The organism is Pseudomonas quasicaspiana (assembly GCF_021147825.1).
GTDB classification, from domain to species: Bacteria; Pseudomonadota; Gammaproteobacteria; order Pseudomonadales; family Pseudomonadaceae; genus Aquipseudomonas; species Aquipseudomonas quasicaspiana.
Genome location: NZ_JAGTPI010000017.1, coordinates 1 through 98,860, shown reverse-complemented (window position 1 = coordinate 98,860; position 98,860 = coordinate 1). Strand labels below are relative to the sequence as shown.

Genomic DNA, 98,860 nt, shown 5'->3' with positions numbered 1-98,860 from the left:
CGATAAGGTCAACTCGGTCTCAAGCACCGTGTTGACCTTATCGCGGGCAAGCCCTGCTCCCACAAGGGTCCGCTTCAGCAGGTAAATCGCTATCAGTCTTCCAGCAGTTCTTCAGCCTGACCCAGGATGTTTTCCAGGGTGAAGCCGAACTCTTCGAACAGGGCTGGCGCAGGAGCCGACTCGCCGAAGGTGGTCATGCCGATGACGCGACCTTCAAGGCCGACGTACTTGTACCAGAAGTCCGCATGAGCAGCTTCGATGGCGATACGAGCGCTGACTTGCAGTGGCAGAACCGCTTGCTTGTAGCCCGGATCCTGAGCATCGAAGACGCTGGTGCATGGCATGGAAACCACACGCACGTTGCGACCCTGAGCGCTGAGTTTGTCGAATGCCTGAACGGCCAGACCCACTTCCGAACCGGTAGCGATCAGAATCAGTTCTGGTTCGCCAACGCAGTCACGCAGCACGTAACCACCACGAGCGATGTCCGCCAGTTGGGCTTCGTCGCGAGCCTGGTGAGCCAGGTTCTGACGGGAGAAGATCAACGCCGACGGGCCGTCGTTGCGCTCGATGGAGTACTTCCAGGCCACTGCCGATTCCACAGCATCCGCAGGACGCCAGGTGTCCAGATTCGGCGTAGTGCGCAGGCTGGTCAGTTGCTCGATCGGCTGGTGCGTCGGGCCGTCTTCGCCCAGACCGATGGAGTCGTGGGTGAACACATACAGCACGCGCTTTTTCATCAGCGAGGACATGCGCACCGCATTACGGGCGTATTCCATGAAGATCAGGAAGGTCGCGCCGTAAGGCACGAAGCCGCCGTGCAGGGCGATGCCGTTCATCATTGCGCCCATGCCGAACTCGCGCACGCCGTAATGCAGGTAGTTGCCGTTGGCGTCTTCTCCGGTGATGCTCTTGCAGCCTTTCCAGATGGTCAGGTTGGAACCGGCCAGGTCAGCCGAACCGCCGAGGAACTCAGGCAGCAACGGACCGAAAGCGCTCAGTGCATTCTGGCTGGCCTTGCGGCTGGCGATGGTTTCGCCCTTGGCGTTGACTTCGGCGACGTAGGCAGCGGATTTTTCAGCAAAGTCAGCTGGCAGCTCGCCGCTCATGCGACGGATCAGCTCGTTGGCCAGCTCAGGGAATTCGGCGGAGTAGGCAGCGAAACGCTGATCCCAGTCGGCTTCGGTCGCCAGGCCTTTCTCTTTGCAGCTCCACTCGGCGTAGATGTCAGCCGGAATGTCGAATGGACCGTGAGTCCATTTCAGGGCAGCACGGGTCAAGGCGATTTCTTCAGCACCCAGCGGAGCGCCGTGGGACTCTTCCTTGCCTTGCTTGTTCGGCGAACCGAAACCAATCGTGGTCTTGCAGCAGATCAGCGTCGGCTTGTCGCTTTTACGAGCGGTGTCGATGGCAATCTTGATTTCTTCGGCATCGTGGCCATCAACATTGCGGATGACCAGCCAGCCGTAGGACTCGAAGCGCTTCGGCGTGTCATCGGTGAACCAGCCTTCAACTTCGCCATCGATGGAGATGCCGTTGTCGTCGTAGAAAGCGATCAGTTTGTTCAGACCCAACGTGCCGGCCAGCGAGCCGACTTCGTGGGAGATGCCTTCCATCATGCAGCCATCACCCATGAACACGTAGGTGTGGTGGTCAACGATGTTGTGGCCTGGACGGTTGAACTGGGCCGCCAGCGTTTTCTCTGCAACCGCGAAACCCACGGCGTTGGCGAAACCTTGACCCAGTGGGCCGGTGGTGGTCTCTACGCCCGGGGTGTAACCGAATTCCGGGTGACCCGGCGTGCGGCTGTGCAGCTGGCGAAAATTTTTCAGGTCTTCGATGGACAGGTCATAACCGGTCAGGTGCAACAACGAGTAAACCAGCATCGAACCATGACCGTTGGACAGGATGAAACGGTCACGGTCGGCGAAAGCCGGGTTGCTCGGGTTGTGCTTCAGATAGTCGCGCCAAAGTACTTCGGCGATATCCGCCATACCCATAGGGGCACCGGGATGGCCGCTGTTGGCTTTTTGCACGGCATCCATGCTGAGTGCACGAATGGCATTGGCACGCTCACGACGGCTGGGCATCGCTGATCTCCTGAGAACTGGAAAGAATGGATCTGAAAAAGGCGAGCATTTTCCCTCAGGCACTGCCTGGGAGCAATGAAAGATAGCGGCTTGTGGTTGTTTTTCCTGCCCGCGCTTCGTTATTTGTTCATCCACGATGCACTCCCGCCCCGGAACAACGGCCCAGGCAGCCCTGAACTGGCCGCCCATCAACCAATATCAAAACTTTTTGATATTGCCCTTGCGACATACCCGGTCGCTAACTAGACTGCCAGCCCTATGAACCTGCGCGTACCTGCAATTCGCCACGACGACAGCGACGACCTTTCTGCCTTGTGCAAGGCCGGCGGCGACCCGCTGCGATTGAATGTATTGCGCGCATTGGCCAACGACTCGTTCGGCGTGCTGGAACTGGCGCAGATATTTGCCATTGGTCAGTCCGGCATGAGCCACCATCTCAAGGTGCTGGCCCAGGCGGATCTGGTTGCAACGCGACGCGAAGGCAATGCCATTTTCTACCGACGCGCCCTGCCCCATACCGGACAACCGGGTGGCAGATTGCATGCAGCCATACTGGATGAAGTCGACATGCTGGCTCTGCCCGGCGATGTGCAGTCGCGTATCGGCCTGGTGCATCGTCAACGGGCCAACGCCAGTCAGGATTTCTTCGCCCGTACGGCGGAAAAGTTTCGCGCCCAGCAAGACTTGATCGCCGGGCTTGCCCAGTATCGGGAAAGCCTGCTGTCGTTGCTGGACAAGCTGAACTTCGGGCCACAAGCGACGGCTCTGGAAGTCGGGCCGGGAGATGGCGGGTTTCTGCCAGACCTGGCACGGCGCTTTCGGCACGTGACGGCGCTGGACAACAGCCCGGCGATGCTGGAAATAGCCCGTCAGCTTTGCGCTGCACAGGCATTGGCTAATGTAGAACTGAAACTCGCCGATGTACTGAATGCCGTGGATGTCAGCGCCGATTGCGTGGTGCTTAACATGGTACTGCACCATTTCGCTGCACCGGCAGATGCACTCAAACAACTGGCAACTCTGTTGCAACCGGGCGGTAGCCTGTTAGTGACAGACTTGTGTAGCCACGATCAGAGCTGGGCCAAGGAGGCCTGTGGCGATCTCTGGTTAGGGTTTGAACAGGAAGATCTGGCCCGTTGGGCCATCGCTGCGGGGCTAGTTCCCGGGGAAAGCCTCTATGTAGGCTTACGTAATGGTTTCCAGATTCAGGTCCGCCATTTTCAGCGACCGGCTGGCAACACTCACCATCGGTAAAATTCAGGAAACCCGTAGAGATGAGCGAATACTCCCTTTTCACCTCCGAGTCCGTGTCCGAAGGGCACCCAGACAAAATCGCCGACCAGATTTCCGATGCGGTTCTGGATGCAATCATTGCTCAGGACAAACACGCTCGCGTAGCCGTTGAAACCCTGGTCAAGACCGGTGTTGCCATCGTCGCTGGCGAAGTGACTACCAGCGCCTGGGTTGACCTCGAGCAGATCGTTCGTGATGTGATCAGCGACATCGGCTACACCAGCTCCGACGTCGGTTTCGACGGTGCTACCTGCGGCGTGATGAACATCATCGGCAAGCAGTCCCCTGACATCAACCAGGGTGTTGACCGTGCCAAGCCTGAAGATCAGGGCGCTGGCGACCAGGGCCTGATGTTCGGCTACGCCAGCAACGAAACTGCTGAACTGATGCCTGCGCCAATCGCGTTCTCGCACCAGTTGGTGAAGCGTCAGGCTGAAGCCCGTAAATCCGGCCTGCTGCCTTGGCTGCGCCCGGATGCCAAGTCGCAAGTGACTTGCAGCTATGAGAACGGCAAAGTCGTCGGCATCGACGCCGTCGTTCTGTCGACCCAGCACAACCCTGAAGTTTCCTACAACGATCTGCGCGAAGGCGTGATGGAATTGATCGTCAAGCACGTGCTGCCAGCTGAGCTGCTGCACAAGGACACCCAGTTCCACATCAACCCGACTGGCCAGTTCATCATCGGCGGCCCGGTAGGTGACTGTGGTCTGACCGGTCGCAAGATCATCGTCGACAGCTACGGCGGCATGGCCCGTCACGGCGGTGGCGCGTTCTCCGGCAAGGATCCATCCAAGGTTGACCGTTCGGCTGCTTACGCTGGCCGTTATGTTGCCAAGAACATCGTTGCCGCTGGCCTGGCCGAGCGCTGCGAGATTCAGGTTTCCTACGCTATCGGCGTCGCACAACCGACTTCGATCTCGTTGAACACCTTCGGCACCGGCAAGATCAGCGATGACAAGATCATCAAACTGGTCCGCGACATCTTCGACCTGCGCCCATACGCGATCACCACCATGCTCGACCTGCTGCACCCGATGTATCAGGAAACCGCAGCCTACGGCCACTTCGGTCGCACGCCGCAAACCAAGACCGTTGGTAACGATACGTTCACCACGTTCACTTGGGAAAAAACCGACCGTGCCGACGCCCTGCGCGCCGCTGCCGGTCTGTAATACGCTTTAAGTTTCAGGCGTAACAAAAAGCTCCTGGCGACCGAGGTCGTCAGGGGCTTTTTGGTTTTAGCCAGTTAAATCCGGGACCTGTAGGAGCTGCCGAAGGCTGCGATGGCAGTGTGTCAGAAGAATACATTCGCAGCCTTCGGCAGCTCCTACAGGAAATTCCATTTCAGTTTCTAAGCCCTTCTGGCCACCAACAACACCGAAGCCGCACTGGCCAGCAAACCCGCACACACACGATTGAACAATCGCTTGCCACTGGGCCGCGCAAACAGTCGGCGGGCGTGAAGGCCCATCCAGGCATAGATCGCAATCGCGAGGCATTCCAGCACCAGAAACAAAACGCCGAGTACCGCGAACTGCTCCGTCACGGACCCAGCCTGATCTACGAACTGCGGCAGGAAAGCGGTAAACAACAGAATCGCCTTCGGATTACCGATAGCCACCAGAAACTCCTGTCGCGCCAGACTGAACAGGCCCTTGCCCGAACCGATCACTCCGCCCTCTTCCTCAGGGCTCGCCCGCCACAACTGCACTGCCAGATAAAACAGGTACGCCGCACCGATGATCTTGATCGCATGGAACAACCACTCCGACGTGTGCAGCACCGCAGTCAGCCCCACCGCCGCCAGCGCAATCATGATGGCGAAGGCCAGCAAACGCCCCAGCCCGCCAATACAGGCCCGGACAAAGCCATAACGAGTCGCGTTACTGATCGAAAGCAGGTTGTTGGGGCCGGGCGCCATGTTCAGCGCAAAACAGGCCGGCACGAAAACCGCCAGAGTCGAGATATCCATGAATCACCATCAGCACGTGGATAAGAGAATCGTAATAGTGCAGGCAGCCTTTCACTCTTCAAAGACACAGTCGCGAATCAAAAAAACCGCATCTGTACTGGCTGAATGATTCAGTAATCAGCGCAACCAGACATGTCATCCAGCGCTGGCTAGCCTCACCTGCACCTCTTCAAGCAAGGATGCTTCGATGCGCATATTGACCGCAATCACCCTCATGCTCGCCAGCCTTACGGCCCATGCCAGCTCATGCCCCGACTGGACGCCCGCCAAAGCCCGACACTCAATCACCACCCTGCAAACACAAATTGCCGCCTGGGATGACAGCTATCACCGCCAAGGCATTTCGCTGATTGCCGATGAAATTTATGACCAATCCCGCCAGCGGCTAGAATTCTGGCGATCATGTTTTGCCAAGCCAACAAGCGAAGCCGACAACCCGCTGAAAACTGCCAAAGGGACGGTTTCTCATCCTGTTCCGCACACGGGCGTCAACAAGCTCAGCGATGAAGCCGCAGTGCGCGACTGGCTCAAGGGTCGCACTGACCTGTGGATTCAACCCAAGATTGATGGGGTGGCGGTCACCCTGATCTATGAGCGCGGCGAACTGGTTCAAGCGATCAGTCGCGGCGACGGCGTTGCGGGGCAGGACTGGACCGGACACGCGCAACACATCGCAGCCATTCCTGCGCACCTGCCCTGGCAGGAAACCCTGGTGCTGCAAGGTGAGTTGTATCTGCGCCTGGAAAATCATGTGCAAGCCCAGGCCGGAAGTGTGAACGCGCGCAGCAAAGTTGCCGGGATGCTGGCTCGTAACGAACTACGCACCGAAGAGGCTGACCTGATCGGCTTGTTCGTGTGGGACTGGCCTGCGGGGCCGACCTCCATGACCGAACGCATGACTGGCTTGAACGCGCTGGGTTTCGGCGACAGCGCTCAATACAGCCAGCCGCTGGAAAGCTTTGCTCAGGCGCACCACTGGCGCGAGCACTGGTATCGCAACCCGCTGCCGTTTGCCACTGATGGCGTCATCATCCGTCAGGGCGAGCGTCCACCGGTACAGCGCTGGCAAGCCAAGGCACCCTATTGGATCGCGGCCTGGAAATACCCGTTTGCTCAAGCGCTGGCGGAAGTGCGCAAGGTCAACTTCAACATCGGCCGTAGTGGCAAGATAACTCCGGTGCTGGAGTTGGAGCCTGTGCGCCTGGATGACCGGCAGATCAGCCGCATCAGCGTGGGTTCGCTGCAACGCTGGCAGGCACTGGATATAAGACCCGGCGATCAAGTGGCAGTGAGTCTGGCAGGCCTGACAATTCCGCGACTGGACAGCGTCGTTTCACGCAGTGTCGAGCGCAGCGATTTGCAGATCCCCGAGGCCAAAGACTTTCACGCCCTCAGTTGCTGGCAACCCGGCCCAGGCTGTGAAAGCCAGTTTCGCGCAAGGCTTGCCTGGCTCAGCGGCAAGAAAGGTCTGGCGCTGACCGGAGTCGGTCCCGGTACCTGGGACAACCTGATCAGCGCCGGGAAAATCAACGGTTTGCTCGACTGGCTAACCCTTGAAAAAGAACAGCTTGCTAACATTTCCGGGCTCGGTGAGCGCAGCAGCGCTAAACTGCTCGACAGTTTGCAGGAGGCTCGCACCAGGCCGTTTGCTTTGTGGCTAAAGGCTATCGGCCTGCCGCCTACGGGGAATGCTCATCTGGGCGAGCAGTGGAGTGAGCTGGAGAAGCGCACGGCGCAGCAATGGCAAATGGAACCGGGCATAGGGTCGGGTCGTGCCAGTCAGTTGGTCGCCTTCTTCCAGCATCCACAGGTTCAAGCCTTGAGTGAGCAATTACGAGCTCAGGGTATTTCAGGTTTTTAAAGTGCCGGGCGTTCAATCATCAAGCCCGGACGTTATGGTTTTCAAAAGGAGTTCATATGAAGGTTTTTTCACCACTGGTTCTGCTGACCTGCTGCAGCCTGCTCGCCACCCCGCTTCTGGCGGCTGAAGCAGCACCGGAAGCCAGCGGATGTGTGGTCAAAAGTCAGGAAATCAGCAAAAAGATCGAAGAAGCAAAGACCGAGGGCGACAAGCCTCAGCAAGCCGGTCTGGAAAAAGCCCTGAGCGAAAACAACGCGAACTGCACCGAAGCTTCGCTGCTCAAGGAACACGAACAGAAGGTGCTGGACGCCAAGCGCGAAGTCAAAAAGCGCGAGTCTGACCTGAGCAAAGCCATGAGCAAGGGCGACCCGGACAAAATCAACAAGCGCAAAGACAAACTGGCCGAGTCCCGCAAGGAACTGCAAGAGGCCCAGACAGAACTGGAAGACCTTCAGCCGCAGGATTGAATCCAGTACTGCGCAATACTTTGAACTCAAATGTATTCCCTGTAGGAGCGCACGAGCAGCGCGAGGCCGCGATAGCGTTCTGTCAGACACACCGCTATCGCGGCCTCGCGCTGCTCCTGCGCTCCTACAGACCCTGCGGCTGCATCAATTTCAATGATCACGAAACTCTTTATGACACGCCTCACACACCGCCTGGACCTTGTTCATGGCCGGTGTCAGGGTGCTGGATTTGAAAGGGCGTTCTTCACTCGCAACGACCAACTCAGCAGTCGCTGACTCCAGCGAACGCGCCAGCTCCTGAAAACGCGCCTGCTTTTGCCAAACGGCGTCCGTGGCGCTGGTGTGATCGGTCTCTTTGACTTGCGGGAAATGTTTCCACGGCTGGTGAGACAGGCTGTCGAGCTTGATCGCGCCTTCGCTGAAGCGCTGACCATCGAACGCCACCCGCCCCCGCAACATGCCACTCATATCTTCGCTGGTCTTGAGCATGTCCTTGAAGATTGCCTTGCGCTGGGCCAACGGCGAGCTCGGGTCTACACCTCCACACGCGCTCAAGGTCAGGCAGGCGAGCAGCACAGCACACAATCTTTTCAACGTTGTATCCAGCAGGTCCGTAGATGCGGCAGCCAGTATCCTCGGCCGCCCTTTAAAGACCAAGCGCTGGATTGCCGCAGTCAGGCAGGCAGCGGCGTTGCTGAAGCGATGAACAAACCGATGATCAGGCCAATGCCTACCAACCACGCGATCGAGCGCAGTGCAGCCCAGTCAGCCAGGTAGAAAATGATGTAGAGCAGTCGACTGGTGATGAACAACACAGCAACCACGTCGATTGTCACCAACTGCGCATTACCCGCAATGTGGGCGATGATCACTGCGGCGGCAAAGCCCGGCAGGATCTCGAAGCTGTTGAGCTGCGCCGCATTGGCACGCGCAGGCAAACCTTCGAGATTATTCAGGAAATTACGTGGGTTGTGGTTGTGCTTGCCATTGAACTTGCCACTGGAAAACTTGGCGATGCCTGCACAAACGATCGGCAGAATAATCGCGACCAATACGCACCAGAATGCAACCGTCATAGCAGAATCCTTATAGTTTGATTTTCATAACCAGCATGCCGAGCAGAACCAGTCCACATGCTAAGAGGCGGGGCCGGCCAAAAGGTTCTTTCAGATAGCGCATACCAAACAGCACTACCAGAATCACGCTGACCTCGCGCAAGGCTGCAGCTTCCGCCACCGAGCCCAACTGCATCGCCCACAACACCAGAGCGTAGCTAAGCAAGACACACAGGCCAACGCTTAAACCCAGTCGCCATTGCTCACGCCAGAACAGGCTGAACGGTGCACGCTTATAGGTGATTGCCAGCAACGGAAAAGGCCAGGCACTGATCAGCGTCAGCCAGACCAGATAATCCAGCGGATGCACGCCCATTTGCAGGGCCTGGCCGTCGATCCAGGTGTAGCAACCGATGCACACCCCGATCAACGCCACCACCGGCAGCAGCGACCAGGGCAGTCGATCACCACCACCGCCCTGCCAGAGAAGGCAGATCATGCCGCAAGGGATCAGCAGAATGCCAAGAATTTGCTGGGTGCTCAGTTCTTCTCCGACAAATATCAAGGTGAGGGCCAGCACCACCAACGGCGACAGCCCCCGCATCAGCGGATAGACCAGCCCGAGGTCGCCGACTCTGTAGGCTTGAATCAGCAAATAACGGTACAGCAACTCGAACAACGCCGAGGCGATCATCCAAGGCCAGATGGCAGCAGGCGGCGGCTCAACGAACGCTACCGCCAGCACCGCAAACAGCAACGCCACGAAATCCATACTGGCGATAACCAACAAACGCTCACCGCTGAATTTGATCAGGGTATTCCACGTCGCGTGCAGTATCGCCGCGATCAACACCAAAGCCGTAGCCAGCAAAACGCTCTCCCTGTTTCAGGACTCGTAAATGGCAGGTCTCCGGACACCACGATATTTCATGGTGAACATTTAGCCCATGTGGGAGCGAATTCATTCGCGAAGAGGCCAGAACATTCGACATATCCCTATTGATTGAACTGCCGCCTTCCCGAATAAATTCGGTCCCACAGTTCGCGTGAACCTCAAGCTGGCGTAAATTCGCTCCCACAATAAAGCAGCATTCAGCCCGGTAAATCGCGAATTACACTCAAAGGCACTGTCCTGTCACACCTTGTCCAACCTTCGCCAATGAGAATCCTTACGATTAACGTTTAACCACGCATCGTAAGGAAGTTCCATGCATTCTGTTTTTCGTTTGCGACCCACTGTCGCCATGACGAAGCTCGCGTTGGCGTGCCTCATCGCCCAAAGCGCCTGCGTTCAGGCTCAAGAAAACACCGCCGCCCCGGCGATCACTCTGGAAGATGTGACCGTTACCGCTGCCGGTTATGAGCAGAGCGTAGAGGATGCACCTGCTTCCGTGACAATCATTACCGGCGATGAACTGCGCAAGCGTTCGTTTCGCGATCTGACGGACGCCCTGCGCGACGTTGAAGGTGTGACCGTCAATGGTGGCGCCAACGAAACCGACATCTCGATTCGCGGCATGCCGGCTGATTACACCTTGATTCTGGTCGATGGCAAACGCCAGAGCGCTCGTGAATCCAGGGTCAACGGCAACTCGGGCTACGAACAGAGCTTCATCCCGCCCGCCGAAGCCATCGAGCGGATCGAAGTGGTGCGCGGCCCGATGTCCTCCCTGTATGGCTCGGATGCCATCGGCGGCGTTATCAACGTCATTACCCGCAAAGTCTCAACCGAATGGGGTGGCTCGGTCACTTACGACTATTCGGCACGCCAGCACAGCGATCAGGGCAATGCACGACAAACCCAGTTCTACCTCAATGGTCCGCTGATTCAGGACACCTTGGGGCTGCAAGTCTGGGGTCGCTATCTGGACCGTCAGGCTGACGATGACGTGGAGGAAACCAATGGTTTCAGCAAAGCCGACCATAAGGACCTGACCGCACGCCTGGCTTTCACCCCCACCATCGACCACGACATCCTGCTGGAAGCCGGTGCCACCCGCCTCAAAAACGGCGACGGCGTGAGTCCTAACTGGGCAACTCGCGAGCAGGAAAACAACCGTGATCACTGGTCGATCTCTCACCAGGGGCGTTGGGATTGGGCCACGTCGGACGTTTCGTTCGCCCAGGAAGAATCCAGCCGTAAAGGCGTAGCCAGCGCAACACAGCGCGACGTCCTGGGTCGCAAGCCTACTGTGAAGAACTCGGTGTTTGACGCCAAGCTGGTGATCCCGACCGAACACAACATCACCACCACCGGCCTGCAATGGAACGAAACCACGGTCACTGACTGGAACCAGGGTTTGGGCGACCGTGTGAACTACGAGTACTCCGTGGTGCAGAAAGCACTGTTCGCCGAAAACGAATGGACGATGACCGACACTTTCGCGTTGACCACCGGCCTGCGTATGGACCATCACGAACAATACGGCGTGCATTTCAGCCCGCGTGTTTATGGCGTGTGGCATGCAACCGACGACTGGACCATCAAAGGCGGCGTAGCTCGCGGCTTCAAGGCTCCGGAATTGCGTGCAGTAATCGAGGACTACGCCGTCCTGCGCCGCAACACGTTCGCGATGCTCGGTAACCCGGACCTCAAGCCTGAGACGAGCACCAACTACGAGCTGTCGGCACTATGGTCCAACCGCAATAACCTGTCGGCTGGCGCAACGGTGTTCTACAACGACTTCAAGGACAAGTTGTCCACGGTGACCACCGATCAGTTCTTCGGTCCGTACATCATCATGGAACGGGTCAACGTCGACAAAGCTGTGATTCAGGGAGCGGAGCTGAACGGACGCTGGGACATCACGTCTGCGCTGGCACTGAAAGCCAACTACACCTACACCGACTCGGAGCAAAAATCCGGTGCCAACGCAGGCGCACCGCTGGCATTGACGCCTAAGCACAAAGCCAACGTACGCACTGACTGGACGCTGTCCGACAAGACACAGCTCTGGGCAGCGGTGAATTACTACGGTGAAGAATACGGCAACACCATCACCGCTGAATCCTCACCGGGATACACCACGGCAGACTTCGGCGGCTCGTATGAGCTGACCAAAAACGTCTCGTTCAACGCCGCTTTGTACAACCTGACCGATAAGCGCCTGGATGACGAAACCTACGGCACCGTGAACTACGGCCGCACGCTTTGGGCGTCAACGACAGTGCGGTTTTAAGGCCGCACTCACTGTGGATGGAAATATATTCCCCTGTGGGAGTCGCCCCGGTGTCCCTGACACCACGCTGTCGCGCAGCAAACACGGACCCTGTAGGAGTGAGCTTGCTCGCGATTCGGCCTGTCAGTCGATGAATATATTGCCTGTACTGGAGCTATCGCGAGCAAGCACCGCTCCCACAGATCCCTATTTCAAGTGGAGAACATTTCTCTAAACCGTCGCAGCAGGCAATCGCACTACCGCGCACAACCCGGCAGGTGGGCGGTTTTCCAATACCAGTTCCCCGCCATGTGCCTGAATACAGGCCCGAGCGATGGCCAACCCCAGGCCTAGCCCGCCGCCCTGACTGATACCCGCCCCGCCGCGGCCTAATTGCACGAACGGCTCGAACACCTGCGTCAGCCACCCCGGTTCAATCCCCGGTCCGTGATCGAGAATCTCCAGACGGATCATCCCAACTCCCTCACGACTCACGCTGATCTGCGCATCACCGGCATGGCACAACGCGTTATCAATAAGGTTGGTTAACGCCCGTTTCAGCGCCAGAGGTCGGCAGCGGCAACTGATCTGCTCGCTACCCTGCCACGTCACCGGCTGTTCCATCGTCCGATAACGTCGTGCCAGATCATCAAGCATCTCGTTCAGCGATACCGTCACCGTCGCTTCCTGAACCGCATCGCCACGCACGAAATCCAGCGTCTCGCGCACCATGGCCCGCAGTTCATCGAGGCTTTCCAGCATGTCATCGCGTAACGGACCGTCTTCGATCAATTCAACTTGCAAACGCAGTTCAGTGATCGGTGTGTTCAGGTCATGGCTCACGGCTGCCAACATTCGGGTTCGACCTTCCACATGGCGGGCAATGCGCTCCTGCATCACGTTGAACGCAGTGGTCAGATCCCGAGCTTCCTGTGGGCCAGACAGCGGCAGCGGCGCAATCCATTCGCCTCGGCTGACTCGCTCGGTCGCCTCGGCCAACGTCTTGACCGGCTGTACGATCCGGCGCATGAAGAAAATCACAATCAGCAGGACCGGGATGGTAGTCACCGGCAAGGTGTAGGCGAGCAACCGGCTCCACTCATAGGCCCCCGCCGGATGCTGCAAAGAATTGAGCGTCTGCCCATCGGGTAAAACGATGCTGGTGCGTAAACGCAGCGGAGCCCAACCTGCCCGGAAAAACACCGCTTCCCGAGCCGGGCCACCGGTGACTCGTTCGAGCTGGATATTCACCGCCATGTCCGGCGTCAGTTCCAGACGTGAGCGCAGCTCCTGCGCCAGACGCCGCTCTTCTTTATGCATATCAAAAGGGCTGACTTCGGGCTCTTGGGCGATCCAGAAGCGAGCATCTTGCGTTTCCATGGTCGCCAACACCCGGGACGCATCAGCCGCCGACAGCTCATGGGCGACGTGGTACGCCGTGGTCAATCGCTCAAGAGTGAGGGTGCGTGACAGCGGGTGAATCAGCGCGCCCGTACGTTGTAAAAACAACATGGCAATGCCATTGGATGCCAACAGCGCCAGCAACAGCAGCAGACCTAATTGATGGGTCATACGTCTGGGCCAACAACGGCTTAGCCACTTCACTGTTGTTGCACGCGGACATCCGCCACCAACACGTAACCGCCGCCCCAGACGGTACGCAGCAATTGCGGTTGTAATGGATCGTCCACCAGCTTGCGACGCAAACGACTGATTTGTCGGTCGATGGCGCGATCATAAACATCACTGCCGGGGCGCGCCGTCAGATCCAGCAGACGCTGGCGATCGAGCGTCTGATTGGGATGCTTCAGGAATACAGTCAGCAGTCTGCTTTCGGCAGTGCTGAGCTGGACCTGGCTGCCGTCAGCCCGCAGCAGTTGTTCAGTGGACGTGGTGAAACTCAGACCGGCGAATTCATAACGCTGTGTGGATGAGGCACTCAATGCCTGATCAACGCTTACTGGCGTACCGCGCCGACGCAAAACGCTGTTGATTCGCGCAACCAGCTCACGCGGTTCGAAGGGTTTGGTCACGTAATCGTCCGCGCCCAGGTCCAGCCCTTTCACCCGATCAGCCGAGGCGTCGCGAGCGGTCAGCAAAATAACCGGAATGTTGGCCCGGCGATGCAACATCCCGCACAGCTCAAAGCCGTCGCCATCCGGCAGCATCACGTCCAGCACCACCACATCAAAAGATTGCTGCTTGAGCAACTGCCACATCCCGGCCGCATCTTCAGCAGTGCGCACGTCAAACGCATGGCGACGCAGATACACCGCCAGTGGATCGCGGATTTTGCGGTGGTCGTCGACCACTAGGATGCGTGGTGGGTTCAGGGCTGGATCTAGCATCAATGAAGCTCGGCTCTCGACAGACTGCGATGGTGACTCGTGGGAGCGAATTTATTCGCGAAGACGGCGTGACAGGCGATGAGATGTATCGAATGTACGGTCCATTTCGCGAATGAATTCGCTCCCACAGGAGAAACTCACCGCCTCATCACATTTGCGGATGATTCCCATTAACGAGCCGCGATCATAGCCGATGCGCCACTGTCCGGCACTCATTTGCAACGCTATCGGCCTGCTGTGGTCAATGCCTCTCCCCATGGATATGGAAAAATATGTGTCCGCACACGCCAGCGGCCCATCAAACCCCTGCCCGCTTCAAGTCCAAATCACCTCTGGGCACGCTTTGAATCGCAATAACAGGAAGACCGATGCTTGAACTCGTTGCTGCTTTTATCTGCCTCACCTCGCTGCTCACGTATGTGAACTTTCGTTTCATCGGCCTGCCGCCCACCATCGGCGTCATGGTCACTGCGCTGATGTTTTCGCTGATCCTGCAAGGCCTGAGTTTCATCGGCTTTCCCGGTCTCGAAGAGCGCGTCCAACAGTTGATCGGTCAGATCGATTTCGGCGATTTGCTGATGAACTGGATGCTGTCGTTCCTGCTGTTTGCGGGCGCATTGCACGTCAACCTCTCCGACCTGAAAAGTTACCGCTGGCCCATCGGCTTGCTGGCAACCTTCGGTGTGTTGATTGCCACCACCGTGATCGGCACCCTGGCCTACTGGATCTTTGGCTGGTTCGGCTGGCACGTCAGTTTCCTGTACTGCCTGCTGTTCGGCGCACTGATCTCCCCGACCGACCCCATTGCGGTGCTCGGCGTGTTGCGGACCGCCAATGCGTCCAAGCCGTTGAAAACCACGATTGTCGGCGAGTCGCTGTTCAATGACGGCACGGCGGTTGTGGTGTTCACCGTGTTGCTGGGTATTGCGCAACTGGGTGAAACCCCCAGCGTCGGCGAAACCGCCATGCTGTTCGTCCACGAGGCTATCGGTGGCGTGCTGTTCGGCGGGCTGATCGGCTACGCCGTGTACCTGATGATCAAGAGCATCGAGCAGTATCAGATTGAAGTGATGCTGACGTTGGCACTGGTGATTGGCGGTTCGGCCATGGCCTCCGAGCTGCACGTATCAGGCCCGATTGCGATGGTTGTCGCGGGTCTGATCATCGGCAACCTTGGCCGTAATCTGGCGATGAACGACATGACTCGTCGCTACATGGACGGTTTCTGGGAATTGCTCGATGACATGCTCAACGCCCTGCTCTTCGCCCTGATCGGCATGGAGCTTCTGCTGTTGCCATTCTCCTGGTCGCACATGCTGGCAGCAGGCTTGCTGGCGGTGGCAATTCTGCTGTCGCGCTTTGTGACCGTGGCACCGGCCATTCTGCTACTGCGCCACTGGCGAACCGTACCCAAAGGCACGATCCGCATCCTGACATGGGGTGGTTTGCGGGGTGGTGTTTCCGTGGCATTGGCGCTGGCCTTGCCACTGGGGCCGGAGCGCGACTTGCTGCTGAGCATCACTTACATCGTGGTGCTGTCGTCGATCCTGTTGCAGGGGTTGAGCATTGGCAAGCTGGTCAAAGCGGTTACTCGTGGTGAAACACAGCCGCCACAAGAGCAAAACGAAGGGCACTAAGCCGCCAGCGCATGACCACTCGGCTCCCGCTGAGTGGTCATGCAGCTTGAGAAACGCGACGTCAGGAAAACGTGCGCTTGGGGGCGGTCCTGGCGTGAGTGCAGTAAAGCGTAAGCCCGGTAAACGCCAGGCCACCCGCCAGATTGCCGAGCACCGTCGGGATTTCATTCCAGACCAGGTAGTCCATGACCGAGAATCCGCCGCCCATGATCATGGCCGATGGGAACAGAAACATGTTCACCACCGAATGTTCAAAGCCCATGAAAAAGAACAACATGATTGGCATCCACATAGCGATTACTTTGCCGCTCACTGACGTGGAAATCATGGCACCTACCACGCCCATCGAAACCATCCAGTTGCAAAGCACTCCACGCAGAAAGATCGTCACCCAGCCCGCTGTGCCGTACTCGGCATAACCGAGCGTGCGGGACTCGCCAATGCTGGCGATTTTGTGACCAACAGCGCCAGGATCTGCATTGAACCCGTAGGTAAAGACGAAAGCCATGATGAACGCAACGGTCAGCGCGCCTGCGAAGTTACCAGCAAACACCAGACCCCAGTTGCGCAAAATACCGTTGATGTTGACCCCCGGACGCTTGTCGAGCAGTGCCAGCGGCGTAAGCACGAACACACCGGTGAGCAAGTCGAAGCCCATCAGATAGAGCATCGAGAACCCGACGGGAAAGAGCACCGCGCCCAGCAATGGCGAGCCGGTCTGTACCGCGATCGTCACCGCGAATACGGCCGCCAATGCCAGTATTGCGCCCGCCATAAACGCGCGGATCAGCGTGTCACGCGTTGCCATGTGAACCTTGGATTCACCGGCATCGATCATCTTTGTGACGAATTCGGAGGGGAGCAAATAAGACATTGGCGCTTTCCTTTTTGCGTACTTCGCAGTCCGCGTGGGATCAGTGGAGGTTGTCGCCGTTACCAGGCACGGTAAGGCAGGAATTTTCCGTTGAGGGTCACACGCACCCGATCACCTTTGGGGTCTTCGACTTTGTCGACATGCATTGAAAAGTCGATGGCAGACATGATCCCGTCGCCGAACTTCTCTTGAATCACGTCCTTGAGGGTGTCGCCATAAACGCCAACGATTTCATACAACCGATAGATCATGGGATCTTGCGGGATGGTCTGATCCCAGGTTTTCTTAGGGAATACCGTAAGTGCGCTGGCCACTTCCTCATCCACACCCAACACTTCGCAAATGCGTGCGGCGACATCCGGCGTAGCGCTGTTCATGCCATAGCACGCAGACGCCACCCATACCGAACCTTTGCCAACCGCCTCTCCCAGTTCATCCCAGCTCATGCCTTTGCGAGCTTTGGCGGCCATCAGCAGGTGGTGCATCTCTGTTTTATTCATCGCTCTGCTTCCTCTGAAGATTTTGATCCGACGTGCCACGCGCGCCGTGATTGAAGAGACAAGAGCGAAATCCATGCCACTCGCAGAAATTTACCTATCCATATGAAAAATATAGAAATTTCAAAAATTTGCGCTCAATTCAGTTTCGCGAAATATCGTAAATCGCGATTTTTAGTGAAAATTTTTACGATATCTCGTACTTAGTAGCCACGCAGATCCGCTGATACGTGCTCGACGAGGGCAACGAAATGCCGCAGAACTTTGCAGACGAGGCGTTCGAACACTCACCTCACCCCATGCTGATCATTGATCCGCCAGCGGACCGGCTGATCCAGGCAAATCGAGCCGCGCTGACGTTGCTGGGATGCGCTGAAAGTGATCTTGGCGATATTCGCTTCAGTCACTTTCTGGGGGATGGATTACCGCAGTGGGTCACCTTTACCGACGAGACGCTGACCCAAGGCTCGGCATGGTCGGACGACCTCAGCCTGCTGAATATCTCGCGAAGTCAGCATGCAGTGGAGGTCAGCTCCAGCGTATTGCCCGATGGCAGGCGCATCCTGCTGTTGCTTCAGGCACGCGATATTCTGGAAAAGCGCCGCAATCGCTCTGAAGCCCGCCGCCAGCATCGACTTGGGCACGTTGGCTGGGAGCGGATTTCTCAGGTTTTCGAGCGCATTGAACGCCAGAACAGGTTGATTCTGGGCGCTGTCGGCGAGGGGATTTATGGCCTAGACACCAAAGGCGAGACAACCTTTATGAACCCGGCCGCCGAGCGCATTCTTGGCTGGAATTCCAGTGACATGATTGGTCGTGACGCGCATCAGCTGTTCCATCACACCCATGGCGACGGCAGCCGCTATCCCGTTCAGCAATGCCCTATTCATGCCTCGTTCAGTGACGGCCATGTCCATCACGTCGATAACGAAGTGTTCTGGCACAAGAACGGCGAAGCCATTGCCGTCGAATACACCAGCACGCCGATTTTCGAGATGGGAAGACTGGTGGGCGCTGTAGTCCTGTTTCGTGATATTCGAGAGCGTCAGCAGGCAGAGCGAAGATTGCTTGAGGCGCTCAACGAGGTGGAACAACTCAAACAGCGTCTGGAGCTTGAAAACCAATACCTTCAGGAAGAGATAAAAGCCGAGCGTAATCATCACAATATCGTCGGCGAAAGCCCTGTCGTTTTGCACCTGATACGCCAGTTGGAGCTGGTCGCCCCTACTGACGCCAACGTGCTGATCAGCGGTGAATCAGGTACCGGTAAAGAGCTCATCGCACGCGCCATTCACGCCAGCAGCCTGCGCAGCGATCGCCCGCTGATCAGGGTGAATTGCGCGGCGATTCCACGCGACCTGTTTGAAAGCGAGTTTTTTGGCCATGTAAAAGGGGCGTTCACTGGAGCGGTCAGTCATCGCATCGGACGCTTTGAACTCGCCGACGGCGGCACACTGTTTCTCGATGAAGTCGGGGAAATTCCGCTGGAGCTACAGAGCAAACTCTTGCGGGTTTTGCAGGAACAGCAATTCGAGCGCGTGGGCGACAACGTGACTCGCGTGGTGAACGTGCGGGTTATTGCAGCGACCAATCGTGATCTGCACGAAATGGTCAAAGTGGGCGCTTTCCGGGAAGACCTGTACTTTCGCTTGAACGTGTTTCCGATCAGGTCGGTGCCGCTGCGCGAGCGTGTGGCGGATATCCCTTTGCTCGCCAGCCACTTCCTGCACAGGGCACGCCAGTCGTTCAACAAGCCGGGGGTAAGACTGCCCATTGCACAGTTGCAGGTACTGAAGCGTTATTCGTGGCCCGGAAATATCAGGGAGCTGGAGAACGTGATTGAGCGCCAGATGATCGTCAGCCAGGACGGCGTTTTACGCTTCGACGACTTGCTTCCCCAAACGCCCATACCCGTGAACACCGATCCATCCGATGCGGTTGAACCGTTGCGCGATGAGTACCTGCAACTGCAACTCAAGGCCAACGTCATCGCGATGCTCAAACGCACGGCAGGCAAGGTGTCGGGAGAAGGCGGCGCGGCGCAATTACTGGGAGTTAAACCTTCCACCCTCGCCTCGCGTTTGCACAAGTGGGGTATCGACCCCAGGGCCTATAAAAAACGCCTGTAAGGCGGGTCAAGCCTGCGGATAGAGCATCGATTGACCAGAGCCAGTCTCGAGCAAAAGTGCAGCCTGTAGCGCTTACCTGCTGTCATGCGTGACTCGATTGGCTAAGATGCCACGACCGCCAGCCCGTGCTGGCGGTTTCACCGAGGCTCAGGAGCACGCATGTCCAGCAAAGAGGAGATCGCCGTCGTTGGCGGCACACCGATGATTCCCGATCAGCGTCGGGAGTTGATGCTGCGTCAGTTGCGCAAACATCAGGTGCTCAGCGTGCACCAACTGGTGGAAATGTTCGATTGCTCGCACATGACCATCCGCCGCGATATCGCCCTTCTGGAACAGGAAGGCCGCGCCTATTCGGTCACCGGGGGCGTACGTATCGCCAGCCAGTTGCACAGCGAACCCAGCCATCAATCCAAAGCCGTGGTCGAGTTGCCGCAGAAGCAGGGCATGGCCCGACTGGCTGCCGGTTTGCTGCACGACGACATGACGATTTACCTGGATGCCGGCACCAGCACCCTGGAAATTGTCCCGCACATTGCGGCGCTATCAGGCATGACCGTGGTCACCAATGACTTCGGGATCGTCAACGCCCTGGCCGATGCCACGCATGTGGATGTGATCCACACGGGCGGTTTGCTTGATCATCCCAACCGTTCGTGTGTCGGCGGTCTCGCTGCCGCGACCTTGCGCCAGCTGGCGACTGACATCGCTTTCATGTCCACCAGTTCCTGGGATTTGCAGCGCGGCACGACAACGCCTTCGGCGCTGAAGGTCGAGGTCAAGCAAGCCGCCATGCAGTCGGCATCGCAAACCGTGCTGGTGGCGACCAGCTCGAAGTACGGCACTTTTGGCATGTACAAGATCGCAGCGCTGGAACAGTTCGACATCATCATCAGTGATGCAGCCTTGGCTGAAGCGGCGGCTGACGGCATTCGCAAGCATCGAGTCGAATTGCTCTTGGCGCCAGCGGCCGGACAGCGCTGAATCATGGGTATCCGCTCATTACTGGTCGCCCTGGCCTTGCTGAGTGGAAGCGCCCACGCATCGATGCGCTGCAACAGCGCCCTGATCGATGAAGGCGACCTGGCTGTGGAGGTGCTGCGCAAATGCGGCCCGCCTGCCGAGCGCCAGATCACCCCGCCTGCACTGGCCGCCAATGGCCAGCTGATACACGGCGCCGTCACAGTCGAAACCTGGGTCTACGGGCCAGAGAACGGCATGTATCGCAACCTGCGGTTCATTGATGGCCGGCTCGTTCAGATTAAAAGCAGCAAGTAATTCCCCCATCCCCCTGATCTGCGGTGATTCACATTCCTGTGGGAGCGACCGGGGTGGCGCTACACCTTGCTCGCGATAAGGGCGATGCGATCTAAAGTGAACCGCGTCCAGCCTTATCGCGAGCAAGCTCGGCTCCCACAGGGATTCAACACAGACACCAATGTGAATCCATGTGAACAAGAAATAATACTTCACATTAATTGCTCACTGATTCACTATCGGATTCACAGATCAGAACAATTCGACCGATTGCTGGCAGTGACGAGCATCGGCAACCATCCGAGGAAAACAGCATGACTAACAAGAACGTCGGCGTTATTGGCTTGGGTGCGATGGGTTTGGGCATTGCCCGCTCGTTGCTGCGCAGTGGTTTCAATGTGCATGCGTGTGATGTCCGCAGCGCCGTGACCGAGCAGTTCGCCACCGAAGGCGGCGTTGCCTGTGCCTCCCCTGCCGCCATGGCAGCCACGTGTGATGTGATCATCACCGTCGTAGTCAACGCTGAGCAGACCGAAACCGTATTGTTTGGTGAGAACGGCGCCATCGCAGCACTGCGCCCTGGCAGCCTGGTCATCGGTTGCGCCACCGTCGCGCCGACCTTCGCAGTCGAGCTCGGCCAACGTCTGGTCGACAAAGGCCTGCTGTACCTTGATGCGCCGATCTCTGGCGGCGCAGCTAAAGCAGCTGCCGGTCAGATGACCATGATGACCTCCGGCCCGGCTGAATCCTACGCCAAGGCTCAAGCGATTCTCGACGGCATGGCAGGCAAGGTTTATCGCCTTGGCGACGTTCACGGCCTTGGCTCGAAAGTCAAAATCATCAACCAGTTACTGGCCGGTGTTCACATCGCCGCCAGTGCCGAAGCCATGGCGCTGGGGCTGCGTGAAGGCGTCGACGCCGACGCACTTTACGAAGTGATCACGAACAGTGCCGGTAACTCGTGGATGTTCGAGAACCGCGTGCCGCACATCCTCAAGGCGGATTACACGCCGTTGTCGGCTGTGGATATCTTCGTCAAGGATCTGGGCCTGGTACTGGATACCGCTCGCACCAGCAAATTCCCGCTGCCGCTGTCGGCCACTGCACACCAGATGTTCATGCAGGCTTCCAGCGCCGGTTACGGTCGTGAAGATGACTCCGCCGTGATCAAGATTTTCCCGGGCATCGAATTGCCGAAAGCCAAGCCAGAACAAGCTTAAGGGGCAACCGATGAGTAATTCTCCTGTGCGCCCGTTGCTGGGCTGCATCGCCGACGATTTCACCGGCGCCACTGACCTGGCCAACATGCTGGTGCGCGGCGGCATGCGTACCGTGCAAAGCATCGGTATTCCGACCGCTGAAATGGCGGCCGATCTGGACGCTGACGCCATCGTCATTGCCTTGAAATCCCGCACCACGCCTGCCGCCGAAGCCGTCGAGGAATCCCTCGCTGCGCTGGAATGGCTGCGCGAGCGTGGCTGCGAGCAGATATTCTTCAAGTACTGCTCGACGTTCGACTCCACGGCTGCGGGCAACATCGGCCAGGTCAGCGAAGCGTTGCTGAAAAAGCTCGGCGGCGACTTCACCCTGGCGTGCCCGGCGTTCCCGGAAAACGGCCGCACGATCTTCCGTGGCCACTTGTTCGTTCAGGACCAGTTGCTCAGCGAATCCGGCATGCAGCATCACCCGCTGACGCCGATGACCGACGCCAATCTGGTACGTGTGCTGCAATCGCAAACCCAACAGAAAGTCGGCCTGCTGCGCTACGACAGCATCGCCAAAGGCGTTGAAGGCGTGCGCAGCAAGATTGCCGAGTTGCGCGCCGACGGTGTGAGCATGGCGATTGCCGATGCGCTGTCCGATGCCGATCTTTATACCTTGGGCGAAGCCTGCGTCGACCTGCCCTTGCTCACTGGCGGTTCGGGTCTGGCCCTGGGCTTGCCGGGCAACTTCCGCAAGGCTGGCAAATTGCGCGACATCGACGCCGCCAGACTGGAGCCGGTTGAGGGGGGTGAAGTGGTGCTGGCAGGTAGCGCGTCGGTCGCCACCAATGGTCAGGTCGCGGCCTGGCTTGAAGTCAATCGCCCTGCCCTGCGTATCAACCCATTGGAACTGGCCGCTGGCCGTCCGGTGGTTGAACAGGCGCTGGAGTTCGCTCGCAAAGCCGGTGAAACGGTATTGATCTACGCCACCAGTTCGCCAAACGAAGTCAAAGCCGTTCAGCAACAACTGGGCGTTGAACGTGCTGGTGCGCTGGTTGAGGACGCCCTGGGACAGATCGCCAAAGGCCTGCTGCATGCAGGCGTGCGCCGCTTCGTCGTGGCGGGCGGTGAAACTTCGGGCGCTGTAGTTCAGGCATTGGGTGTGCAACTGCTCAAAATCGGCGCGCAGATTGATCCGGGTGTTCCGGCAACTGTCAGCAGCGGCAACCAGCCGCTGGCCCTGGCGTTGAAATCCGGAAACTTCGGTGGCCGCGACTTCTTCAGCAAGGCCCTCAAGCAGTTGGCGGGGGAATCTGTATGAGTGCGGAAAACCAACGTACGGAGAACACGCTTCGCGAAGAAATCTGCGACATCGGCAGACTGTTGTATGGCCGTGGCTACACCGTCGGCAGCGCCGGAAACATCAGCGCGCGGCTCGATGACGGCTGGCTGATTACGCCAACTGACGCGTGCCTGGGTCGCCTTGATCCGACCGAAATCGCCAAGGTCAATCTGGCCGGTGAATGGGTGTCGGGCAGCAAACCTTCGAAGACCCTCGCGCTGCATCGCGAGGTCTACGACCGCAATCCGGGTGTGGGCGGCGTGGTGCATACCCACTCCACGCATCTGGTTGCGTTGACCCTGGCGGGCGTCTGGCAGGAGGACAATATCCTGCCGCCACTGACGCCTTATCAGGTGATGAAAGTCGGGCAGATTCCGCTCATTGGTTATGAGCGTCCCGGCTCGCCGAAAGTCGCCCAGCGCGTCGCACAACTGGCCAACAGTGTGCGCGGCGTGATGCTCGAACGGCTCGGACCGGTTATCTGGGAAAGCTCGGTTGCCAAGGCCGCCTACGCCCTCGAAGAACTGGAAGAGACCGCTCGACTCTGGTTGATGAGCAACCCGAAACCCGCGCCACTCGACCCGGCTGCTCTGGAAGAGTTGCGTGAGGTTTTTGGGGCCAAGTGGTAGTTCAAGGCATTTGATTGAGGGCCGTTCACCGGCCCCCGACAAGACCCGGCCCAGCCGGAAAACAATAACAATGGGACTTTAAAGTATGACGCCACTAATGCTGATGTTGATCGCTGGCGCGGGCATCGCGCTGCTGCTGTTCCTGGTCCTCAAGTACAAATTCCAGCCGTTCGTGGCGTTGATGCTGGTGAGCATCATTGTTGCGCTGGTCGCAGGTGTGAAGCCGGCTGATCTGGTTGCCACCATCGAAGGCGGCATGGGCAAAACCCTCGGTCACATTGCGATCATCATTGCCTTGGGCGCGATGATCGGACGCATCATCGAGCTGTCCGGTGGTGCCGAGGCATTGGCAAAAACCCTGATCAAACGCTTCGGCAACCGGCGTACTCCGCTGGCGCTGACCGTTGCCGGTTTCATCGTCGGTATTCCGGTGTTCTTCGAGGTTGGCGTGATCATCCTCATGCCGCTGGCCTACGGCGTCGCCCGTGCGGCACGTAAACCACTGCTGCTGTTCGCCTTGCCGATGTGTGCGGCATTGCTGGCAGTGCATGCCTTCCTGCCGCCGCATCCGGGCGCTGTGGCCGCTGCCGGTCAGTTGGGTGCCGACCTGGGTCGCGTACTGATGTTTGGTATTCCGATGGTTGCGGTCCTGAGCCTGGTCGGTTACTTCATCGCGGGTCGCATGACACGCAAGTTCTACCCGATGACCGACGATATCCGTGCCGAAGTCTACGGCCCGCATATGACCAACGCCGACCTGCAAGCCTGGCATAACGGCGACTACTCCAACACCAGCAGCGAAGCGACGCACTCGAACAAGCCGGGTCTAGAAGAAAGCGCCAGCAGTCTTGCCGCATCGCTGCCGCCTGCTCCGGCGCCTGGTTTCGGTTTGATCATCGGCCTGATCCTGCTGCCGATCGTATTGATTCTGCTGGGCACACTGGCTACCACCATGTTGCCTGTCGATTCGACGCTGCGCAGTGTTCTGACTGTGCTGGGCGCGCCGCTGGTTGCTTTGCTGATCGACACGCTGCTGTGTGCATGGTTGCTGGGTACTCGCCGTGGCTGGAGTCGCACTCAGGTGTCTGATGTGATCGGCTCGGCACTGCCGGGCGTGGCCATGGTGATCCTGATCGCCGGTGCAGGTGGCGTGTTCGGTAAAGTGCTGGTTGATACCGGTATCGGCGCTGTCGTCTCCGAAGCACTGCGCACTACCGGGCTGCCGGTTCTGGCGCTGGGCTTCCTGCTGACCCTGCTGCTGCGTGCCGTACAAGGTTCTACCACCGTTGCACTCGTGACCACTGCCGGTATTCTCAGCCCGCTGATCGCAACCCTGAACCTGACACCAAACCACCTGGCACTGCTGTGTCTGGCCATGGGCGGTGGCGGTCTGGCAATGTCGCACATCAACGATGCCGGTTACTGGATGTTCACCAAACTGGCTGGCCTTAATGTCGCCGACGGCCTGCGTACCTGGACCGTGCTGGTTACTATCCTTGGCACCCTGGGCTTCCTCGCGACCCTGGTGATCTGGCCATTCGTCTGATCCAACAAGACTGGAGTTAACATGCCTCGTTTCGCTGCCAACCTCAGCATGCTCTACCCGCAACATGATTTTCTCGAGCGCTTCAGCGCAGCGGCCGCCGATGGTTTCGGCGCCGTCGAGTATCTGTTTCCGTATGACTACAGCACTCAGGAGCTCAAGCAGCGCCTGAGTGACAACGGACTGGTGCAAGCGCTGTTCAATGCACCGCCGGGTGACTGGGCAGCAGGCGAACGAGGCATTGCTTCGTTGCCAGGTCGTGAAGAAGAGTTTCGTACCGGCATCGCCCGCGCGCTGGAATACGCAAACGTGCTGGGCAACGACCGGATTCACGTGATGGCGGGTTTGTTGCCCGGTGAAGAGCTTCGTGCACGCCATCAGGCGGTGTATCTGGAAAACCTCGCCTACGCCGCTGCACAAGCCGCCAAGGCAGGCATCACGGTGCTGATCGAGCCGATCAATACCCGTGACATGCCGGGGTTCTTCCTGAATCGTCAGGATCAGGCGCAAGCCATCTGTAAAGAAGTGGGCGCTGCCAACCTCAAGGTGCAGTTCGACTTCTATCATTGCCAGATCGTCGAAGGCGATGTGATCTCAAAACTGCGTCGCGATTTCGCTGGCGTTGGCCATATCCAGATCGCCGGTGTGCCGGATCGACACGAGCCGAATCTGGGCGAGTTGAACTACAACTGGCTGTTCGAAGAAATCGATCGCCTGGGTTACACCGGCTGGATTGGCTGCGAATATCGCCCCAAAGGCGACACCAGCACCGGTCTGCAATGGTTGCGCGATTGGCAGAGCCTCAAGCGCTGAGTACAGTCGGCCCTGGCAACAGCTTCACCTCATAAAAACAAAAAGAGGAACTGAACATGCGAGGATTCAAAGGTGGCCTGTGCGCTGCGCTGCTGATCGTGGCGCAGACGGGAATGGCCTTCGCGGCGAGTGTTCCAGCCGCAGTGGAGGCGGTATGGACAGCCCCCAGCTTCACTTTCCATACCGGCGAAAAACTGGATAACCTGCGGATGAGTTACATCACCGTCGGCGATCCGAAGAACCCGGCGATACTCTATCTGCACGGCACCAATCGTCCGGCCAGTGACATGCTGGGCAAGGAATTCGGGGGTGAGCTGTTTGGTCCGGGGCAGCCTCTGGACGCCAGCAAGTATTACATCATTGCCCCCGATGGCATCGGCGTCGGCAAGTCGAGCAAACCATCTGACGGTTTGCGCATGAAGTTTCCCGCCTACAACTACGACGACATGGTCGAGGCGCAGTATCGCCTGCTGACCGAAGGCATGGGCATCAAGCATTTACGGCTGGTCATGGGCAACTCCATGGGCGGCATGCAGACCTGGATGTGGGGCCAGAAATGGCCGGACATGATGGATGCGCTGGTACCGATGGCTTCGCAACCTACTGCGATGTCGGCGCGCAACTGGATCATGCGGCGCATGTTGATCGAGTCCATCAAGCAGGACCCGGCCTGGAACGAAGGCAACTACACCAGCCCGCCGCCTTCGTTGCGCCTGGCCAACGTGATGTTTGGCTTCGGTACCAGCGGTGGCACCCTTGCTTATCAGGCCCTGGCGCCAACGCGAGCTCAGGCAGACAAACTGGTTGATGAAAAGCTTGCAGCGCCGTTGCCGGGGGATGCCAACGATTTCATTTATCAATGGCAGTCCTCGGCGGACTACGATGTGGCACCGCATCTTTCGGCGATCAAGGCACCGGTGCTGGCAATCAACAGTGCCGACGACGAGCGTAATCCACCTGAGACCGGGACTATGCAGAAATCACTCGCTCAGTTGAAAAACGCGCGTCTGGTGTTGATCCCTGCCAGCGCAGAAACCCGCGGGCACGGCACGACCAACATGGCTCGCTTTTATGCTGAACCGCTGAGTGAGTTCATGAAGGCAACGGCGCGGCCTTGATGGTATTGAGATCTATCTTTCAGCGGGAGACTCGATGTTTGCCTGCGAGCTGATAGACGACGCAAAACCCTGTGGGAGCGGTGCTTGCCCGCGATAGGGACACCGCGATCTTAAGTGAACCGCGTCCAGCCTTATCGCGGGCAAGCACCGCTCCCACAGGAGACCGCATTTCCAGACAAGACCGGCCGCTTCGGTTTATTCGTCGATCGACTCTTCCTTGAACTGATCTTTCACATAGGTGATTTCGGTTTTGCCGTGCGGCGCTGGCAGGCCATCTTCGCCGAGGTTGACGAACACCATCTTCTCAACCGTCAGGATGCTCTTGCGGGTGATCTTGTTGCGGACCTGACAGGTCAGGGTGATCGAAGTGCGGCCAAATTCGGTGGCGGTGATACCCAACTCGATGATGTCGCCCTGACGCGAAGCGCTGACAAAGTTGATCTCTGAAATGTACTTGGTCACCACGCGCTGGTTGCCCAGTTGCACGATGGCGTAGATCGCTGCTTCCTCATCGATCCAGCGCAACAGGCTGCCACCGAACAGGGTGCCGTTGGGGTTGAGGTCTTCAGGTTTAACCCACTTGCGAGTGTGGAAGTTCATGTCTGCTCCTGATCGTCTGCGGATTGATGCCGGTCATCATGGCAGACACAGCTGATATCAGCACAGTCATCGCCCTCTATTGAATTGATAAGGCTACGCTGGATTGAGCACGTTACAGCCGTACCCTCCGTCCGCTTTACTGCACTTTTTCAATCATCAGATTGAAGTTAGCCGAGCATCCGCCGATAGAAAACATTGGGAAGATGAGTCAGCTTGGCTATAATCCCCACCGTTTCAAAACGGTCATCTTCACTTGATACCGTTCCCGCCACCTGTCCGAGGGGCGCTGCAGCAGGTTTTCCTGTCAGGCTCGGATGGGGCGTTGTTTGACCGGGTTGTCCCTGTCGAACCTTAAACGCACAACGGCGCCCATTCGCACACTACGAATGGAGACTCTCTAATGAGTGCAGTACTTACGCCCGCAGATTTTTCCGACTACAAAGTAGCCGACATGTCCCTGGCTGCCTGGGGCCGTCGCGAAACCATCATCGCTGAATCCGAAATGCCTGCACTGATGGGCCTGCGCCGCAAATACTCCGGCGAGCAACCGCTCAAGGGCGCGAAGATTCTCGGCTGCATACACATGACCATTCAGACTGCCGTACTGATCGAAACCCTGGTTGCCCTGGGTGCCGAAGTTCGCTGGTCGTCCTGCAACATTTTCTCCACTCAAGACCAGGCCGCTGCTGCCATTGCTGCTGCCGGTATCCCTGTTTTCGCCTGGAAAGGCGAGACTGAAGAAGAATACGAGTGGTGCCTTGAGCAAACCATCCTGAAAGATGGCGCGCCTTGGGATGCCAACATGATCCTCGACGACGGCGGCGACCTGACCGAGCTGCTGCACAAGAAATATCCGGCCATCCTGGACCGCGTTCACGGCGTGACCGAAGAAACCACCACTGGCGTTCACCGCCTGCTGGACATGCTGGCCAAAGGCGAGCTGAAAATCCCGGCCATCAACGTTAACGACTCGGTGACCAAGAGCAAGAACGACAACAAATACGGCTGCCGTCACAGCCTGAACGACGCTATCAAGCGTGGTACTGACCACCTGCTGTCGGGCAAGCAAGCGCTGGTTATCGGTTATGGCGACGTGGGCAAGGGCTCGGCTCAATCCCTGCGTCAGGAAGGCATGATCGTTAAAGTCACCGAAGTCGACCCGATCTGCGCCATGCAAGCCTGCATGGACGGTTTCGAGCTGGTTTCGCCGTTCATCGACGGTGAAAACGACGGCACCGAAGCAAGCATCGACAAAGCACTGCTGGGCAAGATCGACCTGATCGTGACCACCACTGGTAACGTCAATGTCTGCGACTCGAACATGCTCAAAGCGCTGAAAAAACGCGCTGTGGTCTGCAACATCGGTCACTTCGACAACGAAATCGACACCGCTTTCATGCGCAAGAACTGGGCATGGGAAGAAGTGAAGCCACAGGTACACAAGATCCACCGTACCGGCCCTGGCGCATTCGATGCCCAGAACGACGACTACCTGATCCTGCTGGCCGAAGGCCGTCTGGTTAACCTGGGTAACGCCACTGGTCACCCAAGCCGCATCATGGACGGTTCGTTCGCCAACCAGGTTCTGGCGCAGATCTTCCTGTTCGGTCAGAAGTACGCCGATCTGTCCCCGGCTCAAAAAGCCGAGCGTCTGACCGTTGAAGTACTGCCGAAGAAACTCGACGAAGAAGTGGCCCTGGAAATGGTTCGCGGCTTCGGCGGCGTTGTGACCAAACTGACCAAAACCCAGGCCGACTACATCGGCGTGACCGTTGATGGTCCGTTCAAGCCGCACGCGTATCGCTACTAAGCAGCGGTAAGCTTCAAGCTTCAAGCGGCAAGTAAAAGCGTTTCATTTACTTGTGGCTTGGGCTTGGCGCTTGTTTCTTTATCGTTTTTACGCAGCCGTGAGCTGCAAGCTTTGGTGACAAGATTGGGCGCATTGCCCTCTTGCAGCTTTTAGCTTGCAGCTTGTAGCTGGAGGTTCCCTCCACCATGTCCCAAGACCGCAGCTTCAGCTTCGAATTCTTCCCGACGAAGACCGAGGCTGGCCATGAAAAGCTTCTGAACGTTGCTCGTCAGATAGCCAGTTACAACCCCGCTTTTTTCTCCTGCACTTATGGTGCCGGTGGATCCACGCGCGACGGTACGATCAACACCGTCATGCAGCTGCAAAACGAAGTAAAAGTACCGTCCGCACCGCATCTGTCCTGCGTTGGCGACAGCAAGGATGACCTGCGCGTTCTGCTGAACCAATATAAGGAAGCCGGTATCAAGCGCATCGTTGCACTGCGCGGCGACCTGCCCTCGGGTATGGGCATGTCCAGCGGTGAACTGCGCTACGCCAGCGACCTGGTTTCGTTCATTCGTGAAGAAACCGGCAGCCATTTCCACATCGAAGTAGCGGCTTATCCTGAGATGCACCCTCAGGCGCGCAATTTTGATGACGACGTGAAGAACTTCGTGCACAAGGCCCAGGCCGGTGCCGACAGCGCAATTACCCAGTATTTCTTCAACGCCGACAGCTACTTCCACTTCCTGGAACGCGTGCAGAAGAAAGGCGTTACCCTGCCAATCGTGCCGGGCATCATGCCGATCACCAACTACAGCAAGCTCGCGCGCTTCTCCGATGCCTGCGGTGCGGAAATCCCGCGCTGGATCCGCAAGCAGCTGGAAGCCTACGGCGACGACGTGCAAAGCATCCAGGCGTTTGGCGAACAAGTCATCACCGAGATGTGCGAACGCCTGCTGCAAGGTGGCGCGCCAGGGCTTCACTTCTATACCCTGAACCAGGCTGAACCGAGCCTGGCGGTCTGGAACAACCTGAAGTTGCCGCGTTAAGCGGAGGTTGCGTGGCTGGCAGGTTTCGCGCATTGTGACCTGCCAGCGCTTCCAGACAACTGCCGCATTCACCGGTATAGACACCGTTGAGCAGCAGGAAAGCAGCGCTTGGCGTTTGCTCTGTTATACTCCGGCCTTCCCGCCAGGCTTACGCCCGGATGCTCGGTCTTGTTTCAGGCTCCTCGATCACGCCAATAGCGCATCTTCTTTTATTGCGCAGCGTCACGAGATGCACTGAAGGCCCAGCAGGACCGGACGGGACTGCGTTCTCCAAAGCTTGAACGAAAACACCGAGCCGCGATCACTCTGTTCACCGAACAGCATGGTCGACGCTCAGGCAGTTTCGACGAAGCCTGAACGCCATTCGCGCCAGGCAAGACTTCCCTTTGAGCATAAGCTCTAACTAAAACAGGATTACTCATGTCCTTTGCTTCCCTCGGTCTCTCCGAGGCTCTAGTTCGCGCCATCGAGGCAGCGGGCTATACCCAGCCTACTCCGGTGCAACAGCGGGCCATTCCCGCCGTGTTGCAAGGTCGCGACCTGATGGTTGCCGCCCAGACAGGTACTGGTAAAACCGGTGGTTTCGCCCTTCCGATCCTGGAACGGTTGTTTCCCAACGGTCATCCGGACAAATCTCAACGTCACGGCCCGCGCCAACCCCGCGTACTGGTCCTGACCCCGACTCGCGAACTCGCCGCCCAGGTGCATGACAGCTTCAAGCTGTACGCCCGCGATCTGAAGTTCGTCAGCGCCTGCATCTTCGGTGGCGTCGGCATGAACCCACAGGTTCAAGCCATGGCCCGTGGCGTAGACGTGCTGGTGGCCTGCCCTGGCCGTCTGCTCGATCTGGCCGGTCAAGGCAGTGTCGACCTGTCCCACGTTGAAATCCTCGTGCTCGATGAAGCCGACCGGATGCTCGACATGGGCTTCGTACACGACGTGAAGAAAGTGCTCGCACGTCTGCCCGCCAAGCGTCAGAACCTGCTGTTCTCAGCGACGTTCTCCAACGACATCACAGCGTTGGCAGGCAAGCTGTTGCACAACCCGGAGCGCATCGAAGTCACGCCGCCGAACACCACGGTCGAGCGTATCGAGCAACGCGTGTTCCGCCTACCCGCCAACCACAAGCGTTCGCTGCTGGCGCACCTGATCACTCAGGGTGCCTGGGAGCAAGTGCTGGTCTTCACTCGCACCAAACACGGCGCAAACCGTCTGGCCGAGTACCTGGACAAACACGGTCTTACCGCTGTGGCGATCCACGGTAACAAGAGCCAGAACGCTCGCACCAAAGCGCTGGCCGATTTCAAGGCCGGTGAAGTACGCATCATGGTTGCGACTGACATCGCCGCTCGCGGCCTGGATATCGACCAGTTGCCGCACGTGGTCAACTTCGAACTGCCGAACGTAGACGAAGACTATGTTCACCGCATCGGTCGTACAGGCCGTGCAGGCCGTAACGGCGAAGCGATTTCGCTGGTTGCTCCGGACGAAGAAAAGCTGCTCAAAAGCATCGAGCGCATGACCAAGCAGAAGATTGCCGATGGCGATCTGATGGGCTTCGACATGTCCGCAGTAGAAGCCGAGAAGCCTGAAGTTCGCGAGCGTCCGGACGTGCGTAACCCACGCAATCCGCGCGGCCCTCGTGGCGATGGTCCGAACGGCGGTGGCGGTGGTCGCAAAGACAAAGGCAAAGATAAGGGCAAGGAAAAACCGGCAGCCGCTGCTGGTGAACGTCCGGCCCGCAAGCCGCGTGAACAACAGAAGCCTCGCGGTGAAGGTGCTCCGGCTCGCGAACAGCGTGCGTCAAATCCTCGCGCAGCTGCACCGCGCCCGGCTGCAGATCGCGCCCCGGACGAGTTTCTGGATGACGAAGTGGATAACTTCGGCAACCGCGCTGATTACGTCAGTCCGTATAAGGACAAGAACCAGAGCCGCGGTCGTCGTCCTGGCGCTCCGGCAGCCAGCACGGGTACCGGCGCTGCTCCAGCCGCTCGCGCCCCGCGCCCAAGTGGTCCGCGCAGTAGTGGCGGTGGTGCATCCACCGGTACGCCACCAGCCAAGCGCAACGGCCCTCGTAACGGTGCTCCACGCGATGGTCAGGCTCGCCGTGACGAGAACCCGCGCAACCGCCGTCCGGCACGCGATGACTCGGCCCGTCAGGAACCGGCAGTTCGCGGTCCTCGCGACAGCCAGAGCCAGCCGCAACCGAAGATCATGCACAAAGAGTCGAAAAGCGACCGGTTCCCGTCCGCTGAACAACTCGATCAGTTGCCAACCCGCCCACGCGGTGAAAAACCAGCCCTGCTGACCCGCAACCGCGAAGGTTAAGCAAGGCCGGAACAAAAAACGCCCCGACTGGTTCGGGGCGTTTTTGTGTGTGAAACCCTGTTGAAGCCGATCCTTGTGGGAGCGAATTCATTGGCGAAGAGGCCAGTACATCCAATGCATATTCGTCGTTTGAGACGCCGCCTTCGCGAATGAATTCGCTCCCACAGTCAATCGTTGTATTTCAGACAAAAAAACGCCGACCCTGAGGTCGGCGTTTTTGATCAACCGGAAAGCTTACTTGGCTTGAACGCCTTCGAAGCTGATTTCCAGGTCCAGAGTTTGCGAGGTAGGACCTGGGCCTTTGATGCCGAAGTCATTCAGGTTAAGCGTCGAAGTACCGTTGAAACCGGCACGGTAGCCGCCCCATGGATCCTTGCCTTCGCCGTTGAAAGTCGCCTTGATCACGATCGGCTTGGTCACGCCGTGCAGGGTCAGGTCGCCAGTCACGTCAGCAGTTTTTGCGCCGGTAGACTTGACCGCGGTAGAGACGAACTTGGCTTCAGGAAACTTGGCAACGTCCAGGAAGTCCTTGCTGCTGATGTGCTTGTCGCGCTCAGCGTGGTTGGTGAACAGGCTGGCGGTTTTCAGCTCAACGTCGATTTTGCTGGCTTCAGGCTTGGCAGCGTCAAAACTGAACTTGCCGCTCCAGTCCTTGAACGTACCGTGGATGAAGCTGTAGCCCAGGTGGCTGATCTTGAAGTCAACGAAAGCGTGCTGGCCTTCTTTGTCGATCACGTAATCAGCGGCCATCGCCTGACCGGCAGACAACAGTGCAGTACCAAGAGCCAGTGCGGCGAGAGTCTTCTTCAACATGCTTTTATTCCCGTTTTGGTTGAACAATTAAGCGCGACCCAGCATACGCTTGAGGGTCACATCGCGATCAATGAAGTGGTGTTTCAGTGCAGCGAGACCATGCAGCCCTGCGAAGACCACCAGTACCCAAGCCAGGTACAAGTGAATCCAGCCAGCGGTTTCGGCCTGATCAGGCAAACCGCTGAACAGCGCAGGTATTTCAAACAGGCCAAATACCGGGATCCCCACGCCGTCGGCGGTGGAAATGAGGTAACCGGCGAACATCACAGCAAACAGACCGACATAAAGAAACATATGCCCAACGTGCGCGCCGATTCGCGTCCACTTGCCATAGCTGGCGAGAGACGGCGGCGGCGGGCTGAGCAGGCGCCAGACAATGCGGAACAACATAAAGGCGAATAACGTGATGCCAATGCTTTTGTGCAGATCGGGCCCGGCCTTACGCCACGTGTCGTAATAATCCAGACCTACCATCCACAGCCCTAGCGCGAACAAACCAAACACTGCAACAGCAACGCCCCAGTGCAGCACCATGCTGACCAGACCGTAGCGAGAGGATGAGTTGCGTAACTGCATTGCCATTACCCTGTAGGAGTTGATGCCAGACTAGCTTTTTATCTATCGAATGAAAGCGCAAAATTTCGCTTTGAAGTATCGAATAATACGATTGTTACGTTTTTCATCAGCTCCATCGCCGCGTCCGCATTCAATGCTGACTGTCATTGATAGACGAAAAAGCGATAACCCGCGTATTACTCAAGCCCAGCATCGCGAGAATTGCTTCGTAACAAAACCTTGCCATGACCATCGGCCTTTCAACTGCGATGAGCGGCACTTCGCCCTAAATCCTCGGCCGATGCACTACCTGCTTGACCTCCCGTCAAAGAAGGCTAAAAACCCTCAAAAGGTCAAATTAATGACTAAAACCATGTTCATTAAAATGACACCACCCAATGAATTCGCAATGAGTGACGTTATTCCGACAGATGGAAGCATTAGGCCATTGTTACCGACCTGAATAAGCCTCAGCATCTCCCACAGGCCTACAAGGGATGAGCCTGTGCCTCTCTTGCACCAAGCCCAAATCAATCACTGCAACCCGTCTTCAGACAGTAACGAGTACCGGAGCAGGACTTTTAGATCGCATCGATCAATGGAGCAACACCGCGATGATGACTGTTTATTTTGTCGTTATGACAATGTGCAGTGGTATGGAAGGCTGTGTGGAGGAGCGAAAGGCAGGAGACGCCTACGCATCCCGGGAAGAATGCATGACCAAGGTGAGTGCTATCACGCGACGTAAAGGCGTGAAGTACAAGTGCAGAAGCGAGCCGCAGTGGGTTCTCAAAGAAGATCGGCGTGTTGAAGGCGCCAAGAGCTTCGCGACGACGGGCGCAAAATAAGCGGTTTCCAGATTTTTGTAGGCATTGCCTCCTCCCGCCAACACCGACCCGTAGGAGCGCTTGCCGCGATCGCGTGAGCACAGGCGATATATTCATCGACTGAAAACCCAATCGCGGGCAAGCGCGCTCCTACAGGTATCCGTTTTCTGCAAGACAGTGCAAAGTCAGGGAGAAGGGGCATTTCTTTCAGAAGTTGAGTTTGCCGGTAACAAACCTAAAAATAGCAAAACGAAAAAGGGCGCGATCTCAAGATCGCGCCCTTTTTTGTTTACTACTTCAGTCCGATCAGTTTTTAGCCTCAGCAGCAGCTTTGGCCTTCGCCTTGGCAGCAGCTGCTTTCTTGTCAGCTTCAATCTGAGCCGGGGTTTTGGCAGGAGCTTTTTTCGCAGGCTCCTTGGTCTGAGTTTTCTTGGCAGGCTCAGCCTTTTTCACCGGTGCCTTTTTAGCGGATTCTACCTTGGCAGGCTCAGCTTTGACCGGAGCAACGACAGGCGCAACCACCGGAGCTACAGCCTCAGGAGCGGGAGCAGGTGCTGGCTCAGGAGCTTTCTCGACGGGCTTGGCGACAGGCTCTTCAGCACAGCCGAACCAGCACGAGAAGAAGCCACCTTTCTCTTTAGCTTTGGCCGCATCAGCCGCTTTGGCTGGCTCAGGCTTTTTGGCTTCAGCCTTGTCAGACGAACCGCCAAACATATTACTGAAGAAACCACCTTCGTCCTTCTTCACTGCAGGTGCTGGCGCAGGGACGATTTTCACAGGTTCAAACGACTTGCCAGCGGCCAGATCCTGGACCTGACTGGCGGCACGCTGGCCTGTGCGCAACGCGCCTTCAACCGTGCCAGGGTACAACGTATCAGTGTGCTCACCGGCAAAGGCTACGCGCTGAATCGGCTTTTCCCACACACGCCAGAACTTGCTGATCTGCCCCGGTCCGAATGCCAGATAGGAACCACCAGTGGACGGGTCGACGCTGTAACGACGGATCTCGTAGCCGGTGTAAGCGCCGCGAGCCTGTGGGTAGAACGTGTGCAGGCGAATCAGTACCTGATCTACCAATTGCTTGTCGCCAAAGGCCTGCATGATCCGCGCGTTATCGCCGGACAGGTTGATCACCACATTGGCGCCGCCCTTGGTTGCTGGCTCGATCCACAGCATGCCCAGACCGGTGTTGCTGAAGATCTCGCCAGACATGCGAGCCTTGCTTTCCCACACAGGCGTCTTGAACTTGAGCATGATCTGGTCGCGCCAACCGTAGTTGGTGCTCTTGATCGCCGCCATGTGCTGGGCATCCAGCGCAGGCGTCATCTGAATCTTGCTCAATGCGCGAAGCGGCACGGCCAGCACCACATAATCAGCACTGTAACCGACTGCGCCCGCCTTGACCGTTACGCCGTCCTTATCCTGAACGATGGCGGAAACCGGTGAGTTGGTCTTGATGGTTTTGATTTGCTTGGCGAACGCTTCAGCCAGTACCGCGCTGCCACCTGGCAGACGCGCTGCACGGCGATCACGGTCGTCAACGTTGCGATAAACCCGGGATTGCTGTGCGAAATACAGCAGCGACAAGCGCGACGGCTCGTCATAGCGGGTACGAATTTCCTGATTGATCAACTGGCGAGCGGTGGCTGGCAGGGTCAGACGATCCAGCCAGTTCGCCACGTTGATCTGATCCAGTGCAAACAGCGTGCTGTTGGCCGCCGGGTTTTCCGGGTTGTCGATGGAGCGCGCCAGATTGTCCAGGGTTTCCTCGTAGCGCTTGATCGCATCGGCGGTCGCCGGTTGCTTGAGCGCCAGATCGGCCTTGCTGAAATAAACGCCATCAATCAGGTAGCCCGGCGTGCGGACAAACTCTGGCGCAGGCACCGTGGCCAGCTTGAAGCGCTCCAGATACTGGTTCAACGCAGGCTGAGCCTTGGTATTGCCAATCCATTCGCTAGTAGCCAGACCGGAGCGGCCGCCCAGCGCTGGTTTGGCTTCCAGCAGCGTGACCTGCCAGCCTTTGGCTTGCAACTCGTATGCGGCTGTCAGGCCTGCAAGCCCGCCGCCAACCACGATCGCAGTCTTTTGTTTTTCATTAGCGAGCGCCGAAACGCTGACCAGCCCAACTAAAACGAGCGCACAGGCGCGCAGCCAACCAGAAAGCATTCAGCAGACTCCGAAAAAAGCAGGGGAGGTTTCGGTAAATGACGCTCGATACGTCACAGAGGCGCGAAGGATACGCCAGCCGCAGCAGGGCTACCAGTGATGTCCATCGGGCGCCTGTCAAACATAAAAAAACTATCTGAATGAATGGTTTTTTCTGTAGGAGCGCGCTTGCCCGCGATGGCGACAGTTCAGGCAATACGTTTTTTGCTGACACACCGCATCGCGGGCAAGCGCGCTCCTACGGGATCTGTGTTTTCTGCACGAAAGCGTTCGCATCCAAAACCAATTGGCACTAAAGGTTGTCCCGTAGCCGGGCATTGCATAGGCTTGCGCGATTGCTCGTCCTCGCACCATGCGAGTCGCTATCCGGAGAAAACCAATGGGCCTGAATGATCAGTGGATGCAGCGCGACCTCAAGGTTTTGTGGCACCCCTGCACCCAGATGAAAGACCACGAAAGCCTGCCGCTGATTCCGATCAAGCGTGGTGAGGGTGTGTGGCTGGAGGACTTCGAAGGCAAACGCTATCTGGACGCCGTCAGTTCCTGGTGGGTCAATGTGTTTGGCCACGCCAACCCGCGAATCAATCAACGCATCAAGGATCAGGTCGACCAACTGGAACATGTGATCCTTGCCGGTTTCAGCCACCAGCCGGTGATTGAACTGTCCGAGCGGCTGGTCAAACTGACGCCTGATGGTCTGACCCGCTGCTTCTATGCCGACAACGGTTCGTCCTGCATCGAAGTCGCGCTGAAAATGAGCTTTCACTATTGGCTCAACCGCGGCCAGCCGGACAAGAAGCGCTTTGTCACCCTCACCAATAGCTACCACGGCGAAACCATGGCCGCGATGTCGGTTGGCGACGTGCCGTTGTTTACCGAAACCTATAAAGCGCTGCTGATGGACACCATCAAGGTGCCAAGCCCGGATTGCTACCACCGCCCCGAAGGCATGAGTTGGGAAGAACACTCGCGCAATATGTTCGCTGCAATGGAACATGCCCTGGCCGAAAACCACGACACGGTGGCCGCCGTCATCGTAGAGCCATTGATTCAGGGCGCGGGCGGTATGCGCATGTATCACCCGGTGTACCTCAAGCTGCTGCGTGAGGCCTGTGACCGCTACGGCGTGCATTTGATCCACGACGAGATTGCCGTAGGTTTCGGCCGCACCGGAACCATGTTTGCCTGCGAGCAAGCCGGTATTCGCCCGGACTTCCTGTGTCTGTCCAAGGCGCTCACCGGCGGATATCTGCCACTGGCGGCCGTGCTGACAACCGACGACGTGTACGACGCGTTTTACGACGACTACCCGACGCTTCGCGCCTTTCTGCATTCGCACAGCTACACCGGCAACCCGTTGGCGTGTGCAGCGGCATTGGCGACACTGGATATTTTCGAGCAAGACAACGTCATCGAAAATAACAAAGCCCTGGCCCAGCGTATGGCCACCGCCACCGCGCATCTGGTGGATCATCCGCATGTGGCTGAAGTGCGTCAGACCGGCATGGCGCTGGCCATCGAGATGGTTCAGGACAAAGCCACCAAAACAGCCTACCCGTGGCAGGAACGCCGTGGACTGCAGGTGTTCCAGCATGCACTGGAGCGCGGCGCGCTATTGCGTCCGCTGGGCAGCGTGGTTTACTTCCTGCCACCGTATGTGATCACGCCCGAGCAGATCGACTTCCTCGCCGAAGTCGCAACTGAAGGCATCGACATCGCGACGCGTAAAAGCATCAGCGTTGCCGTTAGAGAGAATTTCCACCCGGATTTTCGTGATCCGGGCTAAAACCCAATCAATGATTTGAAACGCGTTCCCCCTGTGGGAGCGAGGCTTGCCCGCGATAAGGCTGCACGCGGTTCACTTTAGATCGCATTTAGCCTTATCGCGGGCAAGCCTCGCTCCCACAAAGGGTCTGCGATTTACCAAAATTTCAGAGACCCACCATGAGACTGTCCCGCTTCTTCATCGACGCCACCCTGAGCCTCGGTGAACACGAACTGCCTGAAGCCCAGGCGCATTACATCGGCCGCGTGCTGCGGATGGCCGAAGGCGATGCACTGCAAGTGTTTGATGGCTCAGGCCAGGAGTTTCGCGGCACCTTGCTGGAAGTCGGCAAGAAGCGCGTGCGCGTCAAGCTCGACGAAACCTTCCCCGGGCAAACCGAATCGCCGTTGCGTATCCACCTTGGCCAGGGTTTGTCCCGTGGCGAGCGCATGGACTGGGCGATTCAGAAAGCAACCGAACTGGGCGTTACAGAGATCACCCCGATTGTCAGCGAGCGCTGTGAAGTGCGCCTCAAGGACGAACGCGCCGAGAAGCGTCAGGCTCATTGGCAGCAAATCGCGATCAGCGCCTGCGAGCAATGTGGTCGCTCGGTGGTGCCGGTGATTCACCCGCCTATGCCTTTGGCTGAATGGCTCAAGCGCAGCGATGCCGAACTCAAGCTGGTGCTGCATCCGGTTGCAGAGCCGCTGACCAGCCACAGCAAACCCACCACCCTTGCTTTCCTGATCGGCCCTGAAGGCGGTTTGAACGACGCCGAAGTCGACCAGGCTCAGGACGCTGGCTTCCACGCCGCCCGCCTCGGCCCTCGCGTGCTGCGCACCGAAACCGCACCTGTTGTTGCTCTGAGCGTGGCGCAGCAGTTGTGGGGGGATTTTTAATCTCATCGCGCCGCAATACTGGACCTGTAGGAGCGCGCTTGCCCGCGATGATGCCGGCACATCCAACGTTGATGGTGCCTGACACAAAGCCATCGCGGGCAAGCGCGCTCCTACAAGCTCCTCGCTACAGGTAAGGCAACTCAGTCTTTCTGCGTCGGGCCTTGGCCGGTTCCGGCCTTGCGCAGGGCAAGAACTGTCCGCGTCCCTTCTCGCCCAGCGCTGTGCCATCCCACACCACTTCGCCCCGTGAAAGGGTCAACGCAGGCCAGGCCGTCAAGCGCATACCCGCGTATGGCGTGTAATCCACGCGATGGTGCAAGCGGTCGTTGTGCAACTCGAAATCCAGCCCTTCGTCCCAGATCACCAGATCCGCATCGGCGCCAATCGCGATACTGCCTTTGCGCGGATACAAGCCATAAAGCCGTGCGGCATTGGTCGAAGTCAGCGCGACAAATTCCTGCGCAGTAATGCGCCCGGTGCAGGCGCCTTCCGACCAGAGCAACGCCATGCGCGTTTCAATGCCGGGGATGCCGTTGGCCACTTCCGAAAAGGGCGCATGTTCGCCATGAGCGCGTTTACCGTCCGGACCTTCGTAACGAAACGGCGCGTGGTCCGAGGAGAACACCTCAAACGAGCCATTTTGCAGGCCGTCCCAGATGACCTGCTGGTTCGCAGCGTCTCTCGGTGGCGGGCTGCAAATGCATTTGGCGCCCTCAAAACTGTCATCGCAGCCCAGCGAGTCGGCGGTCAGAAACAGGTATTGCGGACAGGTTTCGCCATACACCTTCAAGCCGTGGTCCTGCGCCCAGCGAATCTGCTCGATGGCTTCGCGCCCCGATACATGCACGATCAGGATGGGCACATCCACCAGTTCAGCCAGCGCGATGGCGCGATGAGTCGCTTCGCGCTCTACCAACATGGGACGCGACGTTGCGTGATAGCGCGGAGCGCTTAATCCCGCCGCCAATAGGCGCTCGGTCAGCCAGGCAATACAGTCACTGTTTTCAGCGTGCAGCATGACCACCGCACCTTGTGCTCGTGCGACAGACAACGTCTCCAGGATCTGCCGGTCGTCCAGTTTCAGCGCGTCGTAGGTCATGTAGATCTTGAACGAGGTGTAACCCTCGGCGATCAGTTCAGGCAGCTCGCGACTCAACACGTCTTCTGTAGGATCTGTCACGATCAAGTGGAAAGCGTAATCGATCAACGCCTTGCCATCCGCTCGCTGGTGATAATCATCGACAGCGGCACGCAGACTTTGCCCTTTCTGCTGACAGGCGAACGGGATCACCGTCGTCGTGCCGCCGCAGGCTGCGGAGCGGGTCCCGCTTTCGAAATCGTCCGCCATCACCGAACCGTCGCCGGTGGGCTGATCCAGATGCACATGACTGTCGATGCCGCCGGGCGTCACCGAGCGACCGGCTGCATCGATTTCACGAGTAGCGCCTTCCAGCCCCAGACCCAGCGCGACGATCAGCCCGTCGCGAACGCCAATATCACTGACAAAACTGTCCGCCGCCGTGATGACTTTGGCGTTGCGAATGACTAAATCAAAAGCCTGCATGGCGCGGTGCTCCTCAAAGTGGGTTTAGCCGCGGCTCATCCAGGCTTTGGCAATCTGCTCGCGGGTCGCGAACCAGACGCCTTCGTGGCCCTGGGCATATTCGATGAAACGCTTTATCGCCCGCACGCGTCCCGGACGACCAACCATGCGCGGGTGCAAGCCCACCGACATCATGCGCAAGCCATCAGCAGACTCTTCATAGAGCACCTCAAAGCTTTCCTTCATGTATTCGAAAAAGTCCGACGCCTGAGACAGGCCGGGCGAGTTCCAGTAACGGAAGTCATTCACGTCGCTGGTGTACGGCACCACCAGATGCTGTTTGCCTTCAACGTCGACGTAGTACGGCACGTCGTCGTTATAGGCGTCGGAGTCGTACAGAAAACCACCCTCTTCGGCCACCAGACGCCGGGTCCGCACGCTTGCGCCGTAGCGGCAATACCAGCCGACCGGGCGCTTGCCGCAGGTGCGTTCGAATGATTCCACGGCGAGACGAATGTGCTCTCGCTCCTCCTCTTCGGTCAGGCGGAAAACCTCTTCCCATCGATAGCCGTGACTGCAGACTTCATGACCCAGCGCAACGGCCGCCTTGGCGACGTCCGGGTTCTGCTCAAACGCTACCGCGCAGGCGTGGAAGGTCGATGGCACACCGGCTTTTTCGAGGATCTCCAGAATCCGCCAGATACCCACCCGCGAGCCGTATTCATACATCGACTCCATCGCCAGATTGCGCACGCCATCAGGGAATTGATAGCTGCCCCATTCGGTCATGCTTTCCTGATCGGGATCGCCCATTGCCAGCGAACGCTCGGAGCCTTCCTCATAATTGATGACCAGACTGATTGCCAACCGCGCACCATTAGGCCAGGTGCCTTGAGGACGGTTTTGGCCATAGCCGACCAGATCGCGAAGGGGTGTAGCCATAAGAGCAATCTCCTGCACAGGCGCAGATGGTTGGGTTCAAGCAGACCGCCAAAACTCGGCTCAGCAGTCGATGTTTTTCAAAGCATCATGATCAGGGCCGCTCAGCGACTGACCGTCGCGAAACGCCAGACCCATCGCCAGGGTCTGGGCCACGCAGAACGCCGCCGTGAGTGAGCGAAAGCCCAGTAATTCCGCATCGTTGACTTCAATGATGACCGCCGCGTGCTGGCCGATCGGGCTGAGCAGGCTGTCGGTAATCGCCACAATAGGTGTGCCTGCTGCAACCGCCTGCTGGCAGGCTTCGATGGTTTCCGTTGCATAAGGCGGGAAGCTCACGGCGACCAGAATGTCATCGCTGTGCAGCGCGCCCACTTGCTCGCGCAATGAACCGCCAAGGCCACTGATGTGCACGGCACGACGGCCGACGCGACTCAGCGCATAGCTCAGGTAACTGGCCATCGGGAATGATCGACGCATGCCCACCACGAACGTGGTGCGCGCCCGTTGCAAAAGAGTGATTGCCTGTTCCAGCGCTTCGACCTGCTGCCCCTCGGCCAGATGCTCCAGAGACACGATGTTAGCCCGGCTGAACGCGGTCAGAATGGCGCCGACATCGGTCGGGTCTTCCAGTAGTTCTTCACCCTGATAGTGACGAATGCGCTCACTGAAGCTCGACGAACCCGCCTGCTGCAACGGTGCCTTGAACAATCGCTGCAAGTCGCTGAAGCCGTTGAACCCCAGCGCCTTGGCCAGCCGAATAAAAGCCGATGAAGCAATACCGGAGCGCTCCGCCAGCGCAGCCACCGTGTTGAGCGCCACGTCATGGGGATGCTCGGTGAGGTAGCACGCCGCATCTCGCATACGCGCGGTCAAACGATCCTGCTGCTCGACGATAGCCGCACGTAACTCGGCAAGGGTTTGAGGCACTGCTGACATGAAAGGTCGCTCGTAAAAATCAGGATGGACGCAGGTCGTTGATCGCCTCGGCCAGATGCCGGACCAGACGCTGCATTTCGTCGACCGTGTTGTAGTGCGCAATCGAGACACGTACCACACCGCCGAACCGGGCCAGGCCCAACTGTTCGATCAAGTGTCGCGCGTAGAAGTCACCGAAGCGAATCCCGATCCTGTGTTCGTCAATGCGCCGCACGATGGCTTCCGATTCCACACCCTCCACCACGAAACTGATGGTCGGCACCCGATCGCCAGAGGTGACACGCGACTTGCCGATAATGCGAACACCCTCGGTTTCGCGCAGAAATGACAACAGGGTTTCGGCGAGCAAATCTTCCTGCACTTCGAACGCATCAAACGCTGCCTGCATGATCTGGCGCGGGCTGCCGCTGGCCCCCAGGCGCTGGCCTATATCCAGCAGGTATTCGTTGATGCCCATGCAGCCGTAAGACAACTCGTAGTTGAGGTTGCCCGGTTGCAGCTTGTAAGGGATCACGTCCTGACCAATGAAAAAGTGATTGAGGCTCGGCAGCTCCAGCAGCGCCTCACGATGCCCCCAAAGAACCGCGAAGTGCGGGCCGAACACCTTGTAGAAACTGAACACGTAATAATCGGCACCGCTGGCCTGCACATCTACCAGACGATGGGGCGCATAAGCCACGGCATCGACGCACAGCTTGCCGCCCACGGCGTGCACACGACGGGCGACTTCGGCCACCGGGTTGACGCTGCCCAGAATGTTCGACGCATGGGTCATGGCCACATAGCGGGTACGCGAGCCAAGCAGTGCATCCAGATCGTCGAGCTCCAGTTCCAGAGTTTGCGGATCGACTGACCACACTCGCAGCGTCGCGCCACGCTCCTCGCACAACCGCTGCCACGGGCCGATATTGGCTTCGTGATCGCTGTGGGTGACGATGATTTCATCGCCGCTGTTGATCGAAGGCGCAACAGCGCGGCAGAGGATTTGCAGCAGGTGCGTGGTCGAGCCGCCCATCACGCATTCTTCGGCGTGATACGCGTTGATCAGTTGCGCCACGGACTCCCGGGCTTGCAGCACCAGCGCACCGGCTGAAGCCGATCCGTTGTAGGACGCGCCCAATTGCACGCTGTTGTGAATCAGGTAGTCGCGGACCCGGTCAGCCACGCGCCCGAGCACCGCCGAACCACCGGCGTTGTCCAGATAGGCAAAACCGTCAGCCAGCATGGGGAACTGGCGGCGAACATAATCGATATCGAGGGCGTTCAATTGGGCAGTCTCCAAAAGGAATCAGTGGTGCAGGATGGCCTGCAAAAAGGCCTGTGTTCGCGGTTCCTGAGGCGCCGTGAAAAAGGCTTCGGGCTTGTTCTGTTCGATGATCCGGCCGCTTTCCATAAAGATCACCCGGTCGGCGACTTTACGGGCGAAGCCCATCTCATGGGTGACCACGACCATGGTCACGCCTGAGCGCGCCAGGTTCTGCATGACGTCGAGCACCTCACCCACCATCTCCGGGTCCAGCGCAGAAGTCGGCTCGTCGAACAGAATCACCCGTGGCTCCATGGCCATGGTTCTGGCAATAGCGACGCGTTGTTGCTGACCACCGGAAAGCTGGCCGGGGTATTTGTCGGCGTGTGCGCTCATGCCGACTTTTTCCAGCAATACCCGCGCTCGATCCTGCGCATCACGGCGCGATAAACCACGCACCCGCACCGGAGCCAGCGCCACATTGGCCAGCACCGTCATGTGCGGATACAGATTGAAATTCTGAAAGACCATGCCGACTTCACAGCGAATACCTGCCAGTTTAGGTCCGGTTTCGACCCGTTGATCTGCTACCCGGATCTCGCCTTCCTGGTACTCCTCCAGCAGATTGATGCAGCGAATCAGCGTGGATTTTCCTGAGCCTGACGGCCCGAGGATCACCACCACTTCGCCCTGCTCGACTGACAGGTTGATATCCGCCAGGGCCTGAAACCTGCCATAGAACTTGGCAACACCCTCAATCTGGATGACTGCGCTCATCAGCTCTTCCTCCCGGCGCTGTTGCGCCGCTCAACCCAACTGACCAGTTGCACCAGGGGCAGTAACAGCAACAGATACATGATTGCGGCGCCCACCAGCGGCGTGGGGTTGGCAGAGAGTGCCTGCGCCTGAGTCGCCTGCTTGAGCAGATCCGGCATGGCGACCACCGAAGCGAGTACCGTGTCCTTCATGACGTTGATGCAGTTACTGGTCATGGGCGGCAAAACAATGCGCATGGCCTGAGGCAGGATCACGTCGCGCATCGTGTTGAAGAAGCTCATGCCCTGCGACGCCGCTGCTTCGAACTGGCCACGCGGGATGGCTTCGATACCGGAGCGAAAAATCTCTGCCGAGTATGCGCAAGACACCAGCGATAGCGCTGCCACCGCTGCGGCGAACGAGGAAAGACGAATTCCCACAAACGGCAGTGCGTAATAAATCAGCACCAAAAACACCAACAGCGGGATAGAGCGCATCACATCGATGTAAATTCGCGCCAGCAACCGGATCGGTGCATAGCCGTACAGACGTAGCATGGCCAGCAGCAAACCGCCCACCAGACCAAGAATGATGCTGACCACGCCAAGCAACACCGTCACCCCGAGGCCCCGCAGCATCTGCGGCAGTGCGTCGACAAACACACCCCAGTTGAAGAAAGTCTGGACCAGCTCCATCAGGACTCCTTGGTGACAGCGCCGGGCGCCGGGTTTGAACAGTCAGAGGTAATTAGCCGCGCTTATTTGAGTACGTCGACAACCTTGACGGTGCTGGACTCTGGATCGGCGTCAGCGCCAAACCACTTCTTGTGCAAGCCTGCGATCACGCCTTCTTTTTTCATGGCGGTGATGATGTCGTTGACCTGAGTCGCAGACGCCCAGCCTTTAGCGTGCATCAGCGAGTACTTCTCGCCGGTGGGAATACGGGCGACCACCCGGTATTGCGGCTTGTCCTTGATGTAATAGAGCACGGCCGGAATATCGCTGATGTAGCCGTCCATACGCCCGGAAGCAAGGTCGAGCATCGCCGGTGAAAGCCCTTCGTAGCGGGACACATCGCCAAACTTGTACTCGGCCTGATGCGCCGTTACCCACATGTCACCCGTAGAACCGGTGTCGACGCCGACCACTTTGCCCTGCATGCCTTTCAGGCCATCAATGCCAGATTTGGTCAGCACCGACAGTGACTGATCGCTGTCGTAATAAGGCTGAGCGAAGCCCACTGATTCAAGACGTTTAGGGGTGATCGTGATCGACGAAATAGCGATGTCTGCACGCTTGGACTGCACGGCACTGAACAGGCCGTTGAACGGAATATTCACAAACTCGACTGTCTTGCCGGCCCGCTTGGCGACTTCTTTGACCACATCGACTTCAAAGCCGACGATCTCGCCCTTGGCGTCCTGAAACTCCCAGGGCACGTTGCCCACGTTGGCCCCTACCGTCCAGTCCGCCGCCCAGGTAGAAGCCGAAAACGCAGTGGCCACCGCCATACTCAAGAGTACTTTCACGTTCATCTTTTGCTCCCGGTCTCAGTCGTTGCAAGAAGTCGCCAGCAGGCGGGTCGAGGAACAGACTAGGAGCAAGAATCAAATAATTCAACAGTTTTAGATAATGAATTAAATGCTTCAATGCAGTGCAAAAGCCTGCCGATTTGGTGCGCCCGCACGGGGCGGCGCGCTACGGCGAGGGTTGGTGGGAAATCGTTTGATGGGGTGCGAAGGCGTGCACTGATGCGGGGCGTAGATTCACAACCTGACCGACATCCATTGCACCGCGCCGTCTCACAGCAAGCTCCTACAGGTCCCTGTTTGCTGTGCGACAGCGTGGTATCAAGAACAACGGGGTAAACCCATAGAGATGTACATCTCAGTGGTTTGCAGTGCCGTCAACTACTCACAACACATAAAAACAAATCGCCACAAAGTGCAGCAGACTCCCGGCGATCACGAACAAATGCCAGATCCCGTGCCAGTGGCGAAAACGGGTGTCGTAAGCGAAGAAGATAATGCCGATGGTGTACAGCGCGCCGCCAGCTGCCAGCCAGGTAAAGCCTGCCGTGCCCAGTGCAGCGATCAGGGGTTTGACGGCCACGAGCACAATCCAGCCCATGACCGCGTAGATCACGATGGACATGATCCGGGCTTCGGAGCGGGGTTTGATTTCCTGCAGGATGCCGATCACCGCCAGGCCCCAGACCACGCCGAATAACGTCCAGCCCCAGGGGCCGCGCAAGGTCACCAGACAGAACGGGGTGTAGCTGCCTGCGATCAACAGGTAGATCGAAAAGTGATCAACCTTCTGCATGATCGTTTTCGCCCGTCCGCGCACGCTATGGTAAACGGTCGATGCGCTGTACAACGACACCAGCGTTACGCCGTAGATCGCGACGCTGACTATCTTCCAGATATCACCCTGAAGGCTGGCAATCGCCAGCAACCAGATGGCTCCGATCAAAGCCAGCACTGCACCGACCAGGTGGGACCAGGCGTTGAATTTTTCTCCGTAATACATCCGCACACTACCTCATCGTTCTGAACTGCAGCGCAAGGCTCTAGCTTAGGGACGTAAAGCGCAAGCCGTGCGTTAGCCAAACAGTTTTTTATTACAGCCAGTGGCTATCTAAATGTGCACAATCGGGGCACTCAAACAAGAAGCCTCACGACATGCAAATCGACGATGAGTTGACCCTGAAAAAACTGGAAATATTCCTGGCGTTCATGCGCACCGGCAACCTGACCAAAGCGGCCGCGGACCTGAACACCAGTAACGTCAGCGTGCACCGCGCCATTCATTCACTGGAAAGCGCCCTGCGCTGCCCGCTATTCAAGCATGAAGGCCGTAACCTGACGCCGCTGGAAAGCGCCTATGTGCTGGAAGAGCGAGCCCATAAACTGATTCAGGACGTGCTCGCCACGGTTGAGCTGACACGTCAGGCCGCCGGATTTTCCGCCGCGCGCTTCAAGCTCGGTTCCCTGTATTCGCTGACGGTAAAGACCGTTCCGCAGTTGATCATGGGTCTGAAAATCCGCCGTAGCGAGCTCAACATCGACTTGATCATGGGCTCTAACATCGACCTGTTCTACAAGCTCAAGAACATGGAAGTCGACGCGATTCTGGTGTCACTGGACGAGAGCGTCAACGACCCGGACTGCGAACATCTGCCGCTGTTTTCCGACGACATCTTTCTCGCCGTCCCCGCCGACTCACCGTTTTCACAACACAGCGAAGTAGACCTGAGCGACCTGCGCGAGGCGACGTTCATCACCCTGACTCAAGGCTTCGCCACACATCGTGATGGCATCCGGGTTTTTCAGCAGGCAGGGTTTGAACCGAAGGTAGCGATGCAGGTGAACGACATCTTCACCTTGCTGAGCATGGTCAGCTCAGGCGTGGGGTATGCGCTGTTGCCGGGGCGTATCGCAGCGGTTTACGAGAACCGGGTGAAGCTGATACCGCTGCAGCAGCGCTATCGCATGCAACAGCACATCGGCATGGTGTTTCTGAAATCGAAGGAGCGCGACCCGAATCTGTTGGCGTTGATAGCCGAGGGACGGATGTATTCAAGCCGCCATACGAACCTGTAGGAGGCAACTTGTTGGCGAGACATTAGGCCTGCACAAACGGGGATACCGCCTCGCGAACAAGTTCGCTCCTACCAAGCATTTCACAGCACAAACAAAAACGGCCGCGATCATTACTGATCGCGGCCGTTTTGTTTTCAGCGGGTCAATCGGTCAATTCAACACAGCCTTGCCAGCCCTTTCGCCCTTGCGACGACGGGAAACCAGGACGCCGGTGGCAATCACCAGAATACTCAGCAAGCCCGTCGCGATGATCTCCACGCGATGTGACTCCTGAACCAGCATGATGCCCAGCACGCCGATGATGAACACGATCACCAACCAGGTCAGGTACGGGAACAGCCACATGCGGAACGACAGGGTTTCACCTGCAGCAATGCTCTTCTGGCGCATGCGCAGTTGGGAAACCGCGATCACCAGGTACACCAACAGCGCGATTGCGCCGGAGCTGGCGAGCAGGAACTCGAATACGGCAGCCGGAGCCACGTAGTTGGCGAACACCGTCAGGAACGCGGCCGCAGTAGACAGAATGACCGCCCAGTAAGGCGTACCGCTTTTACTGGTACGGGTCGATACCGCCGGGGCATCGCCGCGCTTACCCAACGAGAACAGCATGCGCGAAGCGGTGTACAGCGCCGAGTTCAGGCAACTGGTCACTGCAATCAGCACCACGATATCCACAATCAATTTGGCGTTTGGAATGCCCATCATGTCCAGCACGGTCTGATAGGAGCCCACTTCAGCCAGACGCGGGTCATTCCACGGTACCAGCGAGACCACGATAAAGATCGACACCAGATAGAACAGGCAGATCCGCCAGATCACCGAGTTGGTGGCCTTGGTGATCTGCTTTTCCGGATTCTTCGATTCCGCCGCAGCGATGGTGACGATTTCTGTGCCCATGAACGAGAACATGGTGGTCAGCATCGCAGCCAGCACAGCGCCCATGCCATTAGGCAAAAAGCCCTGGGTATCGAACAGATGGCTGACACCGCTCACCTGGCTGTTGGGCAGCAGGCCAAAAATAGCCGCGACACCCAGTACTACAAAGCCGATGATTGCCAGCACTTTGATCAAGGCGAACCAGAACTCGAACTCGCCGTAGTTCTTTACGCTGAACAGGTTGGTCACAGTGAGCAGCAAGGTGATCACCAGCGTGAATACCCAGATGGCAATGTTCGGGAACCACGCGTGAAGGATAGTAGCGGCGGCGTTGGCCTCCAGTGGAATCACCAGGACCCAGAACCACCAGTACAGCCAGCCGATGGTAAAACCGGCCCAATGCCCGATCGCGCGATCGGCATACGTCGAGAAAGACCCGGTATCCGGTGCCGCAACAGCCATCTCGGCCAGCATGCGCATGACCAGAACCACCAACGTACCGGCAGCGGCGTAAGCCAGCAGTACCGCCGGGCCCGCTTCGGCAATTGCGTGGCCCGAACCCACAAACAGACCGGCACCAATGACACCAGCGATGGACAACATGGTGATGTGCCGAGGTTTGAGCCCCTGATCGAGCTCTGAAGCGTTAGGGATGCTGCTCATTAAAAAACTACCTTTGCGTGCGGAGCGACTGCCCAACCGTCTTCGTAAAAGGAAAGAAACGGGGCGTTTTTTATTCTTTACGCAAATTCTGCGCCAGAATGACTCAAAAACGACGTCGCTTTCGGAAACGTTAGTGCTAGAGCGGTCGGATTAACGGCGAGAAGAATCGTTTCAGCGAGCCAGTGACATGTTTTGTTACCTATGTGCACAGCCTTGAGCGAGAAAAACGCACCAAAAATACACAGAGCGTTTAAGTGCGCACTATCAGAGTGCTCGGCATTGGCATAGAGAAAGAAGCACAAATCAGCAGGACGGCTCAGGCAGTTGATGGCTCTCTTGAGGCCTGCATATGAACATCCGTGGGAGATTCTATGTTCACCTGCAATCCCGTAGGACCGGCTTTAGCCGGGAGGGCGGTATTACTACCGAAGGATATTTAGCGAATGTCCTGACGTCCTCCCGGCTAAAGCCGGTCCTACGGATTAGCGCGGTCTATGTGGGAGCGAATTCATTCGCGAATGCGTTTTGTCAGACGCCGATGCATTTCCTGAAAGACCGCTTCGCGAATAAATTCGCTTCCACAGGGGGCTGGTTTCATAAGGACATCGTGTATTGATGCGCGAGTGCTGACCTCGCCGATACATGGCTTAACAAATGCTTCAGGCCGACAGCGACATTTTGCGGTAACTCATGTCCAACAACAGTCGTCTTCATAGCCGCCCAATAAGTCCCGCAATTGCAACGGAGCAACACCCATGCAGATGTATAAAAAATTCCTGCTGGTCGCAGCCGCCACCCTGGCCCTGACGACCAGCGCTTTTGCGGTGGAGAAGATGAAATTCGGCGTCGAAGGCGCTTATCCACCGTTCAACGGGAAGGATGCCAGCGGGCAGGCAGTGGGCTTTGATGTGGAAATCGGACACGCACTGTGCGCAAAAATGAAAGTCGAGTGCGAAGTGGTCACCACCGAATGGGAAGGCATCATCCCGGCGCTCAATGACAACAAATTCGATTTCCTGATTTCATCCATGTCGATAACCAAAGAACGCGCCGAGCAGGTGGACTTCACCGCGCCGTACTATTCCAGCAAATTGCAGTTTGTGGCGCCGAAAGGCAGCGAACTCAAAACCGACAAGGACTCCATTCGCGATTCGCTGCTGGGCAAGACCATCGGCGCACAGGCATCGACGCTTTCAGCATCGTGGCTGCAGGAAAATCTCAGCATGGATATCACCCTGAAGCTTTATGACACTCAGGAAAGTGCCTTCACGGATCTTGCCGAAGGGCATGTGGACGCGGTTCTCGCCGACAAATACGCCAGCTACGAATGGCTCAAGGGCCAGCCCGGTGCAAGCTTCGAGTTCAAAGGCGATCCTGTTCTGGACAATGACAAGATCGGTATTGCCGTGCGTCTGAACGACCCGCTGCGCGCCCGACTCAATCTGGCGATCAAGGAAATCATCGAAGACGGCACCTACAAGAAGATCAACGACAAGTACTTCCCGTTCAGCATTCTGTGATCCAAAGCGCCTGATAACACTTACGTATTAATATTTTTCTGCGCTCAGACGTCCTTTACGCGTAGACGCCCGATCAGGGCGCTGTTATGAAGAGGGCTGGCTTTCCACAGCCAGCCCTCTTACGCGTTTGAACCCGACAGCTGACCATGGCCAACGACCTCGCTTTGCACGACGAACAGCTTCGCAGTCGATTACGGGCTTTGGACAGCTTCCTGTTCGCCTGGCAGGGATTGTGGCGGCCACGCCCCTTCACACACCTGCAGTTGCCTTGGGAGCATCAGTACCCGGAACTGGCTGACTGGTTGCGCCACCGATCGCTTGACCAGGCCGAAGCAGCCCACAACCACCCGGAGCATCTGGCAGCACCGTTCCCCTTTCCACAGCTGGCAGGTGAGGCACAGGCGCTAAGTCAGGTACACCCGCTGCCCGCCTTTGAGCTTCCCCCTGTTGAGCCGCGCATGAGTGTCGACGTGCCAGGCCGCAAATGGCAGCAGATCGAAGCGTTCGCCAGTTGCCTGAGCTTCGAACACAAACCGGCCCACTGGCTGGACTGGTGTTCGGGCAAAGGCCATCTGGGACGGCGTCTGCTCGAACCCACCCAGGGCCTTACTTGCCTGGAGCGCGACCCGGCTCTGGTCGAAGCAGGAAACCAGCTCAGCGCGCGCTTGAACGTAAACGCCACCCATGTGCAGCAGGACGTAATGGCTGACGATGCATGGCGTCGGCTCCAAGCACATCAAACGCCTGTCGCCCTGCATGCATGCGGGGATCTACACGTGCAGTTGATGCGGCTGGCCAGTCAGGTTGGCTGCAATCAATTGGCAATTGCCCCGTGCTGCTACAACCGCATCGAGACCGAGTACTACCAACCGGTATCAAGTGAAGGACAGGCGTCAGCTCTGAAGCTGTCCCGGGACGATCTCGGCCTGCCTCTGAGCGAAACGGTAACCGCCGGTGCGCGCGTCCGTCGACAGCGCGACCAATCCATGGCTCGTCGCCTATCGTTTGATTTGCTGCAGCGACGGCTGCAAAACAGTCAGGATTACTTGCCTACGCCGTCGCTGCCCAGCGCCTGGCTGGATAAGCCTTTTGCTGACTATTGCCGCGACCTGGCAGCGCTCAAGGGTCTGCCCGCTGTCGGCGAACAACATTGGTCCACCCTCGAAGCTGCGGGCTGGGAGCGCTTGGCTCAAGTGCGAAATCTGGAATTGGTGCGCAACTTGTTCCGCCGTCCACTGGAGCTGTGGCTGGTGCTCGACAAGGCACTTTATCTGCAAGAACACCACTATCGCGTGGACGTAGGGACCTTCTGCGAGAGCCGCATTACGCCTCGTAATTTGCTGATGATTGCGCAGTTGCATTGACGGTAATCAATTGCATAGCCTGTGGATAACTCTGTTGATGAAAAATTGAAAGACGTGCCATTTGCTTAGCAGGCTACTTATCCGAACGGTCAGGTGTTCGACTTTTCGCCTAATAAAAATCTTTTAAAAACATACAGTTGTCTTTAAACGAGAACATTTCCGGAAATTTCATTCCATTTGGTTATTTTGGCCTGCCACTTGTGCATAAAAATTTGAGTACAACGGCCCCAAAAGGCCACCACGCCAGATGATGCAGCCGACCGAGACCCGGTGGGAGCCGGGCTTGCTCGCGATGATGACACCGCCGATTTGAAGTGAATCGCGCCCAGCTTTATCGCGAGCAAGCTCAGCTCCGGCAGGGTTTTGCACCACCTTGAGCCCCCACCGAATTCCTCTGTTGCCCCTCCCCCCCGTGGTCATTAGACTTACGCCTCATTTAAGCGAGAGCAGGGTCGATGTCCACGGTCTTTCCCGAAGATTCTGTCGGTCTAGTCACGCCGCAAACGGCACATTTCAGCGAGCCTCTGGCACTGGCCTGTGGCCGCTCGTTGCCTGCCTACGATCTGATCTATGAAACCTATGGCCAGCTCAACGCCGCGCGCAGCAATGCCGTGTTGATCTGCCATGCCCTTTCCGGTCACCACCACGCGGCAGGCTATAACAGCGTCGATGACCGCAAGCCCGGTTGGTGGGACAGCTGCATCGGTCCCGGCAAGCCTATCGATACCAATCGCTTCTTCGTCGTCAGCCTGAATAATCTGGGCGGCTGCAATGGCTCAACAGGGCCAAGCAGTATCAACCCGGAAACCGGAAAACCTTTCGGCGCCAACTTCCCGGTCCTGACCGTTGAGGACTGGGTACACAGCCAGGCGCGGCTCGCTGACTCGCTGGGCATCCAGCAATGGGCAGCGGTAGTCGGCGGCAGCCTGGGCGGCATGCAAGCTCTACAATGGACCATGACTTACCCCGACCGGGTTCGTCACTGCCTGGCGATCGCCTCGGCCCCAAAATTGTCGGCGCAGAACATTGCCTTCAACGAAGTGGCGCGTCAGGCCATCCTTTCGGACCCGGAATTCCATGGCGGCGACTTTCAGGAGTTTGGTGTCATTCCCAAACGCGGCTTGATGCTCGCGCGAATGGTCGGGCACATCACCTACCTGTCCGATGACTCCATGGGCGAGAAATTTGGTCGTGGCCTGAAAAGCGAGAAGCTCAACTACGACTTCCACAGTGTGGAATTCCAGGTTGAAAGCTATCTGCGCTATCAGGGTGAAGAGTTCTCCGGCCGCTTTGATGCCAACACTTACCTGTTGATGACCAAAGCGCTGGATTACTTCGACCCGGCAGGCGCGTTCAACGATAACCTGGCTGCGACCTTCGCCAACGTGACTGCAGACTTCTGCGTCATGTCGTTCACCACCGACTGGCGCTTCTCGCCTGCCCGCTCCCGGGAACTGGTGGACGCACTCATGGCGGCCAAGAAGAACGTCTGCTATCTGGAGATCGACGCACCTCAGGGCCACGATGCGTTCCTGATCCCGATCCCGCGCTACTTGCAGGCCTTCTCCAGCTACATGAACCGAATTGTACTTTGAGGACGCCATGAGAGCCGATCTGGAAATCATCCAAGAATGGATCCCTGCGGGCAGCCGCGTGCTCGACCTTGGTTGCGGCGACGGCGAACTGCTGGCGTGGCTGCGCGACAACAAGCAAGTCACCGGCTACGGCCTTGAAAACGACGCCGATAACATTGCTCGCTGCATCACCAAGGGCGTCAACGTCATCGAACAGGATCTGGACAAGGGTCTGGGCAACTTCGCCAGCAACAGCTTCGACGTCGTGGTCATGACCCAGGCACTGCAAGCAGTGCATTACCCGGACAAGATCCTCGACGAAATGCTGCGCGTAGGCCGCCAGTGCATCATTACCTTCCCGAACTTCGGTCACTGGCGCTGCCGCTGGTACCTCGCAACCAAGGGCCGGATGCCGGTTTCGGACTTTCTGCCTTACACCTGGTACAACACGCCAAACATCCACTTCTGCACCTTCGAAGACTTCGAAGAGCTGTGCCGCGGCCGCCACGCCAAGGTCATTGATCGGCTGGCAGTGGATCAACAGCATCGGCATGGCTGGGCCAGCAAGCAATGGCCTAACCTGTTGGGTGAGATCGGTATCTACCGGGTTAGCAGCCCGGGGTTGCAGGAACACAAGATCGCTATCTAAAAATTACGCACAAACCCTGTAGGAGCGCGCTTGCCCGCGATTCGATTTTAAACTTGGCCTATTGGTCGCCTGAACGAATGCCATCGCGGGCAAGCGCGCTCCTACAAGTTTGATAAGGAGAACGACCATGCATCGTCTGGCAATCATGTTGATGTGCGCCCTCAGCCTGTCGGCATTTGCTGCTGACTACGCCAGGCCGAATCGGCAGGAAACGTTCGGAGACGTGACGGTCCACTACAATGCTTTTGCTTCAACCACGCTGTCAGCGGACGTGGCGAAAGCATCCGGCTTGATCCGCAGCAAACGGCTGAACGTACTGAACATCACCGTGCTCAAGGCGGGTAAGCCAGCACCGTCCGTGGTGACAGGCACCTACAAGGACCTGACCGGACGCCCTGAACCGCTGACCTTCAAGCAGGTAACGGACAAAGGCTGGATCAGCTACATCGCGCAGTTCCCGCTTGAACAGGCCGGAACCTACACCTTTAACATTGATGTGAAAGCCGGGAATCAGGACAACCATTCCTTCAGCTTCAATCAAGAACTCTATCCAGGCGAATGATGACTTTCCCGCAGCTCGTATTGGCCAGCCACAACGCTGGCAAGCTCAAAGAACTCCAGGCCATGCTCGGCGACAGCGTACAACTGCGCTCAATCGGCGAATTCAGCAACGTTGAGCCGGAAGAAACCGGGCTGTCGTTCGTCGAGAACGCCATTCTCAAAGCCCGCAACGCGGCGCGGATTTCGGGCTTGCCAGCGCTGGCGGACGACTCGGGGCTGGCGGTGGATTTCCTGGGCGGTGCACCAGGCATCTTCTCCGCGCGTTATGCCGACGGCCAAGGCGATGCCGCCAACAACGCCAAGCTGCTCGACGCCCTCAAAGACGTCCCTCAAGAGCAACGCAGCGCTCAGTTCGTATGCGTGTTGGCGCTGGTGCGTCATGCCGATGATCCATTGCCGATCCTCTGCGAAGGTCTTTGGCACGGGCGCATTCTGACCGCGGCTAGCGGCGAGCACGGTTTCGGTTACGATCCTTTGTTCTGGGTACCTGAGCGCGATTGCTCCAGCGCCGAACTAAGTCCCGCCGAGAAGAACCAGCTCAGCCACCGCGCCCGGGCCATGGCCATCTTGCGCCAACGCCTGGCTTTGAAATGACCAACGAGACACCTGCAACACCGCTGTTCCTCGGCACCACCGGCTTCTCATCGACCGAGCCGAGGACAGCCTTGCCGCAACTGCCGCCGTTGTCGTTGTACATCCACATCCCGTGGTGCGTACGCAAATGCCCGTACTGCGATTTCAATTCCCACACCGCCAGCCCTGTGCTGCCGGAAGCGGAGTACATCGACGCGCTGCTGGCCGATCTGGATCTGGACCTGCCTTACGTTTATGGACGCGAACTCAGTTCGATCTTCTTCGGCGGTGGCACGCCGAGTCTGTTCAGCGCAGAAGCGCTGGGCCGCTTGCTCCAAGGAGTCGAGCAACGCATTCGTTTTGCCAGTGACATCGAGATCACCCTGGAGGCCAATCCCGGCACCTTCGAGCAGGTCAAGTTCAGCGCCTATCGCGGGCTGGGCATCAATCGCCTGTCCATTGGTATCCAGAGCTTCCAGGAAGCCAAACTCAAGGCACTGGGGCGTATTCACAACGGCGATGAAGCCATTCGGGCCGCCGACATGGCGCGCCAGGCGGGCTTTGATAACTTCAACATGGACTTGATGCACGGCCTGCCGGATCAGTCGCCTGAGGATGCATTGGGCGACCTGCAACAAGCCATCGACCTGAAACCGACGCATTTGTCCTGGTATCAGCTGACGCTGGAGCCCAACACGGTGTTCTGGAACCAGCCGCCGACGCTGCCGGAAGACGACATCCTCTGGGACATTCAGGAGGCAGGCCAGTTGTTGCTGGCGCAGAACGGCTACGCGCAATACGAAGTGTCGGCCTATGCGCAACCCGGCCGACCGGCGAGGCATAACCTGAATTACTGGAGCTTTGGAGACTTCATCGGCATCGGTGCCGGGGCCCATGGCAAGCTCAGCCATCCGGACGGGCGCATTGTGCGCACCTGGAAAACCCGCTTGCCCAAGGATTATCTGAATCCGGCCAAGCCATTCAAGGCCGGTGAGAAGCTGCTCAGTGTTGAAGAATTGCCCTTCGAATTCCTGATGAATGCGCTGCGCCTGACAAATGGTGTGGACGCTGCATTATTTCGTGAACGCACCGGTCTAAGCCTCGATTCGCTGGCCAGTGCGCGCCAACAAGCCGAGCAACGTGGCCTGCTGCAAGCTGATCCGACCCGATTGGTCGCAACGCCGCAGGGCCAGTTGTTTCTCAACGACCTGCTGCAATACTTTCTGATCTAAGGACCCTGCATGGATTTGATACTCGACCTGCTCGCCACCATCTCCCGCTGGAGCCGCAGCAACCTCTCGGAAATATCCCTCGCCCTGGTGGGCTGTTTGCTGGTGTTGTTTGGCGCTGACTTCAAGGGCTGGGTCGAACAACGCATCAGCAGCTTCGCGGGTGCCTTGCGCATCCCGTTGATGGCCTTGCTGGTCACCATCGGCAGCGGCGCAGCGCTGATCTATGCCACACCGTGGGTGATTCGTGGCCTGAGCCAGTTCAACAACTACAGCCTTGCGCCCGTGTTGTTGGTGGTGCTGGTGTTGATCGGGGTTGTTGCGGACAGGAAGTAAAGGAGTGATAACGCAATTCGTAGGACCGGCTTTAGCCGGGAGGGCGGCATATCCAACGATAGAAATTAGTGGATGTACCAACGCTCTCCCGGCTAAAGCCGGTCCTACGGATTGGGGTTCAGCTTAATCCACCTTCTCGAACTTCAAATCCCAAACCCCATGCCCCAGACGCTCACCACGGCGTTCGAACTTGGTAATGGGGCGCTCGGCAGGGCGTGGAACGCATTTACCGTCTTCGGCCTGGTTGCGATAACCCGGCGCGACATTCATCACTTCCAGCATGAATTCGGCATACGGTTCCCAGTCAGTGGCCATGTGCAGAACACCACCGACCTTGAGCTTGCTGCGCACCAGCTCGGCAAACGCCGGCTGAACGATGCGGCGCTTGTGGTGACGGCTCTTGTGCCACGGATCCGGGAAAAACAGCATCAGACGATCAAGGCTGTTATCGGCGATGCAACGGTTGAGCACTTCAATCGCGTCGCAATCGTAGACCCGTACGTTGGTCAGGCCCTGAGTCAGTACACCGTTAAGCAGCGCGCCAACACCCGGATAGTGCACTTCAACACCAATGAAGTCTTGATCCGGCGCAGCAGCAGCCATCTCCAGCAGTGAGTGCCCCATGCCGAAGCCAATTTCCAGCGTGCGCGGCGCAGAACGACCGAACACCTGATCGTAATCTACCGGTGCGTCGGTCAACGGCAACACATACAGCGGACGGCCTTGATCCAGACCACGCTGTTGGCCTTCAGTCATACGACCTGCGCGCATCACGAAACTCTTGATACGGCGGTGCTGGCGCTCTTCGCCTTCTTCGGCAACGGGCAGCTCTGGGTTTGGAACGAGTGGATCAGTCATCAATGGGCTCTTATAAAACGATACATAACTTTCTGGACTGGAATGCAATCTCATGTGGGAGCGAGGCTTGCCCGCGATATGGGCGACGCGATCCAAGGTGAACCGCGTCCAGCCTTATCGCGGGCAAGCCTCGCTCCCACAGGGGTTCTTTATCAGGCTGCCTTACCGAATCAACCCATCCAGCGGCGAAGACGCGCTGGCATAGAGTTTTCTGGGCATACGGCCGGCGAGGTAAGCCATACGACCGGCAATCACTGCGTGCTTCATGGCTGCGCCCATCAGGATCGGGTCCTGAGCGTGAGCGATGGCAGAATTCATCAACACCGCCTCACAGCCCAGTTCCATGGCGATGGTGGCGTCGGAAGCAGTGCCGACACCAGCATCCACCAGCACCGGCACTTTGGTTTCTTCCAGGATGATCTGCAGGTTGTACGGGTTGCAAATACCCAACCCGCTACCGATCAGGCCAGCCAGCGGCATGATCGCGATACAGCCGATTTCAGCGAGTTGACGCGCAATGATCGGATCATCGCTGGTGTAAACCATCACGTCGAAGCCTTCCTTGACCAGCACTTCGGCGGCCTTGAGGGTTTCGATCACGTTCGGGAACAGGGTTTTCTGATCCGCCAGCACTTCCAGTTTGACCAGATTCTTGCCGTCGAGCAGTTCACGGGCCAAGCGGCAGGTGCGCACCGCCTCAATGGCGTCGAAGCAGCCCGCCGTGTTCGGCAGGATGGTATAGCGATCCGGCGGCAGGACATCCAGCAGGTTCGGCTCGCCCGGGTTCTGGCCCAGATTTGTCCGGCGTACTGCGACGGTGACGATCTCGGCACCCGACGCTTCGATGGCCAGACGGGTCTGCTCCATATCCACGTATTTGCCGGTACCCACCAGCAGGCGCGACTCGAAAGTCCGACCGGCCAGAACAAACGGCTTGTCGCTGCGAACATTGCTCATTGGAAATCCTCTTGGAAGTTGAGGTCTTGCAGTTGAATCAGGAAACGTCGAAGCCTAGCCGCCGCCAATCGCGTGGACGACTTCGACCTGATCGCCTTCGTTCAAGGCCGTAGTCTCATGCTGGCTACGCGGCACGATATCCAGGTTCAGCTCGACTGCGACACGACGCCCGACAAGATCAAGGCGGGTCAGCAATGCCAGAACGGTCGCGCCGTCGGGCAATTCAAAGGGTTCACCGTTCAACTGAATGTGCATGCGCGGGAGCAGCCATCATTTTTGGGGGCGAGCATTCTAGCCCGATCAGCCGGTATGACCAAGGTAAAGCCATGCCATTCGTCTCGGGCGATCTGCTGGTATTTATCCCTGTGGGAGCGGATTCATCCGCGAAGACAGCAGCACGTTCAATATTTCTTTGTCTGACACACCGCTTTCGCGAATGAATTCGCTCCCACAGGGGTGCCCTGCGCAATTCAGATCAAACCCCACCCAGTCGCCACGCGGTCAAGCCCAGCAACGCCCAGCCCACCAGAAACGCCAGCCCACCAAATGGCGTGATGATGCCCAATTTGCTGATGCCGGTCAGGGTCAGCAGATACAGGCTGCCCGAAAACAACACAATCCCCAGCGCAAACGAGAAACCCGCCCAGGTCATGAGCCTGCCCGGAAGCTGAGCGGCAAGCACCGCCACGCCCAGAATCGCCAACGCGTGGATCAGTTGATAGAGCACGCCAGTATGGAAAATCGCCAGATACTCAGGGCTCAGGCGGTTTTTAAGGGCATGCGCGGCAAAGGCTCCGAGGGCAACGCCGGTAAAACCGAAGAACGCTGCCAACATTAAAAAGCTACGAACCATAACTAACTCCGTTCAAAAATCGTCCAAAGGCGCACGGTCTGTATAATGGCCCGCTCAACGGGTTCGGCCAAGCCATCTCTATGCTGCGTTCACTAGTACGTCGTCTTATCAAAGCCCTGCTCCTGTTTGCTGCGGGCAGCGTGTTGCTGGTCCTGATCTTCCGCTTCGTGCCGCCACCGGGCACGGCGCTGATGGTTGAGCGCAAGGTTGAATCGTGGGTCGACGGCAAGCCTATTGATCTGCAGCGCACCTGGCAGCCATGGGACAAGATTTCCAATGACCTGAAGGTCGCGGTTATCGCGGGCGAAGATCAGAAGTTCGCTGAGCATTGGGGCTTTGATGTTGAGGCCATTCAGGCTGCCATTGCCCACAATGAGATGGGCGGCTCTATTCGCGGTGCCAGCACCCTGAGCCAGCAAGTCTCCAAGAACCTGTTTCTGTGGTCGGGCCGCAGCTATCTGCGCAAAGGCCTGGAAGCGTGGTTTACCGGGCTGATCGAAATCCTTTGGTCCAAGCAGCGGATCCTCGAGGTCTACCTGAACAGTGTCGAGTGGGATGACGGTGTGTTCGGCGCTCAAGCGGCAGCGCAGCATCACTTCGGCGTGAATGCCAGCGCCCTTTCGGTGCAGCAGGCCAGCTATCTGGCAGCGGTGCTTCCCAACCCCCGCGAATGGAGCGCCAGCCGTCCAACCAGTTACGTCGCAGGCCGCGCCAGCTGGATTCGTCGGCAGATGCAGCAGTTGGGTGGAGATGATTACCTGCTGGGTTTGAATAACAGCCGTAAGCTCTGACAGGCGGACTCGAACCGGTAGGAGCGAATTCATTCGCGAACGGCTGCGCAGCAGTCGCAAATCTGGCGACCCGACTCCAGCACATGTATCGGGTAGCAGGTTTTGCTGCCGCTTCGCGCCAGTTCGCGAACAAGTTCGCTCCTACCCAGGATGCGAACTCATTACGCCTACGCCTGAACGAGCACACACACGAAACTGTGGGAGCCGAGCTTGCTCGCGATGCTGGTGCTGCGCTCTATCAGGCCCATTGAGTCATCGTTCATCGCGAGCATGCTCGGCTCCCACAGAGAGCAGATCCAGACACACAAACAAAACGCCCCGACCGGTTTCCCGGTCAGGGCGTTTCTTTATCGACGAACCGTTATTACGCGGCTATCGACAACTTGAGCTTGTTCATCGCGCTTTTCTCAAGCTGGCGAATACGCTCGGCGGAGACGTTGTACTTCTGCGCCAGGTCATGCAGCGTCGCTTTCTCTTCAGCCAGCCAGCGCTGATAGAGGATGTCACGGCTGCGGTCGTCCAGCACTTCCAAAGCCTGATGCAGATTGGCAGTGGAGTTGTCAGTCCAGTCGGAATCTTCCAACTGACGTGCCGGATCGTAACGATGGTCTTCCAGATAATTCGCTGGTGACTGGAACGCGCTGTCGTCGTCGGCTTCAGCAGCCGGGTCGAACGCCATGTCGTGACCGGTCAGACGGCTTTCCATCTCCCGCACTTCACGCGGCTCAACGCCGAGGCTTTCAGCCACGCGATGAACTTCTTCATTGTTCAGCCACGCCAGACGTTTCTTCTGGCCACGCAGGTTGAAGAACAGCTTGCGCTGGGCTTTGGTGGTCGCGACTTTCACGATGCGCCAGTTACGCAGGATGAACTCGTGAATTTCCGCCTTGATCCAGTGAACAGCGAACGAAACCAGACGCACACCCATTTCCGGGTTGAAGCGTTTAACGGCCTTCATCAGGCCGACGTTACCTTCCTGAATCAGATCTGACTGAGCCAGGCCGTAACCGGAATAACTGCGTGCGATGTGCACAACAAAACGCAGGTGGGCGAGGACCATCTGCCGAGCCGCCCCCAGATCCTGCTCATAATAGAGACTCTCAGCCAGTTCACGCTCCTGCTCAGGGGTCAGCAAAGGAATGCTGTTCACCGTGTGCACATAGGCTTCCAGGTTCGCACCCGGGACTAAGGCATACGCAGGTTGCAAAGAAGTGGTCATACGAAATGTTACCTCCGTCACATGACTCGTGCAGTTCAGCACTGCGAAATTGACTCGGGAACCGCTATACAAGTTCCCTGTATAAAAAAGTCAATACATGAAGAAAAATTTACCGAGGTGCCAGCTCTCTCAAATGGCGTGCTACTGCAATCCAGGCACCGATATACCCTAACAACACCGCTCCAAGCAAGAGTGATAGACCATCGGACGCTGGAACGCCAGCCAGAGAAAAATCACTTCCGTACAATCCGGCCAGTCCAATTACCGCGTCGTTGAGCCAGTCCAGCCCGAAAGCCAACACACCCCAAGACAGAAAACCTGCGCCAAGCCCATACAATGCGCCCATATAAAGGAAGGGACGCCGTACATAACTATCGGTGCCGCCTACCAGCTTAATGACTTCGATTTCGGTGCGCCGGTTCTCGATGTGCAGACGAATGGTGTTACCAATCACCAGCAGCAATGCCGCCACCAATAACACGGTCAGGCCAAACACAAAGCGGTCGCCTAGCTTGAGAATCGCCGCCAGACGCTCTACCCAGACCAGGTCCAGTTGCGCCTGCTCGACGTTGGGCATGCCTGCAAGTTGAGTCCGCAAGGCCTCTAGCGCAGGTTTGTCCACCTCATCCGGAGTCACCAGCACGACGCCCGGCAGCGGGTTTTCCGGCAATTCCTTGAGCGCTTCACCCAAGCCGGATTGCTGCTGAAACTCCGCCAACGCCTGTTCCCGGCTGATGTATTCAGCCTCGGAGACGCCTGGCATCAGACGAATTTCGTTACGTAATTTTTCGCCCTCGCTGGCGCTGGTATCCAGCTTCAGGTAGATCGAGATTTGTGCAGCGCGCTGCCAGGAACCACCTAACCGCTCGACATTGTTGAGCAACAACGACAAGCCCATGGGCAGACTCAAGGCAATCGCCATCACCAGACAAGTGAAGAAGCTGCCGATCGGTTGCTTGCCCAAGCGACGCAAGCTGTCGATCAAGCTTGAACGATGCGCTTCCAGCCAGGCGTTGAACAGCGTACCGAAGTCTGGACCGTCATCGTCATGGCTGTTTTTTGACTTTTTCGGAGCAGGATCGGCGGCTTTCGGCGATACGCGCTCGGAAACCTTAGGGGAACGTGTGGCACTCATACCCCAGCCTCCCCGTCACCGATGAGGCGACCGCGTTGCAGAGTGAGCATTCGGTGACGCATACGGGCGATCAGCGCCAAATCGTGACTGGCAATCAGCACGCTGGTGCCGAGGCGATTAATGTCTTCGAATACACCCATGATTTCCGCTGCGAGCCGTGGATCGAGGTTACCGGTGGGTTCATCCGCGAGCAGCAAAGCTGGACGATGCACAATGGCGCGAGCAATGCCGACCCGTTGTTGCTGGCCGGTAGACAGATCGCCGGGGTACAGCTCGGCCTTGTCGGAAAGAGCCACGCGCTCCAAAGCGGAGTCCACGCGTTTCGTGACTTCCAGCTTGGACAAACCAAGAATCTGCAGCGGCAACGCGACGTTGTTGAAGACCGTACGATCAAACAGCAACTGGTGATTCTGGAACACCACGCCGATCTGGCGGCGCAGAAATGGAATCTGTGCATTGCTGATCTGACCAAGATCCTGCCCCGCCAACAGCAGTTTGCCGGTGGTCGGACGCTCCATGGCCAGCAGCAGGCGCAGCAAGGTGCTTTTGCCCGCGCCGGAGTGGCCGGTCACGAACAGAAACTCGCCACGACGCACTCGAAAGCTCAGCTCATGCAAGCCGACGTGTCCGTTCGGATAGCGTTTACCGACCTGTTCGAAACGAATCATGTGCGCTCGCGCTCCGCAAACAGGGCCTGAACAAACGGCTCGGCCTCAAAAGTACGCAGGTCATCAATGCCTTCGCCCACGCCGATATAGCGGATAGGCAGATCAAACTGTTTGGCGAGCGCAAAGATCACGCCGCCTTTGGCCGTACCGTCCAGCTTGGTCAACGCCAGACCGGTCAGGGACACCGCCTGGTGGAAATGCTTGGCCTGACTGATCGCGTTCTGTCCGGTACCGGCGTCCAGCACCAGCAGCACTTCGTGAGGTGCTTCGGCGTCCAGTTTGCCGATGACCCGTCGCACCTTCTTCAATTCTTCCATCAGGTTGTCTTTGGTTTGTAGACGACCGGCGGTGTCAGCGATCAGCACGTCGATACCGCGGGCCTTGGCGGCCTGCACAGCATCGAAGATCACCGAGGCGGAGTCGGCACCGGTATGTTGAGCGATGACCGGAATCTTGTTGCGCTCGCCCCAGACCTGCAGTTGCTCGACGGCAGCGGCGCGGAACGTGTCACCGGCGGCGAGCATGACTTTCTTGCCTTCCAGTTGCAGCTTCTTCGCCAGCTTGCCAATCGTGGTGGTTTTGCCCGCACCGTTGACGCCGACGACCAGAATCACGAAGGGTTTATGCGACGCGTCGATGACCAACGGTTGCTCAACCGGTTTGAGCATTGCCGCCAACTCTTCCTGCAGCGAGGCGTATAACGCCTGGGCGTCGGTGAGCTGCTTGCGTGCCACTTTCTGGGTCAGGCTGCGGATGATCACACCCGTTGCCTCGACGCCAACGTCGGAGGTCAGCAGGCGGGTTTCAATCTCTTCCAGCAAATCATCGTCGATCGCTTTCTTGCCCAGGAACAGGCTGGCCATACCTTCGCCAATGCTGGCGCTGGTTTTGGACAAACCTTGTTTGAGGCGAGCAAAGAAGCCAGCCTTGGTCGCTTCAGGCTGAGCGGCAACAGGCGCTGGCGGGGGTTCGATGATGGGTGCAACAGCTGCAGCAGCGGCCGGAGCCATGGCAGCAACCACGGGAGGAACAACCGGCTCAGGTTGCGGCTCGGGTTCTATCGCAACCGGCTCTGGCTCTGGCTCTGGCTCTGGAGTGATGGTCGATTCCGGCTCGGCAATCGGCACGTCAATACGAGGCGACTCAGGCTGCGGTTCAACCGGATCGGTAACAGGCGCAATCGGTGGCGTAACGTGCAGCTCGTACTCATTGACCAGCGCGACAGGCTCTTCGGCGACCGGCAAGGTCAGCCAAGGCTCTGACGTCGGCTCGCCCGGCTGGACCTGTTCCACGACAGGTTCAGCAGCGACTTCGTGCGCAGGCTCGGGCGTCAATGCCGGAGCAAGCTGCACCTCAGCCGTCAGCGGAGTCGATTCAATCACCGGCTCCGCAGTTGCTGTGGATAGGTCTTGAGGCTGTTCGGCAGCGGTTTCCTGCGGCTTTTTGCGCAGCCATCCGAACAGGCCTTTCTTCTCGCCAGCCGGGGCTGGGGTCTTCTTGTCGTCGTTGGAACCAAACATGGAGGACGGCTATCTCAAGGTAGCGACGCGCCAGAGCGGCGCCTCTGAAAAATTCTGATATGCGAAACAGACTACATTTGAGTCTGCTTGTTCATCTGCTGGCCAAGCATAATCCGCGGATTACTGTAGGAGCGACCGGCTCGACACCACTCCTCGCAGGACCGGCTTTAGCCGGGAGGGCGGCATGTGGGCCGATCGAGATGCGTTGAATGCGCCATCCCCCTCCCGGCTAAAGCCGGTCCTACGGTTGCTGCGCAATGCGTTCCTGAATCTTTGTCATGGTCGCAGAGCAAACAGGCCGCTATCCTAACACCCCCGCGCCCGTGGACGCTAAGTTCAAACGGGCCGTCTTACAGGTTCAAATTACGAATGAATGCTCTAGCCCGCCGTGCCGCAGGCCTGCTGTTCGGCACAATTTGTCTGCCATTCGGCGCAATGGCCGCCGATCCGCAACCTACCCATGAATTCACTCTCGCCAATGGCCTGAAGGTCATCGTTCGCGAAGATCACCGCGCTCCGGTTGTGGTGTCGCAGGTCTGGTACAAAGTGGGTTCGAGCTACGAGACCCCGGGCCAGACCGGCTTGTCCCACGCCCTTGAACACATGATGTTCAAAGGCAGCTCGAAAACCGGCCCTGGCGAAGCGTCGCTGATCCTGCGGGATCTGGGCGCCGAAGAGAACGCATTCACCAGCGACGATTACACCGCCTACTACCAAGTGCTGGCGCGTGATCGTCTGGCCGTGGCCTTTGAGCTGGAAGCTGACCGCATGGCCAGTCTGAAGCTACCGGCTGATGAGTTCAGCCGCGAAATCGAAGTGATCAAGGAAGAGCGCCGCCTGCGCACCGACGATAAGCCGACGTCCAAAGCCTTCGAGCGCTTCAAGGCCATGGCTTATCCAGCCAGCGGCTATCACACGCCAACTATTGGCTGGATGGCTGACCTTGAACGCATGAAGGTCGAAGAGCTGCGCCACTGGTATGAATCCTGGTATGTACCGAACAACGCCACGCTGGTGGTAGTAGGCGACGTCAAACCCGACGAAGTCAAAGCCTTGGCTGAACGTTTCTTCGGGCCGATTGCGCGCCGTGACGTACCACCGTCGAAGAAACCACTGGAGCTGGCCGAACCCGGCGAGCGCCGCATCACTCTGCATGTACAGACTCAGCTGCCGAGCCTGATGTACGGCTTTAACGTGCCAAGCCTGGCCACCGCCGAGGATCCGCGTTCGGTCAACGCACTGCGCCTGATCGCAGCTTTGCTGGATGGCGGCTACAGCGCGCGCATCCCGACGCGCCTTGAACGCGGTGAAGAGCTGGTTTCCGGCGCAGGCTCGAACTATGACGCCTTCGCCCGGGGCGACAGCCTGTTCATGATCAGCGCCACGCCCAACACTCAGAAGAAGAAAACCCTGGCTGACGTCGAAGCCGGCATCTGGCGTTTGCTCAACGAGCTGAAAACCAAGCCGCCAACCAGCGAAGAGCTGGAACGCGTACGTGCTCAGGTAATCGCGAGCCTGGTCTACGAGCGCGACTCGATCACCAGTCAGGCCAGCACCATTGGCGAACTGGAAACCGTCGGCCTGTCGTGGAAGTTGATCGACGAGGAACTGGCCGCGCTGCAAAGCGTGACTCCGGCAGACATTCAGAAAGCCGCCAGCACCTATTTCACCCGTGAGCGCCTCAGCGTTGCGCACGTTCTACCTGAGGAGAAAGCAAAATGAGTGAGCGCAACGGCCCACGTAAGATGCTGTTTGGCCTGCTGTTGACCACCAGCCTCGGTGTTTTCGCTGCACAGTCGGCACTGGCTGAAGAAGCCGCCAGCGACGCCGCGCCCGCACGCCCGGCTCTGGAGTCCTTGAAAGAGCTCGATGGCAAGGCGCCGGCGCGCCGCAGCCTGGATATTCAGACCTGGCAAACCGCAGAGGGCGCCAAAGTCCTGTTCGTCGAAGCTCACGAGTTGCCGATGTTTGATATGCGCCTGACTTTCGCAGCAGGCAGCAGTCAGGATCAAAACCTGCCGGGCGTCGCGGTGCTGACCAACGCCATGCTCAACGAAGGCGTGAAAGGTAAGGATGTAACCGCTATCGCTCAGGGCTTCGAAGGCCTCGGCGCGGACTTCAGCAACGGCGCCTATCGCGACATGGCAGTGGCTTCGATTCGCAGCCTGAGCGCGACGGACAAACGCGAGCCTGCGTTGAAGTTGTTCTCCGAAGTGGTGGGCAAGCCGACCTTCCCTGCGGACTCACTGACTCGCATCAAGAACCAATTGCTGGCCAGCTTCGAATACAAGAAGCAGAACCCGGGTTCGCTGGCAGGCGAAGAGCTCTTCAAGCGTCTGTACGGCAACCACCCTTATGGTCATCCAAGCGAAGGCACTGCCGAGTCCATCAAACCGATCACTCTCGCGCAGCTCAAAGCGTTTCACGCCAAGGCTTATGCGGCAGGCAATGCGGTAATTGCGCTGGTGGGCGATCTGTCCCGCGACGAAGCGCAGGCCATCGCTGCGCAAGTCTCGGCATCGCTGCCTAAAGGCCCGGCATTGGCGAAACTGCCAATCCCTGCCGAACCCAAAGCTGGCGAAACGCACATCGAGTTTCCTTCGAAACAGACTCACCTGATGCTCGCCCAATTGGGCATCAAGCGTAACGATCCTGACTATGCGGCACTGTCGCTGGGCAACTCGGTACTCGGCGGTGGTGGTTTCGGCAGCCGTTTGATGACTGAAGTCCGTGAAAAACGCGGCCTGACGTATGGCGTCTCTTCGGGCTTCACCCCGATGCAGACTCAGGGTCCGTTCATGATTGGCCTGCAGACCCGCGCCGAACTGAGCGAGAACACCCTGAAGCTGGTGCAGGACATCGTCCGCGACTTCCTCGCCAACGGCCCGACCCAGAAAGAACTGGACGACGCCAAGCGCGAATTGACCGGTAGCTTCCCGCTAACCGCGGCCAGCAACTCGTCCATCGTTGCGCAACTGGGCGCCATCGGCTTCTACGACTTGCCGCTGACGTTCCTCGAAGACTTCATCACCCAGTCGCAAAGCGTGACTGTCGAGCAAGTCAAAGAGGTGATGAACAAGCACTTGAGCGCTGACAAGATGGTGATCGTCACCGCCGGGCCGACCGTGGCGCAAAAGCCGCTGCCGCCGCCCACCGACAAACCTGCTGAACGCCCTCTCGGGGTCCCGGAGCATTAATGGCCAATCCACGCCCTAAGGGCCACAACGGCCTGGGTCAACTGCGCATCATTGGTGGCGAATGGGGCAGTCGCAAGCTGACGTTCCCCGACGCCCCAGGTCTGCGCCCGACACCGGATCGCGTCCGCGAAACCCTGTTCAACTGGCTGGCAATGGACATTGCCGGTGCCAAGGTGCTGGATGTTTTCACCGGCAGCGGCGCGCTGTTCTTCGAAGCGCTGTCACGTGGCGCGAGTAAAGGCCTGGCGCTGGACAACAGTGCGGCAGCGATTGCGAGCCTGCGTCAGAATCTGAGCATGTTGAATTGCACCACCGGTCAGGTCACACAGGCCGACTCGCTGCGCCACCTGGAAACCCAGACCGCAGAGCCATTCGATGTAGTGTTCCTCGACCCGCCGTTCCACCAGAACCTGCTGGCTTCGGCCTGCGCGCTGCTGGAATCACACGGCTGGCTGGCGGAAAACGCGTGGATCTACACCGAAAGCGAAACCCCGCCATCGACCACCGGTTTGCCGGGTAGCTGGCGTCTGCACCGGGAGAAAAAGGCCGGGCAGGTGTACTACGCGCTGTGGCAGCGTGGGTAACAGATAGTGGCGTTCTGAATTAATCTGTGGGAGCTGAGCTTGCTCGCGATGCGGGCGCTTTCATTTATCAGGCAAACCGCGTTGTCCTTATCGCGGGCAAGCCTCGCTCCCACAGAGAATGCGATTGATCATTGAGCTTGCAGTGAACATAGAATATCCCACAGTTTCAGGGCAATCCTTCACCTCAGGCCGTTTACACACCACCTATCCATAGTGGCGACCACTCAGCAGCAACTTCCTTACATCCCTCGCCACTTGTGGCAACGTACATCTATACGCAATCCGCCGAGAGAGGACGACCGTGTTCACACGCCCTGCTAAATCCTCCTTCGCCAATCGCTTCATTCCCGCATCAGGCCTGGGCAATCCCCATCTGCAGACCTTATGGGGCCCGCTATGGCGAAGAAAAAATCGAATCGAACGACAACGTGAGCGTATCTGGCTGGCCGATGGGGACTTTCTCGATCTTGACTGGTTTGGCCCGCATGAGCTGAACACTCCACTGGTGCTGGTGCTGCACGGCCTGACCGGCTCATCGAACTCGCCTTATGTGGTCGGCTTGCAAAAGGCGATCGCTCTGGAAGGTTGGGCCAGCGTCGCACTGAACTGGCGAGGGTGTTCCGGTGAGCCGAACTTGCTGTCGCGCAGTTATCACTCCGGCGCCAGCGAAGACCTCGCGTCAGTCATTGCCCACCTCAGAGCCAAACGCCCCTTGGCACCGCTTTACGCAGTGGGTTACTCATTGGGCGGCAACGTGCTGCTCAAATATCTGGGTGAGTCGGGCGAGAACAGTGATCTGCAAGGCGCAGTGGCCGTGTCCGTGCCGTTCCGGCTGGATGAGTGCGCCGACCGCATTGGCATGGGCTTTTCCAGGGTCTACCAGCGGCATTTCATGCGGGAAATGGTTACGTACGTAAAGGACAAACAGCGTCACTTCAAGGACGAAGGGATCAGCGAAGGACTGGCTGAATTGTCCGCACTGGGGTCACTGGAAAACATGCGCACGTTCTGGGATTTCGATGGCCGGGTAACCGCCCCCCTGCATGGATTCGCAGACGCCAAGGATTACTACCGCCGCGCGTCCAGTCGCTATTACCTGGGAGACATCCGCACACCGACGCTGATTATCCAGGCGGCAGACGATCCGTTCGTGTTCAAGCACAGTCTGCCAGAACCGGAAGAACTGTCTGCCAGCACCGAGTTCGAGCTACAGGAAAAAGGCGGGCACGTAGGGTTCGTCGACGGCTCGCTGAAGAATCCCGGCTATTACCTTGAGCGGCGGATTCCGTTGTGGCTGACGAGTGCTCATGGGACAGGGCTTTAGCTTATTACATTAAACACATCCCCTGTAGGAGCTGCCGAAGGCTGCGAGGCATTCATTCTGATACATCGCTATCGCAGCCTTCGGCAGCTCCTACAGGTCAAATATTCGCCGCGATACAGCCCGGTGCCATGGACACCCAGTCAGCTCATCTTTACTGGAGAAGATTACGTTCAAGCCCCCGTCGCAACCTCACGCCCCGGATCGGTAATCCACTCACTCCACGACCCCGCGTACAACGCCCCCAGCGGATAACCCGCCAGACACAGCGCAAACAGGTTATGACACGCCGTCACACCAGACCCGCAATAGGCAACCAGACTCTCTGGTGGGCGTCCCTGAAGCTTTTCGGCGAAGCGTTGCTTGAGTTGCTCAACCGGTAAAAAGCGACCGTCCGGGCCGAGGTTCTCATTGAACGCCGCACATTGCGCACCGGGAATGTGTCCGGCAACCGGATCAATAGGCTCCATTTCCCCGCGAAAACGCGCTTCGGCGCGAGCATCGATCAGGGTCAGCTCTGGTTTATTGAGACGTTTCTGCAATTGATCGGCACTCAACACCAGAGAGTCATCAGGCTGGCCCTTAAAATTCCCCGGTTCTTTGCCCGGAGGATCAAGGCTTAACGGCAAACCTGCAGCGTGCCAGGCCTTCAGCCCACCATCGAGGATAAATACTCCGTCCCGTTTGCCCAACCAGGCCAGCAACCACCAGGCTCGAGCAGCGAAAGCGCCAGGTCCGTCGTCATAAAGCACGACATCGCTGTCAGCGTTAATGCCCCAGTACTGCAAGCGCTCAACCAGCTTCTGTGGATCCGGCAAAGGATGACGGCCGGTTTTCCCCTTGCTGACCGGACCGCTGAGATCACGCTCCAGATCGGCGAAAGACGAGCCGTCGATGTGCCCGTCGGCATAGCTGCGCTGGCCGTAGGAGGTATCTTCCAGAGCAAAACGACAATCGAGAATCACCAGCCCCGGCTGTAGCTGGCGAGCCGCCAGCTGCTGCGGGCTGATCAGTTGCGCGATAGGCATGACAGGCTCCTGTGGACAATTGAAAGGTTCAGCATTTTCCCAGATCGTTGCAGCTCACGAAGTTCAGACTCCATCCGCCAGCGCTTGATGCAACGGTACGTAAAATTCTTCGCACAGCGCTTTCACTTCGTCTTGCGCCTGCGGGGTCACGTAGCCCGACTCAAGCATCAGCACCTGATAAACGCCACGGCGCATGGCGTCCGCACTCAGGTGAGTGCTGGTTTCCCGCGTAGTACAGAGGAAACGCACCCACGACGTCAGAACGATCCAGGTATTGAGCGTCAGCGACTCGATTTGCACCTTGTTCATCTGCAGGATGCCAGCCTCAACGAATCCGCCATAAATGGCCATGGCCTGAATCAGGCAATGCTGCGAAAAGCGTCGATAACGCGCGGCCAGTTCCACATCGCAATCCAGCAGATGCTCCAGATCGCGATGCAAAAAACGATAACGCCACATCCCGTCGAGAATTTCCAACAGGTAATAACGTTTGTCTTCGACACTGGGCAAGCGACCTTTGGGCGGACGCAGAAAGGTGTTCACCAGAGTTTCGTATTCGGTGAATAGCTCGGCGATGATCGCCTGCTTATTGGGGAAGTGGTAATACAGATTGCCCGGCGACATTTCCAGATGCGCCGCGATATGGTTGGTGCTGACACTGCGTTCGCCCAGTTGATTGAACAGTTCCAGACTGTTCAGCACGATCCGTTCACGGGTTTTGATACGCGGGGTCAGGCTCACACTTGATCGCTCGGCTGTTATCGGTATCCAGCGATCTTAACGCAAGCATGAGGTCCGGGCATCAACCGTCCGGACATCACTTTCCCTCAAGGACGCTTGCCAATTTCCCCTTGCTGCGCGGTCCAGGGCTTGACCTGCTCGCTCCACGGCTCTGTCGGATAATCCGCTGTCAGATAAACATGCAACTCCATGGCAAAGTGCGGTGCCCAGCATCAACCCGGCCTGCTCGGCCATCGCCGCGACTTTCAGATAACGCGTAATACCACCACCTCTTGGCACATCCTTAATGACACCCTATAGGCGTACACCGCGTAAATAGTTGTAGGCTTATAGGCTTACATTTTTTATACAGATGCATGCCTATGAGCTAACATGAAAATACATATGTACGCCTGAAGGCTTACGATTTTTTCTAAAATCACAACCTATAGGCCTACGGTTATTTCTGCAAAGCTGCCTGATGGCTGCCAAAAGGGGGATTCCATGGGTACTTCGTCACTGAACAAGCTGCGTCTGAATCAGGTAGAGCGTGCATTGGAACCATTCACTGCTTTAAAAGGCAAAACCGTACCGCCCGGGGGTTGGCTGCGTTCAATCCGAGAGTCGCTCGGCCGCTCTTTAAGGAGTCAGGCTGCATATCTGGACCTGTCACCAACGACCCTCCAGAAATCCGAAAAGTCTGAAGCCGAGGACCGGATCACGCTCGGTCAGCTGCGAAAGCTGGCAAATGGACTGGATTGCGAGCTGGTCTATGCACTTGTGCCAAAAAATCCACTGCACGAAATGGTCGAAGACCGTGCGCAATGGCTGGCACAGAAAGAAGTGATGGGGGTTTCACACACCATGGCCCTTGAAGATCAGCGTCCCTCTGACGCATTCGTCGAACGTAAGGTGAATGAGCGACGTCAGGAGTTGCTCGCGGGTGCGTGGAGCCGACTGTGGCGTTAGAGACGAACCTGAAACCCGGCCAAACGCCCCTGGATGCTGACGAATCAGCCGGACTTAAGCCAAAACATATCAGCACTCAGGGCGAGCTTGACGAATGGGAAGCTGAAAACCTGCTCAGAGCCACTCGATGGCTCAACGGCCAGAAAAAGCTTGATGTGCTGAATGAACAATTTTGCCGCAACCTGCATAAGAAAATGTTCGGCGACACCTGGATTTGGGCAGGCACCTTTCGGAAAACCGAAAAGAACATTGGCTGCGACCCCATTCAGATAGCGATCCAGCTAAATCAGTTATTGGCGAACGTTACCTATTGGATTGAGAACGAGAGCTTTGAGCCCGACGAGATAGCCGCCCGCTTCCATCGAGAGCTCGTCTGTATACACCCCTTCCCCAACGGAAACGGCCGACACGCTCGCTACATGGCTGACGCCCTTCTAAGGCAGTGCGGCCATCCGGAGTTCTCTTGGGGAAGCAAAAACCTCGTATTAGCCAGCGAAGTTCGAGGTCGATACATCCAGTCCCTGCGCGACGCGGATGCCGGGAATTACGCTTTGCTTATTGAGTTCGTCCGTAGCTGAATCACTGCTAACTCAAAGCATAGAATCTCGGAAAACATAGCAACCCAACACGGAATTTGACTTCCTAGAGCAACAACTCTAAAACCAGTGGATAACTCCAAACGGAATTGCCACATGCCTGCCGAACTTGCCTGGTTATCGGATCGCTCACAACCCACCAGCGAACTTGAGCGAGTGTTTGCCGAGCAGCGCAAAGCCTTTGCCGCCAATCCGATGCCTACCGCAGACCAGCGCCTGCAATGGCTTGCCAGTCTGCATGACCTGCTCTGCGCCGAGCAGCAGGCTTTGATCGAGGCAATCAGCAGTGACTTCAGCCATCGCAGTGCTGATGAGACGTTGCTCGCCGAGTTGATGCCCAGCCTGTTCGGCATCAAGGACGCCCGTAGGCACCTGAAAAAATGGATGAAGCCTGCCAGACGAAAAGTGGGCATCGCCTTCCAGCCCGCATCGGCCAAAGTGGTGTATCAACCGCTGGGCGTCGTGGGGGTTATCGTGCCCTGGAATTACCCGCTGTTTTTGGCAATAGGGCCAATGATTGGGGCGTTGGCGGCGGGTAATCGGGTGATGCTCAAACTCAGTGAGTCAACACCGGCCACCGGTGAACTGCTCAAACGTCTGTTCGCGCAGGTGTTCCCGGAAGATCTGGTCGCCGTAGTGCTGGGCGAAGCGGACGTCGGCATCGCCTTCTCAGGGTTGCCGTTCGACCACTTGTTGTTCACGGGCGCAACCAGCGTTGGCAAGCATGTCATGCGTGCTGCTGCGGAAAATCTCACGCCGGTTACGCTTGAGCTTGGTGGCAAGTCCCCGGCTATCGTGTCCCGTGATGTGCCGTTGAAGGACGCGGCCGAGCGCATCGCTTTCGGCAAGACGCTAAACGCCGGGCAAACCTGCGTCGCGCCTGATTACGTATTGGTGCCGGAGGATCGCGTGACAGGATTCATCGAAGCGTACAAAACCGCCGTCCTCAGGTTTTACCCCACGCTGGCTGACAACCCGGATTACACGGCGATCATCAATCAGCGTCAGTTGGCTCGGCTGAACCATTATCTGGATGACGCCGCAGACAAAGGCGCACAGATTATTTCGCTTTACGAAAGCGGCCAGGATCGACGCATGCCGTTCAGCCTGCTGCTTGATGTCAGCGAAGATATGCTGGTGATGCAGGACGAAATCTTCGGCCCACTCCTGCCCATCGTGCCGTACTCAGGGATCGACGAGGCATTCGCCTACGTAAATCAGCGCCCTCGCCCACTGGCCTTGTATTACTTCGGCTACGACAAAGCCGAACAACAACGCGTGCTGGAGCAGACCCATTCCGGGGGGGTGTGCCTGAATGACACCCTGCTGCATGTCGCCCAGGATGACTTGCCGTTTGGCGGCGTCGGCCCTTCCGGGATGGGCCATTACCACGGCCATGAAGGCTTCCTGACCTTCAGCAAGGCCAAAGGCGTGCTGATCAAACAGCGTTTCAACGCTGCCCGGCTGATCTATCCGCCTTATGGGAAAGCGATGCTAAGGTTGGTCTATAAACTGTTTATCCGGTGATGGCTGGGCTCTGTCTTTAGTGCATACGAATCGACACCGCACTGTAGGAGCCTACGAGCACCGCGAGGCAGCGAAGGCGTTCTACCTGATACCGCTTTCGCGGCCTCGCATTGCTCGTGCGCTCCTACAGAACGCATTCCAATTCAATTGCATACATGTAGTTTGATGGGAGCTGCCCCGGAGTCCATCACACCGCCCTGACTCGCGGCAAACATGGCCCCTGTAGGAGTGAGCTTGCTCGCGATAACGTTCTGCCAATCAACTATTTTGTGACAGAAAGACCGCTATCGCGAGCAAGCTCACTCCTACATTTCTACCGTTTCGCGATGTCCGGCAGGGACAGGGCATACACAGCTCTAACACCCGATTTCAATGGCAATACGACCTTAGCCTTCAGCACTTCGACTTGGCCCACCGGGAATGCTGCGCTACCATCCGACTCCCCAAGGACTCCGACCAGGACGACGCGATGAACCGAGTGTTGTATCCAGGCACCTTCGACCCTATTACCAAGGGCCACGGCGATCTGGTCGAGCGCGCATCGCGCCTGTTCGATCATGTGATCATTGCGGTCGCCGCCAGCCCGAAGAAAAACCCGCTTTTCCCACTGGAACAGCGTGTGGAGCTGGCACAAGAGGTCACCAAGCATCTGCCGAATGTCGAGGTGGTAGGCTTTTCGACACTGCTGGCGCACTTTGCCAAAGAACAGAATGCCAATGTGTTCTTGCGTGGTCTGCGCGCCGTCTCCGACTTCGAATACGAGTTCCAGCTGGCCAATATGAACCGCCAACTGGCACCGGACGTCGAAAGTCTGTTCCTCACGCCATCCGAACGGTACTCGTTTATTTCCTCGACGCTGGTCCGTGAAATCGCGGCCCTGGGCGGAGATATCACCAAATTTGTTCATCCGGCTGTCGCCGAGGCGCTGACTGAACGCTTCAAACGCTGAGTTTTACGGTAACGTCCGGGTGCAACGAAACGACTAATGCGGCACAATTCGCCGCATTAGATTTCATATGCCCCGGCATTGACCGTGGCAGGAGTGTTCCATGTCCCTGATCATCACTGACGATTGCATCAATTGCGACGTCTGCGAACCCGAGTGCCCGAACGAGGCGATTTCTCAAGGCGAGGAGATCTACGTGATCAATCCGAACCTGTGCACCGAATGCGTTGGCCATTACGACGAGCCACAATGTCAGCAAGTCTGCCCCGTGGATTGCATCCCGCTGGATGAAAACCGCGTCGAAAGCAAAGACGAGCTGATGAACAAATACCTGATCATCACCGGCAAGGCTTGACCGTCGGCGTCTCCTGATCGCCGACATCCAGCTATCTTGCCGGCCGACCAAAGCGAATCCGGCATGATCTTCAAGCACGTTCTATCCAGCGTTTTTTTGCTTTGCGCTTTGTCAGCGCAGACGACTGTCGCTGCTGAAACCGCATTTCCCCGCCCTGCAAAATCCGCCATCGCCAGCCCGCATCCAGAAGCCACTGCAGCGGGTCGGGAGATCATGGTGGCGGGCGGCAATGCCTTCGACGCTGCCGTGGCCATCAGCGCCGCGCTGGCCGTGGTTGAACCTTACGGTTCGGGACTGGGCGGCGGCGGGTTCTTCCTGTTGCGCCAAAGCGGCGCGCAGACAGGCTATGTATTTCTGGATGCGCGAGAAAAGGCCCCGCTCAAAGCGACTTACGATCTCTATCGCCGCGATGGCAAAGTACAACCCGGCCTCTCACTGAACGGCCCTCTGGCCGCCGCCATTCCGGGTCTGCCCGCAGCATTGGTCGAATTGGCCGAGCGTTATGGCAAGCTACCACTGAACATCTCCATGGCACCGGCCATTCGCCTGGCGTATCAGGGCTTTCCGGTGGACAGAATTTATCAGCAACGCGCTCAGGCTCGTCTATCCGCACTGCGCGACGACCCGGAAAGCGCCCGGCTGTTTCTGCGTAACGGCGAAGTCCCGGCGATGGGCGCGATCATCCAGCAGCCGGAGCTGGCCGCGACGCTGAACCGGCTGGCCAACAATGGCCGCGATGGTTTCTACGCTGGTCTGACGGCTCAGTCGCTGGTTCATGGCGTAAAAACAGCAGGCGGCATCTGGAATTCAGAGGATCTGGCTCAGTATCAGGTCGCGACCCGAGCGCCGCTGCGTTTTCGCCTGGATGACCAGCGAGAGCTGATCAGCGCCCCACCCCCCTCAGCTGGCGGCGTAGCGTTGGCCCAAAGCCTGATGATGCTGCAGCAACTCCCATGGCAGCAGTCAGACAAAGTTCAGCGCACACACTACGTATTGGAAGTACTGCGGCGCGCTTATCGCGACCGTGGCCTGCTGGGCGATCCGGACTTCGTCGCCAATCCTCTCGATCATCTGCTGGATCGCGAGTATCTGGTGCATCTGGCGGGCAGCATCAACCCTCAAGACGCGACGCCAAGCAGCAGCCTTGAGCCTTCACCGCGCTGGCGTGAAGGTGAACACACCACCCATTTTGCCGTTCTGGACACAGACGGCAATGCAGTCGCGGCGACGCTGTCAGTCAATTTGCCATTCGGCGCGGCGTTCACGGTGCCGGGTACAGGCGTTGTGCTGAACGACGAAATGGATGATTTCGCTGCCGACCCACAAGGCAGCAACGCCTATGGACTGGCAGGCAGTAAAGCCAATTCGATTGCGGCCGGGAAACGTCCACTGTCCAGCATGAGCCCGAGCTTTCTGGAAAGCCCCGATGAGTTCGCCGCGTTCGGCACGCCGGGTGGCAGCCGTATTCCGAGCATGGTGCTGCTGTCGATGCTGGAGTATCTGAATGGCCAACCGGTTGCCAGTTGGCCAGCCGTGCCGCGCTACCATCACCAGTACCTACCGGACGTGGTCGAGCACGAGCCGGGAGCGTTCAGTCAGGAAGAATTGAAAGCGCTGCAATCGCGCGGTTATCACTTCAAGGAAGTTTCGCGAGGCTATGGCAATCAACAAGTGTTGCTGTGGGACAAGACCGGGAAACGTATCGAAGCGGCCAGCGACCCGAGAGGCCTGGGCGTGTCAGAAACATTCGATCCGAAGGTCAGGCAAACCGCGCCCTGAGCAGACATGCCTTACTCCTGCCTGTTATAACCATCACCTGTGCAGCCCAGGCAGCGCACAAAAGCTGCCTTGCCCGGGTCAACGACCAGTGCCTTGCCAGTGCGGCCAATACCACCGCCCATCGCGGTGAAAGGCAGAGCAACAACAAACAACCCGGCGCCGACAATAGTGGCTGCGATCAGTAGCGGTCGGGCAATCAGCAAATCGCCGATCATGGCGTAAGCCGGTGGATTCTGGATGCTGTAAACCGGGTCTCCGCTGCCGTGATTCACCGGCTCGTTGGCCGTTACAGGCATTGCCTGCATGCCGAAAATCAAAGCCAGGCTGGCGGCGATCAGTCGAAACGGCTTCATGGCATGGTCCTTCATGTACAGCGGTTTGGGATGCCGTTAACTATAAACAGCGATGACGGTTAAGCAAGTGCGGCAAACACAACAATATGTTGAAGCGACTCCCTTGTGGGAGCCGGGCTTGCCCGCGATAAGTCTAGACACAACTCCCGGACAGACCGAGTCGCTAGAATCGCGAGCAAGCACCGCATCCACAGGATTTGCATCTCATTTGAGCTTGCAGGCAAACATCGAATCGTCCACTTTCCGAGCGTTTAGTCGAATCACTTCTGACACTTCGGGCAATACACACTCGCCCGCTGCCCCAGCTTGATCTCACGCAACGTAGTGCCACAGATTTTGCAGGGCTGCTCGCCACGGCCGTAGGCAAACAACTCTTGCTGGAAGTAACCAGGCTGCCCATCACCGCCAATGAAGTCACGCAATGTCGTACCGCCACGCTCGATGGCGGCGGCCAGGATGCGTTTGATCTCAATCGCCAATCTCAGATAGCGGGCACGAGAAATGGTTTTGGCCTCTCGGCGCGGATCAATACCGGCCGCAAATAACGCTTCGGTGGCATAGATATTCCCAACGCCCACCACTACCGCGTTGTCCATGATGAACGGCTTGACCGCAATGGACTTGCCCCGCGAACGCTCGAACAGGCGCTGACCATCGAACAAATCAGTCAGCGGCTCAGGGCCCAGGCGTACCAGTAGTTCATGATTAAGCGGGTCCAGGCTCCAGAGCATTGCGCCGAACCGACGTGGATCGGTATAACGCAGCGCCATGCCGGACTCCAGCTCGATATCCACATGCTCATGCTTGAGCGCGGGCATGCCGGCCTCCACCAGACGCAAGTTGCCTGACATGCCCAGGTGGCTGATCAAGGTTCCGACTTCGGCCTGAATCAGTAAATACTTGGCGCGTCGCTCGACCACCACGATCTTCTGCCCTGAGAGGCGCACATCCAGATCTTCCGGGATCGGCCAGCGCAGACGTCGGTCACGCACAATGACGCGGCTGACACGTTGACCTTCGAGGTGAGGCGCAATGCCCCGGCGGGTGGTTTCAACTTCGGGTAGTTCAGGCATGGATAACTCGGTGATGCGCGAAGCGATGCAACAGTGCGCAGGATCAATGCGCGGACAGTTCGCGAATGCTTTCTTTAAGGTTTTCGAAATCGTAATCGGACAGACCAACGTAATCGAGGATCAGATGCCCGATGGCATCCCACTCGTGATCTTCGTCTTCGTTGCCGAGTACCTTGTGCGACGCGCAGATATGCTCGGCCATTTTCAACACTGCCAGCAGGTTCTTCAGCGGTGCATTACGGTTGGAGTCATCCTGAAAAATCGCCAGTGCATTATGGTGATTAGCGATGGCGTTGGTGACATGTTCGGGCAAACGCCAGGACTTCGCAGTGAAATAGCCTACAACGGCGTGATTGGTATCAAACGTTTCGTTTTCAGTGTCCACGACCCGGCGCTCCCCACGTGCACTGGTATAAGCCTGCTCCAAGACCTCCATATAGTTGGGAAAGCGCTTAAGCATCAGGGGAATGCCGCAGTCATGGAAAAGACCCAGCGCGTAGGACTCGTCCACAGTTTGCGAGCCAATGCGCTTGGCCAGCGTCAGACTGGTCATCGCCACGTCCTGAGTCGAATCCCAGAAACGGTTCAGCGTCACGATGGTTTCATCGCTCATCTCGCCCTTGATCGACTGCGCATTGATCAGGTTGATCACAGAGCGAATCCCCAACAGATTGACCGCCTTCTGGATCGAGGCAATCTTGTTGGCAAGCCCGTAGTGAGCCGAGTTGACGATTTTCAGCAGAGCCCCTGACAAACCAGGATCTTGAGAAATCAGCTTCGCGATCACATCAAGATCGGGGTCGGGCATGTACTGCTCCATCTGCAAATCCACCATGATTTGCGGTTGCGGAGGCACACTGATGCCTTGCAAGACGTGCTGAATCTGCTCGGACGTAAGCTCTTGGGACATAGGTCAACACTCAAGGACAGATCTGGATTCTACTCCTTCATGCCCGTGGCTTTATAGCCATCAATGCCGACGGTAATCGCCTAAAAGGCGTCAATTATCCCGACACTGAAGCAACGGCCCTTGCAAGCCGCTAAAAAATATCGAGATGTGCAGGCATTTCAAGCTGCGAAGATTCTGTAGAAATCTGTTTCAAAAGCAGGACTCGGGCGGTTGGGATGATCGAGCCTGCGGCTGCACAACCGCTAGCCGGTTAATTCACATCATCGCGCCCCAGAGCGAGATGACGCGCTATAATCCCGCTCTTTTTTCCGGAGCGACGTCATGTCCTTGCCTAGCTTGCGCCTCAAAGCCAACGCCGACCGTCGCCTGCGCGCCGGTCACTTGTGGGTCTACAGCAACGAAATCGACGTAGCCGCGACCCCGCTGCACGGCTTTGCCGCAGGTGATCAAGCCGTGCTGGAAGCCGCAGGCGGCAAAGCGCTGGGCATCGTCGCCATGAGCCCCAACAACCTGATCTGCGCCCGCCTGCTGTCGCGGGACGTCAAGTTGCCGCTGGACAAATCGTTGCTGGTGCATCGCCTCAATGTGGCCTTGTCTCTGCGTGACCGCCTGTTCGACAAGCCGTTCTATCGCCTGGTCTATGGCGACTCGGACCTGCTGCCGGGCTTGGTCGTTGATCGTTTCGGCGACATTCTGGTGGTCCAGCTGGCGTCAGCCACCATGGAAAAACACAAGGAAGACGTGCTTGCCGCCCTGGTTCAAGTGCTCAAGCCAAGCGGCATCCTGTTCAAGAACGACTCGGCTGCGCGGGATGCAGAAGGCCTGAACCGTTATGTGGAAACCGCATTTGGCCTGGTTCCGGAGTGGGTCGCGCTGGAAGAGAACGGCGTGAAATTCGAAGCGCCGGTCATGGAAGGTCAGAAAACCGGCTGGTTCTACGATCACCGCATGAACCGCGCCCGCATTGCCCCGTACGTAAAAGGCAAACGTGTTCTGGACCTCTACAGCTACATCGGTGGCTGGGGCATTCAGGCAGCAGCGTTCGGCGCCACTGACGTAACCTGCGTCGATGCATCTGCATTTGCACTGGACGGTGTGGAGCGCAACGCTGCACTGAACGGTTTTGCGGAGAAACTCACCTGCATCGAAGGTGATGTGTTCGCAGCCCTTAAAGAGCTGAAAGCCAGCGAAGAGCGCTTCGACGTGATCGTTGCCGACCCTCCGGCCTTCATCAAACGCAAGAAAGACCTGAAGAATGGCGAAGCCGGATACCGTCGCCTGAACGAGCAAGCCATGCGTTTGCTCAGCAAGGACGGCATCCTGATCAGCGCCTCGTGCTCGATGCATTTGCCGGAAGATGACCTGCAAAACATCCTGCTGACCAGCGCCCGCCACCTGGATCGCAACATCCAGCTGCTCGAGCGCGGCGGCCAGGGCCCGGATCACCCGGTACACCCGGCGATCGCCGAAACACGCTACATCAAGAGCATCACGTGCCGGTTGTTGCCAAATAGCTAAGCTGTAACGACTCCCTTTGAATCAAGGGGAGTCGTATTTCTCCAGCCGGATTTTCAGGTCACGAGTAGCAGATCTGAAACCGAAGCTCACTATCATGAGACCAAAAATTGCTACCGCGAATCCTAGAAGAATCACGGCCTCTTGATCGATTATCCCCGCTATAACCATCCCGAAAAACACCATGTTGCAGATACCCATAATTATCATCGTCGGGATATAGCTCATTCCAGGATTGCCCTTATCTCCTAGAGCATCAAGCTGCTCTTGAGGGGAGATCAACATGCATCGACAATGTGGACAGGCCAAAGGCTGCCTTATAAACAATGTTTTTTGCTGCTCCTTGCTTGGTAAAAACGTTTTGTCGCAATCACTGCAATCCGCCTTCATGCCTACGACACAAACAAAATTGTCGCCCACTTCATCCTCCCGACCAAACCGGGCCTCCCTAGTGGAAAGCGCTGCGGTGCGTCGGCATCCTATAGAGATGACTGGATGTAAAAAATCCGTCAGCAGCACTTTCAGAAACCTCCTACAAACAAAACTGTACGTTAGATACCACGATCATCTGCCGAGCTATTCGCTGTCATCCTAGCCAAGACTTTCTACCGCAAGTCAGAATTCCGTCACTGTCACACCCCGGCAATGAACCCGAACGTTTTTTGACGGTCAGTGTGTGGGGATGAAAAAGGATGGCGTTGCTGGCGTTGAGCCCCAAAAGGCTCATGTATTCCCCTTTTCGCCCATGCCGATCATCCATCGCAGTTGCAGCGCTTTTGCCCTGCAGATCACTGCCCCATCTTTACCGGCCCGACCATCGGCGCCTTTATCTTTCCTTTTATCGAAGATAACCATGTCTATGTCTCGTCATCTTTCAGCATTCATTTCTCGTCTTCCTCGTGTTTTCAACTACCGCACTCTAGGCGCTGGCTTGCTGATCGCTGCTTGCACTACAGCCCATGCGGCAGAACCCAAAGCCAACGACCGCTGGGTCAGTGACAGCCTCAATACGTATGTGCGCAGCGGACCAACCGACGGCTATCGGATTGTCGGTACCCTTAAGTCCGGCCAGAAGGTTGAGCTGATCAGCACTCAAGGCGAGTACAGCCAGGTGCGCGAGGGTGGTAACTCGGTATGGATTCCGACTGCCGACCTGCAAAGCCAGCCCGGCCAGGCCGAACGTCTGCCGGAGCTGACTGAACAGGTGGCTGATCTGAGTGGCCAGCTCAAGACCATCGATGACGGCTGGAAGGTGCGCGTGCAAGGCATGCAGGAAACCCTGGATACCCGTAAAAAGCTGATCGATGAGCTCGAAGCCCGCAGTAAAGACCTCAACGAGCAACTCACCGCGGCCCAGTCAGAACTGCGGACCACACAGGCCAAACTCGGCGATGAGAACAACCTCGTCCTGATGCGCTATATGGTCTACGGCGGCAGCATCGCCGGCGCAGGCCTCCTCGTCGGCCTGATCATCCCGGCCATGACACGCGGCCGTAAGAAGAATGATGGTTGGGTTTAAACCTGCGTAACGACAACTGACGCAATCGCGGGCAAGCGCGCTCCTACAGGGAAACGCATTATCAAAACTGATTTTGCGTTGCGGCACATGACGCCATCGCGAGCAAGCTCACTCCTACAGGGAAACGCATTATCAAAACTGATTTTGCGTTGCGGCACATGACGTCATCGCGAGCAAGCTCACTCCTACAGGGGAACGCATTCCAACTGTAGGAGTGAGCTTGCTCGCGATGACGTACTTAAAGCCAGACAGCATCCCAAAGCGGATAATCCCCAACGCGCTTTACCAACCTTGCTCTTAAGGGGTTCGCGATGATGTAGCGGGCGGCCTTCAGCAAATCCTCGTCGTAGCGCATGGCACGGTCGTGGAATCCTCGCTGCCAAAGCTGTTCGCTACATCCCCTCATACGATTGACCGCAATTGCACTACGGGATTTTGTGCCCTGCATCAGCGCTTGCAAAGTTCCAGACTGAAGCTCGACAAGCCAATGAAAATGATCCGGCATCACCACCACGCAAGTGAATGGATCAAACCCTGTTCCTGAGCACTTCGAAACTCTTTTACAACACAGCGTCCAAGCCTCCAATCCGCAAAAACAGGCTGTCGGCCCTGAGCTACAGAGGTGAGTAAATAGATCAGACCAGGCTGCGAGTACCTACCGGTGCGGGCTCGTTCACTACGGTGGAAATCTGACAATCCATTGCCCTCCGCTGAAAGCTTAAAACGCTAGCCTTCCGACGTTGATATTGCCGCAAAGCGAGTGCTGCCGAATGTATCGGATCCAGCGTTCATCCATAAATCCCACCCCACACATCCCTTCTGCGCCCTACAGGTGTAGAATCGGCGCTATTCATCGCCAGTCATCCCCGGCGGGTTTATGAGCTCAGGCCGAGCGCACGGTGATCCCGTGGCGTGTCGGTTTCCCTCGCAGCAAGCGGTCACTGCCGTTTGTCCGTGACGACACTAGAGGCTCAATCCCTTTCTATTTACCTGGTTAGCCGCCCGGAGTGCTCCATGCCTGATTACCGCTCTAAAACGTCCACCCACGGCCGCAACATGGCCGGCGCTCGTGCCTTGTGGCGCGCAACCGGGATGAAGGACGCAGACTTCAAGAAACCGATTATCGCCGTTGCCAACTCGTTCACCCAGTTTGTACCGGGCCACGTCCACCTCAAGGACATGGGCCAACTGGTTGCCCGTGAAATAGAGCGGGCCGGTGGCGTCGCCAAAGAATTCAACACCATTGCCGTGGATGACGGCATTGCCATGGGCCACGACGGCATGCTGTATTCGCTGCCGAGCCGCGAGATCATCGCCGACTCCGTCGAATACATGGTCAACGCCCACTGCGCTGACGCCATCGTCTGCATCTCCAACTGCGACAAGATCACCCCCGGCATGTTGATGGCTGCTTTGCGCCTGAATATCCCGGTGATCTTCGTTTCCGGCGGCCCGATGGAAGCCGGCAAGACCAAGCTCGCCTCCCACGGTCTGGATCTGGTCGATGCCATGGTCATCGCAGCCGACTCGACAGCGAGCGACGAGAAAGTCGCCGAATACGAGCGCAGCGCTTGTCCGACCTGCGGTTCATGCTCAGGCATGTTCACCGCCAACTCGATGAACTGCCTGACCGAAGCACTGGGTCTGGCACTGCCGGGTAACGGATCGACACTGGCCACTCACAGCGACCGCGAGCAGCTGTTCCTGCAGGCTGGCCGCACCATCGTCGACCTGTGCCGTCAGTACTACATCGAAAACAACGAAGCCGTGCTGCCGCGCAACATCGCCAACTTCAAAGCGTTTGAAAACGCCATGATGCTCGACATCGCCATGGGTGGCTCGACCAACACCATCCTGCACTTGCTGGCTGCCGCTCAGGAAGCCGAGATCCCCTTCGACCTGCGTGATATCGATCGCCTGTCGCGCACCGTTCCGCAGCTGTGCAAAGTGGCGCCGAACATCCAGAAGTACCACATGGAAGATGTGCACCGCGCTGGCGGTATCTTCAGCATCCTCGGCTCGCTGGCCCGCGGTGGTCTGTTGCACACCGACCTGCCGACCGTCCACAGCCCGTCCATGGAAGAAGCGATCGCCAAATGGGACATCACCCAGACTGACGATGAAGCTGTGCATACCTTCTTCCGCGCAGGCCCTGCCGGTATCCCGACCCAGACTGCATTTAGCCAGTCGACGCGTTGGGAAACCGTGGATGACGACCGTGAAAACGGCTGCATCCGCAGTTTCGAGCACGCCTACTCGCAGGAGGGCGGTCTTGCCGTGCTGTACGGCAATATCGCGCTGGACGGCTGCGTAGTGAAAACCGCGGGCGTCGACGAATCGATCCATGTATTCGAAGGCAATGCCAAGATCTTCGAAAGCCAGGACAGCGCTGTGCGCGGCATCCTTGCTGACGAAGTCCAGGCCGGCGACATCGTGATCATCCGCTACGAAGGCCCGAAAGGCGGCCCGGGCATGCAGGAAATGCTGTACCCGACGTCATACCTGAAATCCAAAGGTCTGGGCAAAGCGTGCGCGTTGCTCACCGACGGTCGTTTCTCGGGCGGTACTTCGGGTCTGTCCATCGGCCACGCGTCGCCTGAGGCAGCTGCAGGTGGCGCGATTGGTCTGGTGCGCGACGGCGACAAAGTACTGATCGACATCCCGAACCGCTCGATCAACCTGCTGATCGACGACGCAGAAATGGCCTCGCGCCGTGCTGAACAAGACAAGAAAGGCTGGAAGCCGGTTGAAGCGCGCCCACGTAAAGTGACGACAGCGCTGAAAGCCTACGCCCTGCTCGCTACCAGCGCCGACAAAGGCGCTGTGCGCGACAAGGCGTTGCTGGACAAGCTGGTGCCTTAAGCTTTTTCAGTGAACACAAAAAACCCGGCAGCGATGCCGGGTTTTTTATTGGGCTGACAGGATCAACGCAAAACCTGTGGGAGCGAATTCATTCGCGAAAGGGCCGGTACAAACGATACATATCCGTCGACTGGAACACCGCATTCGCGAATGAATTCGCTCCCACAGGGGGTCACGTCATTCTGTTATTTACTGAATCTCATCCGGCTTGACGATCACCCAGTTCTTGTCTGCGGTCACCGGCAAACCTTCTTTGGCCTGAGCCTCTGCGTTGCTTTTGATCATGCCGTTCAACTGAGTCATGTATTTGTCTTTGCGGTTGATCCACAAATGCACGCCGCCCTTGTTGACGTCTACGCCGTGGAACAGCATGTAGCCATCGCTGGTTGGCGTATCGCCTGCCACAAGCACCGGCTTCTTCCATTGGTCGATGTAGGTCAGGATCGCCGCTTGTTTGCCCGCCATCCAGGTCGCTGGTGTCCAGAGATAAGGCGTCAGCTCAAGACCAAGGTTGGCCTTCTCGTCGTACTTGCCTGCCGTGATCTGCTTGCGCGCGGTGGTCAATTCACCGGTTTTCTTGTCCTTGAGCAGCATAGTCACGCCGATCACGTTTTGCGGTTTGACGTTGTAGCCGTATTTGGGATCTGAGGCGACCATCCGTACCAACTCTTCGGATGCGGCGGTCATGACGTAGACCTCAATGCCGTTTTCCATCAGCTTGTTGAACAGCTCTTTCTGGCCGGTAAAGATGCGCGGCGGCTCGACATCGAGCTTCTTGACCACATCGCCATCGTAATAAGTGGCAGGGATCGGTTTACCCAGGGCCATCAGCTCATCGACATAGCCTTTGAGCTCCTTGAGGGTAAAGCCCGAGAACACTTGAGCGACCCATGGATAGCAAACCATGTCGTCGACTTCACAAAGGCGGTAGTAGTAGCTGAACAGGCTTTCCTTGTGATCAGCCGTGTCCTTGAAAGGCATCAGCTTGAGGGATGGATCGAGCTTCTCTCGGGTGATCAGCCCTTTGCTTTCCATGTACGGCAGCAGCGACTCTTCGAGATCGAAGCGGTAACTGGTGTTGTCCATGTCGAAAACCGCGTAATTGCCCTTGTTGGCATTGGCGGCAATCATCGCGTCGAGTGCTTTGGCGGCGGGCTCAGGCCAGTGTTTCAACTCGGTGGCAGCAAACGCCTGCCCGGCCAGACCAAGGCAGAGTGCGGCGGCAAGCAATCGTGGAGCGAACTTCATCGTGGTATCCCCCTGAAAGTTAAGAGGATGGACCGTAACAAATTATGATGACTGATTGGGGATGCCAGCGACTGTGTACGTTCCGAGGGCGTCACTCTGGAAGCGATTCGCGACGCAGATTTCCGATTACGACACTTTTATGACAGGAGCAATCGATCCTCGGTAGGAGCGAACTTGTTCGCGAGGCGATATTCCAGACGGCGAAAGGAACAATGCCTCGCCAACAAGTTGCCTCCTACCGGCGCTCCCAAACCTCAAAACTATACGCAGGCTTGTCATCCACCGCCGGGTTCAACACCTCGGACACCAACGCCCATTCGGCCAGATCAAACTCCGGAAACCACGCATCGCCTTCGGGACTCAGCGCCACGCGAGTCAGGTACAAGCGATCTGCCTGAGCCAGACCCTGGGCGTATAACTGCGCACCGCCGATCAGCATCACTTCCGCAACGCCCTGCTCCAGCGCCCATTCTTCAGCGCGGGCAACAGCGGACTCAAGCGACGTAAAGACCTCGGCACCCTCAAGCTGCAGATCCGCCTGACGCGTGACCACCAGATTAAGGCGACCTGGCAGCGGCCGCCCCAGCGAATCCCAGGTCTTGCGACCCATGATGATCGGCTTGCCGAGGGTCGTGGCTTTGAAGTACTTGAAATCCCCCGGCAAGTGCCAGGGCATGGAATTGTCGACGCCAATCACTCGGTTCTCACCAAGGGCGGCAATCAGGCTGAGCGGAAGTTGATTTTTCATGGCGGCGAGAATAACAGACGCTGACACTGAATTCGTAGCGGCCGATTTGCTCGAATACAGGGCGCAGAGGTTATGCTCCTTTACTGATTCATTCGACGAGACGCTGTGTGACTGCTCTGACTCCCCTCGATACTCTATGGCTGACCGAAGCCGTGCGCCTGCGCGAAGAACAGGCCGGTCCGCTGGAAGACCTTGAAGCCAACCGTCGCGCCCGGGCCAACGGTGGCGATCTGACGAACCGCGTGCAAAGCCGGGCCCTGTGGCTGGCCGAACGCGATGGCATGCGCTCCGCACTGCCACACTGGAAACAAGGCGCCCGACTGGCCCTGATTGCACTGGCGATTCTCTCGGTACTCAGCGGTGCCGGGCTCGCCTTCGCGGCGCTGGGCGACGGCCAAACGCCGGTCAATGTGTTCTGGGCGCTGGGCAGCCTGCTCGGGCTGAACCTGATTATGCTCTTCAGCTGGGCGATGAGTTTTAGCGTCGCCGGGCAAAACACCGCCAGCCTTGGACGCCTCTGGCTATGGCTCAGTGAAAAGCTTGCCCGCGATGCCCAGGCCGCCCAACTTGCCCCTGCGCTGATTGTGCTGTTGCAGCGCAAACGCCTGAATCGATGGGTGCTGGGGGCGGCGATACATGGTTTATGGCTGCTGGCACTGGTCAGCGCGCTGGTGCTGCTATTGATGCTGATGGCGACGCGACGTTATGGCTTTGTGTGGGAAACCACTATTTTAGGCAGCGACACCTTCGTCAGCCTGACCCAGACCCTCGGCATTCTCCCGGCCATGCTGGGCTTCAGCGTACCGGACGAGTCCATGATCCGCGCCAGCGGCGACAGCGCCCTGGTTGTTGAATCAGGTCGTCAGGCTTGGGCGGCATGGCTGGTCGGCGTGCTATTGGTCTATGGCATCGTGCCGCGCCTGATCCTTGCGCTGGTCTGCCTGTGGTGCTGGCGCATCGGCCGGGGTGCACTGAGTCTGGACCTGACCTTGCCAGGTTACAGCCAGCTTCGCGAACGCCTGATGCCCAGCAGCGAGAGACTGGGGGTCAGCGACGCTGCGCCAGAACAACTGCATCAAGTACAGCCCAATGGCACGGCACAACAAAGCAACGGCGCATTGTTGGTCGCTATCGAGCTGGACGATGAACAGCCATGGCCGCCGCTATTGCCGGAAAACGTGGTCGATGCAGGCATTCTCGACAGCCGGGAATCCAGGCAAAAACTGCTAGATCAACTGACCCGCTTTCCGCCTGCCCGGTTGGTGATTGCCTGCGACCCACGTCGCTCACCTGATCGCGGCAGCCTTGCGCTGGTTGCCGAACTGGCTCGCTGTGCGGGCGCAACACGAGTCTGGTTGCTATCGGCCCCTGCCGGGCAACATCTGAACGCAGAGCGAGTCAGCGACTGGCACGCGGCGCTGCAGCAACTGGATCTCGCGTGGAGCGACAGCGCGCCACTGAACTGGCTGGAGACGGGTCATGACTGACAAGGACAAGATCCGCCCGCTGAAACTGTCGGTGGTCGGCCACACCAATGTCGGCAAGACCTCGCTGCTCAGAACGCTGACTCGCGACGTAGGCTTCGGGGAAGTCTCCCATCGGCCGAGCACCACCCGCCATGTGGAAGGCGCGCGGTTGTCGGTAGATGGTCAGGCACTGCTTGAGCTCTACGACACGCCGGGCCTGGAAGATGCCATCGCGCTACTGGACTTTCTCGAACGCCAGGATCGACCGGGCGAGCGGCTGGACGGCCCCGCACGGCTGGCACGCTTTCTGGAGGGCAGTGAAGCAAGGCAGCGCTTTGAGCAGGAAGCCAAAGTCATGCGCCAGTTACTGGCCTCTGACGCCGGCTTGTACATCATCGATGCCCGTGAGCCGGTACTGGCCAAGTACCGCGACGAGCTGTCGATCCTGGCCAGTTGTGGCAAACCGTTGCTGCCAGTCCTGAATTTTGTCAGCAGTGCAGAGCACCGGGAGCCCGCATGGCGCGAGGCACTTGCACGACTGGGTCTGCATGCGCTGGTGCGCTTTGATAGCGTCGCGCCGCCAGAAGATGGCGAGCGGCGCCTTTATGAAAGCCTTGCCCTGCTGCTGGAAAACTCCAGAGATCAACTGGAACGGCTGATTCTGGATCTTGAGGCCCAGCGCGAAATCCGACGGCAAAGTGCTAGCCGGTTGATCGCGCAGTTACTCATCGACTGCGCAGCCTGCCGCCGCAGCGTTTCCACTGAGTCGGGCCATGAGCAACAAGCTATCGATGAGTTGCGCAAAGCGGTGCGCCAGCGCGAACAGCGTTGCGTGGAGGAACTGCTCAAGCTTTACGCGTTTCGCGTTCAGGACGCGGCAGCCAGCGATTTGCCGCTGCTGGACGGGCGTTGGGGCGACGATTTGTTCAACCCGGAAACCCTCAAGCAACTGGGCGTACGAGTCGGCGGCGGGATAGCCGCAGGCGCGGCAGCGGGTGCCGGTGTCGATTTGCTGGTGGGTGGCCTCACCATGGGCGCAGCGGCCTTGGCCGGGGCGATTGCCGGTGGTGCATTACAGACTGCACGCAGTTACGGCGGACGATTGCTCGGCAAGATTAAAGGCCAGCGCGAACTGACGGTGGACGATGCTGTACTTCGCCTGCTTGCGCTGCGTCAGCGCCATTTGCTGCTGGCCCTCGGCGCACGGGGCCACGCAGCGATGGAAAGCATCCAGTTGACCACACCACAGGATAAAACCTGGCGCGAAGGTAAACTGCCGGAAGCTCTGCACAAGGCTCGTGCACATCCGCAATGGTCGTCGCTGAATCCGGGGGCGAAGCTGAATCAGGCGGAGCGGCATGAGCAGATTGAAGAGTTGGCGAAAGTGATATTCGAATCCTGAAAAATTTTCCCTGCCTGTAGGAGCGCGCTTGCCCGCGATCGCGTTTTTTCCGGCACTTTGATGTTGGATGGAGGAAAGTCATCGCGGGCAAGCGCGCTCCTACACAGACTGTGTGAAAACGTAGCGAGCGACGGCAAGACAAGGCAAAAACAGGCGAAAAAGCGGAGTCTAGGTGTTCTAAATGAGCATTTTTCGCCTGTTTTTAACGCAGTATTGCCGAGCGCAGTAGTTTTCACACAGTCTGTACAGGAATAGCGCTCGGCCACCACCGGTAGTCGCTTTGCAAAATTTTGCCTACGCGAAATCAACAAGCACCGGTATCATCGCGCGCCCGATACACCCGGAACCGTATTGCTCATGAAACCGACCTTGATCGCCGCCGCAGAAATCGACCGTATCGATACTTGGGCCAAATACTCCAGCCATATGTGCGGAGGCTGTATTTCCAGCTGCTGCACGCTGCCTGTTGAAGTGAAGATCAAGGACTTGATCCGCATCGGCATCGTCGATGACTTCGAGCGGGGCGAACCGGCGAAGAACATCGCCAAGCGTTTGCAGAAGGAGGGGATTGTCGAGCGCTACAACCAGAAGTCCGAAATCTTCACCTTGCAGCGCATGAGCAATAACGACTGCCTGTATCTGGATCGCAAGAGCCGCCTGTGCACCATCTACGACAAACGCCCGGATACGTGCCGCAACCACCCCAAGGTTGGGCCACGTCCCGGCTACTGCGCTTACAAGCCTAAAGATGTGGTTCGTCAGGCCAGCGGCACGCTGAAGAACAACACCAGCACGCCGTTTCCGAAGTTCTGACACCGGACTGTCGCGCCTGCAAAGTCAGCGATCAGTAAGCACCACACAAACAAAAACGCCCCCGACCTTGCGGTCGGGGGCGTTTTTTCAAGCCTGATTAAAAACTAATCAGTTCTTGGCTTTCTTGGCAGCGCGGGTACGCTCGCTTTCGTCCAGGATCTTCTTGCGAAGACGGATGGACTTAGGAGTCACTTCGCACAGCTCGTCGTCCTGGATGAATTCCAGAGCCTGTTCAAGGGTGAACTTGACCGGTGGAACCAGAGCGATGGTCTCGTCTTTACCCGAAGCACGCATGTTGTCGAGCTTCTTGCCTTTGGTTGGGTTGATACCCAGGTCGTTGTCGCGGCTGTTCAAGCCAACGATCTGACCGCAGTAGATCTCTTGACCGTGCTCAACGAACAGCTTGCCACGAGCCTGCAGGGTTTCCAGCGAGTAGGTCAGAGCCTTGCCAGTTTCAACCGAAACCAGAACGCCGTTCTGACGGCCCGATACATCGCCCGACTTCATGGTGTCGTAACGGTCGAAGATCGAGGTCAGGATGCCTGCACCGGAGGTGAGGGTCAGGAACTCGTTACGGAAACCGATCAGACCACGAGCAGGGATGTTGTACTCAAGGCGCACACGGCCCTTGCCATCCGGAACCATGTTGGTCAGATCGCCTTTACGCAGACCCATTTGCTCCATGATGGAACCCTGGGATTCTTCTGGCAGGTCGATGGTGACGTTTTCAAACGGTTCCTGCTTCACGCCGTCAACAACACGGATGATCACTTCTGGACGACCGACACCCATTTCGAAGCCTTCGCGACGCATGGTTTCGATCAGTACCGACAAGTGCAGCTCACCACGGCCCGAGACCTTGAACTTGTCAGCGGTGTCGCCTTCTTCAACGCGCAGAGCAACGTTGTAAAGCAGCTCTTTGTCCAGACGTTCCTTGATGTTACGGGACGTCACGAACTTGCCTTCTTTACCGCAGAACGGCGAGTCGTTTACTTGGAAGGTCATCGAAACGGTAGGTTCGTCAACGGTCAACGGCACCATTGCTTCCACGTTCAGTGGATCGCACAGAGTGTCGGAGATGAACAGCGAATCCATACCGCTGATGCAGACGATGTCGCCAGCGGCGGCTTCTTCAACGTCGATGCGGTGCAGACCGTGGTGACCCATCAGTTTCAGGATACGACCGTTACGGCGTTTGCCGTCGGCGCTGATCGCTACAACCGGGGTGTTCGGCTTGACGCGACCACGAGCGATACGGCCAACGCCGATAACACCCAGGAAGCTGTTGTAGTCCAGAGCGGAGATCTGCATCTGGAAAGGACCGTCACGGTCAACAGACGGCGCTGGTACGTTGTCGACGATCGACTGGTACAGCGGGGTCATGTCTTCAGCCATTTCAGCGTGGTCCAGACCTGCAATACCGTTCAGGGCCGAGGCGTAGACGACTTTGAAATCCAGCTGTTCTTCGGTAGCACCCAGGTTGTCGAACAGGTCGAAGATCTGATCCAGAACCCAGTCCGGACGCGCGCCTGGACGGTCAACCTTGTTGATGACCACGATTGGACGCAGGCCGGCTTCGAAAGCCTTCTTGGTCACGAAACGGGTTTGCGGCATAGGGCCGTCTTGAGCGTCAACCAGCAGCAGCACGGAGTCAACCATCGACATTACGCGCTCAACTTCACCACCGAAGTCGGCGTGGCCCGGGGTGTCCACGATGTTGATGTGGTAGCCGTTCCAGTTGATGGCGGTGTTTTTCGCCAGAATGGTAATACCGCGCTCTTTCTCCTGGTCGTTGGAGTCCATCACGCGCTCGTCGTTGAGCTCGTTACGCTCCAGAGTGCCGGATTGGCGCAAGAGTTTGTCTACCAGGGTAGTTTTACCGTGGTCAACGTGAGCAATGATGGCGATGTTGCGTAGATTTTCGATCACTTGTGTATCTCGATCAGAGGATTCGGTTAGCTGAATACTGCTAAACAGCTATTTATAACGTCAGAGTCGGCCAAAGCCGTTACGGCTAGACGACTGGCGTCGGGGGGCCGGTGACGCAAGCCACAGGCAAACAGCCCCGGGCACTTAGCTCGGTCTATAAACGCGCACATTGGCATACCCCTCACTGAGCAAATGGTGAGCATGCAGGCGACTCATGACGCCTTTGTCGCAATACAACAGGTACTGGCGCGTGTTATCCAGTTCCTTGAAGCGGCTGTTCAGTGCATAGAACGGCAGCGCCTGTACTTCAATACCAGGCAATACCAGCGGCTGATCTTCCTGAGCATCCGGGTGACGGATGTCAACGATGACCTGCCCTGCCAGTGCCTGACTGACTTCTTCTATCTCGACACTCTGGCTCAGATCGTCAATCACACGATCGATCGAAACCAGTTTGGCGTTCTCCAGCGCTCGCTCGAGAACCGCCATGTCGAACTGTTGCTCTTCGTACTCAACGCGGTTTCGCTTGGCGTTGGTCTTGGGGTTGATCGAAATCACCCCGCAATACTCAGGCATATGCCTGGCGAAATCGGCAGTACCGATTTCAACCGCCTGATCGACGATGTCCTGCTTGTGGCTGGTGATCAACGGACGCAAAACCAGCTTGTCAGTCGCGGCGTCAATCAACGACAGGTTCGGCAACGTCTGGCTGGCAACCTGTGAAATCGCTTCGCCGGTAACCAGCACATCGATATCAAGACGGTCAGCGATAGAGGATGCAGCGCGTAACATCATACGCTTCAAAACTACACCCATATGACTGTTATCGACTTTCTGCAGGATTTCTCCGAGAACTTCCTCGAAAGGCACGCTGATAAACAGCACGCGCTGGGAGCTGCCGTACTTCTTCCAGATGAAATGCGCGACTTCCATCACGCCCAGTTCATGGGCACGACCGCCCAGATTGAAGAAGCAGAAATGCGCCATCAGCCCGCGACGCATGACCTGATAGGCCGCCACGGTCGAATCGAAACCACCGGACATCAACACGAGGGTTTGTTCGAGGGCGCCTAACGGGTATCCGCCGACACTATTGTGCTGGCTGTGGATGACAAACAACCGTTTGTCGCGAATTTCCATTCGCACCACGATTTCCGGCTTTTTCAGCTCGATACCGGCCGCACCGCACTGCTTGCGCAACTGACTGCCGACGTATTTTTCGACATCCATGGAGCTGAATGCATGTTTGCCCGCGCGCTTGCAGCGCACTGAAAACATCTTGCCCGGCAGCAGATCGGCGTAGTGCAGCTTGCACTTGGCAACGATGTCGTCCATGTCGCCCAGCGGGTATTCGGCCACCTGAAGGAAATTGGCGATACCCGGCATGCAGCTCAGGCGGTCGGTCATGTCCTGCAGGACCTTGGGGTCGGTCAGTTTCGTCTGAACCTCGAGGTTGTCCCACGAGCCATCCACCACCAGTACCGGGTCCAGATCACGGAGCACGGTACGGATATTCTTGGCCAGCTGGCGGATGAATTGCTTACGCACCGGCGGGCTTTTGATGATGATTTCGGGGAAGACTTTTACGATTAGTTTCATGAAAACAGCGCGCGAGGTGCCAGCCGAAAAAGAGGGGGCGGGATTATAGCGGAAATTGCTCAAGGTTTAACCAGTTATCGTGCAACCAATCATCGACGCACCAAAAAAGACCTGTCGGACAATATGCAGCCTCATTGTGGTGCGTTAAATTTTCAAATCGACGATTTTTATCCCTGAATTGCTAGCGTTTCGGGCATAAAACCCATCTCGGGGCACTGGCATGCAATTTGCTCCCTTGTGAGGCAGGTTGCCTTGGCAGAGTATTTGCGCCGGCATCACCCAAATTCTAAGGGCCCAAACCATTAAATAGGCCCGAAGCCACCCGGAGGACACCATGTCGAAGTCGGTTCAACTCATCAAAGATCATGACGTTAAGTGGATTGATCTGCGCTTCACGGACACTAAAGGTACACAGCACCACGTGACCATGCCGGCTCGTGATGCGCTGGAAGACGACTTCTTCGAAGTCGGCAAGATGTTCGACGGCTCCTCCATCTCTGGCTGGAAAGGCATCGAAGCCTCCGACATGATCCTGCTGCCGGACGACGAAACTGCCGTTCTCGATCCGTTCACCGAAGACCCAACCCTGATCCTGGTTTGCGACATCATCGAACCTTCGACCATGCAAGGTTACGACCGCGACCCACGCGCTATCGCTCACCGCGCCGAGGAATACCTGAAGTCGACCGGTATCGGTGACACTGTATTCGCCGGTCCAGAGCCAGAATTCTTCATCTTCGACGAAGTGAAGTTCAAATCCGATATCTCCGGTTCCATGTTCAAGATCTACTCTGAGCAAGGTTCGTGGATGTCCGACGCCGACATCGAAGGCGGTAACAAGGGCCACCGTCCAGGCATCAAAGGCGGTTACTTCCCTGTTCCACCATTCGACCATGACCACGAAATCCGCACCGCAATGTGCAACGCTCTGGAAGAAATGGGCCAGACCGTAGAAGTTCACCACCACGAAGTGGCGACAGCTGGTCAGAACGAAATCGGCGTGAAATTCAACACGCTGGTTAAAAAGGCTGACGAAGTTCAGACCCTGAAATACGTTGTCCACAACGTTGCTGACGCTTACGGCCGCACCGCTACCTTCATGCCTAAGCCTCTGTACGGCGATAACGGTTCGGGTATGCACGTTCACATGTCCATCTCCAAAGATGGCAAGAACACCTTCGCAGGCGAAGGCTATGCCGGCCTGTCCGACACCGCTCTGTACTTCATCGGCGGCATCATCAAGCACGGTAAGGCACTGAACGGCTTCACCAACCCGGCTACCAACTCCTACAAGCGTCTGGTTCCAGGCTTCGAAGCTCCGGTCATGCTGGCCTACTCGGCTCGCAACCGTTCCGCTTCGATCCGTATTCCTTACGTCAGCAGCCCTAAAGGCCGCCGTATCGAAGCTCGCTTCCCGGACCCATCTGCCAACCCGTACTTGGCTTTCGCAGCACTGCTGATGGCTGGCCTGGACGGCATCCAGAACAAGATCCACCCTGGCGACGCAGCTGACAAAAACCTGTATGACCTGCCGCCTGAAGAGGCCAAAGAGATCCCACAAGTTTGCGGCAGCCTGAAAGAAGCCCTGGAAGAGCTGGACAAAGGTCGTGCGTTCCTGACCAAAGGCGGCGTTTTCAGCGACGACTTCATCGACGCTTACATCGCCCTGAAAAGCGAAGAAGAAATCAAAGTACGTACCTTCGTACACCCACTGGAATACGAGCTGTACTACAGCTGCTGATCCAGTCGCGTCAGCAATCGTGACGCACAAAAGAGGCCTCCTTCGGGAGGCCTTTTTTATGGGCGGGATTTGATATTCGGTACATAGTTGTTGCCTGAAGCGCTTTGCGCGAGTGCATGCTGTCGTATCGCGAACGCCGCCCCTGTAGGAGCGCACGAGCACCGCGAGGCCGCGATAGCGTTCTGTCTGATGTACCGCTATCGCGGCC

The 98,860-nt window shown here is 57.7% G+C and carries 90 protein-coding genes, 1 pseudogene and 1 riboswitch; of the genes and pseudogenes, 48 read left to right on the top strand and 43 right to left on the bottom strand.

Annotation, left to right across the window (positions count from 1 at the left end):
- Positions 1 to 92: 92 nt before the first annotated feature.
- Entirely contained in the window at positions 93 to 2,090 is a 1,998-nt protein-coding gene (gene tkt, locus KDX30_RS12970; RefSeq protein ID WP_231676124.1) for a transketolase, read from the bottom strand.
- Between the two features lie 258 nt (positions 2,091 to 2,348).
- On the opposite strand from tkt, the gene KDX30_RS12965 reads away from it, so the two are divergent.
- Positions 2,349 to 3,344 (top strand): ArsR/SmtB family transcription factor, encoded by a 996-nt coding sequence (locus KDX30_RS12965; protein WP_099267885.1) that lies wholly within the window; start codon positions 2,349 to 2,351, stop codon positions 3,342 to 3,344.
- A gap of 20 nt (positions 3,345 to 3,364) precedes the next feature.
- Positions 3,365 to 4,555, top strand: a complete 1,191-nt coding sequence (gene metK, locus KDX30_RS12960) for a methionine adenosyltransferase (protein WP_027901297.1) — start codon at positions 3,365 to 3,367, stop codon at positions 4,553 to 4,555.
- 179 nt (positions 4,556 to 4,734) lie between these two features.
- Here the strand turns inward: metK and KDX30_RS12955 are convergent, their stop codons facing one another.
- The gene (locus KDX30_RS12955) at positions 4,735 to 5,355 is read right to left on the bottom strand and encodes a LysE family translocator (protein ID WP_231676122.1); all 621 of its coding nucleotides are present in this window, start codon (positions 5,353 to 5,355) and stop codon (positions 4,735 to 4,737) included.
- 187 nt (positions 5,356 to 5,542) lie between these two features.
- Here KDX30_RS12955 and ligB point away from each other — a divergent pair, with 187 nt between their 5' ends.
- Positions 5,543 to 7,216, top strand: a complete 1,674-nt coding sequence (gene ligB, locus KDX30_RS12950) for an NAD-dependent DNA ligase LigB (RefSeq protein WP_231676120.1) — start codon at positions 5,543 to 5,545, stop codon at positions 7,214 to 7,216.
- A gap of 56 nt (positions 7,217 to 7,272) precedes the next feature.
- The gene (locus KDX30_RS12945; protein ID WP_231676118.1) at positions 7,273 to 7,683 is read left to right on the top strand and encodes a DUF1090 domain-containing protein; all 411 of its coding nucleotides are present in this window, start codon (positions 7,273 to 7,275) and stop codon (positions 7,681 to 7,683) included.
- A 150-nt stretch (positions 7,684 to 7,833) separates the two neighbouring features.
- Here the strand turns inward: KDX30_RS12945 and KDX30_RS12940 are convergent, their stop codons facing one another.
- The 3 genes from KDX30_RS12940 to KDX30_RS12930 form a co-directional block, all read right to left on the bottom strand.
- On the bottom strand, positions 7,834 to 8,289 hold the full coding sequence (locus tag KDX30_RS12940; protein WP_231676132.1) for a c-type cytochrome: 456 nt from the start codon (positions 8,287 to 8,289) through the stop codon (positions 7,834 to 7,836).
- A gap of 68 nt (positions 8,290 to 8,357) precedes the next feature.
- Positions 8,358 to 8,759, bottom strand: a complete 402-nt coding sequence (locus KDX30_RS12935; RefSeq protein ID WP_087265763.1) for an MAPEG family protein — start codon at positions 8,757 to 8,759, stop codon at positions 8,358 to 8,360.
- A 10-nt stretch (positions 8,760 to 8,769) separates the two neighbouring features.
- On the bottom strand, positions 8,770 to 9,609 hold the full coding sequence (locus KDX30_RS12930; protein ID WP_099267880.1) for an EamA family transporter: 840 nt from the start codon (positions 9,607 to 9,609) through the stop codon (positions 8,770 to 8,772).
- A 337-nt stretch (positions 9,610 to 9,946) separates the two neighbouring features.
- Here KDX30_RS12930 and KDX30_RS12925 point away from each other — a divergent pair, with 337 nt between their 5' ends.
- On the top strand, positions 9,947 to 11,917 hold the full coding sequence (locus KDX30_RS12925; protein WP_099267879.1) for a TonB-dependent receptor domain-containing protein: 1,971 nt from the start codon (positions 9,947 to 9,949) through the stop codon (positions 11,915 to 11,917).
- Between the two features lie 210 nt (positions 11,918 to 12,127).
- Here KDX30_RS12925 and KDX30_RS12920 read toward each other — a convergent pair whose 3' ends face one another.
- Positions 12,128 to 13,468, bottom strand: a complete 1,341-nt coding sequence (locus tag KDX30_RS12920; protein WP_231676116.1) for an ATP-binding protein — start codon at positions 13,466 to 13,468, stop codon at positions 12,128 to 12,130.
- A gap of 29 nt (positions 13,469 to 13,497) precedes the next feature.
- Positions 13,498 to 14,244 carry a response regulator gene (locus KDX30_RS12915; RefSeq protein WP_231676114.1) on the bottom strand — a complete coding sequence of 249 codons (747 nt, stop codon included), beginning with the start codon at positions 14,242 to 14,244 and terminating at the stop codon, positions 13,498 to 13,500.
- Positions 14,245 to 14,612: 368 nt separating this feature from the next.
- Here KDX30_RS12915 and KDX30_RS12910 point away from each other — a divergent pair, with 368 nt between their 5' ends.
- Positions 14,613 to 15,881, top strand: coding sequence for a cation:proton antiporter (locus KDX30_RS12910; protein ID WP_122705820.1), 1,269 nt, complete (start codon positions 14,613 to 14,615; stop codon positions 15,879 to 15,881).
- 61 nt (positions 15,882 to 15,942) lie between these two features.
- Here KDX30_RS12910 and KDX30_RS12905 read toward each other — a convergent pair whose 3' ends face one another.
- Complete coding sequence (locus KDX30_RS12905) at positions 15,943 to 16,755, bottom strand: formate/nitrite transporter family protein (RefSeq protein ID WP_122705822.1); 813 nt, start codon at positions 16,753 to 16,755, stop codon at positions 15,943 to 15,945.
- A 59-nt stretch (positions 16,756 to 16,814) separates the two neighbouring features.
- Entirely contained in the window at positions 16,815 to 17,255 is a 441-nt protein-coding gene (gene cynS / locus KDX30_RS12900; protein WP_231676113.1) for a cyanase, read from the bottom strand.
- Between the two features lie 248 nt (positions 17,256 to 17,503).
- Here cynS and KDX30_RS12895 point away from each other — a divergent pair, with 248 nt between their 5' ends.
- The 9 genes from KDX30_RS12895 to KDX30_RS12855 all read left to right on the top strand — a co-directional run bounded on the left by KDX30_RS12895 (position 17,504) and on the right by KDX30_RS12855 (position 27,282).
- Positions 17,504 to 19,381: a sigma 54-interacting transcriptional regulator gene (locus tag KDX30_RS12895; protein ID WP_231676111.1), complete on the top strand. Its 1,878-nt coding sequence runs from the start codon at positions 17,504 to 17,506 to the stop codon at positions 19,379 to 19,381.
- A 159-nt stretch (positions 19,382 to 19,540) separates the two neighbouring features.
- Entirely contained in the window at positions 19,541 to 20,362 is an 822-nt protein-coding gene (locus tag KDX30_RS12890; RefSeq protein WP_027902564.1) for a DeoR/GlpR family DNA-binding transcription regulator, read from the top strand.
- Between the two features lie 3 nt (positions 20,363 to 20,365).
- Positions 20,366 to 20,656, top strand: coding sequence for a DUF2845 domain-containing protein (locus KDX30_RS12885; RefSeq protein ID WP_231676109.1), 291 nt, complete (start codon positions 20,366 to 20,368; stop codon positions 20,654 to 20,656).
- A 248-nt stretch (positions 20,657 to 20,904) separates the two neighbouring features.
- A complete protein-coding gene (gene ltnD / locus KDX30_RS12880; protein ID WP_319946085.1) occupies positions 20,905 to 21,855 on the top strand; it encodes an L-threonate dehydrogenase in 951 nt (316 codons plus the stop codon).
- A 10-nt stretch (positions 21,856 to 21,865) separates the two neighbouring features.
- Positions 21,866 to 23,158 (top strand): 3-oxo-tetronate kinase, encoded by a 1,293-nt coding sequence (otnK, locus tag KDX30_RS12875; RefSeq protein WP_231676105.1) that lies wholly within the window; start codon positions 21,866 to 21,868, stop codon positions 23,156 to 23,158.
- Entirely contained in the window at positions 23,155 to 23,808 is a 654-nt protein-coding gene (otnC, locus tag KDX30_RS12870; protein WP_231676103.1) for a 3-oxo-tetronate 4-phosphate decarboxylase, read from the top strand. The genes otnK and otnC overlap by 4 nt, the downstream gene beginning before the upstream one ends.
- An 85-nt stretch (positions 23,809 to 23,893) precedes the next feature.
- Positions 23,894 to 25,354: a GntT/GntP/DsdX family permease gene (locus KDX30_RS12865; RefSeq protein WP_122395379.1), complete on the top strand. Its 1,461-nt coding sequence runs from the start codon at positions 23,894 to 23,896 to the stop codon at positions 25,352 to 25,354.
- A gap of 21 nt (positions 25,355 to 25,375) precedes the next feature.
- On the top strand, positions 25,376 to 26,164 hold the full coding sequence (gene otnI / locus KDX30_RS12860) for a 2-oxo-tetronate isomerase (RefSeq protein WP_099267868.1): 789 nt from the start codon (positions 25,376 to 25,378) through the stop codon (positions 26,162 to 26,164).
- Between the two features lie 56 nt (positions 26,165 to 26,220).
- Positions 26,221 to 27,282, top strand: a complete 1,062-nt coding sequence (locus KDX30_RS12855; RefSeq protein ID WP_264760271.1) for an alpha/beta fold hydrolase — start codon at positions 26,221 to 26,223, stop codon at positions 27,280 to 27,282.
- A 195-nt stretch (positions 27,283 to 27,477) separates the two neighbouring features.
- On the opposite strand, the gene KDX30_RS12850 is transcribed toward KDX30_RS12855, so the two are convergent.
- Positions 27,478 to 27,882 carry an acyl-CoA thioesterase gene (locus tag KDX30_RS12850; protein ID WP_122806071.1) on the bottom strand — a complete coding sequence of 135 codons (405 nt, stop codon included), beginning with the start codon at positions 27,880 to 27,882 and terminating at the stop codon, positions 27,478 to 27,480.
- Between the two features lie 272 nt (positions 27,883 to 28,154).
- A riboswitch (S-adenosyl-L-homocysteine riboswitch) is annotated at positions 28,155 to 28,260 on the top strand.
- A gap of 22 nt (positions 28,261 to 28,282) precedes the next feature.
- Between KDX30_RS12850 and ahcY the strand changes: the two genes are divergently transcribed.
- The 3 genes from ahcY (at position 28,283) to KDX30_RS12835 (ending at position 33,051) form a co-directional block, all read left to right on the top strand.
- Entirely contained in the window at positions 28,283 to 29,692 is a 1,410-nt protein-coding gene (gene ahcY / locus KDX30_RS12845; RefSeq protein ID WP_027902555.1) for an adenosylhomocysteinase, read from the top strand.
- 185 nt (positions 29,693 to 29,877) lie between these two features.
- Positions 29,878 to 30,723, top strand: a complete 846-nt coding sequence (gene metF, locus KDX30_RS12840) for a methylenetetrahydrofolate reductase [NAD(P)H] (RefSeq protein WP_027902554.1) — start codon at positions 29,878 to 29,880, stop codon at positions 30,721 to 30,723.
- Positions 30,724 to 31,143: 420 nt separating this feature from the next.
- Positions 31,144 to 33,051, top strand: a complete 1,908-nt coding sequence (locus KDX30_RS12835; RefSeq protein WP_231676101.1) for a DEAD/DEAH box helicase — start codon at positions 31,144 to 31,146, stop codon at positions 33,049 to 33,051.
- Between the two features lie 234 nt (positions 33,052 to 33,285).
- Here the strand turns inward: KDX30_RS12835 and KDX30_RS12830 are convergent, their stop codons facing one another.
- Together KDX30_RS12830 and KDX30_RS12825 are read right to left on the bottom strand one after the other, a co-directional pair.
- The gene (locus KDX30_RS12830; RefSeq protein WP_027902551.1) at positions 33,286 to 33,864 is read right to left on the bottom strand and encodes a YceI family protein; all 579 of its coding nucleotides are present in this window, start codon (positions 33,862 to 33,864) and stop codon (positions 33,286 to 33,288) included.
- A gap of 27 nt (positions 33,865 to 33,891) precedes the next feature.
- Positions 33,892 to 34,440 carry a cytochrome b gene (locus tag KDX30_RS12825; RefSeq protein ID WP_027902550.1) on the bottom strand — a complete coding sequence of 183 codons (549 nt, stop codon included), beginning with the start codon at positions 34,438 to 34,440 and terminating at the stop codon, positions 33,892 to 33,894.
- Between the two features lie 476 nt (positions 34,441 to 34,916).
- Here KDX30_RS12825 and KDX30_RS12820 point away from each other — a divergent pair, with 476 nt between their 5' ends.
- The gene (locus KDX30_RS12820) at positions 34,917 to 35,267 is read left to right on the top strand and encodes a hypothetical protein (RefSeq protein WP_164706121.1); all 351 of its coding nucleotides are present in this window, start codon (positions 34,917 to 34,919) and stop codon (positions 35,265 to 35,267) included.
- A gap of 285 nt (positions 35,268 to 35,552) precedes the next feature.
- Here the strand turns inward: KDX30_RS12820 and KDX30_RS12815 are convergent, their stop codons facing one another.
- Entirely contained in the window at positions 35,553 to 37,412 is a 1,860-nt protein-coding gene (locus KDX30_RS12815; protein WP_231676099.1) for a flavin monoamine oxidase family protein, read from the bottom strand.
- A gap of 379 nt (positions 37,413 to 37,791) precedes the next feature.
- Here KDX30_RS12815 and KDX30_RS12810 point away from each other — a divergent pair, with 379 nt between their 5' ends.
- Together KDX30_RS12810 and KDX30_RS12805 are read left to right on the top strand one after the other, a co-directional pair.
- Positions 37,792 to 39,198, top strand: a complete 1,407-nt coding sequence (locus KDX30_RS12810) for an adenosylmethionine--8-amino-7-oxononanoate transaminase (RefSeq protein ID WP_231676097.1) — start codon at positions 37,792 to 37,794, stop codon at positions 39,196 to 39,198.
- Between the two features lie 158 nt (positions 39,199 to 39,356).
- Entirely contained in the window at positions 39,357 to 40,076 is a 720-nt protein-coding gene (locus KDX30_RS12805; protein WP_231676096.1) for a 16S rRNA (uracil(1498)-N(3))-methyltransferase, read from the top strand.
- A 124-nt stretch (positions 40,077 to 40,200) separates the two neighbouring features.
- Here the strand turns inward: KDX30_RS12805 and hydA are convergent, their stop codons facing one another.
- The 8 genes from hydA to trhA all read right to left on the bottom strand — a co-directional run bounded on the left by hydA (position 40,201) and on the right by trhA (position 48,030).
- Entirely contained in the window at positions 40,201 to 41,640 is a 1,440-nt protein-coding gene (gene hydA, locus KDX30_RS12800) for a dihydropyrimidinase (protein WP_231676093.1), read from the bottom strand.
- Positions 41,641 to 41,664: 24 nt separating this feature from the next.
- Complete coding sequence (locus KDX30_RS12795; protein ID WP_122395389.1) at positions 41,665 to 42,561, bottom strand: allantoinase PuuE; 897 nt, start codon at positions 42,559 to 42,561, stop codon at positions 41,665 to 41,667.
- 60 nt (positions 42,562 to 42,621) lie between these two features.
- Positions 42,622 to 43,497, bottom strand: a complete 876-nt coding sequence (locus KDX30_RS12790; RefSeq protein ID WP_122705840.1) for a MurR/RpiR family transcriptional regulator — start codon at positions 43,495 to 43,497, stop codon at positions 42,622 to 42,624.
- A gap of 19 nt (positions 43,498 to 43,516) precedes the next feature.
- Positions 43,517 to 44,764, bottom strand: a complete 1,248-nt coding sequence (locus KDX30_RS12785; protein WP_231676083.1) for a cysteine desulfurase-like protein — start codon at positions 44,762 to 44,764, stop codon at positions 43,517 to 43,519.
- Between the two features lie 21 nt (positions 44,765 to 44,785).
- The gene (locus tag KDX30_RS12780) at positions 44,786 to 45,520 is read right to left on the bottom strand and encodes an amino acid ABC transporter ATP-binding protein (protein ID WP_027902049.1); all 735 of its coding nucleotides are present in this window, start codon (positions 45,518 to 45,520) and stop codon (positions 44,786 to 44,788) included.
- Positions 45,520 to 46,194 (bottom strand): amino acid ABC transporter permease, encoded by a 675-nt coding sequence (locus KDX30_RS12775; protein ID WP_231676073.1) that lies wholly within the window; start codon positions 46,192 to 46,194, stop codon positions 45,520 to 45,522. Before KDX30_RS12775 ends, KDX30_RS12780 begins: the two co-directional genes overlap by 1 nt.
- A gap of 62 nt (positions 46,195 to 46,256) precedes the next feature.
- Positions 46,257 to 47,033: a transporter substrate-binding domain-containing protein gene (locus tag KDX30_RS12770; protein WP_027902051.1), complete on the bottom strand. Its 777-nt coding sequence runs from the start codon at positions 47,031 to 47,033 to the stop codon at positions 46,257 to 46,259.
- A 379-nt stretch (positions 47,034 to 47,412) separates the two neighbouring features.
- The gene (trhA, locus tag KDX30_RS12765; protein ID WP_231676071.1) at positions 47,413 to 48,030 is read right to left on the bottom strand and encodes a PAQR family membrane homeostasis protein TrhA; all 618 of its coding nucleotides are present in this window, start codon (positions 48,028 to 48,030) and stop codon (positions 47,413 to 47,415) included.
- Positions 48,031 to 48,182: 152 nt separating this feature from the next.
- On the opposite strand from trhA, the gene KDX30_RS12760 reads away from it, so the two are divergent.
- Positions 48,183 to 49,103, top strand: a complete 921-nt coding sequence (locus tag KDX30_RS12760) for a LysR family transcriptional regulator (protein ID WP_231676069.1) — start codon at positions 48,183 to 48,185, stop codon at positions 49,101 to 49,103.
- Between the two features lie 150 nt (positions 49,104 to 49,253).
- On the opposite strand, the gene gabP is transcribed toward KDX30_RS12760, so the two are convergent.
- Positions 49,254 to 50,645 (bottom strand): GABA permease, encoded by a 1,392-nt coding sequence (gene gabP / locus KDX30_RS12755; RefSeq protein WP_027899499.1) that lies wholly within the window; start codon positions 50,643 to 50,645, stop codon positions 49,254 to 49,256.
- Between the two features lie 755 nt (positions 50,646 to 51,400).
- Between gabP and KDX30_RS12750 the strand changes: the two genes are divergently transcribed.
- The 8 genes from KDX30_RS12750 (at position 51,401) to KDX30_RS12715 (ending at position 58,451) form a co-directional block, all read left to right on the top strand.
- On the top strand, positions 51,401 to 52,165 hold the full coding sequence (locus KDX30_RS12750) for a transporter substrate-binding domain-containing protein (protein ID WP_231676068.1): 765 nt from the start codon (positions 51,401 to 51,403) through the stop codon (positions 52,163 to 52,165).
- A 146-nt stretch (positions 52,166 to 52,311) separates the two neighbouring features.
- Positions 52,312 to 53,529 (top strand): methyltransferase, encoded by a 1,218-nt coding sequence (locus tag KDX30_RS12745; RefSeq protein ID WP_231676065.1) that lies wholly within the window; start codon positions 52,312 to 52,314, stop codon positions 53,527 to 53,529.
- A 455-nt stretch (positions 53,530 to 53,984) separates the two neighbouring features.
- On the top strand, positions 53,985 to 55,124 hold the full coding sequence (gene metX, locus KDX30_RS12740) for a homoserine O-succinyltransferase MetX (RefSeq protein WP_027899502.1): 1,140 nt from the start codon (positions 53,985 to 53,987) through the stop codon (positions 55,122 to 55,124).
- A 7-nt stretch (positions 55,125 to 55,131) separates the two neighbouring features.
- A complete protein-coding gene (gene metW, locus KDX30_RS12735) occupies positions 55,132 to 55,752 on the top strand; it encodes a methionine biosynthesis protein MetW (RefSeq protein ID WP_027899503.1) in 621 nt (206 codons plus the stop codon).
- Between the two features lie 127 nt (positions 55,753 to 55,879).
- Positions 55,880 to 56,314, top strand: coding sequence for a DUF4426 domain-containing protein (locus tag KDX30_RS12730; RefSeq protein WP_231676063.1), 435 nt, complete (start codon positions 55,880 to 55,882; stop codon positions 56,312 to 56,314).
- Positions 56,311 to 56,907 carry an RdgB/HAM1 family non-canonical purine NTP pyrophosphatase gene (gene rdgB, locus KDX30_RS12725; protein WP_231676060.1) on the top strand — a complete coding sequence of 199 codons (597 nt, stop codon included), beginning with the start codon at positions 56,311 to 56,313 and terminating at the stop codon, positions 56,905 to 56,907. Before KDX30_RS12730 ends, rdgB begins: the two co-directional genes overlap by 4 nt.
- Complete coding sequence (gene hemW / locus KDX30_RS12720; protein ID WP_231676050.1) at positions 56,904 to 58,118, top strand: radical SAM family heme chaperone HemW; 1,215 nt, start codon at positions 56,904 to 56,906, stop codon at positions 58,116 to 58,118. The genes rdgB and hemW overlap by 4 nt, the downstream gene beginning before the upstream one ends.
- Before the next feature lie 9 nt (positions 58,119 to 58,127).
- Positions 58,128 to 58,451, top strand: coding sequence for a DUF3392 family protein (locus KDX30_RS12715; RefSeq protein ID WP_027899507.1), 324 nt, complete (start codon positions 58,128 to 58,130; stop codon positions 58,449 to 58,451).
- Positions 58,452 to 58,574: 123 nt separating this feature from the next.
- On the opposite strand, the gene trmB is transcribed toward KDX30_RS12715, so the two are convergent.
- From trmB to KDX30_RS12695, 4 genes are all read right to left on the bottom strand, one after another.
- Entirely contained in the window at positions 58,575 to 59,222 is a 648-nt protein-coding gene (gene trmB, locus KDX30_RS12710) for a tRNA (guanosine(46)-N7)-methyltransferase TrmB (RefSeq protein WP_218927839.1), read from the bottom strand.
- A gap of 249 nt (positions 59,223 to 59,471) precedes the next feature.
- Positions 59,472 to 60,266, bottom strand: a complete 795-nt coding sequence (locus KDX30_RS12705) for a thiazole synthase (RefSeq protein ID WP_027899704.1) — start codon at positions 60,264 to 60,266, stop codon at positions 59,472 to 59,474.
- Between the two features lie 54 nt (positions 60,267 to 60,320).
- Positions 60,321 to 60,521, bottom strand: coding sequence for a sulfur carrier protein ThiS (gene thiS / locus KDX30_RS12700; RefSeq protein ID WP_027899703.1), 201 nt, complete (start codon positions 60,519 to 60,521; stop codon positions 60,321 to 60,323).
- Positions 60,522 to 60,741: 220 nt separating this feature from the next.
- Positions 60,742 to 61,119: a DUF423 domain-containing protein gene (locus tag KDX30_RS12695; protein WP_027899702.1), complete on the bottom strand. Its 378-nt coding sequence runs from the start codon at positions 61,117 to 61,119 to the stop codon at positions 60,742 to 60,744.
- A gap of 80 nt (positions 61,120 to 61,199) precedes the next feature.
- Between KDX30_RS12695 and mtgA the strand changes: the two genes are divergently transcribed.
- Positions 61,200 to 61,910: a monofunctional biosynthetic peptidoglycan transglycosylase gene (mtgA, locus tag KDX30_RS12690; protein WP_099269144.1), complete on the top strand. Its 711-nt coding sequence runs from the start codon at positions 61,200 to 61,202 to the stop codon at positions 61,908 to 61,910.
- Between the two features lie 364 nt (positions 61,911 to 62,274).
- On the opposite strand, the gene rpoH is transcribed toward mtgA, so the two are convergent.
- The 4 genes from rpoH to ftsY all read right to left on the bottom strand — a co-directional run bounded on the left by rpoH (position 62,275) and on the right by ftsY (position 66,452).
- Complete coding sequence (gene rpoH, locus KDX30_RS12685) at positions 62,275 to 63,129, bottom strand: RNA polymerase sigma factor RpoH (protein ID WP_027899700.1); 855 nt, start codon at positions 63,127 to 63,129, stop codon at positions 62,275 to 62,277.
- Positions 63,130 to 63,238: 109 nt separating this feature from the next.
- A complete protein-coding gene (ftsX, locus tag KDX30_RS12680) occupies positions 63,239 to 64,264 on the bottom strand; it encodes a permease-like cell division protein FtsX (protein ID WP_027899699.1) in 1,026 nt (341 codons plus the stop codon).
- A complete protein-coding gene (gene ftsE, locus KDX30_RS12675; RefSeq protein WP_027899698.1) occupies positions 64,261 to 64,932 on the bottom strand; it encodes a cell division ATP-binding protein FtsE in 672 nt (223 codons plus the stop codon). The genes ftsX and ftsE overlap by 4 nt, the downstream gene beginning before the upstream one ends.
- Positions 64,929 to 66,452 (bottom strand): signal recognition particle-docking protein FtsY, encoded by a 1,524-nt coding sequence (ftsY, locus tag KDX30_RS12670; RefSeq protein WP_231676037.1) that lies wholly within the window; start codon positions 66,450 to 66,452, stop codon positions 64,929 to 64,931. Before ftsY ends, ftsE begins: the two co-directional genes overlap by 4 nt.
- 369 nt (positions 66,453 to 66,821) lie before the next feature.
- Between ftsY and KDX30_RS12665 the strand changes: the two genes are divergently transcribed.
- The 4 genes from KDX30_RS12665 to KDX30_RS12650 all read left to right on the top strand — a co-directional run bounded on the left by KDX30_RS12665 (position 66,822) and on the right by KDX30_RS12650 (position 71,557).
- Positions 66,822 to 68,174: a M16 family metallopeptidase gene (locus tag KDX30_RS12665; RefSeq protein ID WP_231676026.1), complete on the top strand. Its 1,353-nt coding sequence runs from the start codon at positions 66,822 to 66,824 to the stop codon at positions 68,172 to 68,174.
- Entirely contained in the window at positions 68,171 to 69,649 is a 1,479-nt protein-coding gene (locus KDX30_RS12660) for a M16 family metallopeptidase (RefSeq protein WP_231676025.1), read from the top strand. The genes KDX30_RS12665 and KDX30_RS12660 overlap by 4 nt, the downstream gene beginning before the upstream one ends.
- Positions 69,649 to 70,233 (top strand): 16S rRNA (guanine(966)-N(2))-methyltransferase RsmD, encoded by a 585-nt coding sequence (gene rsmD / locus KDX30_RS12655; protein ID WP_122397923.1) that lies wholly within the window; start codon positions 69,649 to 69,651, stop codon positions 70,231 to 70,233. The genes KDX30_RS12660 and rsmD overlap by 1 nt, the downstream gene beginning before the upstream one ends.
- Positions 70,234 to 70,534: 301 nt before the next feature.
- Positions 70,535 to 71,557 (top strand): hydrolase, encoded by a 1,023-nt coding sequence (locus KDX30_RS12650; protein ID WP_231676022.1) that lies wholly within the window; start codon positions 70,535 to 70,537, stop codon positions 71,555 to 71,557.
- A gap of 170 nt (positions 71,558 to 71,727) precedes the next feature.
- Here the strand turns inward: KDX30_RS12650 and KDX30_RS12645 are convergent, their stop codons facing one another.
- The 3 genes and pseudogenes from KDX30_RS12645 to KDX30_RS12635 all read right to left on the bottom strand — a co-directional run.
- Entirely contained in the window at positions 71,728 to 72,582 is an 855-nt protein-coding gene (locus KDX30_RS12645) for a sulfurtransferase (RefSeq protein WP_231676019.1), read from the bottom strand.
- A gap of 63 nt (positions 72,583 to 72,645) precedes the next feature.
- Positions 72,646 to 73,317 carry a TetR/AcrR family transcriptional regulator gene (locus KDX30_RS12640; RefSeq protein WP_122806142.1) on the bottom strand — a complete coding sequence of 224 codons (672 nt, stop codon included), beginning with the start codon at positions 73,315 to 73,317 and terminating at the stop codon, positions 72,646 to 72,648.
- A gap of 92 nt (positions 73,318 to 73,409) precedes the next feature.
- Positions 73,410 to 73,614, bottom strand: a pseudogene (locus KDX30_RS12635) (enolase C-terminal domain-like protein); the annotation flags it as partial.
- Positions 73,615 to 73,806: 192 nt separating this feature from the next.
- On the opposite strand from KDX30_RS12635, the gene KDX30_RS12630 reads away from it, so the two are divergent.
- From KDX30_RS12630 to ggt, 6 genes are all read left to right on the top strand, one after another.
- Positions 73,807 to 74,271, top strand: a complete 465-nt coding sequence (locus tag KDX30_RS12630) for a mobile mystery protein A (RefSeq protein ID WP_231676016.1) — start codon at positions 73,807 to 73,809, stop codon at positions 74,269 to 74,271.
- The gene (locus KDX30_RS12625) at positions 74,262 to 74,849 is read left to right on the top strand and encodes a mobile mystery protein B (protein WP_231676014.1); all 588 of its coding nucleotides are present in this window, start codon (positions 74,262 to 74,264) and stop codon (positions 74,847 to 74,849) included. The genes KDX30_RS12630 and KDX30_RS12625 overlap by 10 nt, the downstream gene beginning before the upstream one ends.
- 114 nt (positions 74,850 to 74,963) lie before the next feature.
- Positions 74,964 to 76,394, top strand: coding sequence for a coniferyl aldehyde dehydrogenase (locus KDX30_RS12620; RefSeq protein ID WP_231676012.1), 1,431 nt, complete (start codon positions 74,964 to 74,966; stop codon positions 76,392 to 76,394).
- 469 nt (positions 76,395 to 76,863) lie between these two features.
- Positions 76,864 to 77,343 (top strand): pantetheine-phosphate adenylyltransferase, encoded by a 480-nt coding sequence (gene coaD / locus KDX30_RS12615; RefSeq protein ID WP_027899686.1) that lies wholly within the window; start codon positions 76,864 to 76,866, stop codon positions 77,341 to 77,343.
- A gap of 100 nt (positions 77,344 to 77,443) precedes the next feature.
- Entirely contained in the window at positions 77,444 to 77,695 is a 252-nt protein-coding gene (locus tag KDX30_RS12610; protein ID WP_027899685.1) for a YfhL family 4Fe-4S dicluster ferredoxin, read from the top strand.
- Positions 77,696 to 77,758: 63 nt separating this feature from the next.
- The gene (gene ggt / locus KDX30_RS12605; RefSeq protein ID WP_231676010.1) at positions 77,759 to 79,474 is read left to right on the top strand and encodes a gamma-glutamyltransferase; all 1,716 of its coding nucleotides are present in this window, start codon (positions 77,759 to 77,761) and stop codon (positions 79,472 to 79,474) included.
- 11 nt (positions 79,475 to 79,485) lie between these two features.
- On the opposite strand, the gene KDX30_RS12600 is transcribed toward ggt, so the two are convergent.
- The 3 genes from KDX30_RS12600 to KDX30_RS12590 all read right to left on the bottom strand — a co-directional run bounded on the left by KDX30_RS12600 (position 79,486) and on the right by KDX30_RS12590 (position 81,756).
- Entirely contained in the window at positions 79,486 to 79,827 is a 342-nt protein-coding gene (locus tag KDX30_RS12600) for a multidrug transporter (protein ID WP_231676009.1), read from the bottom strand.
- Positions 79,828 to 80,087: 260 nt separating this feature from the next.
- Positions 80,088 to 80,900 (bottom strand): bifunctional DNA-formamidopyrimidine glycosylase/DNA-(apurinic or apyrimidinic site) lyase, encoded by an 813-nt coding sequence (gene mutM, locus KDX30_RS12595; RefSeq protein ID WP_027899682.1) that lies wholly within the window; start codon positions 80,898 to 80,900, stop codon positions 80,088 to 80,090.
- 43 nt (positions 80,901 to 80,943) lie between these two features.
- On the bottom strand, positions 80,944 to 81,756 hold the full coding sequence (locus KDX30_RS12590; RefSeq protein WP_231676129.1) for an HDOD domain-containing protein: 813 nt from the start codon (positions 81,754 to 81,756) through the stop codon (positions 80,944 to 80,946).
- Between the two features lie 375 nt (positions 81,757 to 82,131).
- Here KDX30_RS12590 and KDX30_RS12585 point away from each other — a divergent pair, with 375 nt between their 5' ends.
- Complete coding sequence (locus tag KDX30_RS12585; protein ID WP_027899680.1) at positions 82,132 to 83,328, top strand: class I SAM-dependent rRNA methyltransferase; 1,197 nt, start codon at positions 82,132 to 82,134, stop codon at positions 83,326 to 83,328.
- A 21-nt stretch (positions 83,329 to 83,349) separates the two neighbouring features.
- Here KDX30_RS12585 and KDX30_RS12580 read toward each other — a convergent pair whose 3' ends face one another.
- Positions 83,350 to 83,844, bottom strand: a complete 495-nt coding sequence (locus KDX30_RS12580; RefSeq protein WP_231676007.1) for a hypothetical protein — start codon at positions 83,842 to 83,844, stop codon at positions 83,350 to 83,352.
- A gap of 204 nt (positions 83,845 to 84,048) precedes the next feature.
- Entirely contained in the window at positions 84,049 to 84,180 is a 132-nt protein-coding gene (locus tag KDX30_RS29485; protein WP_255879654.1) for a hypothetical protein, read from the bottom strand.
- 4 nt (positions 84,181 to 84,184) lie between these two features.
- Between KDX30_RS29485 and KDX30_RS12575 the strand changes: the two genes are divergently transcribed.
- Entirely contained in the window at positions 84,185 to 84,844 is a 660-nt protein-coding gene (locus KDX30_RS12575) for a TIGR04211 family SH3 domain-containing protein (RefSeq protein ID WP_231676126.1), read from the top strand.
- 238 nt (positions 84,845 to 85,082) lie between these two features.
- Here the strand turns inward: KDX30_RS12575 and KDX30_RS12570 are convergent, their stop codons facing one another.
- Positions 85,083 to 85,430 (bottom strand): REP-associated tyrosine transposase, encoded by a 348-nt coding sequence (locus KDX30_RS12570; RefSeq protein WP_406643850.1) that lies wholly within the window; start codon positions 85,428 to 85,430, stop codon positions 85,083 to 85,085.
- 428 nt (positions 85,431 to 85,858) lie between these two features.
- On the opposite strand from KDX30_RS12570, the gene ilvD reads away from it, so the two are divergent.
- Positions 85,859 to 87,706: a dihydroxy-acid dehydratase gene (ilvD, locus tag KDX30_RS12565; RefSeq protein ID WP_231676006.1), complete on the top strand. Its 1,848-nt coding sequence runs from the start codon at positions 85,859 to 85,861 to the stop codon at positions 87,704 to 87,706.
- 189 nt (positions 87,707 to 87,895) lie between these two features.
- Here ilvD and KDX30_RS12560 read toward each other — a convergent pair whose 3' ends face one another.
- Both KDX30_RS12560 and KDX30_RS12555 read right to left on the bottom strand, forming a co-directional pair.
- Positions 87,896 to 88,954: an HAD family hydrolase gene (locus tag KDX30_RS12560; RefSeq protein WP_122394557.1), complete on the bottom strand. Its 1,059-nt coding sequence runs from the start codon at positions 88,952 to 88,954 to the stop codon at positions 87,896 to 87,898.
- 235 nt (positions 88,955 to 89,189) lie between these two features.
- Positions 89,190 to 89,702 carry a dihydrofolate reductase gene (locus KDX30_RS12555; RefSeq protein WP_027899675.1) on the bottom strand — a complete coding sequence of 171 codons (513 nt, stop codon included), beginning with the start codon at positions 89,700 to 89,702 and terminating at the stop codon, positions 89,190 to 89,192.
- A gap of 107 nt (positions 89,703 to 89,809) precedes the next feature.
- Here KDX30_RS12555 and KDX30_RS12550 point away from each other — a divergent pair, with 107 nt between their 5' ends.
- From KDX30_RS12550 to KDX30_RS12540, 3 genes are all read left to right on the top strand, one after another.
- Entirely contained in the window at positions 89,810 to 91,189 is a 1,380-nt protein-coding gene (locus tag KDX30_RS12550; RefSeq protein ID WP_231676004.1) for a DUF2868 domain-containing protein, read from the top strand.
- The gene (locus KDX30_RS12545; protein ID WP_231676002.1) at positions 91,182 to 92,570 is read left to right on the top strand and encodes a GTPase/DUF3482 domain-containing protein; all 1,389 of its coding nucleotides are present in this window, start codon (positions 91,182 to 91,184) and stop codon (positions 92,568 to 92,570) included. Before KDX30_RS12550 ends, KDX30_RS12545 begins: the two co-directional genes overlap by 8 nt.
- Positions 92,571 to 92,927: 357 nt before the next feature.
- Entirely contained in the window at positions 92,928 to 93,383 is a 456-nt protein-coding gene (locus KDX30_RS12540) for a YkgJ family cysteine cluster protein (RefSeq protein WP_027899672.1), read from the top strand.
- Between the two features lie 108 nt (positions 93,384 to 93,491).
- Here the strand turns inward: KDX30_RS12540 and typA are convergent, their stop codons facing one another.
- Positions 93,492 to 95,312: a translational GTPase TypA gene (gene typA, locus KDX30_RS12535; RefSeq protein WP_095100978.1), complete on the bottom strand. Its 1,821-nt coding sequence runs from the start codon at positions 95,310 to 95,312 to the stop codon at positions 93,492 to 93,494.
- A 144-nt stretch (positions 95,313 to 95,456) separates the two neighbouring features.
- Entirely contained in the window at positions 95,457 to 96,911 is a 1,455-nt protein-coding gene (thiI, locus tag KDX30_RS12530; RefSeq protein ID WP_231667308.1) for a tRNA uracil 4-sulfurtransferase ThiI, read from the bottom strand.
- A 334-nt stretch (positions 96,912 to 97,245) separates the two neighbouring features.
- On the opposite strand from thiI, the gene glnA reads away from it, so the two are divergent.
- Positions 97,246 to 98,652, top strand: coding sequence for a glutamate--ammonia ligase (gene glnA, locus KDX30_RS12525; RefSeq protein WP_095100975.1), 1,407 nt, complete (start codon positions 97,246 to 97,248; stop codon positions 98,650 to 98,652).
- Positions 98,653 to 98,860 lie beyond the last annotated feature (208 nt).

Excerpts from the sequence above, each read along its gene's own strand:
- gabP (WP_027899499.1), bottom strand. The coding sequence starts at position 50,645 with ATGAGCAGCATCCCTAACGCTTCAGAGCTCGATCAGGGGCTCAAACCT.
- KDX30_RS12920 (WP_231676116.1), bottom strand. The coding sequence starts at position 13,468 with ATGACCCATCAATTAGGTCTGCTGCTGTTGCTGGCGCTGTTGGCATCC.
- metK (WP_027901297.1), top strand. The coding sequence starts at position 3,365 with ATGAGCGAATACTCCCTTTTCACCTCCGAGTCCGTGTCCGAAGGGCAC.
- KDX30_RS12885 (WP_231676109.1), top strand. The coding sequence starts at position 20,366 with ATGGGTATCCGCTCATTACTGGTCGCCCTGGCCTTGCTGAGTGGAAGC.
- KDX30_RS12855 (WP_264760271.1), top strand. The coding sequence starts at position 26,221 with ATGCGAGGATTCAAAGGTGGCCTGTGCGCTGCGCTGCTGATCGTGGCG.
- KDX30_RS12850 (WP_122806071.1), bottom strand. The coding sequence starts at position 27,882 with ATGAACTTCCACACTCGCAAGTGGGTTAAACCTGAAGACCTCAACCCC.
- otnI (WP_099267868.1), top strand. The coding sequence starts at position 25,376 with ATGCCTCGTTTCGCTGCCAACCTCAGCATGCTCTACCCGCAACATGAT.
- KDX30_RS12730 (WP_231676063.1), top strand. The coding sequence starts at position 55,880 with ATGCATCGTCTGGCAATCATGTTGATGTGCGCCCTCAGCCTGTCGGCA.
- metX (WP_027899502.1), top strand. The coding sequence starts at position 53,985 with ATGTCCACGGTCTTTCCCGAAGATTCTGTCGGTCTAGTCACGCCGCAA.
- ligB (WP_231676120.1), top strand. The coding sequence starts at position 5,543 with ATGCGCATATTGACCGCAATCACCCTCATGCTCGCCAGCCTTACGGCC.
- KDX30_RS12905 (WP_122705822.1), bottom strand. The coding sequence starts at position 16,755 with ATGTCTTATTTGCTCCCCTCCGAATTCGTCACAAAGATGATCGATGCC.
- glnA (WP_095100975.1), top strand. The coding sequence starts at position 97,246 with ATGTCGAAGTCGGTTCAACTCATCAAAGATCATGACGTTAAGTGGATT.
- hemW (WP_231676050.1), top strand. The coding sequence starts at position 56,904 with ATGACCAACGAGACACCTGCAACACCGCTGTTCCTCGGCACCACCGGC.
- mtgA (WP_099269144.1), top strand. The coding sequence starts at position 61,200 with ATGCTGCGTTCACTAGTACGTCGTCTTATCAAAGCCCTGCTCCTGTTT.
- KDX30_RS12715 (WP_027899507.1), top strand. The coding sequence starts at position 58,128 with ATGGATTTGATACTCGACCTGCTCGCCACCATCTCCCGCTGGAGCCGC.
- KDX30_RS12795 (WP_122395389.1), bottom strand. The coding sequence starts at position 42,561 with ATGGCTACACCCCTTCGCGATCTGGTCGGCTATGGCCAAAACCGTCCT.
- ahcY (WP_027902555.1), top strand. The coding sequence starts at position 28,283 with ATGAGTGCAGTACTTACGCCCGCAGATTTTTCCGACTACAAAGTAGCC.
- KDX30_RS12820 (WP_164706121.1), top strand. The coding sequence starts at position 34,917 with ATGAGCCTGTGCCTCTCTTGCACCAAGCCCAAATCAATCACTGCAACC.
- cynS (WP_231676113.1), bottom strand. The coding sequence starts at position 17,255 with ATGAATAAAACAGAGATGCACCACCTGCTGATGGCCGCCAAAGCTCGC.
- KDX30_RS12750 (WP_231676068.1), top strand. The coding sequence starts at position 51,401 with ATGCAGATGTATAAAAAATTCCTGCTGGTCGCAGCCGCCACCCTGGCC.
- KDX30_RS29485 (WP_255879654.1), bottom strand. The coding sequence starts at position 84,180 with ATGGTTATCTTCGATAAAAGGAAAGATAAAGGCGCCGATGGTCGGGCC.
- hydA (WP_231676093.1), bottom strand. The coding sequence starts at position 41,640 with ATGCAGGCTTTTGATTTAGTCATTCGCAACGCCAAAGTCATCACGGCG.
- KDX30_RS12895 (WP_231676111.1), top strand. The coding sequence starts at position 17,504 with ATGCCGCAGAACTTTGCAGACGAGGCGTTCGAACACTCACCTCACCCC.
- thiS (WP_027899703.1), bottom strand. The coding sequence starts at position 60,521 with ATGCACATTCAGTTGAACGGTGAACCCTTTGAATTGCCCGACGGCGCG.
- KDX30_RS12910 (WP_122705820.1), top strand. The coding sequence starts at position 14,613 with ATGCTTGAACTCGTTGCTGCTTTTATCTGCCTCACCTCGCTGCTCACG.
- KDX30_RS12760 (WP_231676069.1), top strand. The coding sequence starts at position 48,183 with ATGCAAATCGACGATGAGTTGACCCTGAAAAAACTGGAAATATTCCTG.
- KDX30_RS12890 (WP_027902564.1), top strand. The coding sequence starts at position 19,541 with ATGTCCAGCAAAGAGGAGATCGCCGTCGTTGGCGGCACACCGATGATT.
- KDX30_RS12600 (WP_231676009.1), bottom strand. The coding sequence starts at position 79,827 with ATGAAGCCGTTTCGACTGATCGCCGCCAGCCTGGCTTTGATTTTCGGC.
- KDX30_RS12775 (WP_231676073.1), bottom strand. The coding sequence starts at position 46,194 with ATGGAGCTGGTCCAGACTTTCTTCAACTGGGGTGTGTTTGTCGACGCA.
- KDX30_RS12835 (WP_231676101.1), top strand. The coding sequence starts at position 31,144 with ATGTCCTTTGCTTCCCTCGGTCTCTCCGAGGCTCTAGTTCGCGCCATC.
- KDX30_RS12945 (WP_231676118.1), top strand. The coding sequence starts at position 7,273 with ATGAAGGTTTTTTCACCACTGGTTCTGCTGACCTGCTGCAGCCTGCTC.
- KDX30_RS12705 (WP_027899704.1), bottom strand. The coding sequence starts at position 60,266 with ATGAGCAATGTTCGCAGCGACAAGCCGTTTGTTCTGGCCGGTCGGACT.
- KDX30_RS12620 (WP_231676012.1), top strand. The coding sequence starts at position 74,964 with ATGCCTGCCGAACTTGCCTGGTTATCGGATCGCTCACAACCCACCAGC.
- KDX30_RS12745 (WP_231676065.1), top strand. The coding sequence starts at position 52,312 with ATGGCCAACGACCTCGCTTTGCACGACGAACAGCTTCGCAGTCGATTA.
- KDX30_RS12955 (WP_231676122.1), bottom strand. The coding sequence starts at position 5,355 with ATGGATATCTCGACTCTGGCGGTTTTCGTGCCGGCCTGTTTTGCGCTG.
- ftsX (WP_027899699.1), bottom strand. The coding sequence starts at position 64,264 with ATGAGTGCCACACGTTCCCCTAAGGTTTCCGAGCGCGTATCGCCGAAA.
- metW (WP_027899503.1), top strand. The coding sequence starts at position 55,132 with ATGAGAGCCGATCTGGAAATCATCCAAGAATGGATCCCTGCGGGCAGC.
- KDX30_RS12830 (WP_027902551.1), bottom strand. The coding sequence starts at position 33,864 with ATGTTGAAGAAGACTCTCGCCGCACTGGCTCTTGGTACTGCACTGTTG.
- trmB (WP_218927839.1), bottom strand. The coding sequence starts at position 59,222 with ATGCGCGCAGGTCGTATGACTGAAGGCCAACAGCGTGGTCTGGATCAA.
- rdgB (WP_231676060.1), top strand. The coding sequence starts at position 56,311 with ATGATGACTTTCCCGCAGCTCGTATTGGCCAGCCACAACGCTGGCAAG.
- KDX30_RS12540 (WP_027899672.1), top strand. The coding sequence starts at position 92,928 with ATGAAACCGACCTTGATCGCCGCCGCAGAAATCGACCGTATCGATACT.
- mutM (WP_027899682.1), bottom strand. The coding sequence starts at position 80,900 with ATGCCTGAACTACCCGAAGTTGAAACCACCCGCCGGGGCATTGCGCCT.
- KDX30_RS12585 (WP_027899680.1), top strand. The coding sequence starts at position 82,132 with ATGTCCTTGCCTAGCTTGCGCCTCAAAGCCAACGCCGACCGTCGCCTG.
- KDX30_RS12610 (WP_027899685.1), top strand. The coding sequence starts at position 77,444 with ATGTCCCTGATCATCACTGACGATTGCATCAATTGCGACGTCTGCGAA.
- KDX30_RS12790 (WP_122705840.1), bottom strand. The coding sequence starts at position 43,497 with ATGTCAGCAGTGCCTCAAACCCTTGCCGAGTTACGTGCGGCTATCGTC.
- trhA (WP_231676071.1), bottom strand. The coding sequence starts at position 48,030 with ATGTATTACGGAGAAAAATTCAACGCCTGGTCCCACCTGGTCGGTGCA.
- ggt (WP_231676010.1), top strand. The coding sequence starts at position 77,759 with ATGATCTTCAAGCACGTTCTATCCAGCGTTTTTTTGCTTTGCGCTTTG.
- otnK (WP_231676105.1), top strand. The coding sequence starts at position 21,866 with ATGAGTAATTCTCCTGTGCGCCCGTTGCTGGGCTGCATCGCCGACGAT.
- otnC (WP_231676103.1), top strand. The coding sequence starts at position 23,155 with ATGAGTGCGGAAAACCAACGTACGGAGAACACGCTTCGCGAAGAAATC.
- KDX30_RS12805 (WP_231676096.1), top strand. The coding sequence starts at position 39,357 with ATGAGACTGTCCCGCTTCTTCATCGACGCCACCCTGAGCCTCGGTGAA.
- KDX30_RS12560 (WP_122394557.1), bottom strand. The coding sequence starts at position 88,954 with ATGAAGTTCGCTCCACGATTGCTTGCCGCCGCACTCTGCCTTGGTCTG.
- KDX30_RS12695 (WP_027899702.1), bottom strand. The coding sequence starts at position 61,119 with ATGGTTCGTAGCTTTTTAATGTTGGCAGCGTTCTTCGGTTTTACCGGC.
- KDX30_RS12575 (WP_231676126.1), top strand. The coding sequence starts at position 84,185 with ATGTCTCGTCATCTTTCAGCATTCATTTCTCGTCTTCCTCGTGTTTTC.
- coaD (WP_027899686.1), top strand. The coding sequence starts at position 76,864 with ATGAACCGAGTGTTGTATCCAGGCACCTTCGACCCTATTACCAAGGGC.
- KDX30_RS12645 (WP_231676019.1), bottom strand. The coding sequence starts at position 72,582 with ATGCCTATCGCGCAACTGATCAGCCCGCAGCAGCTGGCGGCTCGCCAG.
- tkt (WP_231676124.1), bottom strand. The coding sequence starts at position 2,090 with ATGCCCAGCCGTCGTGAGCGTGCCAATGCCATTCGTGCACTCAGCATG.
- rpoH (WP_027899700.1), bottom strand. The coding sequence starts at position 63,129 with ATGACCACTTCTTTGCAACCTGCGTATGCCTTAGTCCCGGGTGCGAAC.
- KDX30_RS12935 (WP_087265763.1), bottom strand. The coding sequence starts at position 8,759 with ATGACGGTTGCATTCTGGTGCGTATTGGTCGCGATTATTCTGCCGATC.
- KDX30_RS12865 (WP_122395379.1), top strand. The coding sequence starts at position 23,894 with ATGACGCCACTAATGCTGATGTTGATCGCTGGCGCGGGCATCGCGCTG.
- KDX30_RS12825 (WP_027902550.1), bottom strand. The coding sequence starts at position 34,440 with ATGCAGTTACGCAACTCATCCTCTCGCTACGGTCTGGTCAGCATGGTG.
- KDX30_RS12925 (WP_099267879.1), top strand. The coding sequence starts at position 9,947 with ATGCATTCTGTTTTTCGTTTGCGACCCACTGTCGCCATGACGAAGCTC.
- KDX30_RS12660 (WP_231676025.1), top strand. The coding sequence starts at position 68,171 with ATGAGTGAGCGCAACGGCCCACGTAAGATGCTGTTTGGCCTGCTGTTG.
- KDX30_RS12770 (WP_027902051.1), bottom strand. The coding sequence starts at position 47,033 with ATGAACGTGAAAGTACTCTTGAGTATGGCGGTGGCCACTGCGTTTTCG.
- KDX30_RS12965 (WP_099267885.1), top strand. The coding sequence starts at position 2,349 with ATGAACCTGCGCGTACCTGCAATTCGCCACGACGACAGCGACGACCTT.
- ftsE (WP_027899698.1), bottom strand. The coding sequence starts at position 64,932 with ATGATTCGTTTCGAACAGGTCGGTAAACGCTATCCGAACGGACACGTC.
- KDX30_RS12815 (WP_231676099.1), bottom strand. The coding sequence starts at position 37,412 with ATGCTTTCTGGTTGGCTGCGCGCCTGTGCGCTCGTTTTAGTTGGGCTG.
- KDX30_RS12665 (WP_231676026.1), top strand. The coding sequence starts at position 66,822 with ATGAATGCTCTAGCCCGCCGTGCCGCAGGCCTGCTGTTCGGCACAATT.
- metF (WP_027902554.1), top strand. The coding sequence starts at position 29,878 with ATGTCCCAAGACCGCAGCTTCAGCTTCGAATTCTTCCCGACGAAGACC.
- thiI (WP_231667308.1), bottom strand. The coding sequence starts at position 96,911 with ATGAAACTAATCGTAAAAGTCTTCCCCGAAATCATCATCAAAAGCCCG.
- ftsY (WP_231676037.1), bottom strand. The coding sequence starts at position 66,452 with ATGTTTGGTTCCAACGACGACAAGAAGACCCCAGCCCCGGCTGGCGAG.
- ilvD (WP_231676006.1), top strand. The coding sequence starts at position 85,859 with ATGCCTGATTACCGCTCTAAAACGTCCACCCACGGCCGCAACATGGCC.
- rsmD (WP_122397923.1), top strand. The coding sequence starts at position 69,649 with ATGGCCAATCCACGCCCTAAGGGCCACAACGGCCTGGGTCAACTGCGC.
- KDX30_RS12810 (WP_231676097.1), top strand. The coding sequence starts at position 37,792 with ATGGGCCTGAATGATCAGTGGATGCAGCGCGACCTCAAGGTTTTGTGG.
- KDX30_RS12630 (WP_231676016.1), top strand. The coding sequence starts at position 73,807 with ATGGGTACTTCGTCACTGAACAAGCTGCGTCTGAATCAGGTAGAGCGT.
- KDX30_RS12915 (WP_231676114.1), bottom strand. The coding sequence starts at position 14,244 with ATGCTAGATCCAGCCCTGAACCCACCACGCATCCTAGTGGTCGACGAC.
- KDX30_RS12545 (WP_231676002.1), top strand. The coding sequence starts at position 91,182 with ATGACTGACAAGGACAAGATCCGCCCGCTGAAACTGTCGGTGGTCGGC.
- KDX30_RS12555 (WP_027899675.1), bottom strand. The coding sequence starts at position 89,702 with ATGAAAAATCAACTTCCGCTCAGCCTGATTGCCGCCCTTGGTGAGAAC.
- KDX30_RS12780 (WP_027902049.1), bottom strand. The coding sequence starts at position 45,520 with ATGAGCGCAGTCATCCAGATTGAGGGTGTTGCCAAGTTCTATGGCAGG.